Source organism: Pontibacter diazotrophicus, from assembly GCF_003367245.1.
GTDB lineage: Bacteria > Bacteroidota > Bacteroidia > Cytophagales > Hymenobacteraceae > Pontibacter > Pontibacter diazotrophicus.
On the sequence record NZ_QRGR01000003.1, the window covers coordinates 1 to 115,343 of the forward strand.

The 115,343-nt window shown below is 45.4% G+C and carries 103 protein-coding genes (1 of these 103 running past the window's edge); 66 read left to right on the forward strand and 37 right to left on the reverse strand.

Going from position 1 to position 115,343, the window contains the following annotated elements:
• Positions 1-80: 80 nt before the first annotated feature.
• Positions 81-707: a cytochrome c oxidase subunit 3 gene (locus DXT99_RS02150; protein WP_115563884.1), complete on the reverse strand. Its 627-nt coding sequence runs from the start codon at positions 705-707 to the stop codon at positions 81-83.
• Between the two features lie 298 nt (positions 708-1,005).
• On the opposite strand from DXT99_RS02150, the gene DXT99_RS02155 reads away from it, so the two are divergent.
• From DXT99_RS02155 to DXT99_RS02205, 11 genes are all read left to right on the forward strand, one after another.
• Positions 1,006-1,584 (forward strand): hypothetical protein, encoded by a 579-nt coding sequence (locus DXT99_RS02155; protein ID WP_115563885.1) that lies wholly within the window; start codon positions 1,006-1,008, stop codon positions 1,582-1,584.
• A 253-nt stretch (positions 1,585-1,837) separates the two neighbouring features.
• Positions 1,838-2,341, forward strand: a complete 504-nt coding sequence (locus DXT99_RS02160) for a DUF4920 domain-containing protein (protein WP_115563886.1) — start codon at positions 1,838-1,840, stop codon at positions 2,339-2,341.
• 197 nt (positions 2,342-2,538) lie between these two features.
• On the forward strand, positions 2,539-4,551 hold the full coding sequence (gene ligA, locus DXT99_RS02165; RefSeq protein WP_115563887.1) for an NAD-dependent DNA ligase LigA: 2,013 nt from the start codon (positions 2,539-2,541) through the stop codon (positions 4,549-4,551).
• Between the two features lie 670 nt (positions 4,552-5,221).
• Entirely contained in the window at positions 5,222-6,268 is a 1,047-nt protein-coding gene (locus tag DXT99_RS02170) for a sensor histidine kinase (protein WP_115563888.1), read from the forward strand.
• 4 nt (positions 6,269-6,272) lie between these two features.
• On the forward strand, positions 6,273-7,010 hold the full coding sequence (locus tag DXT99_RS02175) for a LytR/AlgR family response regulator transcription factor (RefSeq protein ID WP_115563889.1): 738 nt from the start codon (positions 6,273-6,275) through the stop codon (positions 7,008-7,010).
• 183 nt (positions 7,011-7,193) lie between these two features.
• Positions 7,194-8,069: a 4-hydroxy-tetrahydrodipicolinate synthase gene (gene dapA, locus DXT99_RS02180; RefSeq protein ID WP_317048109.1), complete on the forward strand. Its 876-nt coding sequence runs from the start codon at positions 7,194-7,196 to the stop codon at positions 8,067-8,069.
• A gap of 257 nt (positions 8,070-8,326) precedes the next feature.
• Complete coding sequence (locus tag DXT99_RS02185; RefSeq protein ID WP_115563890.1) at positions 8,327-8,710, forward strand: hypothetical protein; 384 nt, start codon at positions 8,327-8,329, stop codon at positions 8,708-8,710.
• Positions 8,711-8,836: 126 nt separating this feature from the next.
• Positions 8,837-9,508, forward strand: a complete 672-nt coding sequence (locus tag DXT99_RS02190; protein ID WP_115563891.1) for a DedA family protein — start codon at positions 8,837-8,839, stop codon at positions 9,506-9,508.
• A 49-nt stretch (positions 9,509-9,557) separates the two neighbouring features.
• Positions 9,558-11,495: a KUP/HAK/KT family potassium transporter gene (locus DXT99_RS02195; RefSeq protein ID WP_115563892.1), complete on the forward strand. Its 1,938-nt coding sequence runs from the start codon at positions 9,558-9,560 to the stop codon at positions 11,493-11,495.
• Positions 11,496-11,514: 19 nt separating this feature from the next.
• Positions 11,515-12,627, forward strand: coding sequence for a lysylphosphatidylglycerol synthase transmembrane domain-containing protein (locus tag DXT99_RS02200; protein ID WP_115563893.1), 1,113 nt, complete (start codon positions 11,515-11,517; stop codon positions 12,625-12,627).
• A 10-nt stretch (positions 12,628-12,637) separates the two neighbouring features.
• Complete coding sequence (locus DXT99_RS02205) at positions 12,638-14,383, forward strand: amino acid permease (RefSeq protein WP_115563894.1); 1,746 nt, start codon at positions 12,638-12,640, stop codon at positions 14,381-14,383.
• 487 nt (positions 14,384-14,870) lie between these two features.
• On the opposite strand, the gene DXT99_RS02210 is transcribed toward DXT99_RS02205, so the two are convergent.
• Positions 14,871-15,434, reverse strand: coding sequence for a hypothetical protein (locus DXT99_RS02210; protein ID WP_115563895.1), 564 nt, complete (start codon positions 15,432-15,434; stop codon positions 14,871-14,873).
• 98 nt (positions 15,435-15,532) lie between these two features.
• The gene (locus DXT99_RS02215; RefSeq protein WP_246000411.1) at positions 15,533-16,282 is read right to left on the reverse strand and encodes a hypothetical protein; all 750 of its coding nucleotides are present in this window, start codon (positions 16,280-16,282) and stop codon (positions 15,533-15,535) included.
• 145 nt (positions 16,283-16,427) lie between these two features.
• Between DXT99_RS02215 and DXT99_RS02220 the strand changes: the two genes are divergently transcribed.
• Both DXT99_RS02220 and DXT99_RS02225 read left to right on the forward strand, forming a co-directional pair.
• Positions 16,428-17,195, forward strand: coding sequence for a hypothetical protein (locus tag DXT99_RS02220; protein ID WP_115563896.1), 768 nt, complete (start codon positions 16,428-16,430; stop codon positions 17,193-17,195).
• 80 nt (positions 17,196-17,275) lie between these two features.
• Entirely contained in the window at positions 17,276-17,545 is a 270-nt protein-coding gene (locus DXT99_RS02225) for a hypothetical protein (RefSeq protein ID WP_115563897.1), read from the forward strand.
• Positions 17,546-17,665: 120 nt separating this feature from the next.
• On the opposite strand, the gene DXT99_RS02230 is transcribed toward DXT99_RS02225, so the two are convergent.
• The 3 genes from DXT99_RS02230 to DXT99_RS02240 all read right to left on the reverse strand — a co-directional run bounded on the left by DXT99_RS02230 (position 17,666) and on the right by DXT99_RS02240 (position 20,796).
• Complete coding sequence (locus DXT99_RS02230) at positions 17,666-17,911, reverse strand: hypothetical protein (protein WP_115563898.1); 246 nt, start codon at positions 17,909-17,911, stop codon at positions 17,666-17,668.
• Between the two features lie 607 nt (positions 17,912-18,518).
• Positions 18,519-19,676, reverse strand: a complete 1,158-nt coding sequence (locus tag DXT99_RS02235; RefSeq protein WP_115563899.1) for an iron-containing alcohol dehydrogenase — start codon at positions 19,674-19,676, stop codon at positions 18,519-18,521.
• Between the two features lie 106 nt (positions 19,677-19,782).
• Positions 19,783-20,796 (reverse strand): NADP-dependent oxidoreductase, encoded by a 1,014-nt coding sequence (locus tag DXT99_RS02240; protein WP_115563900.1) that lies wholly within the window; start codon positions 20,794-20,796, stop codon positions 19,783-19,785.
• 462 nt (positions 20,797-21,258) lie between these two features.
• Here DXT99_RS02240 and efp point away from each other — a divergent pair, with 462 nt between their 5' ends.
• The 5 genes from efp (at position 21,259) to DXT99_RS02265 (ending at position 26,460) form a co-directional block, all read left to right on the forward strand.
• Positions 21,259-21,822, forward strand: a complete 564-nt coding sequence (gene efp, locus DXT99_RS02245) for an elongation factor P (RefSeq protein WP_115563901.1) — start codon at positions 21,259-21,261, stop codon at positions 21,820-21,822.
• 3 nt (positions 21,823-21,825) lie between these two features.
• A complete protein-coding gene (gene accB, locus DXT99_RS02250) occupies positions 21,826-22,320 on the forward strand; it encodes an acetyl-CoA carboxylase biotin carboxyl carrier protein (RefSeq protein WP_115563902.1) in 495 nt (164 codons plus the stop codon).
• Between the two features lie 144 nt (positions 22,321-22,464).
• Positions 22,465-23,811, forward strand: a complete 1,347-nt coding sequence (gene accC, locus DXT99_RS02255; protein ID WP_115563903.1) for an acetyl-CoA carboxylase biotin carboxylase subunit — start codon at positions 22,465-22,467, stop codon at positions 23,809-23,811.
• Between the two features lie 96 nt (positions 23,812-23,907).
• A complete protein-coding gene (locus DXT99_RS02260) occupies positions 23,908-24,855 on the forward strand; it encodes a DUF6340 family protein (RefSeq protein ID WP_115563904.1) in 948 nt (315 codons plus the stop codon).
• Between the two features lie 474 nt (positions 24,856-25,329).
• Positions 25,330-26,460 carry an alpha/beta hydrolase gene (locus tag DXT99_RS02265; RefSeq protein ID WP_115563905.1) on the forward strand — a complete coding sequence of 377 codons (1,131 nt, stop codon included), beginning with the start codon at positions 25,330-25,332 and terminating at the stop codon, positions 26,458-26,460.
• Between the two features lie 120 nt (positions 26,461-26,580).
• Here the strand turns inward: DXT99_RS02265 and DXT99_RS02270 are convergent, their stop codons facing one another.
• Together DXT99_RS02270 and DXT99_RS02275 are read right to left on the reverse strand one after the other, a co-directional pair.
• Positions 26,581-27,162, reverse strand: a complete 582-nt coding sequence (locus DXT99_RS02270; RefSeq protein WP_115563906.1) for a DUF3109 family protein — start codon at positions 27,160-27,162, stop codon at positions 26,581-26,583.
• A 116-nt stretch (positions 27,163-27,278) separates the two neighbouring features.
• Positions 27,279-28,835 carry an ankyrin repeat domain-containing protein gene (locus DXT99_RS02275; RefSeq protein ID WP_246000412.1) on the reverse strand — a complete coding sequence of 519 codons (1,557 nt, stop codon included), beginning with the start codon at positions 28,833-28,835 and terminating at the stop codon, positions 27,279-27,281.
• A gap of 382 nt (positions 28,836-29,217) precedes the next feature.
• On the opposite strand from DXT99_RS02275, the gene DXT99_RS02280 reads away from it, so the two are divergent.
• On the forward strand, positions 29,218-31,458 hold the full coding sequence (locus tag DXT99_RS02280) for an ATP-dependent helicase (RefSeq protein ID WP_115563908.1): 2,241 nt from the start codon (positions 29,218-29,220) through the stop codon (positions 31,456-31,458).
• Between the two features lie 30 nt (positions 31,459-31,488).
• Here the strand turns inward: DXT99_RS02280 and DXT99_RS02285 are convergent, their stop codons facing one another.
• Positions 31,489-31,818, reverse strand: a complete 330-nt coding sequence (locus DXT99_RS02285; RefSeq protein WP_115563909.1) for a DUF4296 domain-containing protein — start codon at positions 31,816-31,818, stop codon at positions 31,489-31,491.
• A 136-nt stretch (positions 31,819-31,954) separates the two neighbouring features.
• Here DXT99_RS02285 and DXT99_RS02290 point away from each other — a divergent pair, with 136 nt between their 5' ends.
• The 7 genes from DXT99_RS02290 to DXT99_RS02320 all read left to right on the forward strand — a co-directional run bounded on the left by DXT99_RS02290 (position 31,955) and on the right by DXT99_RS02320 (position 37,724).
• Positions 31,955-32,836 carry a DUF58 domain-containing protein gene (locus DXT99_RS02290; RefSeq protein WP_115563910.1) on the forward strand — a complete coding sequence of 294 codons (882 nt, stop codon included), beginning with the start codon at positions 31,955-31,957 and terminating at the stop codon, positions 32,834-32,836.
• Position 32,837: 1 nt separating this feature from the next.
• Positions 32,838-33,743, forward strand: a complete 906-nt coding sequence (locus DXT99_RS02295; RefSeq protein WP_115563911.1) for a hypothetical protein — start codon at positions 32,838-32,840, stop codon at positions 33,741-33,743.
• Positions 33,724-34,776 carry a VWA domain-containing protein gene (locus tag DXT99_RS02300; RefSeq protein WP_115563912.1) on the forward strand — a complete coding sequence of 351 codons (1,053 nt, stop codon included), beginning with the start codon at positions 33,724-33,726 and terminating at the stop codon, positions 34,774-34,776. The genes DXT99_RS02295 and DXT99_RS02300 overlap by 20 nt, the downstream gene beginning before the upstream one ends.
• Positions 34,777-35,008: 232 nt before the next feature.
• Positions 35,009-35,713, forward strand: coding sequence for a YggS family pyridoxal phosphate-dependent enzyme (locus DXT99_RS02305; protein ID WP_317048110.1), 705 nt, complete (start codon positions 35,009-35,011; stop codon positions 35,711-35,713).
• 46 nt (positions 35,714-35,759) lie between these two features.
• A complete protein-coding gene (locus DXT99_RS02310; protein ID WP_115563914.1) occupies positions 35,760-36,605 on the forward strand; it encodes a glycerophosphodiester phosphodiesterase family protein in 846 nt (281 codons plus the stop codon).
• Positions 36,606-36,780: 175 nt separating this feature from the next.
• Positions 36,781-37,230 (forward strand): DUF2750 domain-containing protein, encoded by a 450-nt coding sequence (locus tag DXT99_RS02315; RefSeq protein WP_115563915.1) that lies wholly within the window; start codon positions 36,781-36,783, stop codon positions 37,228-37,230.
• A 116-nt stretch (positions 37,231-37,346) separates the two neighbouring features.
• A complete protein-coding gene (locus DXT99_RS02320) occupies positions 37,347-37,724 on the forward strand; it encodes a DUF423 domain-containing protein (RefSeq protein ID WP_115563916.1) in 378 nt (125 codons plus the stop codon).
• Between the two features lie 38 nt (positions 37,725-37,762).
• Here the strand turns inward: DXT99_RS02320 and DXT99_RS02325 are convergent, their stop codons facing one another.
• The 5 genes from DXT99_RS02325 to DXT99_RS02345 form a co-directional block, all read right to left on the reverse strand.
• Positions 37,763-38,341: a hypothetical protein gene (locus tag DXT99_RS02325; RefSeq protein ID WP_115563917.1), complete on the reverse strand. Its 579-nt coding sequence runs from the start codon at positions 38,339-38,341 to the stop codon at positions 37,763-37,765.
• A 168-nt stretch (positions 38,342-38,509) separates the two neighbouring features.
• On the reverse strand, positions 38,510-38,959 hold the full coding sequence (locus DXT99_RS02330) for a DUF1573 domain-containing protein (protein WP_115563918.1): 450 nt from the start codon (positions 38,957-38,959) through the stop codon (positions 38,510-38,512).
• A gap of 80 nt (positions 38,960-39,039) precedes the next feature.
• A complete protein-coding gene (locus DXT99_RS02335) occupies positions 39,040-40,446 on the reverse strand; it encodes an ATP-dependent DNA helicase (RefSeq protein ID WP_115563919.1) in 1,407 nt (468 codons plus the stop codon).
• A gap of 223 nt (positions 40,447-40,669) precedes the next feature.
• Positions 40,670-40,861, reverse strand: a complete 192-nt coding sequence (locus DXT99_RS02340; RefSeq protein ID WP_115564124.1) for a cold-shock protein — start codon at positions 40,859-40,861, stop codon at positions 40,670-40,672.
• 150 nt (positions 40,862-41,011) lie between these two features.
• Positions 41,012-41,467 carry a PaaI family thioesterase gene (locus tag DXT99_RS02345; protein WP_115564125.1) on the reverse strand — a complete coding sequence of 152 codons (456 nt, stop codon included), beginning with the start codon at positions 41,465-41,467 and terminating at the stop codon, positions 41,012-41,014.
• A gap of 39 nt (positions 41,468-41,506) precedes the next feature.
• On the opposite strand from DXT99_RS02345, the gene DXT99_RS02350 reads away from it, so the two are divergent.
• The 3 genes from DXT99_RS02350 (at position 41,507) to coaD (ending at position 43,573) form a co-directional block, all read left to right on the forward strand.
• Positions 41,507-41,992 (forward strand): NUDIX domain-containing protein, encoded by a 486-nt coding sequence (locus tag DXT99_RS02350; RefSeq protein ID WP_115563920.1) that lies wholly within the window; start codon positions 41,507-41,509, stop codon positions 41,990-41,992.
• Between the two features lie 89 nt (positions 41,993-42,081).
• Positions 42,082-42,969 (forward strand): DUF3822 family protein, encoded by an 888-nt coding sequence (locus DXT99_RS02355; RefSeq protein WP_115563921.1) that lies wholly within the window; start codon positions 42,082-42,084, stop codon positions 42,967-42,969.
• 124 nt (positions 42,970-43,093) lie between these two features.
• Complete coding sequence (gene coaD, locus DXT99_RS02360) at positions 43,094-43,573, forward strand: pantetheine-phosphate adenylyltransferase (RefSeq protein WP_115563922.1); 480 nt, start codon at positions 43,094-43,096, stop codon at positions 43,571-43,573.
• On the opposite strand, the gene DXT99_RS02365 is transcribed toward coaD, so the two are convergent.
• Positions 43,527-44,207 carry an NUDIX hydrolase gene (locus tag DXT99_RS02365; RefSeq protein ID WP_115563923.1) on the reverse strand — a complete coding sequence of 227 codons (681 nt, stop codon included), beginning with the start codon at positions 44,205-44,207 and terminating at the stop codon, positions 43,527-43,529. The two genes, coaD and DXT99_RS02365, sit on opposite strands and share 47 nt — an antisense overlap.
• 111 nt (positions 44,208-44,318) lie before the next feature.
• Here DXT99_RS02365 and pyrE point away from each other — a divergent pair, with 111 nt between their 5' ends.
• Complete coding sequence (pyrE, locus tag DXT99_RS02370; RefSeq protein ID WP_115563924.1) at positions 44,319-44,957, forward strand: orotate phosphoribosyltransferase; 639 nt, start codon at positions 44,319-44,321, stop codon at positions 44,955-44,957.
• Between the two features lie 263 nt (positions 44,958-45,220).
• The gene (locus DXT99_RS02375; RefSeq protein WP_181885001.1) at positions 45,221-45,718 is read left to right on the forward strand and encodes a metallophosphoesterase family protein; all 498 of its coding nucleotides are present in this window, start codon (positions 45,221-45,223) and stop codon (positions 45,716-45,718) included.
• 111 nt (positions 45,719-45,829) lie between these two features.
• On the opposite strand, the gene DXT99_RS02380 is transcribed toward DXT99_RS02375, so the two are convergent.
• Positions 45,830-46,057 carry a hypothetical protein gene (locus DXT99_RS02380; protein ID WP_115563926.1) on the reverse strand — a complete coding sequence of 76 codons (228 nt, stop codon included), beginning with the start codon at positions 46,055-46,057 and terminating at the stop codon, positions 45,830-45,832.
• A gap of 78 nt (positions 46,058-46,135) precedes the next feature.
• Here DXT99_RS02380 and DXT99_RS02385 point away from each other — a divergent pair, with 78 nt between their 5' ends.
• From DXT99_RS02385 to DXT99_RS02410, 6 genes are all read left to right on the forward strand, one after another.
• Positions 46,136-47,182 carry a threonine aldolase family protein gene (locus DXT99_RS02385; RefSeq protein ID WP_115563927.1) on the forward strand — a complete coding sequence of 349 codons (1,047 nt, stop codon included), beginning with the start codon at positions 46,136-46,138 and terminating at the stop codon, positions 47,180-47,182.
• Positions 47,183-47,575: 393 nt separating this feature from the next.
• Positions 47,576-47,914, forward strand: coding sequence for a P-II family nitrogen regulator (locus DXT99_RS02390; RefSeq protein ID WP_115563928.1), 339 nt, complete (start codon positions 47,576-47,578; stop codon positions 47,912-47,914).
• Between the two features lie 60 nt (positions 47,915-47,974).
• On the forward strand, positions 47,975-49,294 hold the full coding sequence (locus DXT99_RS02395; protein ID WP_115563929.1) for an ammonium transporter: 1,320 nt from the start codon (positions 47,975-47,977) through the stop codon (positions 49,292-49,294).
• Positions 49,295-49,546: 252 nt separating this feature from the next.
• Positions 49,547-50,668, forward strand: coding sequence for a porin (locus DXT99_RS02400; RefSeq protein WP_115563930.1), 1,122 nt, complete (start codon positions 49,547-49,549; stop codon positions 50,666-50,668).
• 220 nt (positions 50,669-50,888) lie between these two features.
• Positions 50,889-51,512, forward strand: a complete 624-nt coding sequence (locus tag DXT99_RS02405; RefSeq protein ID WP_220273343.1) for a DNA-3-methyladenine glycosylase family protein — start codon at positions 50,889-50,891, stop codon at positions 51,510-51,512.
• A 163-nt stretch (positions 51,513-51,675) separates the two neighbouring features.
• Positions 51,676-52,287, forward strand: coding sequence for a hypothetical protein (locus DXT99_RS02410; RefSeq protein ID WP_147294156.1), 612 nt, complete (start codon positions 51,676-51,678; stop codon positions 52,285-52,287).
• A gap of 44 nt (positions 52,288-52,331) precedes the next feature.
• On the opposite strand, the gene DXT99_RS02415 is transcribed toward DXT99_RS02410, so the two are convergent.
• On the reverse strand, positions 52,332-53,243 hold the full coding sequence (locus DXT99_RS02415; RefSeq protein WP_115563932.1) for a DUF58 domain-containing protein: 912 nt from the start codon (positions 53,241-53,243) through the stop codon (positions 52,332-52,334).
• 6 nt (positions 53,244-53,249) lie between these two features.
• Positions 53,250-53,666, reverse strand: coding sequence for a septal ring lytic transglycosylase RlpA family protein (locus DXT99_RS02420; protein ID WP_115563933.1), 417 nt, complete (start codon positions 53,664-53,666; stop codon positions 53,250-53,252).
• Between the two features lie 131 nt (positions 53,667-53,797).
• Between DXT99_RS02420 and DXT99_RS02425 the strand changes: the two genes are divergently transcribed.
• The 3 genes from DXT99_RS02425 to DXT99_RS02435 all read left to right on the forward strand — a co-directional run bounded on the left by DXT99_RS02425 (position 53,798) and on the right by DXT99_RS02435 (position 58,127).
• The gene (locus DXT99_RS02425; RefSeq protein WP_115563934.1) at positions 53,798-54,148 is read left to right on the forward strand and encodes a DUF3276 family protein; all 351 of its coding nucleotides are present in this window, start codon (positions 53,798-53,800) and stop codon (positions 54,146-54,148) included.
• Positions 54,149-54,290: 142 nt separating this feature from the next.
• Positions 54,291-55,388 (forward strand): redox-regulated ATPase YchF, encoded by a 1,098-nt coding sequence (gene ychF, locus DXT99_RS02430; protein WP_115563935.1) that lies wholly within the window; start codon positions 54,291-54,293, stop codon positions 55,386-55,388.
• Positions 55,389-55,487: 99 nt separating this feature from the next.
• A complete protein-coding gene (locus DXT99_RS02435; protein WP_115563936.1) occupies positions 55,488-58,127 on the forward strand; it encodes a DUF7619 domain-containing protein in 2,640 nt (879 codons plus the stop codon).
• A gap of 133 nt (positions 58,128-58,260) precedes the next feature.
• Here DXT99_RS02435 and DXT99_RS02440 read toward each other — a convergent pair whose 3' ends face one another.
• From DXT99_RS02440 to DXT99_RS02460, 5 genes are all read right to left on the reverse strand, one after another.
• Positions 58,261-59,226 carry a glycoside hydrolase family 5 protein gene (locus DXT99_RS02440; protein ID WP_115563937.1) on the reverse strand — a complete coding sequence of 322 codons (966 nt, stop codon included), beginning with the start codon at positions 59,224-59,226 and terminating at the stop codon, positions 58,261-58,263.
• Between the two features lie 78 nt (positions 59,227-59,304).
• A complete protein-coding gene (locus tag DXT99_RS02445; RefSeq protein WP_115563938.1) occupies positions 59,305-60,501 on the reverse strand; it encodes a thioredoxin family protein in 1,197 nt (398 codons plus the stop codon).
• A gap of 83 nt (positions 60,502-60,584) precedes the next feature.
• Positions 60,585-61,058: an HIT family protein gene (locus DXT99_RS02450; protein ID WP_115563939.1), complete on the reverse strand. Its 474-nt coding sequence runs from the start codon at positions 61,056-61,058 to the stop codon at positions 60,585-60,587.
• Positions 61,059-61,144: 86 nt separating this feature from the next.
• Entirely contained in the window at positions 61,145-61,807 is a 663-nt protein-coding gene (locus DXT99_RS02455) for a DMP19 family protein (RefSeq protein WP_115563940.1), read from the reverse strand.
• A gap of 79 nt (positions 61,808-61,886) precedes the next feature.
• On the reverse strand, positions 61,887-63,209 hold the full coding sequence (locus DXT99_RS02460; protein WP_115563941.1) for a type IX secretion system plug protein: 1,323 nt from the start codon (positions 63,207-63,209) through the stop codon (positions 61,887-61,889).
• A gap of 162 nt (positions 63,210-63,371) precedes the next feature.
• Between DXT99_RS02460 and DXT99_RS02465 the strand changes: the two genes are divergently transcribed.
• A complete protein-coding gene (locus DXT99_RS02465) occupies positions 63,372-64,235 on the forward strand; it encodes an SDR family oxidoreductase (protein WP_115563942.1) in 864 nt (287 codons plus the stop codon).
• Between the two features lie 6 nt (positions 64,236-64,241).
• On the opposite strand, the gene DXT99_RS02470 is transcribed toward DXT99_RS02465, so the two are convergent.
• The 3 genes from DXT99_RS02470 to DXT99_RS02480 all read right to left on the reverse strand — a co-directional run bounded on the left by DXT99_RS02470 (position 64,242) and on the right by DXT99_RS02480 (position 67,539).
• Positions 64,242-64,691, reverse strand: coding sequence for an OsmC family protein (locus DXT99_RS02470; RefSeq protein ID WP_115563943.1), 450 nt, complete (start codon positions 64,689-64,691; stop codon positions 64,242-64,244).
• Between the two features lie 114 nt (positions 64,692-64,805).
• On the reverse strand, positions 64,806-66,161 hold the full coding sequence (locus tag DXT99_RS02475; RefSeq protein ID WP_115563944.1) for a sensor histidine kinase: 1,356 nt from the start codon (positions 66,159-66,161) through the stop codon (positions 64,806-64,808).
• A complete protein-coding gene (locus tag DXT99_RS02480; RefSeq protein WP_115563945.1) occupies positions 66,151-67,539 on the reverse strand; it encodes a sigma-54-dependent transcriptional regulator in 1,389 nt (462 codons plus the stop codon). The genes DXT99_RS02475 and DXT99_RS02480 overlap by 11 nt, the downstream gene beginning before the upstream one ends.
• A gap of 260 nt (positions 67,540-67,799) precedes the next feature.
• Here DXT99_RS02480 and DXT99_RS02485 point away from each other — a divergent pair, with 260 nt between their 5' ends.
• The 5 genes from DXT99_RS02485 to DXT99_RS02505 all read left to right on the forward strand — a co-directional run bounded on the left by DXT99_RS02485 (position 67,800) and on the right by DXT99_RS02505 (position 73,512).
• Positions 67,800-70,205 carry an ABC transporter permease gene (locus tag DXT99_RS02485; protein WP_115563946.1) on the forward strand — a complete coding sequence of 802 codons (2,406 nt, stop codon included), beginning with the start codon at positions 67,800-67,802 and terminating at the stop codon, positions 70,203-70,205.
• A gap of 163 nt (positions 70,206-70,368) precedes the next feature.
• On the forward strand, positions 70,369-70,725 hold the full coding sequence (locus DXT99_RS02490) for a tRNA-binding protein (protein WP_115564127.1): 357 nt from the start codon (positions 70,369-70,371) through the stop codon (positions 70,723-70,725).
• Between the two features lie 151 nt (positions 70,726-70,876).
• Positions 70,877-71,542: a DUF4290 domain-containing protein gene (locus DXT99_RS02495; RefSeq protein ID WP_115563947.1), complete on the forward strand. Its 666-nt coding sequence runs from the start codon at positions 70,877-70,879 to the stop codon at positions 71,540-71,542.
• Between the two features lie 9 nt (positions 71,543-71,551).
• Positions 71,552-72,856 (forward strand): UDP-N-acetylglucosamine 1-carboxyvinyltransferase, encoded by a 1,305-nt coding sequence (murA, locus tag DXT99_RS02500; protein ID WP_115563948.1) that lies wholly within the window; start codon positions 71,552-71,554, stop codon positions 72,854-72,856.
• Positions 72,857-72,951: 95 nt separating this feature from the next.
• Positions 72,952-73,512: a sugar O-acetyltransferase gene (locus DXT99_RS02505; RefSeq protein WP_181885002.1), complete on the forward strand. Its 561-nt coding sequence runs from the start codon at positions 72,952-72,954 to the stop codon at positions 73,510-73,512.
• A gap of 52 nt (positions 73,513-73,564) precedes the next feature.
• Here the strand turns inward: DXT99_RS02505 and DXT99_RS02510 are convergent, their stop codons facing one another.
• The 3 genes from DXT99_RS02510 to DXT99_RS02520 all read right to left on the reverse strand — a co-directional run bounded on the left by DXT99_RS02510 (position 73,565) and on the right by DXT99_RS02520 (position 76,760).
• Positions 73,565-74,749: a THUMP domain-containing class I SAM-dependent RNA methyltransferase gene (locus DXT99_RS02510; protein WP_115563949.1), complete on the reverse strand. Its 1,185-nt coding sequence runs from the start codon at positions 74,747-74,749 to the stop codon at positions 73,565-73,567.
• A gap of 309 nt (positions 74,750-75,058) precedes the next feature.
• Positions 75,059-75,820, reverse strand: a complete 762-nt coding sequence (locus DXT99_RS02515; protein WP_147294157.1) for an HTTM domain-containing protein — start codon at positions 75,818-75,820, stop codon at positions 75,059-75,061.
• 394 nt (positions 75,821-76,214) lie between these two features.
• Positions 76,215-76,760 (reverse strand): hypothetical protein, encoded by a 546-nt coding sequence (locus DXT99_RS02520; protein WP_115563951.1) that lies wholly within the window; start codon positions 76,758-76,760, stop codon positions 76,215-76,217.
• Between the two features lie 289 nt (positions 76,761-77,049).
• On the opposite strand from DXT99_RS02520, the gene DXT99_RS02525 reads away from it, so the two are divergent.
• The 15 genes from DXT99_RS02525 (at position 77,050) to DXT99_RS02595 (ending at position 98,606) form a co-directional block, all read left to right on the forward strand.
• Positions 77,050-79,092, forward strand: a complete 2,043-nt coding sequence (locus DXT99_RS02525) for an ATP-binding protein (protein WP_115563952.1) — start codon at positions 77,050-77,052, stop codon at positions 79,090-79,092.
• 202 nt (positions 79,093-79,294) lie between these two features.
• A complete protein-coding gene (locus tag DXT99_RS02530; protein ID WP_246000413.1) occupies positions 79,295-80,647 on the forward strand; it encodes a sigma-54-dependent transcriptional regulator in 1,353 nt (450 codons plus the stop codon).
• A gap of 564 nt (positions 80,648-81,211) precedes the next feature.
• The gene (locus DXT99_RS02535; RefSeq protein ID WP_181885003.1) at positions 81,212-83,074 is read left to right on the forward strand and encodes a response regulator; all 1,863 of its coding nucleotides are present in this window, start codon (positions 81,212-81,214) and stop codon (positions 83,072-83,074) included.
• Between the two features lie 453 nt (positions 83,075-83,527).
• Complete coding sequence (locus DXT99_RS02540) at positions 83,528-83,905, forward strand: response regulator transcription factor (RefSeq protein ID WP_115563955.1); 378 nt, start codon at positions 83,528-83,530, stop codon at positions 83,903-83,905.
• Positions 83,906-83,916: 11 nt separating this feature from the next.
• A complete protein-coding gene (locus DXT99_RS02545) occupies positions 83,917-85,086 on the forward strand; it encodes a sugar transferase (protein ID WP_246000414.1) in 1,170 nt (389 codons plus the stop codon).
• On the forward strand, positions 85,014-85,844 hold the full coding sequence (locus DXT99_RS02550; protein ID WP_147294158.1) for a TolC family protein: 831 nt from the start codon (positions 85,014-85,016) through the stop codon (positions 85,842-85,844). Before DXT99_RS02545 ends, DXT99_RS02550 begins: the two co-directional genes overlap by 73 nt.
• A complete protein-coding gene (locus DXT99_RS02555) occupies positions 85,841-88,030 on the forward strand; it encodes an exopolysaccharide transport family protein (RefSeq protein WP_115563957.1) in 2,190 nt (729 codons plus the stop codon). The genes DXT99_RS02550 and DXT99_RS02555 overlap by 4 nt, the downstream gene beginning before the upstream one ends.
• Before the next feature lie 191 nt (positions 88,031-88,221).
• On the forward strand, positions 88,222-89,694 hold the full coding sequence (locus DXT99_RS02560) for an O-antigen ligase family protein (RefSeq protein WP_115563958.1): 1,473 nt from the start codon (positions 88,222-88,224) through the stop codon (positions 89,692-89,694).
• Entirely contained in the window at positions 89,687-90,586 is a 900-nt protein-coding gene (locus DXT99_RS02565; protein WP_115563959.1) for a glycosyltransferase family 2 protein, read from the forward strand. Before DXT99_RS02560 ends, DXT99_RS02565 begins: the two co-directional genes overlap by 8 nt.
• Positions 90,587-90,645: 59 nt before the next feature.
• Positions 90,646-91,854: a glycosyltransferase family 2 protein gene (locus DXT99_RS02570; protein ID WP_115563960.1), complete on the forward strand. Its 1,209-nt coding sequence runs from the start codon at positions 90,646-90,648 to the stop codon at positions 91,852-91,854.
• A 180-nt stretch (positions 91,855-92,034) separates the two neighbouring features.
• On the forward strand, positions 92,035-93,216 hold the full coding sequence (locus DXT99_RS02575) for a glycosyltransferase family 2 protein (RefSeq protein ID WP_115563961.1): 1,182 nt from the start codon (positions 92,035-92,037) through the stop codon (positions 93,214-93,216).
• Between the two features lie 104 nt (positions 93,217-93,320).
• Positions 93,321-94,181, forward strand: a complete 861-nt coding sequence (locus tag DXT99_RS02580; protein WP_115563962.1) for a glycosyltransferase family 2 protein — start codon at positions 93,321-93,323, stop codon at positions 94,179-94,181.
• 148 nt (positions 94,182-94,329) lie between these two features.
• Positions 94,330-95,556 (forward strand): glycosyltransferase, encoded by a 1,227-nt coding sequence (locus tag DXT99_RS02585; protein WP_115563963.1) that lies wholly within the window; start codon positions 94,330-94,332, stop codon positions 95,554-95,556.
• A 479-nt stretch (positions 95,557-96,035) separates the two neighbouring features.
• Entirely contained in the window at positions 96,036-97,565 is a 1,530-nt protein-coding gene (locus tag DXT99_RS02590; RefSeq protein WP_115563964.1) for a lipopolysaccharide biosynthesis protein, read from the forward strand.
• Positions 97,566-97,766: 201 nt separating this feature from the next.
• A complete protein-coding gene (locus tag DXT99_RS02595; RefSeq protein WP_317048111.1) occupies positions 97,767-98,606 on the forward strand; it encodes a hypothetical protein in 840 nt (279 codons plus the stop codon).
• Between the two features lie 102 nt (positions 98,607-98,708).
• On the opposite strand, the gene DXT99_RS02600 is transcribed toward DXT99_RS02595, so the two are convergent.
• The 8 genes from DXT99_RS02600 to DXT99_RS02635 all read right to left on the reverse strand — a co-directional run bounded on the left by DXT99_RS02600 (position 98,709) and on the right by DXT99_RS02635 (position 108,910).
• Positions 98,709-100,154 (reverse strand): phytoene desaturase family protein, encoded by a 1,446-nt coding sequence (locus DXT99_RS02600; RefSeq protein ID WP_115563966.1) that lies wholly within the window; start codon positions 100,152-100,154, stop codon positions 98,709-98,711.
• Positions 100,155-100,239: 85 nt separating this feature from the next.
• Positions 100,240-101,703 carry an HTTM domain-containing protein gene (locus DXT99_RS02605; protein ID WP_115563967.1) on the reverse strand — a complete coding sequence of 488 codons (1,464 nt, stop codon included), beginning with the start codon at positions 101,701-101,703 and terminating at the stop codon, positions 100,240-100,242.
• Positions 101,704-101,794: 91 nt separating this feature from the next.
• A complete protein-coding gene (locus DXT99_RS02610; protein ID WP_115563968.1) occupies positions 101,795-102,208 on the reverse strand; it encodes a twin-arginine translocation signal domain-containing protein in 414 nt (137 codons plus the stop codon).
• Between the two features lie 9 nt (positions 102,209-102,217).
• On the reverse strand, positions 102,218-103,663 hold the full coding sequence (locus DXT99_RS02615; RefSeq protein ID WP_115563969.1) for a GMC oxidoreductase: 1,446 nt from the start codon (positions 103,661-103,663) through the stop codon (positions 102,218-102,220).
• Between the two features lie 737 nt (positions 103,664-104,400).
• A complete protein-coding gene (locus DXT99_RS02620; RefSeq protein ID WP_115563970.1) occupies positions 104,401-105,351 on the reverse strand; it encodes a hypothetical protein in 951 nt (316 codons plus the stop codon).
• Between the two features lie 539 nt (positions 105,352-105,890).
• The gene (locus DXT99_RS02625; protein ID WP_115563971.1) at positions 105,891-106,811 is read right to left on the reverse strand and encodes a glycosyltransferase family A protein; all 921 of its coding nucleotides are present in this window, start codon (positions 106,809-106,811) and stop codon (positions 105,891-105,893) included.
• Positions 106,812-107,160: 349 nt separating this feature from the next.
• Complete coding sequence (locus tag DXT99_RS02630; RefSeq protein ID WP_115563972.1) at positions 107,161-108,210, reverse strand: UbiA prenyltransferase family protein; 1,050 nt, start codon at positions 108,208-108,210, stop codon at positions 107,161-107,163.
• A complete protein-coding gene (locus DXT99_RS02635; protein WP_115563973.1) occupies positions 108,185-108,910 on the reverse strand; it encodes an HAD family hydrolase in 726 nt (241 codons plus the stop codon). Before DXT99_RS02635 ends, DXT99_RS02630 begins: the two co-directional genes overlap by 26 nt.
• Before the next feature lie 332 nt (positions 108,911-109,242).
• On the opposite strand from DXT99_RS02635, the gene DXT99_RS02640 reads away from it, so the two are divergent.
• From DXT99_RS02640 to DXT99_RS02660, 5 genes are all read left to right on the forward strand, one after another.
• Entirely contained in the window at positions 109,243-109,638 is a 396-nt protein-coding gene (locus DXT99_RS02640) for a GtrA family protein (RefSeq protein WP_115563974.1), read from the forward strand.
• 14 nt (positions 109,639-109,652) lie between these two features.
• Positions 109,653-111,338: a glycosyltransferase family 39 protein gene (locus DXT99_RS02645; protein ID WP_115563975.1), complete on the forward strand. Its 1,686-nt coding sequence runs from the start codon at positions 109,653-109,655 to the stop codon at positions 111,336-111,338.
• A gap of 365 nt (positions 111,339-111,703) precedes the next feature.
• On the forward strand, positions 111,704-112,648 hold the full coding sequence (locus tag DXT99_RS02650) for a phosphoribosyltransferase family protein (RefSeq protein ID WP_115563976.1): 945 nt from the start codon (positions 111,704-111,706) through the stop codon (positions 112,646-112,648).
• A gap of 575 nt (positions 112,649-113,223) precedes the next feature.
• Positions 113,224-114,387 (forward strand): glycosyltransferase family 4 protein, encoded by a 1,164-nt coding sequence (locus tag DXT99_RS02655; RefSeq protein ID WP_115563977.1) that lies wholly within the window; start codon positions 113,224-113,226, stop codon positions 114,385-114,387.
• Between the two features lie 259 nt (positions 114,388-114,646).
• Positions 114,647-115,343 carry the 5' portion of a glycosyltransferase family 4 protein gene (locus DXT99_RS02660; RefSeq protein WP_147294159.1) on the forward strand. Its footprint extends 557 nt past the window's final position, so 697 of the gene's 1,254 nt are visible here — the first part of the coding sequence; its start codon is at positions 114,647-114,649; its stop codon lies off the right edge, out of view.

A 115,343-nucleotide genomic window follows, 5' to 3' on the forward strand; every position in this document is an offset into this window, starting at 1 on the left:
GGCCCCTCCCGGAATCTACTATTCCGGGAGGGGCCGCCTCTTTATGGTTCTGTATGAACTTTGATGGAGATCTTACGTCATCAGGCTAAGAAAAGGAAAACAAAATAAAGTCCGAGCCACAGGAAATCCATAAAGTGCCAGTAACTGTTTAACATGGATAGTTGCAGGTGCCGGAAGGGGTCACGAATAAAAATCAGGCTTCTAACGCCGTCTGAGGATACATAGATTGTTTTAAACAGCATAAATGAAAGGAAGATAATGCCTCCGAGCAGGTGCAGAATATGCAACGCCGATATCAGGTACAGGTAGGTACCGGAAGCCTTACCCGAAAAGTACACACCTGTTTTAGACATTTCATTCCAGCCAATGAGTTGTGCCCCGATAAACAAGATTCCCAGAATAAGCGTGAGCGCAAGATACCGGGACATCTTCTTCAGCTTCTCCTTTTTATACAAGCCCGGAACCTTCGACATCGTGTAACTACTGAAGAGTAGCAAAATAGCACTTACACTAAAAAATTTAGGCAAAGCAAACTGGTCGCCGTTAAATCCTCCGGTCCGGGCAAAAGCCACTGTGAGAATAAAAAACAATACCCCAATACCAATCATGCTCAGGTAGAGCAACATCCGGATAGGGTGCATCTTCTCAATTCTCCGGAAGGCAAAGCTTTGCGTTGCGTTTATTTGTTTTTTCTTATCTGAATCCATCCTCAGCCTCTTTTTCAGCAATGTGTTAATATGCGGAACATCTGCGGAAAAGCAAAGTCCACAGTCAGTTATACATTTGTGTTTATCTTTTATATTTATACCGCTGAAGCCATATTTAGTTTAGCATATTCCTAATTAATTTAACTGCTAATGTAACTCTCCTCAGCACATTAAAAAGTGTATTATATAGTAATTCCCTATCCAATACTCCCCTTCCACCACATTTGATGCCATTACCATAACATCCTAAATCAGGAATTTGCGTTTAAAAGGTAATTGCTATACTAAATGGGCTTATATGAAGAAATACCTTTTACCCCTCTTTCTCACACTGCTACTATTGCCCTTGATCAACCTGGAGGCCCTGGCGCAGGAAAACCGCACCCCCTACACAGGTAACAATACCATCATTGTTTCGCTGGAGGGCATAGGCCAACGCTATGAGTTTATATCAGATCAACTGCTGGTGCGCCACAACGAAACAACACACAGGCTAGAGTGTGTCCTGCCTATCGCCAGTCTGATTCCACTGAATGACACCATTCCGCCAGCCATGGCCTATGAAGTACTCTTCGGTGCCAAATACCCTGAGCTTCACATAATGATTGAAGCACCGGAACAACAAGCCGGCACAGGCAGGTTTACGCCCGCCAACAGAGGGCGCACCACTTCCATTAGCCTACAAGGTGTAAACAACGAAACAATCATTCCTGTTGCATTTCAGCCTGAGAAAAACACCTTCTACTTTTCAACGAACTTTGATCTGATGCTGGATAATTTTCAGGCATCGATGCCGGTAAAGTATCTTCCCATCCTTACAGGCAGAGTCCTCTTCAGCATTGAGCGGGCCCAATGGTATAACCTGAGGCAGCAATAGCTTAAAGAAAAACTATATTAAATAAAATCTTTAACAAAACTATGCTATCGACTGGTTTTCAAGTGTATACTATACACGTTTACACATATTGTACACACTGAAAAAGTCTTACACCAGCTCTCCCAAACCTGTAGTACTTTAAGTAAGTTTGCGTTACTGCTCTTTATGTTACTGCTCTTTATATAGAAATGAGCCTATAGTGAAACTCTGTTGTAATAACTATATTTGAGCAGGCTAACATAATATTTGAGTCATGAAAAAAGCTTTTCCTTTACTGTTCATAGCAGCTGTATCTTTTAGCTGTAACCAAACGAAACCTGCCACTGAGGCTCCCGGCACCAGAACTACTACCACAGAGGCCACAACCGGGACCACATATGGCGCAGCGGTTTCAGAAGCAGAGGCTATACCCGCCGCTCAATTGTCTGAAGCAGTCGCCGGCAACGACTCTGTACAGACTACTGTTGCCGCTGAGGTAGTAGAAAGCTGCCAGGCAAAAGGCTGCTGGATGGATGTGAAGCTGGCCGACAACAGTACTATGAAAGTAACTTTCAGCGACTATGGTTTCTTTGTGCCGGTCGAAGACCTGAAAGGCAGGCAGGTCATCTTCACGGGTACAGCGAAGCGCGAAGTGATATCCGTAGAAGACCAGCGCCACTACGCCACAGATGCAGGCAAACCGGAAACGGAGATAGCAGCCATCACAGCGCCTAAAGAAGAATTCCGCTTTGTTGCAGATGGCGTGATACTCAAATAAGCTTTAACCTGCTAAAAAAGAACTAAATAAGCCGACACAATTAATTTACTCCTTTAGCCTGGTACGATTGTGCCAGGCTATTTTTGTCACAGGCAAAGTCTGCAGCCATCCGTTGCAGGCGTTTAATTTCCCCTTCATTGCGTCTCTTAATCTGACTTCTCTTTCCTATTTTTACGGACAGAACAAAAGCCCCCGGCATGACACCAGAGACAGATACAGCGCAGCAGATGCAGCAGCTGACAGAACGCATTAACTACCTCAACTACCAATATTACCAGAACAGCATTTCAGAAGTACCGGACGTTGAGTTCGACAGGATGCTGAAGCAACTGCAGGAGCTGGAGGAAAAACACCCGGACCTGCGCCAGCCAAACTCCCCTACCCTGCGCGTAGGCGGCACCATCACCAAGAACTTTAAAACCGTTTACCACAAATGGCCGATGCTCTCGCTCAGCAACACCTACTCCGAAGAGGACCTGCGCGAGTTCGACAAGAGGGTGCGTAAAGCAATAGGCGAAGAAATAGAGTACGTCTGCGAGCAGAAGTTTGACGGCGTAGCCATCAGCCTGACCTATGAGAACGGTCAGTTTGTGCAGGGTGCCACCCGGGGCGATGGCACACGGGGCGACGACATTACAGCCAATGTACGCACCATACATGACGTACCCCTACAGGTGCATGGCCAGGGCTTTCCGGATTTGTTTGAAGTGCGGGGAGAGGTATTTTTGCCGCTGCAGGTATTTGAGCAACTAAACACCGAGCGTGAGGAAGCTGGCGAACAATTGCTGGCAAACCCACGGAACGCTGCCTCCGGCACGCTGAAACAACAGGATTCCGCTATCGTAGCCAGCCGTAAACTCGGGTGCTTCTCCTACTCCTTCCATTCCGCCACAAACTCGTTCGATACGCACTCTGAGAGCCTGCAGGCTATACAAAAATGGGGTTTTAAGGTATCGGACACCTGGCGGAAGTGCAGCGGCATCGAGGCTGTGCTGGCTTACATCAACGAATGGGAGACAAAGCGCTTCGATTTACCGATTGCTACTGATGGCGTGGTGGTGAAAGTGAACAGCTATGCCCTGCAGGAGGAGCTTGGTTACACTGCCAAAAGCCCCCGCTGGGCCATCGCGTATAAGTACGCCGCCATGAGCGCGGCCACACGGTTGCAGGGTATCCAGTACCAAGTGGGTCGTACGGGCGCTGTAACACCCGTAGCCCTCTTAGAACCAGTACTACTGGCCGGTACTGTTGTGAAGCGCGCCTCGGTGCACAACGCCAACGAAATCCAGCGGCTGGACCTGCGCCTGGGCGACACGGTATTTGTAGAAAAAGGAGGCGAAATTATTCCAAAGATAACCGGTGTGGACTTTGAGAAACGTCCGGCCGATAGTCAGCCAATCCTATACCCGACAGAATGCCCTGCCTGCGGCACGCCTCTGGTGCGCACAGAAGGAGAAGCACATTTTTATTGCCCGAACGATGAAGGTTGCCCGCCGCAGATAAAAGCGAAACTGGAGCACTTTATCTCACGCAAAGCCATGAACATTGATGGCCTGGGGCCTGAAACCATTGAGCAGCTATACAAAACAGAACTGGTACGCAACGCCGCAGACCTCTACGACCTGACCTTCGAGCAACTGGTGGGCCTGGAGCGAATGGGAGAGAAATCCGCGAATAACATCCTGGCTAGTCTCGAAAAATCGAAAGAGACGCCTTATGCCCGGGTACTGTTCGCGCTGGGCATCCGGTTTGTGGGAAGCACAGTGGCCAAAAAGTTAGCAGAACAGTTACCGGATTTAGAGGCCTTGCGCGGAGCAACCTACGAAGAGCTGCTCGCCATCAACGAAATCGGTGACAGGATTGCCAACTCCATTATTCAGTACTTCCAAAACCCTGCCCATGTGCAGCTGGTGGAGCGCCTGAAGGCATCAGGATTGAATTTCAAAGCAGAGAACACTGCTCCTGAAATGGAAAGCGAGAAGCTTGCAGGCAGCACCTTTGTAATTTCAGGCGTTTTCCAGAGCGTGAGCCGGGAAGAGTTGCAACAGCTTATACAAAGCCACGGCGGCAAAGTTGTTTCCTCCATATCGGCCAAGCTCTCTTACCTGGTGGCTGGAGATAAAATGGGACCCGCCAAACTAGAGAAAGCAGGTAAGCTAGGCATCAAAATCCTGACAGAGGATGAGTTTCTGGCTCTTATCCAGGAGTAGCCACTGCTAAAGCAACTAAAGACAAAAAGGCGCCGACTGCAAAACAGCGGCGCCTTTTCTACAAACACTCAAACAAACAACAAACGTATCTTTAACAGGAAATTCTTTGTTTAGAGATAGCAATTCCCCCGGCACTATTATCCAAACCCCTCTATCGCTGCTTTCACTATCTATGTCAGCAGATAATGGAAAGAAAGAGTTTCCCACGGGTCGCTATCGCAAGTAACAGTCGGCTCACAGCCAACACATAATATACTTTATATCAGGTAATAAATTTGTTAACTTAAAACAATCAGTTAAAGCTGACATCATTCCACAATCAGACTCCCTGCCTCCCAAAACTCTAGCTCAGCCCGTGTGACCCGATGCTGACTACTTGCATAGACTGTGCCTCTTGATATCCTTGTTCTAAAGCTGCACTTAATATTTGCCATCTAAAAGTAAACTAGACTAACCGCGGTATAAAATAGACGAATCCCAATACACGCATCATCAGGGGTTTATCATTTAAAATGAGCGCTTCATAGGCATAAAATAGTCCTTTGTATATACTTATGATGTTCAGCAGGATAAAATGCCACAAATTCCTTAACTTTATAGGTAAGGGACTTTAAACATGCTGCCGTAACTATCTCTTTACACCCGACACCTTAGCTGCACCCCGTACATCATGAATCTAACGCTACCAGAGGTGACTATGAAAAAGCGCTATCAGATAGCGCTGCATATTGCCGGTTGGTTGATATTTATCGCCTGGATTTTTTATTTTGTATATGCCAACCGCACGCTTACGTTTGGCAAAGGGCTGGACATAACATTCGGGCTGTTATTCCATCTGCTGATCTTTTACTTTAACTGGTATGTGCTCATACCAAAGTACCTGGCACGCAACCGCATTCTGCTGTACGTGACCGCTGTACTGACCATGCTGATAGCAGTAGCTGTTTTACAGGCCCCTTTTGATTACTATTTGTTCAGGCAGTATAACCCGGGCATGACAACGCTTTTCAGCTATGAACGCCTGCTGCAGTACGTGCTGGGAGGTTTGGTGACCACCTTTATCAGCTCGGCACTGAAGGTAACCGGCAACTACATCCGCAACGAAAGGCGCAACAAGGAACTGGAAACGCAGAAGCTGATGGCTGAGCTGGCTTACCTGAAATCACAGGTAAACCCTCACTTTCTGTTTAACACCCTAAACAACATATACTCATTAGCTTATAAACAACATCCTGAGACGCCAGATGCCATTATGAAGCTCTCGCTGCTGATGCGCTACATGCTGTATGAGAGCAATGATACGCTGGTGAGCCTGGAGAAAGAAGTGGAGCACATCAGGAACTTTATAGACCTTCAGAAGCTGCGCCTGCGGGAGCAGACAGGTATAAAGTTTAACATCGAGGGCGATTTAAAGGGCAAGCAGATTGCTCCCATGCTGTTGATGACGCTAGTGGAGAATGCCTTCAAACATGGCCTGGTGAGCAAGAATGAAATCGGTATCATCATGAACTTGGGCGTAAAAAATAATTCACTGCTTTTTAGTACCATCAACAATACCAGTACACATAAAAAGCGGGAGTTTGGCGGCATCGGCCTCGAAAACCTGAAACGCCGCCTGAACCTGCTGTATCATAACCAGCACAAGCTTACCTTCGAGGAAAAGGAAGGGACATTTTACGCTACTTTAAAAATTTACTTCAGTTCTAACCCTAAATAAAACTATGAATTTACGCTGCATCGCCGTCGACGACGAGCCATTGGCCCTGGATATAATAGAGAGCTACATCAGTAAACTGCCCTTTCTGCAACTCGTCAGAACCTGCTCCAGCGCCACGGAGGCCATGCAGGTGCTGCAGGAGGAAAAGGTAGACCTGATGTTCCTGGATATTGAAATGCCGGAACTGACAGGTATTCAGTTTCTGAATATCCTGAAGAACCAGCCGCTCATCATTTTCACCACTGCCTATCCGGACTATGCCCTGGAAGGCTTCAATCAGGACGCTGTAGACTACCTGCTCAAGCCCATCCCCTTCGACCGCTTTCTGAAGGCCGTGACCAAAGCACAGGAACGGCTGCAGCGCAATGGCAAGGCCGCGGAAGCGGCGCCTGCTGCCCCTGCCGCCCACGCAGCACAGGAGCATGATTTTATGTTCGTGAAGGCCGATTACAAAACCATCCGGGTAGATTTTAAAGACATTCTCTGGATTGAGGGGCTCAAAGACTACATCATCATACAGACTAAAGACCAGAAAATCATAACACTGCTCTCCATGAACAAGATGATGGAGAAACTGTCAGATGCTAAATTCCTGCGCGTGCACCGGTCTTTCATTGTGTCGCTCCAGAAGATCGACAGCATTGAGAAAAGCCGCATCCGCATCGGTAACAAGGAAGTTCCAATTGGGGAAGTATACAAGGAGCAGTTCCTGAAATGGGTGGAGGAAAACAACATCCAGTAAAAGATAAGAGAACAGCGTAGCAAAACGATGTATTTGCTACAGTTGCTTCTCTTCTTCCGCTGTTTATGAAATAACTTTGTTATAAGCTATTTCTTTTGTCCTTCTTCTTTTCTCGATTGTCCTTTTTCAATCAATGCATTTGCAGAAAAGGATTCTTAATTCGAACTTCGTGCGTTGTAAAGAATGAACATGGTAAGAGAGAAATTAAGAGGAACAGGGGTGGCCCTGGTGACGCCTTTTACAAAAGAACTGGCTATAGATTACGACGGACTTCAAAAGCTGTTGGATTTTGTGCTGGAGGGTAAAGTAAATTATATTGTGATAAACGGCACTACTGCCGAATCTGCAACAACTACAACTGCTGAGAAAGCAGAAATACTCAAATTTGTTAAGCAACATGTAAAAGACCAGGTGCCCTTGGTCTATGGCTTAGGCGGCAACAACACGCAACAGGTTATTGAGAATTTTGCTGCAACGGATCTGGAGGGCATCACGGCCATACTTTCGGTGAGCCCGGCGTATAACAAACCTTCACAGCAAGGCATCTACCAGCACTTTCTGCAGATTGCAGATGCTTCGCCGGTGCCGGTGGTACTATACAATGTGCCCGGCCGGACAGGTAGTAACATGACAGCCGAAACCACCCTGAACCTGGCGCTACATGCGAACATCATTGGAATAAAAGAAGCCTCCGGAAGCATGGAGCAATGCATGGCGATTGCCAAACATAAACCAGAAGATTTCATGCTGATAAGCGGCGATGATATGCTGACGGTGCCGATGATATCTTTTGGGGCAGAGGGCGCAATTTCTGTTCTTGCTAATGCCTTCCCTGATAAGTTCAGCACAATGGTGCAACAGGCACTGGATGGAAACTTCAAAAAAGCCACCGAACTGCTGTTTAGCTTCGTGGATATCAACCCGCTCATGTATGAAGAGGGCAACCCTGTAGGAGTTAAAGTACTGCTGGAGCGTTTTAGTGTATGCACTGCCAGTGTACGACTTCCGCTTGTGGAAGCATCGGCTGGCTTACGGGATAAGCTTTTCAAGCTGTTATAGATATTGGACATTATAGCTGAAAAGGCTGGCATGATGCCGGCCCTTTTCTACATTCAGGGATACACATACAAGGGTATGTATCATCTGCTACTCAACTAATCAAACCAATATTAATTAGCCGGCTACACCCTCTCCTTAACTTCTAAGGCAGAACGTGAAAGCTATACCGGAAAGTAGCTGTGTTTGAGGTAATAGGCTATTAGAATCACCCTTGCGAAGCCTTCAAAAAATATTATTGCCCTCTCCTATTGTTTTGGATGCTACAACTGCATTCCTTTGCTGCTGTGAAAGCGACACTGGTACCGATTTTTGAGAAGCTAAGCCTTCTGCTGGCAATGCTGCTATGCAGTGCTTTCGCCTTTGCTGTGCCTGCTACGGCTGCCCCTGCTTTAGCCACAGAAAATAACCAAAGTGCTTATTCTTCTGATGAAGCGACCTTTTCAATTGTAGCTGGTGAGGTTAGCGCCGGTGATGCTGAAGGCATACTTCAGAAGGCAGAAAAAACGCTGTGGTCTCCAATTACAAGAGTATTTTTACAACTCCTATACCCGCAGCCTCTAATTACAGAAGCTGTTCCTTCGCACCGTTCCTTCCATTCGGGGGCTAACATTCTCCACTCCATCCTCTCCAAAGGACCTTAGTACTCCCTACTTTCCCTGAACCTCTTCTTTATTATAAGAAGATAAGCGCTGTATTCCCTATTCAGGAAGTATAAAGAAGCTTTCCACTCATTCCTGCCTTTTTTACTTTTCTTATCAATTACGATTATGGAGCTACTACAGCACCTGATTGACTTTATACTGCATATAGACCTGCACCTTGTCAGTTTGCTACAGCAGTATGAAAGTTGGATTTATCTTATCCTTTTCCTTATCATTTTCTGCGAAACAGGCCTGGTGGTGACACCTTTCCTGCCGGGAGACTCACTTTTGTTTGCCCTGGGAGCACTGGCGGCTATACCGGCTTCAGGCCTTAACCTCTTGCTGCTGTTAGCACTATTATGCACCGCTGCCATTTTGGGAGATTCTTTTAATTACCTGACAGGTTTGAAGCTTGGAAGCAGGGTGTACAGAAAGAACTATTGGTTTCTGAAGCAGGAGCACCTGCAGCAAGCGGAGCGCTTTTATGCCCGCTATGGTGGCCGCACCATCATTTATGCCCGCTTTATACCTATCGTGCGCACTTTTGCTCCTTTTGTGGCAGGTATGAGCAAGATGAACTACAGCAGGTTCCTGTATTATAACATAGCGGGTGCCCTTGTCTGGGTGCTGTTCTTCGTGCTGATTGGTTATATGTTCGGTAACATGCCAGCGGTAAAGGAAAACTTCTCTATGCTGGTGCTGGGCATTATCGGGGTGTCTATGCTCCCGCCAGTCATCACGGTGGCGAAGCAACGCATCGCGACAAGAAAGCAGGCAAAAGTACAAAGCCTGAAATAGCATGCATCAGCCGCTTTTCCAATTAAGAGTGTCTTCTCGCTTACATTAAATGAAACAACACACAAAAGCCGGTGCCGTCTCAACGGCGGGCTTGCTTATCTCGCTAGGCATCATTTACGGCGACATCGGAACTTCACCGCTGTACGTGATGAAAGCCATTATCGGGGATGCTCCTATCTCGCAAACGCTGGTATATGGGGGAATTTCCTGCGTGTTCTGGACGCTTACACTGCAAACAACCATTAAGTATGTGCTGCTAACGCTGCAAGCCGATAACAACGGCGAAGGAGGCATCTTCTCCCTTTATACCCTCATACGCCGAAGGGCACCGTGGCTCATTGTGCCGGCCATGATTGGAGGGGCCGCTCTTTTGGCTGACGGCATCATTACACCGCCTATTTCGGTGTCTTCCGCCATCGAGGGCCTACGCATACTGAAGCCTGATATACCGACAGTACCCATTGTAATGGCTATTCTAACGCTGCTGTTTGTGATGCAGCGCTTTGGCACCGAGATAGTAGGTAAGGCGTTTGGTCCGGTTATGCTGGTTTGGTTCACGATGCTGGCTTCATTAGGCGCTGTTGCAGTAGTGGATCACCCGGAGATACTGGAGGCACTGAACCCCCGCTTTGCCTATGAACTGCTGGTCCACTACCCGAACGGGTTCTGGCTGTTAGGTGCCGTGTTTCTCTGTACAACCGGAGCGGAAGCCCTTTACTCAGACTTAGGCCACTGCGGCCGCCATAACATACAGTTCAGCTGGGCTTTTGTGAAAACCTGCCTGCTGCTGAATTACCTGGGCCAGGGCGCCTGGCTGATGACACAGCAGGGGCAGCAACTGCAGGGTAACCCTTTTTATGGCATCATGCCCGGTTGGTTCCTGCTCATCGGTATCTCCATTGCGACCATTGCCGCTGTTATCGCCAGTCAGGCCCTTATCAGTGGATCCTTCACCCTTATCAGCGAAGCCATCCGACTAAATCTGTGGCCAAGGGTAAGGCTGATTTACCCGACTAACCTGAAGGGGCAGCTGTATGTACCCAGCATTAATTGGCTGATGTGGCTCGGGTGCCTGGGGGTGGTTTTATATTTCAGGGAGTCTGAACGCATGGAGGCGGCGTATGGTTTAGCCATTACCATGGCAATGCTTTCTACTACTATCCTGATGAGCTATTACCTGTACACAAAATTTCATTCACGCATGCTGGTGATGCTATTCCTGCTGGTGTACAGCACAATAGAAGGTGCTTTTTTAGTTGCTAACCTGAGCAAGTTCTCACACGGAGGTTGGGTTTCGCTCCTGATTGGAGGCATGCTGCTCACGGTTATGTACATCTGGATAAAAGCTTTCCAGATTAAGCGCAGCCTGGCAGAATATGTGCGCCTGAAAGAGTATCTGCCGGCGCTGAAAGAACTCAGTGCAGACGAAACCATTCCGAAGTATTCTACCCACCTTGTGTTCATGACGAGTGCCCCGCATCCGAAGGAAATAGAGTCAAAGGTAATCTACTCCATCTTTCAGAAACGACCGAAGCGGGCAGACATTTACTGGTTCATACATGTGGAAACAACGGATGAGCCTTATACCTCAGAATACAAGGTAAGAAAGCTAGCGGAGGGAGATGTTATTAGAATTGACTTCAAGCTGGGCTTTAGGGTAGAGCAGCGTATTAACCTGTTTTTCAGGACAGTAGTAGAGGAACTGGTGCAGAATGGCGAAGTAGATATTACGAGCCGCTACCACTCTCTGAACAAGCAGCAGCTTATCGGCGACTTCCGGTTTGTGGTGCTGGAAAAGTTCTTGTCGTACGAGAACGATCTTCCGCTCGCAAAGCGCATTATCATGGAGTGGTACTTTAGCATAAAGGAGTTTACCAGTTCCGAAAGCAAGTGGTTTGGCCTCGACACAAGCTCTGTAAAAGTAGAAAAAGTGCCTCTTGTTATCATGCCTGCACAATTGCCGCAGATGAAAAGAGTGATGGTATGACAGTAGACTCACAGCAACTATGGCCTTAACGAAACAGAAACTACAGGAAAAGTTCTCCACGCGCAGGCTCGTACTGCCGATGCTGCTGGGCTTTGGTGTGATAGGCTATATGCTGTACACCAGCTATGAGCCGGGGCAAGTGAATACGCTGCTGCAGGCAAGCCCATTTTGGGTGGGGATGGCTCTGTTGGTGCTTCTTGTACGGGATTTCGGGTACATCTACCGTATCCGCTATATCACGGATAAAGTACTGAGCTGGAAACAGAGCTTCAACATTATCATGCTGTGGGAGTTTGCTTCCTGTGCCCTGCCTTCTGTGATGGGTGGTACTACGGTGGTCGCTTATATCCTGTTCAAGGAAAAGATTCCGCTCGGCAAAGCCATTGCACAGGTGATGGTGACTTCGCTGCTGGACAACCTTTACTTTGTGCTGGCTGTACCCCTTGTGCTTTACTTTACAAAAGGAAACGTGCTGCCTGGGATGGTTGGCCTGAGCGAGACATTACGAGAAAGCCTCGCCATCGCTTTTATAATGAGTTACCTGCTGATTTCCCTATATGCTTTTACTATGTTTTATGCGCTTTTCATTAACCCGAAGGTCGTAAAGCGCCTGTTTATCCGGCTGGGGCAGCTAAGACCATTCAGAAAATGGCGGGAGCAGATGTTCCGCCATGCCAACGAGCTCCTGATCGCGTCGCAGCACCTGCGCAACAAAAATTACGATTACTGGCTGCATGCCGGTATTTCAACCGCTTTTGTCTGGACTGCCCGCTACATCATCATCGGCTGCCTGATTGCGGCTTTCACACAGCTTAACCTGCACGACCACCTGCTTATCTTCTCGCGCAACCTTATTTATAAGATTGTCCTGTTTATGTCGATAACACCAGGGGCAGCAGGTATAGCCGAAATCGCTTTCCCGGCCTTCTTCGGAGCCTATCTGGGAAGCTTTACTACCATTGTCGTGCTACTGTACCGTTTACTGACGCATTACCTGTACCTCGTGTTGGGAGCCATCATTTTCCCACGCTGGGCAGCACGCACTTTCAGTGGCAATGAGCTGACAGATAAGACAAAACCTGTGACACCAGAACAACCTGAAACTTTTAACACCCAACCTATGGCTGTGTAACAGCCGCTTTATGAGCAATTTGCTGAACAACCTTACCCGCCGCAAGAGTGCTACGGCACTACTGGCTGATTATGAAAAGGATGGAAACATCCATGGCACCAACCTGGTGCGGACCCTTCGGCTGAAGGATTTAATATCATTTGGGATTGCCGCCATCATAGGGGCAGGCATCTTTAGTACCATCGGGAATGCCAGCGCTGCTGGTGGGCCGGGTGTATCGCTGCTTTTCATTTTTACAGCGGTAGCATGCGGCTTCTCGGCCCTTTGTTATGCCCAGTTTGCCTCTACTATACCTGTTTCAGGAAGCGCCTACACCTATGCCTATGCTTCTTTCGGGGAATTGGTTGCCTGGATCATTGGATGGGATTTGCTCATGGAGTATGCTATCGGAAATATTGCCGTGGCTATCTCCTGGTCCGACTATTTCACGGCTGTGATGCATGGCGTAGGACTTGGCCTGCCGGAGTACCTGACAATGGACTACCTGAGCGCCTCCCGCGGCTTTGAAACAGCCTCTGCCCTACTGGCACAGGGCAACCTGTTGGCTACGCTGCCGGCGAACATGCAGGAAGCATACCTGGCCTGGCAGCAGGCTCCTTCTATAGCGGGAATCCGATTAGTTGCAGATGTCCCGGCTTTAGGCATTACGGTGCTGATTACGTACCTCGTTTACATTGGCATAAAAGAGTCGAAGCGCACGGCAAACCTGCTGGTGTTGCTTAAGCTGCTGGTTATCCTGCTGGTGATAACGGTGGGAGCCTTTTATGTAAACACTGACAACTGGACTCCCTTCGCTCCAAATGGCATATCCGGCATCATGAAAGGTGTGTCGGCTGTGTTCTTTGCTTACATCGGTTTTGATGCCATTTCCACTACCGCCGAAGAATGCGAAAACCCACAACGCGATTTACCAAAAGCCATGATTTTCGCGCTCATCATCTGCACGGTGCTGTATGTAATTCTGGCGCTGATTTTAACAGGTATGGTGCCTTACCAGGAGCTCGCTGTGGGCGACCCGCTGGCGTTTGTGTTCTCCAGGGTTAACCTGGATGCCATTGCGGGTATAGTGGCCGTTAGTGCAATTGTAGCCATGGCCAGTGTATTGCTCGTGTTTCAGTATGGGCAGCCCCGCATCTGGATGAGTATGAGCCGCGATGGCCTGCTACCGCAGATATTTTCCCGCATCCATCCAAAGCATAGAACTCCTTCCTTCGCTACCATTGTGACAGGCTTTGTAGTGGCGGTTCCTGCACTGTTTATGAACCTGACAGAGGTAACGGACCTGACAAGCATCGGTACTTTATTCGCTTTTGTGCTCGTGTGCGGCGGTATACTGCTCATGGAGCAGCAGCAAGGCATACCGGCCACAAACAAAGGATTCCGGGTGCCCTATATCAATGGAAAATTTGTTCTGCCCATGCTTCTGATGGCTGGGCTTGTGTTGCTGTATGTTTACAACCAGGAGGGCCTGACGCAGTTTTTCCGGATGGATGGTGGCTGGGAAACTTTCCAGCACAAACTGCCCCTGATAGGCTTTATACTGGTAGTTATTGTACTTACCCTGCTCACCTTTACCCGCAACCTTTCGCTGATACCGGTGTTAGGCCTGCTGACAAACCTGTACCTGATGACAGAGCTGGGTATTACCAACTGGAGCCGCTTTATGGCGTGGCTGGCACTGGGCCTGCTCATCTACTTCTTCTACGGCTACCGCAACAGCAAACTACATAAGCCAGCCGCCAAAGTAGCAGCATAGGTGAGTGAATGAGAAACAGAAATACATATCAAGTTTGCTCCTACTCCTTTGGATACGATTGCTATGTTTATCTTTCCCTTCAGCTCATCTCAGGAAACTGTAGTAGCACAAGTACCTGGTTGATAAATTATGTTAAATTGAAATTAGTGTAACAATATGGGAAGCCTGTGGGGATGCTTGATACCGCTTTCTCCCATTTCACACACTAGAGGCTGCAATGCCTCCATATTTTAAAGAAATAGTTAGTTGAATTATATATAGTAAAAGCCACAGCTTCTAGCGGTGACCTTTCTTATTCAGTAAAAACAGCCCCTGCTTCATTGGTTGCAGGGGCTGTTTGCTTTTCATCTATCAGGTGATCAATTCTCAGGTAACCAACTCTTATCAATAGAAAGGCCGCGGCTAATTGCCGCGGCCTTTCTATTGATGGAAAAATGAATACTAATGTACCTCCGGTTATACTTCTTTATTATACAAGAAGTATTTCTTAGCGATTGTATCCCCCGAAGTGACCATAGTAATGATTATCATCTCTGTTTCTGTCACCAAACCTGTCATTGCCAAACTCACGGAAGGAGTCTGAGTTGCCGTAGCCTATGTCGTGGCGGAAACCATGGTTCCCACGGCTGTCGAAATCGCGGTAACGGTCCCCCTCCTCTGGGTTGTCATAGTTCGGGTTGTATCCCTGGTTATAGCTGTAGTGTCTCGGCCGGCCCGCATAGGGTCCTTCTCCATAAGGGAAACGCTCTACCCTATCCAGATCATTTTCTGCGCCATACGGTAGCCCGTAATCCATCTGCCTGGACTGGCCGCTATAATTTGAAATGCCATACATTTCCTGGTACTTGTCATCTCGTGTACCTTCCCGGCCTCCCTCGCGGCCATATTCACGGCTTTGCTGCAGTCTATAGTTCTGTCCTTCTTCATTCCGGGTGTCGCCCAGGTGCGCATTCTCGCGCCCGTGGAAACGCCAGTGGCGGTGGTTGCCATGGCCTTCCTGTCTATAATCACGGCTAAAGTTGCCGTAGTTTCTTTCTCTGTCGTCTCTCATAGCTTTAAAATATTAAGTTTTAAGCAGCACCGGTTTTACAACCGGTGCTGCTTTGGTTTCTTTTATCTGTGTGTTTTCTCAGGGGTGCTTCCCGAGGACTAGCGTCTGTCTCTGTCACGCATGTAGTCATCGTAACGGTCGCGGCGCTGGTCGCTTTCACCTCGCCAGCGCTCCAGGTTGCTGTATCGGGTATCTTCGCCGTAGTGATCTTCGCCACGGGCATAGTTGCGGCCGGCAAAACCAGTACTATAGTCATTGTCATACATTCTGTTGCCATGCTCATAGCGGCGATAAGACTCATAGTCTCCACGTGAACCGCGATCCCAATTACCATCGTCATTGCCACGGCGCACATCATGACCAAATTTCTCATCCGCCATGCCATAACGGTAATCAGAATGATCATTGTTACCTAAGGTCCTGTCGCTATAATCCTGGTTGCTATAGTCGCCACGGGCATCATACTGGCGGTGCGTATTGCGGTCCTCGTCTTCGATAAACGTCATACCATAGGGGTTGTCCTGGCTGAAGTTACCGCTATTGGTGTGGTCCTCTCCACTATATTGGGCTCCTCCAGACTGGAAGCGCCCCTGCGGATACATTTGGCTGTGGTCCGCATTGCTGTTAAAGCTGGTATCGTCGCCGTACTGGCTAAAGGAATTGTCGCCGTAGCCACGGTTAAAATGGCTGTCTCTGGTGTAGTTGCCGCGGTCCGAATTCTGACCATGGTGGTGGCCATGCAGCGGGCGTGGACCTCTACCCCTATCGTCTCTGTATGTATCCCTGATATTACCGCTTTCTCTGTTGTTATCTCTTCCTCTGTTATTGTCACTTCTATCGTCTCTCATAGCTTTTCTAGGTTTGATTTGATTATCTATTATACCTCTTATTACGGGTGCAGGGGGCCTATAGGTTAACCACAGGGCAGACTATAAGTAAACCTCAGCCCTTTTCATGCGTTAAAAAAGGTATCACACTAAATATAAACTGACTATGGAAAGAGACAATTGGAATAATAGAAACCGATACAGCAACGACAGAAATCAGAACCGCGGCAACGAGCATCGTGCAGATGAGGACAGCTACCGTGGTGCGTATCGCCTGGATACCTCCAGCGACCATCGAAATGTAAGCACCTGGAATGGATTTGACAGAGGCGAAGAGAACCGCAATCAGGATTCCGACTACAACCGCAACTATAACAACGACTACAATCGAAATTATAATAACGACTACAACCGCAACTACAACAGTGGCCAGCAAGGAAACCGTGGCGGCAGCACTGCAGGAAACTTCGATTACGACCGCGACAACCGTTACCAGTACCAGGACCGCGGAGACAATACCCGCAACTGGGACGAGCAGTACCAGTCTACCAGTGGTGGCTACAACTCCCGCTTCGGTGGTAACCAAGGCGGCAACAGCGGTGGGTACGACAGAGAAAACAGACACGACAGTGTCCGCAGCCGTATAGATAAAAGAGACAATTCCGGTTGGGGAAACTTTAACTCCGATTACAGCCCCGACAATTACGCAGGCAGAAGAAGTGGTGCTAACGAAGGTAACATGGCGGGTTCTTTAAGCTTTGGATACGACGGCGACAGAAACTCTGACCCTGACTGGAACAGACATTATGACCCGCTCAGCGGAGAGCGCCGCAGCTATCATGGCGACTATCAGAGCAGGCAACAGGACCGCAGCCAGTACAGAGGCAGCACAAGCCGTAACAGAAATGCCGAAAATGATAGTGGTTGGTATTAGCAACCGGTAAATTAAATTTAAATTTTATGGTAGAAGGGCTCTGCCCTCTCTATCCTTTTCTAAACCTAAAAACGAAAACAATGAGCACGAACGATAAAAATAAAGAGGAAAAGAATAATAACTACAGCAATAAAGATCAACTGAAGAATGAAAACCTCAACAACACTGTGAACGAAGGTAACAGCGTACCTAACATCCACCCAACTGGTAAGGACCGCGAAATAGTTGACAACGAAGAAGTTCTGAAAGGTAACGTTGGTGGAGCTCCATCGCAGAAAAGCGGTAGCCGGGGCAGCGCTGATGTACAGGACGGTGGCGAAGATGTTGGAAGCAGCGCCGGAAGTCACTAAAAATAAATAAGAGAGTCTTTTGGCTCTCTTCCTGACTTAGACTAGTCTCACAGTTCTTTGCAACTGAAACAGGAAAGCCACCTTATATAAGGTGGCTTTCCTGTTTCAGTTGCAAATGGCCTACTGAAGCTCTTCCTGCTCCATGTACTCCCACATGGCATCTTCGCTTGCGCCTGTTTTTGCTGCGTAAATCAACATCGTAGTGTACACTCCAATCAGAAGGAAGCTCAGCGGGACAGAAAAAATGAAAGAAATTACAAGTGTCTTCACCGGATCAGGCTTAGAACTCATTTTAGTGGAAGCATACCAGAAAAACAATACATTGAATATTCCGGAAAGCGCTATGAAGTTGATAATATCTAACATTGGCTAAAAGGTATCGTCAGGTTGTTTAGTGTTTATAAGCTTTCAAAGGCTTTGATGTTAAGCGCCAACCCCACGATGAACTCCATTGTTCTTATTTAAATCTCTCTTTTAACAAAACAGCTTAGTGCAATTTAAGAGGCCGACACATAAATCACAAGCTTTGTTAAGAAAATATTATTATATCATTAGCCTGCAAAAATGAATCATAAAATAGGAATAATTTTTAATTTTTTCATCTCATTTCTTCTCATAGCTACAAAAAGTTTATTTATCCGCTCTCGTCTTGAATTCTAAGAGAGACATGCACTAGCATATATCAAAGTCAAAAAACAAAAAACAATGAAAAGAACAGTGCAATTTTCATCAACTCATTCCACTCCAGATTTTAGAAAGAAGTGTCAGTAGCACGTCGAAAGCTGCTTTTTTCTGGCCATCAGAAACGTTAACCCGGCAGGTGCAGCATCTATTCTCTCTTATTTTGCTGATGGACCAAACGTGTATAGTGCACTGCCATGGTGAAGCGCATAGCGTAAACATTTAAAAAATCAAAAAGCCCGCTATACTGTAAAGTATAGCGGGCTTTTTGATTTTAGTCTAAAGATGACACCTAGAGGCTCATCATCAGAATTTCTTTTACGTCATCCACCTGTATATCGGCACGCTCACCCAGGTTTTTCACGCCACGTTCCTGAAAACGCTGCACAATGGTTTTAATAGTGTCTTCCCCTACTTCATAATCTGACAGGCTGGTACTAATTTCCATAGATTCAAAGAAAGAGATGGTAGCCTGTAACGTGGCTTCTAAGCACTCATCTTCTGTTCCGGCATCTACACCCCATACTCGCTTTCCGTATTGGAGCAGCTTTTCTTTTTTGGATTCGCTCTTGTAACGGAGCAAAGATGGCAACACAATCGCCAGGGTTCGGGCATGGTCAATGCCATGCAGTGCGGTCAGTTCATGCCCTATCATATGCGTAGCCCAGTCAGTTGGCACTCCCACCCGAATCACTCCGTTCAGCGCCATTGTGGCACTCCACATAATATTGCCCATCGTATCGTAGTCCTGCGGGTTTAGCAACGCTTTCGGTCCTTCTTCTTTCAGCGTCAGTAGGATAGCTTCTGCCATACGGTCCTGCAGCGGCGCATTTACCGGGTAGGTGAGATATTGTTCCAGCACATGTGTGAAGGCATCCACAACACCGTTGCTTATCTGCCGTATCGGCAGGGTAAAGGTTGTTTCCGGGTCCAGTATCGAAAACTTTGGAAAGGTGTAAGGGCTGCCGAAGGAGAGCTTCTCTTTTGTTGATACTCTTGTGATCACAGCACCGGAGTTCATCTCTGAGCCTGTACCAGGCAATGTCAGCACCGTTCCGAAAGGAACTGCTCCTTTCACCTGTTCACGCTTTGCCAGTATATCCCAGGGGTCTTCTCCCTCATATGCCATCGCGGCTACAATAAATTTTGTTCCGTCGATAACTGAACCACCGCCTACGGCCAAGATAAAGTCTATTTCCTGGCGCCTTCCAATTTCTACAGCCTGCATCAGCGTTTCGTAGTGTGGGTTAGGCTCAATGTTACTGAATTCGATGACAGTGCGGCCTTCCAGGGCTTTCATTACCTGTTCGTATACACCATTTTTCCTGATACTGCCCCCGCCGTACGTCACCATTACGCGTGCGTCGGCAGGTATTTCTTTGGCTATCGAACTGATCTGTCCTTTGCCGAAAATTATTTTAACAGGATTATAGAAATTGAAGTTATTCATTTTAATGCTAAGTGATTCTCTTTATAAGATTGCTGAATGGAACAGCACGTTGCTTCGGCCGATGTGCAGATAGTATAAAGGAGACGATGCTGTAATTCAACAAAATTCAGACCTCCCGCTCCGCTACTTTTACCAATTGTTTGCCTGTATTTTCACCTGAAAAGAGCCCTAAGAATGCTTCCGGTATCTGTTCGAAGCCTTCTTTTACGGATTCCTGGTATTGCAGTTTACCTTCCTGCAGCCAGGTAGTCAGCTCTTTTGCAGCATGTCCGAACTCGCTGGTATAATCATTTACAATAAAGCCTTTCATCAGGACACTCTTCTTGAGCAGGATAGGTTCTACCCGCAGCCCTGTAGCCGGACTGGTATTGTTGTAAAAAGCAATCTGCCCACAAATAGCAATGCGGCTAAACTTATTCAGTGCGTGATATACAGCATCGGATATCTCACCGCCCACATTATCAAAATATACGTCTACGCCATCCGGACAAGCCTTTGCTACCGCTTCGTTTATGTTAACAGTGGTTTTATAGTTGATGCCTTCATCGAAACCCAGCTCATTTACAAGGTATTCAATCTTATCATCTGAACCTGCAATGCCCACCACACGGCAGCCTTTCAACTTGGCTATCTGCCCCACGACAGTTCCCACCGCTCCTGCTGCACCAGATACTACCACTGTTTCGCCTTCTTTTGGCTGCCCGATATGCAGAAGCCCGAAATATGCCGTCAGGCCGGGCATACCCAAGATGCCTAAGTGGTAACTCAGGGGCGCCATATCCGGGTCTATTGGATTCAGGCCTTTGCCATTGTGCACCACATACTGCTGCCATGGCAGGTTGCCCACAACCACTGCCCCCTTCTGCAGCTTCTCGTTTTTACTTTCCAATACTTCAGCCACAACACCACCCATGATGGGTTTGCCTACCTCGTACGGCGCCACATACGACTTAACATCGCTCATACGGCCACGCATGTAAGGGTCAACGGAGATATATAGGGCTTTTAGCAGCACTTCCCCCTCTTCTATAGTGGCCACATCAGTTTGGGTAAATTCGAAATTGTCCTGTGTAGGCGTTCCTTTCGGGCGACTACTTAATATTATTGTTTTGTTCTTCATGTTTTAATTTCACTCATTTTAATTCAAAGGCATGTTATCTTTAGAAAAAAGTGCGCTTTCATAAATTCACGGCAGCTGTTTTCTCTTCTGAAGATACTTTCAACATGCTCTCCATACACGCACAACCAGGTTTAGGAGCAATTGTTTGATGTTTTAACAGCAAGTGTATTTCGGTTTCATCTTTCTTAACGCTACACCTCTGAAGGATAAAAGTTTAGCTTTTAAAAGATGAAGGCAGCTGACAGCTGGTACTAGAAAATCAGGCTTTGTATTTGATTTTAAAATTACGCGGGCATAAAGCGGAGCAGCAGGATGTGCTCAAGTGAAAAGAGCTGTTCTATCATATGAATGCTATATTCTTTCGCTACATTTCCATCATAATCACTAACTTTGCTTTGCAAGACAGCAAAAACAAAATTACTTTTACCCCATAAACACGACACGTTAAAGAGCTTAATCTGTATGGCAACCACAGCGGATATTAGAAACGGAGTTTGCATGGAGTATAACAACGACCTTTACGTTGTTATAGACTTCCAGCACGTAAAGCCTGGCAAAGGCCCTGCCTTTGTTAGAACAAAGCTGAAGAACATCAAAACCGGCAAAGTGCTGGACAACACTTTTTCTGCCGGTCATAAAATTGTGACAGCACGTGTGGAGCAACGCCCGCACCAGTTTATATACAAGGATGACCTTGGCTATCACTTTATGGACATGAACACCTTTGAGCAGGTTTCACTGGAAGAGCACATGGTGCCTTTCGCTGACCTGATGAAGGAAGGCCAGGAAGTAACCATCCTTTTCCATGCAGAAACAGAAACACCGCTGACCTGCGAGATTCCTCCTTTTGTTGAGTTGACGATTACCTACACTGAGCCGGGCATTAAAGGGGATACAGCAACTAATGCTTCCAAGCCAGCCATTGTAGAGACAGGCGCTACCATTCAGGTGCCCCTATTCATTGGCCAGGATGAAAAAATCAAAGTAGACACTCGTACTTATTCATACGCAGAGAGAGTTAAATAACACATGAAAGCTAAAGAAATCCAGGAACTGATCGACTTCATCGCCAAATCCGGCCTGAACAAAGTAAACATTGAAACAGAAGAGTTTAAGATCTCGGTAAAACGTGATCCGGACCAGAAGATTAAGTATGTGAAAGACTCAGGTGCATCGCACGCCGCTGCTCCTGCCGCTCCACTACCTTCTCCTCAAGCCGCTGCCCCGGCAGCAGTTGCAGCTCCGGCACCTGCCGCCGCCGCTCCAGCCAACGAAGAGAGCAAGTATGTGTCCATTAAGGCGCCTATGATTGGCACGTTCTACCGTGCCTCCAGCCCGGAGTCTCCGATTTTTGTTAACGTAGGCGACGAAGTGAAAAAAGGCCAGGTAATCTGCATCATCGAAGCCATGAAGCTGTTCAATGAAATTGAGTCTGAAGTGTCAGGTAAAATCGTGAAAGTGTTGGTAGACAATGCCTCCCCGGTAGAGTATGATCAGCCATTGTTCCTGGTGGACCCTAGCTAATGTGCTAATTATTTTATGTGCTAATGTTCTAATTATTTGTAGCTGCCTTATCAAAACTGCTTAAATAATTAAAATATTAGCACTTTGTTTTAGTGACTTTTGAATCAGCACATTAACACATTTACTAATTAGCACATTAACACAATGTTTAAGAAGATACTAATCGCCAACCGTGGCGAGATTGCATTACGCATTATTCGTACCTGCAAAGAGATGGGTATTAAAACGGTGGCCGTTTATTCTACCGCCGACAAAGAAAGCCTGCATGTGCGCTTTGCTGACGAGGCTGTTTGTATAGGCCCGCCTGCCAGTGCGCAATCTTACCTGAACATCCCGAATATTATTGCTGCTGCAGAAATTACCAATGCGGATGCCATTCACCCTGGCTATGGCTTCTTGTCTGAGAACGCAGAATTCTCCCGTATCTGCGCTGAAAACCATATTAAGTTCATTGGTGCCTCCCCTGAGATGATTAACTCCATGGGTGATAAAGCTTCGGCGAAGGCAACCATGAAAAAAGCAGGTGTACCTACTATACCAGGCTCAGAAGGATTGCTGAAGTCGATGGAGGAAGGTATAAAGCTGGCAAACAAGATCAAGTACCCGGTTATACTGAAGGCAACTGCCGGTGGTGGTGGCAAGGGTATGCGCATTGCTAAGAACGATGCCGAATTCGAGAAAGGCTGGAATGACGCCCGCGCCGAAGCGAAGGCTGCTTTCGGTAACGACGGCATTTACCTGGAAAAATTTGTGGTAGAGCCGCGCCATATTGAGATTCAGCTGATCGGTGACCAGTACGGAAACGCAGCGCACCTTTCAGAGCGTGACTGCTCTATTCAGCGCCGCCACCAGAAACTGGTGGAAGAAACTCCTTCTCCTTTCATTACCGACGATCTACGGGAAAGAATGGGTGCGGCAGCCATTGCAGGCGCCAAAGCCATTAGCTACGAAGGTGTGGGTACCATTGAGTTCCTGGTAGACAAAGACCGTGAGTTCTACTTTATGGAGATGAACACACGTATCCAGGTAGAGCACCCGATTACAGAAGAAGTGATTGACTACGACCTGATAAAGGAGCAGATAAAAGTGGCTGCCGGTGAGAGAATCTCAGGTAAAAACTATTTCCCTAAGAAGCATGCCATTGAGTGCCGCATAAACGCTGAAGATCCGAAGAATGGATTCCGTCCTTCTCCTGGTAAGATCGTTAACCTGCACATGCCAGGAGGACACGGCGTACGTGTAGATTCTCATGTTTACTCTGGCTATACCATTCCGCCAAACTACGACTCTATGATTGCAAAGCTGATTGTGAGCGCGCAGACACGTGAGGAAGCCTTGGTAAAAATGAAGCGGGCGTTGAGTGAGTTTGTGATTGAAGGCATCAAAACGACTGTGCCTTTCCACCTGAAGTTAATGGATGACAAGGGTTTCAAAGAAGGAAACTTCACAACCGCTTACCTCGATAATTTTGATTTCAAGTCTCTGGACTAAATGCCCCTTTAAAAAATAGAAAGCCCCAGCGTGAAAGCTGGGGCTTTTTCGTTTACCTGTGCAACTGTTAAATTTTAGTTTGCATCTTACAGCTGTATGAAAACAATAAACGCGATATGGTGGTGCCTGTGCATTTTCATGGCTCTCACACAGATAAGCTGTACCTCTGAGTTATTAATAGAGCGCACTTTGCCAGCAGAGGTTCCGGTCAATAATAATCAGTGGAAGGTAGTGGTTATGAACCGCTATAACCCGGAGCTGCTTCCGTACAAGCGGGAGAAAAAGATAGCAGTAGTATACGCAGATGGTGCGATGTATGCCCTCACCGGCGTTTTAGATGCCATAGATGAAGATGAAACTTATGTTCTTGTCGCCACGGACACAGCCGGGTATACTTCTGTAGGCAATGGCTCTGACCTGAAGCCGGCACAAGTCCAGGAGATTTACCACAGGCACCCGCACCACCTCCTCCTCACTCTCGACAACTTCGACGCTTATTTGGAGCAGGAGGTGGTGCGGGAAACAGACGAGGAAGGAGGCGTCATGAAAACAGCCTATTACACCATGTTTGTCAAATCTAACTGGACGCTTTATGACAGTACTGGTACCGTGCTGGATAGCGTAACGCTATCGCGGGACGAGCTGTATGATACCAGAGCCGTCATAAGTGGCTTGCTAGCTCTGGGGCCGGCTACCGACTATACAGGTCCTGTCGTAAATGACCTTGCCTACCAAACCGGCTTAGATTACTGGCAGCGCCTGGCACCACAGCCTGTTTCTATTATTCGCCCTTACTACTCCAACAATGCGTTTGCGCCAGCAGCTTATCAGATGGCAGCAGGCAACTGGGCAGAAGCAATAGCATTGCTGAAGCCGATAACTGAAATACAAAAAAAGAAAGAAGCCGCCAGAGCTGCTTATAACCTGGCAGTAGTGTATGAAGCCATGGGCCGGATAGAAGAAGCAAAATACTGGGCAAACATCGCCTCAGACAAAAACAACAAGCTCGCCCTGATGCTGCTTCCTGATTTAGATCGCTATTGAGCGACCGATCCAAAACAAGTTAAAACAAGGGCGCACTGTACAAGCGCAGCAAAAGCAGAGGCTTAAAAGAGAAACAGGCACCTCTCTTCTAAGCCTGCTTTTGCTATAGCCCATTGGAACAAGTACAATTTTCTACAACACATACCATATCCTGCTAACACATAAACTTGAACTATATTAATATATCTATATTAACACATCAGTTCTAACACTTTAAAAAAGTATTTGTTCCCGCTGCTCATTAAAACCATATAGCCTGTTAATACCCTTGATTATATCGCTATATAGGCCCTATCAGCTGTTTTTGCTATCCATTTATTTCATATTTACTGTCTCATCTCAGGAATCTGCCAAAGCAAAGCCACCTAGTACAAGAAGAAATTTTTGTACTTTTTACCAAGTAATCTAGCCTTAACTTGGTTTATAACCGTACACAGGTCAAGATTTAAATACCATATAAACCAACCTTTTACTATGAAAACAAATTCTAAAGACGAATCAGGAATAACTACCTTCCGCCGAACAAGTTGGCTGCGTTATGTGCGCTTGTTTACTTTGGTCGGACTAATTTCATTTGTATCTGCCTGTGACGATGATGACGCTCCGGATATTGACCCGGACGGCCCGAGGCCGGAATGGGGCCCCACCATCAGTGATGAGATGCTAGCCGTGATTGAAGCACTAGACAGCTTACAAACAGGACCTCCATTAACCGAGCGTACCGCGGAGGAAGCCCGCATGGCCCCTACTGCAACAGATGCCGTGATGGCTGTTATTGAAAACAATAACATTCAAGTGCCACCTTCGCAGGTAGACACAACCGGGATGGAAATTGCGGTGGAAGGCGGCACTATACACCTTACTGTTTACACACCACAAAATGCAACTGCTCCATATCCGGGCATTGTGTACTATCATGGCGGAGGCTGGGTGATTGCAGGTATAGAGACTTATGACCCATCTGCCCGTGCATTGGCCGAAAAAACAGGTGCTGTAGTAGTGTCTGTAGGTTATCGCCAGGCTCCGGAATATAAATTCCCCACTGCCCATGAAGACTCCTTTACTGCTTATGAATGGGTAGTAAATAATGCAGCCTCTATTAATGTAGACCCGGACCGTATTGCGGTGGCTGGCGAAAGTGCCGGCGGTAACCTCGCTGCTGCCGTGAGCATGATGGCCCGCGACAGAAACGTTCAAATGCCTGTGCACCAATTGCTGGTTTACCCGATTGCCAACTATGGTTTTGATACGCCATCATATATTGAGTATGCAGATGCCAAGCCTTTGAGCAGGCCACTGATGATGTGGTTCTTTGACAAGTATCTTGAAGATGAGGCTGATGGTAACAGCCCATGGATATCTCTGATTGACGCACCGAATTTACAAAACCTACCTCCTGCGACAATCATTAATGCACAAATTGACCCGCTGCAGAGCGAGGGACAAATTTATGCTGAGCGGCTTGAAGCCGCAGGAGTTCCTGTTACGGCTGTTGTATATGAAGGCGTGACACATGAGTTCTTTGGGATGGCTGCCGTAGTACCTGCCGCAGAGGAAGCGCAGAACCTGGCTGCCGAAGAGCTGAATGAGGCGTTTGACCAATAAAAGCACTAATACAATACTAAAATTAATATCGCCTCTGAACGAGGAACACAATAAGCATAAACAAGAAAGCCCAACCGGTATACGGTTGGGCTTTCTTGTTTATGAAATAAAACTTAAACGCTACGCATTCGCAGGCTTCTCCTCTTCTGCTATGACCTGCTCCAATTCATTATACCAGCTTTCGCCATACTTCCGAATGAGCGGCTCTTTCAGGAACTGATATACACGCACGCCTAAATCCACACCGAAGCTACACGCCTGAGCACAGATGCTCCACCTGTCATAATTCAACGCTTCAAAATCGTCGTATTTCGTCACGCGGATAGGGTATAGATGACAAGAGATCGGTTTCTTCCAATCGATTTTACCATCGTTGTAAGCCTGCTCAATAGCGCACTTCAGCGTTTTGTCTTCGTCGTAAATGGCATAGGCACACTCCCGGTTGTTGATGGTTGGGGTAGAGTAATCACCTTCCCAGTCTTTAATATATAAGCCCTGCTCCTCTACAGCGTGCTTTCCGGCACCCGTCATATAAGGTTTAATCTGCTCATAGCTTTCCTGCAGAATCGCAAGTTCCTCTTCTTCTAAAGGAGCTCCCAGGTCGCCTTCTACGCAGCAGGCTCCTTTGCATTTCTCAAGGTTACAAACAAAGAATTGATCACGCACGTCATCACTGATGACTGTATTCTGTAGGACTATCATTTCTAAAAGGACTTAAAAACAGGAGGTAAAGATGAAGCATCTTACCCATTGTCGATTTCAATGGAAGACAAAGGTAGCCATAAAATAGTTTAAACCGGCTGCACTAAGCACCCGCTCTATTCCTGTCGTTTTGGAGAGCCGGAAGCCATCAGGATGTTCTTCACGTTGTGTTGCTTTGTATAATCAATGGCTGCTTTGCCTTTGTTATCTACTAATTTAGCATCAGCCCCCGCCTGCAGCAGCGCGAGGATGATCTCGAAATTAGCGTTTATTTCACAGGCTAGCATCAGTGGAGTTTTACCATCGTTGTTCCTGATATTCGGATTGGCTCCTGCCTGCAATAATTTCTCCAGCTCCATAATTCCGATGTGCTGGCCAATGGTAGCCTGCAGTGCCTGCGTCAGCACGGTGTTTCCTTCCTTATCCTGTATATTCGGGTCTGCACCATTGTTGAGGAGGGTATCCAGCAACATTACCTGCTCCAGCTCATAATACTCTGATCTGATTCTGGAACTGCTAACCACGTAATGCAGGGCTGTTTTGCCATTATCGTCCTGCGCATTTACCTCGGCGCCATTCCTCAACAGCTGCGCTACTGTTTTAAAGCGCACCTCCGGTTCATATGACACGCCGTAGTCTTCGAGCAGCATAGGCACATAGACTGTATGCATCAATGGTGTACGGCCATGTAAATCTGCACTATATTCTTCAGGAGCTACCAGCGTATTCACGTCACCTCCCGCGGCAATAGCACGCTGCAGCATCTCCGGGTCACGTGTGATGGCTGCAATCACTACTTTCTGATCCGGGGTCTGGTTAATGTACAGCAACTGCTCATAGGCACTGATGCTGCCTTTTTCTACTGCCTTGCGATACAACTGGCGTGCCTTGTCTAGTTTCACTTCACCCAACGTGCCTTCTTCGTAAAGCAACGCCAGGGTATAAGACGCCTGCCTGTCCCCTGCTTCCACTCCTTTGTTTAGCCAGTACAGCGCTTTTTCCTTGTCTTTGGCTACGCCTTCACCGTTCAGGTAAAGGTTGGCCAGAGGCGCATAGGACGCCACATCGTTCGCCTCTGCAGCACGGCTAAGATAGTTGAAGGCTAAGCCTTTATCTATCATCTCACCAAACCCCCTATAATACATACTTCCCAGGATCCGGTTACAGAAAGCATCCCCCTCCACAGCCTTCTCCCTGATTTCTATACCTGCGGTACGCATGTGCTGCATGAACCGGCGCTCATCGTCTTTGTTACGCAGCACCATCGTTTCCGCCTTACCCAAATGCCCGAACAGGCTGCCCCCATCCAGCGCCTGCTTGTAATAATACTGAGCGGAGTCATTATTTGCAGCAAAGTACTTTTCCGCATTTATTATCTGCTGAATAGTATCAATCTGCACCGAATCATACTTCAGCTCCCGGAACTGGTGCATACGACCGATAAAGTAATAGGCATCGTTGTCGCCCTCTGCAATGGCTTCCTTAAATTTATTATAAGCCTCCTCATAACGCAACAACTTGTAATAAGCCATCGCCTCGTCCATTGCCGGTGTACGCCATATCTTCTTGGTTACGACAATGGGCACAGGGGCAGCTGAAGCTTTAGCAGATGCAGTAACGGTTACTTTTGGTGCATCTGTCGAATCGGCTTTGTTTATAGGTTTCTGAGGCACATTTTGTGCAAATCCAACTTGGCTTGCGCCGCCTAATAACAAGATCAGTAGCAAATGCTTCATAATAGGTATGTGAGGTAGTATAGGTGCGATGTTATTATTCTTCACTAGCAAACTTCATGCAAATAAACCAACTCTGCGGCTGTAAATCAAAAACACGCCAGCCCTGAAGTTAATGAATTTCAAATTTACATTACAAAAGCTTACATGTAACGCTTTGAAGTTTGTTCCTGTTCATCTAATGGCATTTATCTTCTATTATTAATGGCATTTATCTTCTATTATAGAGCACGTGCCATGCCAAAAAAGCAAAGCCAGTTCAGAAAACGGATTTGAATTCGTAAATTGCGGTAGATTTTAAGACGCACGCGGAAGAGAAGAAATGGATCATTTAAGCTTATTAAACGAGTCGCAACGCGCGGCAGTGCTTCATACAGAAGGACCTGCCATGATTATTGCGGGTGCCGGCTCCGGCAAAACAAGAGTACTAACCTATAGGATTGCCCATCTGATCAGCCAGGGGGTGGATCCGTTCAACATACTGGCCCTGACCTTTACTAACAAGGCGGCCAAAGAGATGCGCCATCGTATTGAGAAGGTGATTGGCAACGAAGCCAAAAACATCTGGATGGGTACCTTCCACTCGGTGTTTTCCCGCATCCTGCGCTCAGAGGCAGAGAAAATCGGCTACCCAAAAAGCTTTACCATTTATGATACCGACGACTCCAAGACACTTATTCGCAACATTGTGAAGGAGATGAACCTGGATGATAAGCTCTACAAACCAAACGTGGTGCTAGGCAGGATCTCTTCCGCTAAAAACAAACTTATTTCTGTAAAGCAGTACCTGAACGATGCTGTGATACAGGCCGATGATGATGCCGCCATGCGTCCGAAGATCGGTAAAATCTATGAGACCTATCAGAACCGCTGCTTCAGGGCCGGTGCCATGGACTTTGATGATTTGCTGTTCAACACGAACGTGCTCTTCAAAGACCACCCGGATGCGCTGAACAAGTACCAGAACATTTTCAAGTTCGTAATGGTGGACGAGTACCAGGACACAAACTATTCCCAGTACCTCATCACCCGCAAACTAGCCGCCCAGAACCGCAACATTGTGGTGGTAGGTGACGATGCGCAGTCCATCTACGCCTTCCGTGGGGCTGATATCCAAAACATCCTCAACTTTGAGCGCGATTACCCGGAACTGCAGGTCTTTAAACTGGAGCAGAACTACCGCTCCACCAAAAACATTGTGCACGCGGCAAACTCTGTTATCAAGAACAACCAGGCACAGCTGCGGAAAGATGTTTTCACAGATAACGAGCAGGGCCCGCTGATTGAGGTTATTAAAGCCAATTCCGACAACGAGGAAGGTAAACTGGTGGCCACCACCATTTTTGAGGAGAAGATGGGAAACCACTTTTCCTACGACGACTTTGCCATTCTGTACCGCACCAATGCCCAGTCGCGGGCTATGGAAGAGGCCTTGCGCCGCATGAACATCAAGTACAAGATCATCGGCGGTCTGTCTTTCTACCAGCGCAAAGAAATCAAGGACCTGATTGCATACCTGCGCCTGACAGTGAACCCGAACGATGAGCAGGCACTCCGCCGTATTATCAACTACCCAAAGCGCGGTATAGGCGAAACAACCGAGCAGAAGATCTTCGTGATCGCCAATGATACTAACCATGCCGTTTGGGAAGTAGTGATGAACGCAGGAGAGTTTCTGGGCAACCGCGTGGGCACGGCTATAGAGAAGTTCTCTATTATGATCCGGGACTTCGCCAGAATTGCTGAAAACAGCGACGCCTTTGAGGTCGCCAAACATGTGGCCAAACACTCCGGCCTTGTGGATGACCTGTACCAGGATAAAACCGTGGAAGGCCTGGCACGCTACGAGAACATCCAGGAGTTGCTCAATGGTATAAAAGAGTATGTAGACGACCCGGAGAAAGAAGACAAAAGCCTCTCTGCTTTTCTGCAGGATATTGCCCTTATTACTGACGCGGATACCAAGGCAGACGACGACGGGGAATTTGTGACGCTAATGACCATCCACTCAGCCAAGGGCTTGGAGTTCAAAAATGTGTTTATTGTAGGCATGGAAGAAAACCTGTTCCCGAGCCAGATGATGCTGAACTCCCGCGCCGACTTGGAGGAAGAACGCCGACTGTTTTACGTGGCGATTACACGCGCTGAGAAGCGACTGTACCTCACCTACGCAACCAGCCGCTACCAGTGGGGAAACCTGCGGGCCTGCGAAAAGAGCCGCTTCTTAGATGAGATTGACCCGAAATACATCAACTTTAAGTATGGAGATGGAGGGGCGAGCGGCGGCAATGTGTTAGACCGCGTGTTGCAGCGAAAAAGCAACCTGGTGGCGCCAGCGCCACGCATGCAGGTAGCCAGCAACTACACGCCCCCAGCCGACTTTAAAGCAAGCGATACCTCCAGCCTGGCAGCGGGTATGAAGGTGGAGCACCCGAAGTTCGGCTTTGGAACCGTAACGAAGATGGACACGCAGGGCAACAGCACCAAGGCTATCATCAATTTTGAGGAGGTGGGAGAAAAAACGTTGTTGCTGAGTTTCGCGAAGCTGAAAATCCACGCTTAGCTCAAAAGGTTAAGATTATAAATTAAACTATCAGTTAACAGTAGGAGGAACAGGTCCAGCAGGTGCCGGATCCTGTTCCTGCGGCTGTATACCCTGCGCTGCCTGCTCCTTGGATTCTCTGACACTGAGGGTGTCCACTACAATTTCATACAGCTTATCCATCTCGGCGATATGGTTGAGGTAGTAATCGTAAGTCGCCTTGAATTCCTCCTGCTTCACCCCGTGCTTTTCCAGGATATCAGCCTGCTCCTTGTTGAATACCATTAAAGCCGTGTCGGGGTAGGAAACATGTTGCTCAATCAGCGCCTCTACTGTATGAATGTCCGCCAGGATGCGCACCATCTTAGGCTGTGGTATCATATTCTCAGGCTTATCCCCGTTATCTTGCTGGCACCCCAGTAGAAAGAGGCAAAAAAGTATATAGAAAAGTCTTTTCACGGGTGTAAATTACGAGAATATGTGATAATTTTAAAATTACGCAAGAAGGCAGCAGCCTATGAAAGAGCTTGTAAAGAAGCTACGCAAATACGAAATACGGATACGCAAAGCCATCACCACCCAGATGCAGGGCGACTTCCACTCTGTGTTCAAAGGAACAGGGCTGGAGTTTGACGATGTGCGCGCATACCAGTATGGCGACGACGTGCGTTCTATAGATTGGAACGTTTCTGCCAAGGGCCATGGTACTTTTGTAAAAACTTATCGGGAAGAAAAAGAGCAGTCGGTTTTTTTGATGCTGGATGTAAGCGCCTCCCAAACCATCGGTACAGGTGCCCAGCAGAAGATAGATGTGGGCAAAGAGATTTGCGGGGTGCTGGCATTATCAGCAGCAAGGCAGCAAAGCCAGATTGGAATGATATGCTTCTCTGATCAGAAGGAAAAGTACATTAAACCAGCCAAAGGTATACAGCAGGCTTACAGCATCATCAAAGCCCTGAGTGAGCTGCAGCCCAAATCGGCCAGAACAAACCTGCCGGCAGGCATCAAACTTACGTTGGACATTATCAAGCGGCGCAGCATTATCCTGCTCCTTTCTGATTTTATAGATAACAATTATGAGAAGGAGCTCTCTATGCTGGCCAGGCGCCACGACCTGATTGTGCTGCACCTGCTGGATGTCCGGGAACATGAGCTGCCGCCCATGGGCATTGTGCCAGTGCTGGACAAGGAGACCGGCCGTACCATCTGGCTCAACACTTCCGGTGATGAGTTCCAGAAGCGCTACCTGGCGCAGTACAAGGAAAACCAAGAAAACCTGGTGCGGCTCTGCCAGAAGTACCAGGCAAATTACCTGACCATCCAGACAAACGAAGATTACGTGCCGCAACTGATTAACCTGTTTAGGCTAAGAAATAAGTCGACAAAGAAAAGTGCTTAGATTGTTCATCATACTGCTGTGTTTCCTGCAGGCGGTGGCGGCGTGGGGGCAGCAAACACCGAGGCCGGAAGGGTCCTTCAGCCGTGACACCGCCAGGCTGGGTGAGTTGCTGCAATATACTCTGGTGCATCATCACCCGGCCACGCAGGAGGTTGTGCTACCGCCAGAGAACTACAGCTTCGCTCCTTTCGAACTGGTGCGCAAAGACTTTTTCCCTACCACCACTAAAGCAGGCATCAGTACGGACAGTGCTGTGTATACCTTGCGCAGCTTCGAGATTGAACCTGTGCAGCAGCTGGCACTTCCGGTATACGTGCTGGGAGAGCAGGATACCACTGTAGTGTTCGCAGCGGCCGACGCTATTGTGCTGCAACAGTTGGTAAAAACAGTACAGGAACCGCTGCAGGTACAGGCAGACACCAATCTTGCCACAGTAGAAGAGCGCTTTAATTGGCCTGAACTCGTTTTATGGATAGCAGCGGTCGCTACTTTTCTGAGCCTGATAGGGCTTATTTTCGGGCAGGCCATCCGGCGCAAGTATAAGCTGTACCGCCTGCGGAAAGACCACCTGTACTTTGCTTCCCGCTACAACTCCCATGAAGACCGCTTTAAGAAAACAGGCGCTATGCAGAGCCTCGAAAAGGCTGTTTCGCTTTGGAAAAACTACCTGACAAAACTGGAGCGAAGCGCCATTAACTCCTTCACTACGAAAGAGATTGTGGAGTATTATGAGAACGACGAGGAAGTAAACACAGCGCTCCGCATCTGCGATAAAGCCATTTACGGCAACGTGCAAACCGAAACAGAAGGCGAAACCAACCTGGCCCTGGGCATGCTCCGCCGCTTTGCCAAAAGCCGCCATAAAACCCAACGAGAACTTATAAAGAATGCTAAGAACAAGCGATAACCTTTGGGATTGGCTAAGCCTGGAGTGGTTCAGCTACAGCACCCTGCGCTCTTTCGATTGGGTGTACCCGCTGGTGCTTTACGCTTTGCCTGTGGTGCCTCTGCTATTCCTGTTAAAGTGGCTGTTTACCCTTAATACCCGCAACAAGCTGGATTTGGCAATGTTTGAAGGCAAAGTGCGCTGGCAGTGGAGTAGTTTACTGCGCCATATCCCGAACCTGCTCTTTATGCTCTTCATGATGCTGGTGCTGGTGGCCTTAGCAAGGCCACAGCGAGCAAATGAGCAGGTAGAGCAAACAGCAGAAGGCATCGATATTGTACTGGTGCTGGATGTATCAGGCTCCATGGAACTGCAGGACATTAAGCCGAACCGTTTGGCGGCAGCCAGGGAAGTAGCGCTGAATTTTATTGGTGGGCGTGTGCAAGATCGTATTGGTCTGGTAGTTTTTGCCGGAGATGCCTATTCCCTCTCCCCCCTCACCACTGACTACCAGCTACTGCGGGAGCACATCAACTCCATCGACTTTAAAATGATACCGAACGATGGCACCGCCATTGGCAGTGCGCTGGCAGTGGCTATTAATCGCATGCGTGATTCTGATGCTAAAAGTAAGGTGATTATTCTCATCAGCGATGGGGAAAACACTGCCGGCAGCCTGGATCCTGAACTGGCTGCCCAACTGGCATACGCCTACGACATAAAACTTTATACCATCGGCATAGGTAAAGATGGGCAGGTGCCTTATGAGGAGGAAGAAACCGGCAAGACGCTTTTTGTGGAGACGCAGATGGATGAGACAAGCCTGCGCCGGATAGCCCAGATAGGAGAAGGCAACTTTTATAGGGCTGGCAGTAAAGATGCCTTACAGGAGATTTTCAGGAACATTAACAGGCTGGAACGTACGGAGGTAACAGAAAAACGCTTCCGCGATACCCAGGATCACTACCAGGTATACCTGAAATGGGCACTCCTGATCCTACTGCTCTGGATGCTGCTGAAAAACACGTTTATCACTAATGTGCTGGAGGATTAATTTTTCACGTAGCACGATATATGTAGCACGATACACGTATCACGTTTATCGATAAAAAGTTGGATAGGAAGCTATTTTGAAGATGACACCCTAATGTACTGAGCATTTGGGTAAATATTGCAACTCCAGATATTCACCTTAAATTTGTCAGCCTGCTTCATTTTCGACAGCAGACAAAACATCTAAAACATTTTGTCTTGATACGTGTGTCGTAATACGTAAAACAAGTATCGTGACACGTAAAAAAACAGCCATGTCTATAGCCGATAACATCCTTTACTTTGATGAGCAACTGAGAAACACGCCCTGCCGCCTGGTGGCTGTCTCTAAGACACACTCTCCTGAAAAAATTATGGAAGCTTATAACGCGGGTCACCGGCTTTTTGGGGAAAATAAAGTACAGGAGCTGGTAGATAAAAGGGACCTGCTGCCACACGACATCGCCTGGCACCTGATTGGCCACCTGCAACGAAATAAAGTAAAGTACATCGCCCAGTATATTGATACCATTCAATCCGTAGATAGCCTGAAATTGCTGCAGGAAATAAATAAGCGTGCTGAGCAGTTTGCCCGCACCCTACCCATTAATTGTATGCTTCAGATTTCCATTGCCGATGAGGAAACGAAATACGGAATGACTTACGACGAAGCAGTGGCGCTGCTGCAGTCTGAGGAGTACCGGAAGATGAACTACGTCAGTATCACAGGCGTAATGGGAATAGCCACGAACACAGAAGACGAGCAGAAGCTGCGCCAGGAGTTCAGATACCTGCGCGAATGCTTTCAGAACCTGAAGGACACCTTCTTCTTTGCCAGCGACTATTTCAATGAAATATCGATGGGAATGACTTCTGACTGGCAATTAGCCGTAGCAGAAGGGAGCACCATAATTCGTGTAGGCAGCGGCATATTCGGTACTCGTAATTATAGCAAGTAGTAAGAAGCAGCCTCCGAATTTCTACACCTGCACCCCAGCTTCAACTATGGCAAATTCAGCGGTTTCAAACAATTTACCTGCCTTCGATAAGCAAGGACATCGCGGGGGGCGTGGACTGATGCCGGAAAATACAGTACCCGCTATGTTAAAGGCCCTGTCGGAGGGTGTTACTACCCTGGAGATGGACGCACATGTCAGCAGAGATAACCAGGTGCTGCTCTCCCATGACCCGCACATTAACCCGGAACACGAACTGCTGCCCGATGGTAGTGAAACACCTGCAGCAGACGCTGAAAAGCATGTTTGGTACAACATGAACTACAGTGATATCCGCAGGTATGACGCAGGTTCAAAATTTTATAGCCGTTTCCCGGAGCAGCAGCGTATGAAAGCATACAAGCCGCTGCTTTCTGAGGTTATTGATGCAGTGCAGGCTTACCTCATCAATCATCGTTTGCCGCAGGTCTTTTATAACATCGAAACCAAGTCTAAGCCTGAAACAGATGGCATACATCATCCGGTCCCGGAAGAGTTTGTGCAGCTTTTAATGAAGTTAGTAGAAGAGAAGGAAATGAAGGAGTGGGTGATTATACAGTCTTTTGATGTGCGGACGCTACAGGTGCTGCATGAAAAGCACCCAGAGGTTAGCATATCCCTGCTCGTGGAGAATGAGAAAAGCCTGGAACAAAATCTATCTAAACTCGGCTTTACCCCTACTATCTACAGCCCCGACTATGATTTAGTAACAAAAGATTTAGTAGAAGAAACCCACCGCCGTGGCATCAAACTCATCCCCTGGACGGTGAACGAACTTGACAAAATGCGGCAACTGAAGCAATTGGGAGTAGATGGACTTATTTCTGACTATCCGAATCTGTTCAATAAATTATGAATTAAAATTCTTAATCCTGATATTCATAGCTTATTCTCTGCCTGAAAGCGATTCCCGGCCTGTTCCACCCGATATAGTTCAGCACTATCCGCTCTACTTAGAAACAGCGATGTCTAATCAGCCTTCGTGAAAATTATTCATCAATCATCAATCTAACAAAAAAGCCACAGATAAAATGACACAACATGCAGCTACCGTTGAACAGAAGTACAAAGAATTTGTAGAACGCATTGTTGCTACAGATGCTGTATGGGGGTTGACTAAAGACGAAACGTGGGCAACGTCAAGCTCCCAGGAATTTGAAGACACTGAGGTTATCCTGTTCTGGTCCGGAAAAGAAGGTGCAGCAGCCTGTGCCGAAGATGAATGGGCCACCTATACGCCAGAGAGTATAACGTTAGTTGAGTTTCTGGAGAACTGGTGCGTGGGCATGTACGGTGATGAATTACTGGTAGGTGCCGACTGGGACACAGACCTCAGCGGTAAAGAAGCTGAACCGCTTGTGGTTGCCTTAGATGTTGTTAACAAACTAAAAGCAAAGGGCAAAACACTGGAGTTTACCCAATACGACAGCCAGGATGAATTTGAAGAGCAGGTGATTGAAGCCCTGGATGGCGACAAATAAAGCAGCTGGAATGGTGAATTAAGAATTTTAAATTCTGAATCGGTTCAGACTTCAAGGCGCGTGCCTTACCTTTGCCCTGATAAAAAGAAATTCATAATTCCTAACATACCTATCAAGTGACTCAAAAAACAATACTACTTATAGCCACTGCTTTCGGAGCCCTGACTGTGGCTATCGGCGCCTTCGGAGCGCATGCCTTGGGGCCCATGCTGCGTGAGACAAACCGTGTAGATACGTTTGAAACTGCTGTAAAGTACCAGATGTACCACACGCTGGCCCTGCTGGCGGTAGGGCTGCTGTTGTTCAGAGTAGAGCAGCCGGCACTACAGGTAGCGGCCTGGTGCTTTTTCCTGGGCATCCTTATTTTCTCAGGATCCCTTTACACACTCTGTATAACCGGCATCACCTGGCTGGGAGCCATTACACCGATTGGAGGCACAGCCCTTATAGTAGGTTGGGGTGCTTTGTTTTACGCTGTCTTGAAAGCACTATAAATAGAAGTACAGGAGGAACAGTAGAGGCGCTTCATCCATCAAAAACGTGCGCTCACTCCAGTGTTTATTAAACCGTTGAAACCAAATCCAAAATCCGCAAAGAAAGCAAGCTCTTTCCCTACCCTCAAACCCATCACATTTAAATGCCCGACAGCATAGATGCCTTTACTTTTCTCATCTAATTCACCGTCATACCCTCTGAATATCATGGCGCCTACAGCAACACCGGAATAAAGAAGTAGCTTCTCCTCCCTGACCCAGTAACCATCAATACGGGGCATGACGCAGTAGTAGTGGTTGCGGTAAATCAGTTGTCCGGAACTGGTATACCTTGATGTGTAAGAGGTATAAGAGTTTAGCACCCCAACGCTCCACTTCTCATTCAACAAGTAATTATACCCTACCTGTACCGGGCCAACACCACGATTCGTTTCTCCTCCAGTCCCAAATAAGTTCACTATTCCCTCTAATAGAAGCGGAAAAGATAAAACACCATACCCTGCATAAACTTCATGCTTCAGGCGTGGAGTTGTGGTTATGGTTGTATCTACCTGAGCCATTACCTGGCTGCAGCTTAGAAGCGACACTGTAAACGTCAGGAACAGAAGTTTGCGCATAGGACATACAGCTGAAGTGGGTGTCAATAAATATCAATTATCCGACAATATAGAACAATATAATTTACCTGCTTTGTAGGTGCAAATAAATAAAAGGAGGAATAGCTGCATATAAAAAAAGCCCTCTGGGAGAGGGCTTTTTTAAATCTATAATATATTCAGCTACACCTACTGCTTCGCAGCGCTGGCAGTTGATTTATCTTTGATGTTCGTCACGATGTACACATACTTCGCACCTTCAGCTGCGTTAGAGTGTACCGTGATAGCTTTTTTCTGCTGCCCCATTTTACCGGCGCTGTTGAATTTAGCTGTTACAAAACCTGTCTTACCTGGCATTACAGGCTCTTTCGTCCAGTTTGGAGTAGTACACCCGCAGGTAACGTCTACGCGCTCAATAACAAGCGGCTGCGTGCCTGTGTTCGTAAACTTGAATGTGTGCTCCACTACATCACCTTGCGTAATGTCGCCAAAGTTATGCTCTGTTTCCTCAAAAGTTAGCGCCGGGCCATTCTTTGCCTGCTCTTGCGGAGCTGTTGCCTTGGCTTTTGGTTGTTCCTGCGCCATAGTGCTACCAGCTACTAAAGCTGCAAAAGCAAAAGAAAGAAGTACTTTTTTCATCTGAATATAGGGTTAAGGTTAAAGCAATAGCTATGATACTGTTTTTTTTGAAAAACGTTACAATATAGTTTTTTCTTACATCAATCAACTAATAAATGCTGATTAAAGTTCAGCAGGTAAAGTTCCTCTGACGAGCGTGTAAGTGCTGTGTAAAGCCAGCGGGCGAACTCCTCATTCACCATATCATCTTTCAGAAACCCCTGATCAACAAACACCGCCTTCCACTGGCCACCCTGTGCTTTATGGCAGGTCAGGGCATAAGCAAATTTTACCTGCAGCGCATTCAGGTAGGGGTTCTTTTTCAGCTCCTTGCTACGCTCTTTCTTTGTTTTGATGTCCGCGTAATCCTGCAACACGGCTTCATACAGCTTCTTGTTCTGGTCGGTCGGCAGTGCGGGTGTATCCGTGTACAGGGTATCCAGCATAATTTTCACCTCCTCCTCCTGCGCTTCCGGGTAATCGATGAACCGTACGCGGACATCGGCAAAGCGGAAACCATACATATCATCGTAACGGATGATTTTCGTTACCTCTACAAAGTCGCCGTTTGCCATAAAGCCGATGTCAGAATCTTTCTCAAGCCAGAAATAGTTGTTGCGCACAATCATCAGGTAATCTCCCACGTTCAACTCATCTTCAGAAAAAAAGATGCGGCGGCGCACGTGCTGGTTATAAAGGTTGGCAGATTTGTTTGAGCGGCAGATAATAATAGTATTCTCGATGCCGAACTTATCGTAGGCGTAGCGCAAGCCATCCTCCAGTTTCTCGCCTGTCATCCTGAAAATATCGCGCCAGCCTTTGGTAAACAACTTAATCTCAAGCGGCTCCTGCTTCATCTGGTCGCGTAGCTTTGTCGCATTCATCAGGATGCCGGAGGCCTCTGCCTGTCGCATGACATTACGAAGCTCTACCTGCTGCACATTGCACCAGAAATTCTGCTTCAGGTATTCTGCATCCAGTGAGGGGCTCAGCGCCTGCCCTACCGGTGGCAGCTGGGCTGTATCGCCGATCAGCAAAAGTTTGTTATTCTTTTTATCGAATACATAGTTCAGCAGGTCCTCCAAAAGGCCGTTGTCACCGAACCCGCTCTCATCTGAGATCATCGACGACTCATCCACAATGTAAATGGTATTGTCTGATTTGTTAGGCTGGCGCGTGAACGAAAGTCCTTCAGAGAAAGGATTTGCTGTCTGGCGGTATATCTTCTTATGTATGGTATGCGCCGGTTTACCGCTATAGCTGGCCATTACTTTGGCCGCTCGGCCTGTTGGTGCTAATAGCACATATTTATAGCCAAAGGTATTCAGTATTTTCACCAATGAGCTCACCACCGTTGTTTTACCTGTACCGGCATAGCCCTTCAGCAAAAAGACCTGCCGCTCCTCCTGCTTTGACAGGATGAATTCATCCAGCCTGGTAAAGAGCTTAGCCTGGTCTTCGGTGGGTTCAAACGGGAAATTATTTTTTAAGGCTTCTAAAGGGCGCATGCTTAATCTTTAAATATGAGGCTGGCAGAACGGTAGATGCAATCATGCACTATAGTAGGGAAGGGAATTTTCTTGTTCTGTCACCACTTCCATCTCAACAGCCCGTGCTGCTTCTTCACTTCTGGCTACTGGTAAAGGTACGGAAGCAGAAAATTTTGCACAAAAAAAAGCCTTACGCTTTGGTAAGGCTTTTTCGGTTTTGAAATGATGTATAGTCTAAGAACTAAGCTCTTTTAACATTAACAGCATTTAGTCCTTTTCTTCCTTCCTGAAGTTCATACGTTACTTCGTCATTTTCTCTGATCTCGTCAACAAGACCGCTAACATGTACGAAATACTCTTGTCCTGTGCTTTCATCCTTAATGAAACCAAATCCTTTTGTCTCATTAAAGAACTTTACTACTCCTTTGTTCATGATAATTTTTTTATTTTCCTCAAAAGTACATAATAATGTAATGCCAAGCACTACAATTTTCTTTAAACTTTACTTTGTTGTCTTTTTAAATGATAAACATTGCTCTAAACTATGAATTTCAGGTAAAGGAAACAACACAAATAATGAATTTTAATCTCTACGCTGTATATCGCCTGGGGTTATGGTAGCCATTGTAGCAGTGGCCTTTGCGATAAGCAAAGGGTCATTATTTTCTTTCTCTACATAAATTTCAGCCTCACAGAAGTGCAGCCTGCGCCCGGGCTTGATGACATATCCCTTTGCTAAAAGCTTCTCTCCCACCCCCGGATGAAAGTAGGAAACCTTCAGCTCTGCCGTTACGACACTAGCGCCTTTGGGCACGAGGCTAGCAGCGGCAAAGCCCGCCACAATGTCCGATAATGTGGCGATTACGCCGCCGTGGGTAAAGCCTTTATGCTGCTGGTGCTTTTCTTCAAGGGCTAATTCGCCTTCTATCCTGCCAACTTCTATCTTTGTTATATCAAAGCCCAGGAGCTTCATAAAGCCCTGCTGCTCTAATTTTTCACGTATGTCCTGCTCAAAGTCAGGATTGAATGTCTTGATCATGCAGTAAATGTACTGCCTAATACCTATAGCAAGCAAAATATGCCTGAACTGAACCCCAAAGCCGCAGCCTACGCTGGCAAGCTTCGCGTGCGCGTATGTGGCATCTGTATACACAACGACAAACTGCTGCTGGTGCGCCATGGCAGCACTGTAGATAACAACGCCTTCTGGGCCCCGCCGGGAGGCGGGCTGCAATACGCTGAAACAATGCAGGCTTGCCTGAAGCGTGAAATACAGGAAGAAACCGGGCTGGAAGTGCAGGTGGAGCGCTTCCTGTTTGTGAATGAATTTCTGCAGCCGCCCCTGCACGCGATCGAGTTTTTCTTTAAATTAGAAGTGACAGGAGGTACTTTAGGCACAGGCACAGATCCGGAGGCAGCTGCCGGTGAGCAGCTGATTGAGCATGTGCAATGGCTGACAATAAAAGAGTTGCAGGCCATTCCTTACAGCGACAAGCACAGGGTACTGCAGCTTCTGCTCTCTCTTGACGATCTGCTGGGTCTGGACCATTATTTTATCCCGTAGCGACTGCTTTGCTGCCTTCTGCCATATTTTTTTTATACTTGCAGAAGTGCACCAATGCGCAAAGCAGCTAATTCCTACAGCTATATATTTTGAACACCATCAACACACATTACCGGCTCTCCCATAAAATAGAAGATGAGGCTTTCAGCCTCTCGCAAGCCCCTTACTGTAATTTATACTTGTCGCTTAGCCAGAAGGCAATCAGACTGGCTGTGGTCGATACCGTACGGAATAAATTTGTGGTGCTGGAGGATTATGAGCTGATCACGATTTTCACACCGCTGCAGGTAGCCGAACAGCTCCGCCTGATTGCTGCTGAAAACCTACTTTTCCAGGAACAGCACTGGAATACGGTCCGCGTTTCTTTTAGTAACCTGCACTTCACGCTTGTTCCGGAAACACTTTACGACCCTACCCATAAAGAGGACTACCTGCGCCTGCACAGTGAGTTGAATCCGCTGCAGGATGTGGTGCTATCGTACCGCCACGGTGGCCTGGAGGCCCTGAATATTTTCTCAGTGGATGTAGCATCTTATGAAGCACTTCAGGAGCTTTTCCCCCGGCAGCCTGTTCAGATCGTGCACCAGACCAGCTCCCTGATCCGAAGCGTGCTGCACCACACTGATCGCACTGCTGTCCGTAACATGAATATTTTTGTGGAGCGCAACTATGTTACAATCCTCGTAGTAAGCCAAAACGGACTGGAATTTTGCAATGTGTTCCAGTACCAAAGCCCGGAAGACTTCATCTATTATATCATTTTTGTGATGCAGGAACAGAAGCTGAACCCGGAGCAGGAAACACTTACTGCATGGGGCGATATCACGCATGACTCCTCCCTGTTTAACATACTGCAGAAATACGTGCGCCATATTAAACTAGGCAAGAAACCGGCGGATGTAGAATACAGCTATAAATTCCATGACATGTTTGAGCACCGGTATTTCGAGCTCTATAGCCTGCACCTGTGTGAGTAAATCAATTTTAAATTTTGAATGATTGAATAAACATGCAGACTTTACTTTAGTCCATTCCTCAAGTTCATTCTATATCAATTTGCTACATTCAGTTATTTAAAATTCAGTTATTCAAAATTAGACCATGAAAAGAATTGCCCTGTTCCCCGGTTCCTTCGACCCCTTTACCAATGGCCATTACGATGTGGTGATGCGAGGTGCTAAACTTTTTGACGAGGTGATTGTGGCCATCGGGAACAATAGCAGCAAGCAGCGCTATATACCCATCGAGAAAATGTTCGAGGTCATGACACGGCTGTTTGAGGATCAACCCAACATTAAGGTGCAGACGTTTAAAGGACTGACAGCAGAGTTTGCCCGCGAGGTAGGGGCACAGTTTCTGCTTCGTGGCTTGCGCAACACCACCGACTTTGAGTATGAAAATACCATTGCGCAGGCAAACCGCCAGGTAAATAACGACCTGGAAAGTGTGTTTCTAATTACCTCACCGCTGCTTGCCGCTATCAGCTCCTCTATTATCCGGGAGATTCACCGCTTCGGAGGCAATGTGGATCAGTTTATACCTTTCCAGTTTTCAGAGATTGCAGATAGTGCCGGACAATAAAAGCAATGGATGTATAAGCTTTAGGTAGTACTTCCACCACTTCTTCCGGTGTCATCCAGCGTACTTCTTCAATAAATTCTTCTGCTTGCGGTTTCATCAGGCTATCGTCGGAACAGCTCATCACGTACCAGTTGGTCTTCTTGAGGATTTTTTTCCCTTTGAAGGCGTAAGAGTGCCAGGTTTTCGGCAGCTTGTCCACCACTTCTACCTGAATATTACACTCCTCCTCTACTTCACGGAGTGCCCCGTCCTGTACTTTTTCTTTTTTATTCAGCTTCCCCTTCGGAAGGTCCCATACCCCTAAGCGGTAAATCATCAGAATCTTGCCGTCCTTCAGCACCAGGCCTCCTGCAGCCTTCACTATTTTAAATTGATCTTTGAGATGCGCGATCAGCTTTTTCTTTTTATCCGTTACCAGGGTCAGCGAGCGCAGCTTTTTCAGCTTCTTTACCTCCATTAACCGCACAATACGGTCAATCAGCAGCGCATCGGCATCTTTTACCAGCACATCCCCGACCAAATCTTTGGAAGTGAAGTGATCAGAAGCTTTCAGTATCAGGTCGTACTCATGCTTGTACACCTTCTCATTTGCCTTTTTAAGAATCAGGGGAATATCGTTGATGAAAACATTCATGCGCTTAGGTGCTTCTGATGAAGAATTCTAAATTTACACAAATCAATAAATATTTCGCTTGAAACAAAATTTGCAGGCTTAAAAAGGAAGAATATTTATGTAATTTCGGCCATGGATTCTACGAACACAGCACATCAGGTAGCCTCTTTCCTGCTGGAAACCGAGGCAGTAAAACTTAGACCAGCCCAACCTTTTAAGTGGAGCAGCGGCTGGAACTCCCCTATTTACTGCGATAACCGCGTGACCCTCTCCTTCCCGTACATCCGCAGCTATATTAAGCAGCAACTGGCTGAGCTCATTAAGCAGCACTACCCCGAGGCAGAGGCCATTGCCGGAGTAGCCACAGCTGGCATAGCTCAAGGCGCACTGGTAGCCGACCTGCTGGAAATGCCTTTTCTGTACGTGCGCCCGGAGCCCAAGAAGCATGGTATGGGCAACCAGATTGAAGGACGACTGTTGGAAGGCCAGAAAGTAGTGCTGGTAGAAGACCTTATCTCAACAGGTGGCAGCTCTCTGAAAGCCGCTGAAGCAATAAAGGCCGCCGGTGCCGAGGTAATCGGGATGGCTGCCATTTTCACTTACGGCTTTTCTGTGGCCGATGACAACTTCCGGCAGGCAGGCATCTCACTCTATTGCCTCAGCAACTACAATGCGCTTATAGAGGCCGCAGTATCCAATGGCTATATCCAGGCTTCTGCCATGGATGCGTTGGCGCAGTGGCGGGAGTCTCCGGAGACCTGGGGGAATTAGCCTGAATTTGGATTTGCAGGATGTTAAGATGAGCGGGATCTATCTGCCATATTAAGTTATTATCACGTGGACTTTACCTTAGGTGGATACCTGCAATTCCGGGTCAAACCACCCCTGCCCCTCCTTGTCCAAGGAGGGGAACTTGTTCTTGCAACTGTTATTTACTATGTTTTAGCTGCTGTTTCTTTTGCTGTAATGCAATCATGACATAACCACTCCAGCTTATCTGCAGTAAACCTGAACCTACTGCAAAACAACTGATCATGAAAATAGGCCTCCTCTCCGATACCCACTCCTACCTCGACGACCAGATACTGCGCCTGCTCACTGGCTGTGATGAGGTATGGCATGCCGGTGACTTTGGAACGGCAGAGGTATCAGAGCGCCTGCGTGAGATAGCGCCGCTGCGGGGAGTATATGGCAACATTGATGGACAGGACGTACGGAAACGGCACCCCAAGGTAGAGCGCTTTGAGGTGAATGGCCTGGATGTGCTGATGACGCACATTGGCGGGTACCCGGGCAAGTACCACCCAGATGTTCGGGGCATGATCAAAGAAAGCCCGCCGCAGCTATTCATCACAGGTCACTCACACATCCTGAAGGTGATGACAGATAAGAAACTGAACAACCTGCTCCACATTAACCCCGGGGCAGCAGGCAGGCATGGCTTTCATAAAATAAGGACCATGGTGCGCTTCGCCATTGAGGCTGGCCAGGTGCGGGACCTGCAGGTAATTGAGCTTGGCAAAAGGGCATAAAAAAAAGTGTGTCTGCCGTGGCAAACACACTCTGAAATCTTTTTAGTAAGCCGCCGCCATTTGCTGGAATAGCAGCGGCAGGCAGATGGGCTTACGTACCCCTAAAAAGAACTACTCAGCAGAAGTTTCTTCTGTAGATTTTTCTTCTGTCTGTGCAGCAGGCGCCTCAGTGTTCTCCTCTTTCTTGTTTTTCGGAGCCTCACCGAACTGAGCTCTCAATTCGTCCATGTCAACGTTCTTGATAACTGGCGTCGCCAACAGTTGCTTAATCCTTGCTACTCTGTTGTTTGCTCTTGCCTTATTCTTACGGTCTTTTCTTTTTAATCTAGTAACTCCCATCGTTGCAATAATTTAATTTGAACGGCAAAAGTAAGTTATTAATTTTACAAAGTAAAGTATTTCCAGAACCAAATTGACATGCAAATAACAGATTTACGCTCTGACACCGTTACCAGACCCACTCCGGCCATGCTTCAGGCCATGTTTAGCGCAGAAGTGGGCGACGATGTGTACGGCGAAGACGCTACTATTAATACCCTGGAGGCTAAAACAGCCGCCATGTTCGGCATGGAAGCCGGCCTCTTCTGCCCTTCCGGCACTATGACCAACCAGATTGCCATCAAAGTGCATACACAGCCGCTTACAGAGGTGATTTGCGATGTTACAGCGCATATTTACCAGTATGAGGGCGGCGGCATCTCTTTCAACTCCAGTGCCTCTGTGGCCCTGGTACAAGGCACCCGCGGCAAGATGACGCCACAACAGGTAGAGGCGCATATACGGCCGCTTGACAACGTGCACTTCCCGGAGACGAAGCTGGTAGCCCTGGAGAATACCTGCAACAAAGGCGGCGGCACATTTTATACCCTGGAGGAGATTGCAGCCATCTCAGAAGTTTGTAAGCGCCACAACCTGGCCCTGCACCTCGATGGTGCCCGTGTTTTCAACGCACTGGCTGCTTCCGGGGATAAGGCGCAGGACTATGGCAAGTATTTCGACAGCATATCGATATGTCTGTCCAAGGGCTTGGGTGCACCTGTTGGCTCTGTTCTTTTGGGCAGCAAAGACTTCATCAAAAGGTCACGCAGAGTTCGTAAGGTACTGGGTGGCGGCATGCGCCAGGCAGGCTATCTGGCTGCTGCCTGCATCTATGCGCTTGACAACCATGTTGAGCGTTTGCAGGAAGATCATCGTAAAGCGAAGGCCATGGAAGAAACCTTACTTCAAACGGATTATGTGGAGAGTGTACTGCCGGTAGAAACGAACATTGTTATCTTTAAATTGAACAACAAATACAGCGACAAGGCGTTTGTGGATTCTTTGGCTAAAGAAGGTATCCGTGCCTCCAGCTTTGGTCCGCAGATGATACGCTTTGTAACCCACCTCGATGTAACGGAAGAAATGTTGCAGCATACGCTGCAGGTACTCAACGCCATGAGCCAGGCAGCAGTTGCCACTTCATAATTTCCTGGATGTCACTCACTTCTTAATTGAATAGCGCGGGAAGCTTCCCGCGCTATTTTTTTGCCTTCCTTTTCCCAGTACACCACCTTCCATAGCCTTGAAGCATTACCAAATTCCCCAGCCTTGATAAGACAGCTTTCAAAGCTTCTGTTTACTCTTCTGCAAAAATATTCTAAACATCGCTCTGGTATACAGTGCACCCATTCTAAAAATACAATATTTTAAAAAAATTACACTTTCACTATCACCCTAATATCAATCACCCTTATTTTTTGAATATTTATCAAATAATCAAAGCACCCCCTATTGGCATATGGGGGTAATTACATAATTTAGACAAAAATCACAAACACCCCTATATAAAATACACACCTAAACCTAAAATTCCACTTTATGAAAAAGATTGAAGCCATCATCAGAACATCCAAGTTTGAGGATGTCTATGAAGCCCTCACCGAAATCGGTATTGCCTTTATGACGACATATGATGTAAAGGGATTCGGTTTAGAACACAGTTCGTCGCAGGTATACCGTGGCGCGACCTACAATGTTGGGTTCATACCCAGAACGAAGATTGAGATGACCGTGACCGAAGACCATGTGGACGAAGTGGTGGAAACAATTCTGAAGGTTGCTAACACTGGCAAAGTAGGAGACGGCAAAATCTTTATAATGGATGTGGAAGCAGTTATCCGCATCCGGACCGGGGATGTCGGTGAACTCGCCCTATAGTATCCACTCTACCTTTCACATAAAATAATCGAAATCAGTTTTAACCTTAACATTTAAACCATGTCACAAGAATTATTTGTCACGAACAACGTCTGGATGATGGTCTCCATTTTCCTGGTTTTCGTTATGCACCTCGGTTTTGCCACACTGGAGTCTGGCCTGGCCAGATCGAAGAACACGGTAAACGTGCTTTTTAAGAACAGCATGATTCCCGCCATCGGGCTTATTACGTACGCGCTTTGGGGCTTCTCCATGATGTACCCGGGAGAAAGTTTCGCGGGAGGCTTCTTTGGCTTCTCCAACTTTGGGATTCCACTACCGGAAGGCGGTGAGACATCCGCTTATAACGAAGGCTACACTTTCTGGACAGACTTCCTCTTCCAGGGCATGTTTGCCGCCACTGCCGCTACCATTGTTTCGGGTGCAGTGGCAGAACGCATTAAGCTTTCTGCATTTATTATCTTCTCCCTCCTGTTTGTGGGACTTTGTTACCCGATTGTGGGTATGTGGAAATGGGGTGGCGGCTTCCTGAACACGCTGTCTATTCCTTTTTATGATTTCGCTGGCTCTACCATTGTACACTCTGTAGGTGGCTGGGGAGCGCTGGCGGGCATCATGTTGCTGGGCTCCAGAATAGGAAAGTACGTGGATGGCAAAATTAAGCCTATCCCAGGGCATAGCATTCCACTGGCTACCATTGGGGTATTTATCCTGTGGTTGGGCTGGTTTGGCTTTAACGGAGGCTCGGTGCTTTCTGCAGACCCTGGTGCCGTATCGCGTGTGTTGGTTATGACGAGCCTGGCAGCTGCTGCAGGTGCTATAGGCGGTTGCTTATTCTCCCAGATAATGTTCAAAGCAAGTGACATTACCATGGTACTGAACGGTATACTCGCTGGCTTGGTAGGCATCACGGCTGGCGCCGATCAGATGGGTGTAACAGACTCCATTATCATAGGCTTTATTGCCGGTGCGCTGGTGGTATCAGCAGTGGCCTTTTTTGACCGCATTCGCATCGATGATCCGGTGGGCGCGCTTTCTGTGCACCTGGTATGTGGCATATGGGGTACGCTGGCAGTAGGCATCTTCGGGGCATTGGCAGGCATAGACCAGCTCATTAGCCAGCTTATCGGCATCGGTGCTATCGGTGTTTTCAGTTTTGTATTTGCCTTTGCGGTGTGGTACGTGCTGAAGCTAACGATGGGTATACGTGTGAGTGCAAGAGAGGAAATAGAAGGCCTCGATATCCACGAGCATAAAATGCATGCTTATCCTGACTTTAACGGAACCGGCTTCGAAATGAGCCTGGACGAAAAGGAGATGATGATAGCCTCTAACTCACGCAACCACAAAGAAAAAGAAAAACCGGTTGTAGCCGAATAAATACCCCCCTCCTCTTAGATGACATGGAATAAAACAAGTGGTAATGCGGTCAGGCATTACCACTGTTTTACCAAAGCAAGAAAAGCTGAACAAGCAAAGCTTTCACGTCTCTACTTCCAGTGGTCAGGACACCACTCTTTCCTATAAAAATTAGATACCACTTCAAAAACGGCAATTTGAGAAGTGGCGAAAATAGGTCAGAGCAGACAAATACTTCTCTTAAAAATACTCCCAAAACCAAAAAGCAAGAACATGAAAAGGTTTTTATCACTCATCGCAGCTACCTGCCTTGCAGGTACAAATTTAGCAAATGCACAGGAAATTGCAACGGAAGAGACCAAAGGCGCTCTTACCATAAGCGGCTATGTAGACGCTTATTACCAGTATAACCTGAATAAACCTGAGTCTGGCTTAAACCAGGGCAGGATATTTGACTCAAAGCATAACAATTTTGCGCTTGGCCTGGTGCAAACTATGTTTACCTACACCAAGGGGCGGGCACATGTGGTGGCAGACCTCACCTTTGGGCCTAATGCAGAGTTGGGTAACTTCGGAAACGATGGAACGGCACGTTTTATCAAGCAGGCCTATATATCTTATGACCTTACTCCTAAGCTCAACTTCACCATCGGGCAGTATGGCACACACATCGGATATGAGTTGATAGACGCACCGCTAAATTATAACTACAGCCTCTCATACCTCTTCGGAAACGGCCCCTTTTACCACACGGGTGCCAAGCTAAATTACGCATTTAACGAGAAAATTGGCCTGATGCTGGGCGTAGTGAACGGTTGGGACTGCCTGTCGGATTTCAACAACAAGAAATCAATCACAGCGCAGGCGCATATTGCACCAGTGCCCGGTTTAGACATGTACCTAAACTGGATAGGAGGTGATGAGTATAACACCTTGTCGAATTTCGGTGGCACCAGAGGCTGTTATACCAGCCTTTATGATTTCACTTCCTCTTATCAGCTTAACGATGCGCTGAAAGTGGGCATCAATGCCGCGTACGGTGCCTTTTACTCCGGAAACACGGAAGCAGACCCTACTGATCCATGGTCTGACGATGCAAGCTGGGGAGGTGGCGCATTATATCTAAATTACGCCACCAGCCCTACCTTTGGGCTAGGCCTGCGCACGGAGTATTTCTCAGATCCGGAAGGTGTCCGTTACTTCGGCCCGATGGAGGTTGCCTCCCTTACATTAACAGGTGATATAAAATTAGCCGATGGCAACTTGAACATCAAGCCGGAAATTCGCTTCGACAAGTCCAAAGATGCTTTCTTTGAAAACTCAAATGGTTTAAACACAAAGAAAAGCCAGACAACAGTCGGAGCTGCTTTCATTTACTCCTTCAGCACCCAATAAGTATAGCACTTACTTATCCCTCCCTTGCTGTTAAGCAGCATTATACTGTGAGCAGCAGGCTTGGTTTCCCAGGCACTCCGCTGCTCACTTTTCTTTTTTATACAGGGAGTAACTCTTATTAGAATCTATCCGGGAACAAATATGGATAAGCACAGGACATTTACTGCAAGTTGGCAGAGTCTGAAAAATTTAGCTATTTGTGTTAATATATTGAAAAGCTATGTTTCCTGATTCCCCTTCTTCTGAAGTAATGGCTGTGCTGGAGAAAGATCCTGTTATGGCCGCAATTATCAGCCAGGGGCAGCCACTGAAATCATCAAAGTCTGAAGATTTATACTACAAGTTACTTAGTTCTATTGTATCGCAGCAACTGAGCACAAAAGTGGCGGCCGTTATATTCAGAAGGTTTACAGCCTTGTTTCCAGACGAATACCCGCAGCCACAGCTGGTGCTGCAGGCGCCGGATGAGGCATTGCGAGGCGTTGGGTTATCTTATCAGAAGATTGGCTATGTGCGTAACGTAGCTGCTTTTGCAGCAGAAGGAAACCTGAGCCATGCTACTATTAACGCCATGGAAAGCGAAGACCTGATAAAACACCTGACGCAGATAAAGGGTGTTGGGCGATGGACAGTGGAGATGCTGCTGATGTTTGCCCTGGAGCGGCCTGATGTGTTTCCGGTGGATGACCTGGGTATACAGAACGCCATGAAGCGGCATTATGGATTAGAAGAAACGGGCAAGGCGCTGAAGCTACGGATGCAGGAAATAGCAGAAGACTGGCGCCCCTACCGCACTATTGCCAGCAAGTACCTTTGGCAGTCGCTGGACAATATGCCGAAGTAAAGCGGCCGGGCTTTGATGGTTTCAGGATCCTTCTTTCCAGCTTGCTTCCTTTTGATGGCTCAAACAGGCTGATAAAGAAAATATACTAAGAATCGATACACAGCATGCAACGCTTTGAATGCAAAACTGCTCTTCTTGTTATAGCACCTATGTAAAACAGCTTATGAACAAAGGATTCCTGTACACACTATCAATTTCAATTCTTTTTTCAATCTCTTCCTGTGAGAGAGACAGCGACATAGCCCCCATAGAAGAGGTTGTTCCGCTACAGGTAGGAAATGAATGGGTGTACGAAGTAACGGACTATGACACGAACGGAAAGCCTTTAACCAAAACCTCCTATAAAAATACTGTTCAGAAAGACACGATAATTCATAACAGTACCTGGTACATCTTAAACAACGGGCAGATTGTGCAGAATAGCCGCGACGGCTACGTTTATTTTAACAAAGCCGGCAGCGAAGCCGTCATGATTTACCAGAGCCCCGACTACGGCGGCATAGGCTACATGTATGAACATCAGGATTACGATTTGTGGGTACTGACTACACGAAGCCAGCAGCTGGATACTGTCACAACTGCTTCGGATACTTACCCCAGCTATGTTTTCAAGATAGAAAATCAATATAAGTCTCAGTTCGACGGTACTACGCACACGCTCAACCAAGAAGATTATGTTGCCCCCGGCGTTGGACTGGTTCGTACTGATAAGCATTATGCAGACTCAGATAAGGTAATGCAGCGCCATGAATTGGTGCGCTATACACTAAAGTAAAGCGGTAATGCAGTGGCTGAAAAGCCTGTAAAAGAATTGCAATGCTACCTCACCTTACCCCGCTTCACGAGGTAAGCGTAAAGCACCTTATCGAAAGGTTCGCTGATATCGACCGGCACAAAATCTATTCTATACTGCCCGCATTTCAGTTCCAGCTCGCGCTTATAGCTCTCTACGGCAATGCGGTAATGCTCCCGCACCTGTGATGGCTGCAGTTTCAGCTCCTGCCCTGTCTCCACGTCTACGAACACATAAGGGCGCTCGGCAAAGTCAAACTCCTCCTCTGTTTTCCGGTCCATTACATGGAAAATCAGGACTTCGTGGTTCTGGTGCTTCAGGTGCTGAAGGGCGGCAAAAGTAGACTCCAGGTCGTCCTGCCGGCTGAGCATATCACTGAAGATAACTACCAGTGAGCGCTTAGGTATCTGCTGTGCAATCTGGTGCACGACTTCTGCCACATTGGTGTCGTTTGCAGCGGGCTTCTGCTCCAGTTGCTTTTGAAGGAGCAGCAACAGCGTATGCAGGTGCGAACCTGTGGAGCGCACAGGAGTTTGCATCTCTATTTTATCAGAGAAAGTAACCAGGCCAACGGCATCCCGCTGCTTGCGGAGCAGCGTAGCAAGGGCAGCAGCACAAAGGGCAGAAAAAGTAAGTTTACCGTTATTTTCAGTGGGGTAATACATGGATGGCGATACATCCAACAGCATATGGCAGCGCAGATTAGTCTCTTCCTCATACCGCTTCACAAAGAGCTTATCGGTGCGGGCAAAAACTTTCCAGTCGATGTGGCGGGTGCTGTCGCCATTGTTGTAAAGCCGGTGCTCTGAGAATTCCACTGAAAAGCCATGGTATGGCGACTGATGAAGCCCTGTAATAAAACCCTCCACCAGCTGTTTAGCCAGAAATTCCATGTTCTCAAATTTCTGAATGTCGGCAAGAGTAAGTGGCTTCTTCATGATGCGTTAGTTTTTCGGGGTGGCTTCTGCTTCTGAAACGTCAGGTAACAGCTCTTGTTGCTCTGCCGCGTCCTTTTTCACTTCATCGAGCCGCACCAAAGCACTACCCTCCCGGATTAAACCAATCTGCAGGGCAGCAGCTCTGGATACATCAATGATGTTATGGCGGCTGCGGGCCATGCGGTCGTTCACCGTCACTACCACTGCTTTGCCGTTTTTAAGGTTTGTTACCCGCACCAGGGTGTTGAAGGGAAGTGTAGCATGTGCAGCAGTAAATTTCTCCTTATCGTAGCGCTCCCCACTGGCAGTGCGGTGTCCATGCAGGCGGTCGGCGTAGTAAGAGGCTTTTCCCTCTGCTGTATAACTTGCTGTGCTATTTTGCAGCGAAAGAATAAATAAGAATACTATTGAACAGAAATTCATAGTAATTCATTTTGGTCCAACTGCAAATATAACGGGAAAAAATTATCTTAAATTTTAAATTCGAAAACTTTTATATATCGTAAATAAATTTTACTTTTAGGTTCACAAAGTTGAATTTAACGTTTATAACGGTGGAAGAGAACAACGAAAAAGCAGAAATTTATTCCCAGAGGGTAAGAGCAGGGAAGAGAACGTATTTCTTTGATGTGAAATCAACTCGTTCGAATGACTACTACGTGACCATCACGGAAAGCAAGAGAAAGTTTAACGAGGAGAGTTTTTCATACGAGAAGCACAAAATTTTCCTGTACAAAGAAGACTTCGTAAAATTTATGGAGGCGCTTCAGGGAACAATCGATCACGTTAAATCTGAGCTTTTGACAGAAGAAGCCCTGGCCTCTCTCGAGGAAACTCCTGTTCCTGTTGCAGAAACAGAAGCAGCGGCAGAACCTTCTTTCGGCAATGAGTTAAAGTGGGAATAACCCTTCCCTCGTTTCATAGAAAACAAACTCAGCCCATGGTCCTGCCATGGGCTTTCTCATTTTATGCCCCTTCTGTTCTACTGCCTCTGAAATGCTGGGCAATTTTTCGTATATTTGCGGCCTGATTTAAAAGATATTTATAATGGGACTCAGATGCGGAATTGTCGGACTGCCAAATGTGGGCAAGTCTACGTTGTTCAACGCTATTTCTAATGCAAAGGCAGAATCTGCCAACTACCCTTTCTGTACAATAGAGCCAAACGTGGGCGTGATTACGGTGCCTGACGAGCGCCTGCTGATACTGGAAGAGCTGGTGCACCCGGAGCGGGTACTGCCAACCGTAATCGAGTTTGTGGACATCGCCGGCCTGGTGAAGGGAGCCAGCAAAGGGGAAGGCCTCGGTAACAAGTTCCTCGCCAACATCCGCGAGGTAGACGCCATCATTCACGTGGTGCGCTGCTTTGAGGACCCGAATATTGTGCACGTAGCCGGAAAAGTAGATCCTATCTCTGACAAGGAAATCATCGATACTGAGCTTCAGTTGAAAGACTTGGACTCGGTTGAGAAGAAACTGTTGAAAGTTGTTCGCGCTGCCAAGTCCGGTGATGCCAAGGCAAGAAAAGAGCATGCCAGCCTGGAAAAGTATAAAAACCACCTGGAGGCAGGCCTGAATGCTCGAAGCCTGGAGGTAACGGAGGAGGACCTGGAAGCAGTTGAAGACCTGAACCTGCTCACAGCAAAGCCTGTAATATATGCTGCCAACGTAGATGAAGACTCTATGAATGATGGCAATGAGTTCTCAAAGGCGCTGGAAGAGCACGTAAAAAACGAGAATGCGCAGGTAGTGTTAATTTCTGCCTCTATTGAAGCGCAGATTGCGGAGCTGACAGACCCGGAAGAGAAAGAAATGTTCCTGGCGGAGTATGGCCTGAAAGAGTCAGGCCTGAACAAGCTTATCCGCGCTTCTTACCAGTTACTGAACCTGATCACCTATTTCACAGCGGGTCCGAAAGAGGTACGCGCCTGGACGGTTGGCCGGGGCTGGAAGGCACCTGCTGCTGCCGGTGTGATTCACTCTGATTTTGAAAAAGGCTTTATCCGTGCCGAGGTAATCAAGCTAAAAGACTACCAGGAGTACAAAACAGAAGCGAAGATAAAAGAAGCCGGTAAAATGGCTGTAGAAGGAAAAGACTACGTGGTACAGGATGGTGACATTATGCACTTCCGCTTTAACGTGTAAGCCAACAGATTAAAATTGTACAAAAAGAGACCAGTTCATAGCTGGTCTCTTTTTTTTTTAGTGCTATATTTGGTTATTAATATATAACCTGTTCCTCTCATGAGACAAACCTATACCCTACTCCTTTTTCTGGCATTATTCTCTTTTGCCGCAAATGCTCAAAAGGCAGTGCTGTTGCACAGTTTTGAAGATGCCAATAGCTTTTCAGATTTTGTGCTTGCGGAGGAAAAGCTCTTCCTGAGCAAGAGCTCCAGCTTTGAGGTATACAACATGCCGGATGGCCACACCTTTCATATACCCAAAGTAAGAACCTCTGATTTGTTTGCAGACATAACAATGGGTGGTGTGGGAAATGAAATAATTTACAATACAGAGAACGGCAACATCAACATCACGGAAGGCATACAAAGCCGGGAAATTCTTCCCTTCCATCGCAGCTACTCCATTAGCACAGGTAAAAACTTTACGCTGGCCATAGTAGCGCCTATTGATACGGTACTGAAAGTAGTGGCAATAGACAGAGTAACGAAGGAGGTAACAACTTTATTTGAAAGAAACGTGTGGGTTTATGGCACAAAATTAAGCTATCTCGAATCAGGAGATCATATGTTTTTCACTATCCAAATGGAGGATAAACGTGTAGAAATTCATCAAACCGATGGTAGCAGAGAAGGTACGATATATATAGGTGATGTAAAACCAATAAATTATAGCGACAATACCTACGGCTATTTAATGAACAATGATGAAGAGGTTTATTATGTGAGTGTTGATCAGGAAACAACTGGCCATACCCCAACCGCTACACAGTTTTATAAACCTGGAGAGCCACACATCACACCGATTGACGCTGTATTAAACATAGGTCTTTACGAGGACCAGACATATGGCAGAAATAATGTTTTTTACGGATATGATAGGCGGTCTAAAACATTAGTCAAAACGCAAGATGGCAGCTACAGTAATGTATTTGAAGTAGATAATTTTATTTCTTTTCAAGATGAGTTTCTTTCTAATGTAGTCTTCTCTGCAAACAGCAGTGCCATTGCATCCGGAGATTCTTTGGTGACCTTGTTTGAGACAAACGGTACTTCAACCGGCACAAACCTGATTGCCGAAAATGTGGACGCCTTTTTTAATAAAAAGTCTGTTATAGAATATGAAGGGTATTTGTATTTCTTTAAATATGATGCCGTGAATGGGCGCGAATTGTGGCGCTACGATGGAAATAAAGCCTACCTGGTGGAGGACATTATACCTGGCACAGCAGGACTTTTTGAGCCTAAGTTCTTCGTTTATCAGGATGAACTATACTTTACGGCACGGCATACAGAAGAAACCAGCAGAATAGATCTTTACAAGCTTTCTGACACTGCATCCGAAATAAAGTTAAACAGTTTTGCTGACTACAACAGTAATGGTTTAAAAGATCCGGAAGAGCCCTTCATCCACAACATGACATACAACCTGGCAATACAAAACCAGCTCCTTTACACCAGCGACAAGATAAACAATATTAACCTGGAACACGGCACCTATACCATAGCACCGGTTGCGAAGGAAGGCTGGCTTCCTACTTCAACGGAGCAGCAGATAACTGTTAATTTGCCTGAGGACAATGGTAGTAGTTACAGCTTTGGCTTTACACCTCAGCAGCGATTAACGAAAGTAAATGCATCCCTCATGTCAGATGCAACACGTTGCGGCTTCCCAACTCCTTATACCTTGCACTACAGCAATAGCGGCTTTACCAAAGCGAGCGGTACTATCAAGGTGAAGCAAGAGGCAAAGTTCAACTATGAATCAGCTTCCCCGGCCCCAACCAGGATTAGTGGAGACACCCTCATCTGGCAAATAAATGACCTGGAAGTAGGAAAGAAAGGCACTATCACGCTGCACTTTACCATGCCGGGCGTAGAACATATGGGCGATACGTTGATTTCAAACCTGCTCACAAGCTTTAAATCTCCTGACACTGAGAGCACACACGCTGACACCACTATACTACAGCAGATACTTACCTGTTCTTATGATCCAAACGACATTCAGGCGAATCCGGCAGGCATAGGCGAAAAGCACCTGACACTGAAGAACCAGGAACTGGAGTACCTTATACGCTTTCAGAATATGGGCACTGATAAAGCGTTCAACATTGTAGTGCAGAACGAACTACAGCAGGAATTCGACTTAAGCAGCTTTAACATTATTGGTAGTAGCCATGATATGTACTCTGTTGTAAATGGAAACCAGGTAAGCTTCCACTTCAACAACATACAACTACCTGATGACAAAACAGATGAACCAGGCAGCCACGGCTATATTTTGTACAGTATAAAGCCCAAAAGTGGAATGCCCGATAGCACCATAGTGGAGAATCAAGCCTTCATTTACTTTGACTATAATCCTGCTATTGAAACCAATGTTACTTTCAATACCCTTGTAGATAAGCTGCCTCTCAAAAAAACAGTTCTCTCTGTTAGAGATGACTTACCAAAAGATGCCTTGGTTGTTTTCCCAAATCCAGCTAGTGGCTTTGTAAGAGTGGACTGGCTTGCAGGTAATACCGCCGCCCTTACCTCCTACAGCATCATGAACAACAAAGGGCAGCAGGTGCTACAGGCAGAGTTCAATATACAGGATGTACATCAAATAGATGTGACTGCCTTGCCTCCAGGTTTGTATTTACTGAAAGCAATGAAGCAGGGCCAAATCTTCACTAAGAGAGTCATCCTCCGGTAGCGAACAGATGAGAAGAAGATAAGGGCCATTATCAAACCAAAAAGCGGCACAGGACTATTCCTGTGCCGCTTTTTGGTTCTGAGCCAAATTTTAAATTTGGGTATAATTAGCATTCATGTACGTGCAGCAACGCTTACTTTTGCTTTGCATTATAGCTCCTCAAAAGCTCCCGGCTTTTCTTACCAGACTCCTTCATGTCTTTCTCTTTCCAACCACCTTCAGCATTAGCAGTGGGTAATAAAACAGAGCAGGTTTCATCTTTATCAGATACAGACCAGGTAATCCAGCTCACTTTGTTTTTCTCGGACCAGTTTATCCATTTCTGCCACTCTTCTACATTAAGAGGCCCGTCACCAGTAGCTTCCATACCTGCAGATTCCGATATAAAGATTGGCAATCCTTTACTCAAGGCATAGTCGCCACGGTCACGGAGGGATTGCTTATGGGTGGCAGCATAGTAATGTAATGTGTACATCAGGTTGTCATAGCCTGTAATAGGTGCATCGGCCGCAAGATGAATGTCCTGATCCCAATGCGGTGAGCCTACCAGAATGATGTTATCCGGATCTATGGCCCGGATGGCTGCAATCACTTCGGTGGAATAATCCTTTACCTCCTCCCACGATTCCTCATCAGGCTCATTGAAAATCTCATAGATCACGTGCGGGTGTTTGCCATAGGTCTGCGCCATCTCTGTAAAAAAGGCCTTGGCTTCCTTCAGGTTAATGTTGTGGCTATGCCAGTCGATGATGACATACATATCCTCTTTGATGGCCGCATCCACCACTGCCTTAACCTTCTCCTTCGACCATTCAGGCTTTTCGAGGTAGCCGTTTCGGGGTTCGATGCCCATCGCAGCACGTACCACTGTGCTGTTCCAATCCTCCTGCAGCCATTTAACTGAACCGGCATTGTAGAAACGGGGCCAGAAGTTGTGCCAGCCATAGCTCATGCCACGCAATACGATTGCCTCGCCATTCATGTCCTTCAACTGTGTACCGTCTACCGTTAGCTGGCCGTGTTCTTTCACTGATTGCGCATTTGTTACAAAGTTGCAGCCTGCAAGTGCTAAGGCTGCCAGGGTTAATTTTATTTTCATTATGTTTAGTTTCAACGGTGAAGTGCATGCTGAGCCAGAAACGTAGTGAGTCCTTAGCATGCTCAGGATAATATGCTTTCATTTTTTATTTGCTGTTTGTAGTTCGGCAACAAGTTTCGCAGCTTCGCTACTCTCCTCCCCAGACTTACGGGCTACTGCTATAGCTTCCCTTGCTGTTTCTAAGGCCTGTGTGTCTCTACCCAATCTATGTTGAAGTTGTGCATATAGATTAAGGTTGTCGTAACTCTTTTCTTCTATAATTACCCTCTCCATTATTAGGTTGCCTAACTCCAAAGCTTGTATGTCTTTAGCGAAATGCTTCAAATAGATGGCTGTTTCGTACATGGTACGCCAGTCATCCCCGCTATGGCTTCTTCCATATTCCAAAGTTGCCTCTGCATACTTTACCCATTCTCCCTGCCCCTGATAAAAGTAAATTCTGGCTAATGAAGAAAGCCTGCTGGTATCTACAAAATTAGCAGCTATTGCTTGGTCCACTTGTTTAAGTAACAGGGCATCATCTTCTCTTCCTGCTATATTGGCTGACCCGGTGATGATTTTCTCAGCTTTGTGTTTTACCTCATCTTCTTTAAATAAAGGGGTGAACTTGTTCTGGTTTTCGAGAAAGTACTGCGTGGCGGGAGAGTGGAAGCTGAGATATTTTGTGAAGATATACTTTAAATTCTTTTCTGACTCTAATTGTTGGGCTGACTGTGATTCTAAGTATTCTCTTACAACTTTCTCTTCTGGACTATCTTTCTGATGGTAAGAAGTCAAGGCATTGCTGTAGTTGTATAGGAACGCAGGCGACCTGTCTCCGCTTTCGTACCTCCTTTTTAGTGAAAACAGGGCCTTCTCTGGATTGAAAGCGTCTTTGCCATCAAGTATGAATTCTTCAGCAGATTTAGCCGAGCCACTCTGATGCACCTGCACACCCTCCTTGTTGAAGTACATGTATGTGGGGAACGCATTTATACCATACTTTCCAGCAAGCGCTTCTCCCTCTGCACCATCCTCAATGTCTATTTTATAGCTGACAAACCTGGAATTATAGTAGTCAGCGACTTCCTTATCAGTGAATACTTCTTTCTCCATTTGCCTGCACCAGCGACAAGAAGGGGTATAGGCATATAGAAAGATTGCTTTCTTCTCTTTCTTCGCTTTCTGAAGTATTTTAGACCAAGAAGAATTGGCAAAGTCAATGCTTTTTCTCTCTTGGGCTTCACACACCAGAATGACTGAAAAAAGAATTATGAGTATTAAGTTAATCTTCATTTAATAAGTTTGTTTTATGGCATAAAACGGTACTGGCACATGAGGTGAGCAAGGCGTAGCCGTAGCTTTACTCATATGCTTGACTATGCAATGTTATTCTTCCTTATTAGCTCAGCTACCATTGCCAGTTCCTTGTCGTTAGCTCTCTCAAAGTCGTGAGAAGATATATAACCCTCATAAGTATCAAAGTACTTCTTGTTGTTTGAATGTATAGGCTTCCAGTTTTTCAAGTCACCTGTTCCATGCATAGGGAACAGTTTAGTATGAACATGATCTACACCAAATCCTTCCATCATCATGCCTGTCCGACCAACATCTTCAAATGATTTATCTAAAAGCTTACTAACTGTTTTAGAAGCAACTGTTAAATCACATAACACCTTGTCTGGTAAGTCAAAGTTATAGCTTGGAAAATGGTCTTTAGTTATCACAACCGTGAATCCTTTGGTGTTCGGAAAGATTGAGAGAAAAGCTACATGTTTTTCGTCTTCCCATACTATGTGGGCTTTCTCCTGCCTAAGAGCTATTTTACAAAATATACAATTTTCTTCTTTCATTTATTAAATTGTCGTATATCGGTACTCGTGCATAATGTGTGCGAGGCGTAGCCGCAGACTAAATTATGTACTGTGTTGTGCGTTCGTTATTTTTCCGTTATCAGGAGTTCAGGACTATTTCGAATGAAGTCTATCTTTTTCGTCCTTAGCTCATCAACAAGGTTTGTTTCTATAGCCAAGCACTCACTATCCAGCTCTTCGAAGTTCTTACTGTTGCGGCTAATAAAGTAGGCTTTATCAATGTTCCAATTATGTACTACCCCATACATCTCTTCAATCTCCCCACTCAGTAGCATTTTCAGGTAAGTTCCTATACATTGCTCCAGAATCTCTACCATTTTCATGTTTCCCATGAGCTGATAGCCTTCAAGAGTATCTATAGCATAGGTACCGTTGTTTTGGTAGAAAAAGTCCCAGTAGCTACCATTTAGGTTTAAGTCACTTTCAAACAAATGAGTGGCGTAAACAGCCTGAACCCCTACAGGTAGACTCAGCAAAACTTCTCTTTCCCATTCTACCAAGTTCTTACCTTTGGGTGCTCTACCCGCTTTTTCTATCCTATTGTACACATAGTAGACTACCTTTTGCTCAAGCTCTTCATCACTCCACCCTTCAAGCTGTTCTTTAGTGATGTCAAAGGTCTGGCTAACCTGCTCCTTCAATTTAGACAAAAGCTGAAGACCAGGGTCAGTGGCTAACTGCTCTTCTTTATACTTCTTCTTAAGCTCCTGTCTTTTCTGTTTCTCCATTGATTCTAATGCCGCACAACTTACAATTATGCGTGAACATACGGTTATTGCCACTATGTATACGTAGGCACGCCCCTTCTTACTTCCTGTTAAAGAAAAGTTGCTCATACCCTACCAGCAGGTCAGCGCGGGTGCCGGGTGGGCGGTAGTATACCAGGATGTCGTAAATGTTATCTGTTTCGAAATGGCTGCCTTCAAAATAGCTGGCATCCGGAGGAGTAGCAGCATTTTGCTGCAGGGCATAATAGTAGTTATAATACCCCTGCTTGAGCAGCATCCGGCCGACATACACGTTACGCTCCGGGTCAAAAGCCATACGCGCCTCATCGGTCTGTTGCCAGTTCGTTAGCTCTCCCTGTATGTATACTTCACCCGGCGCCTTACCTGCCACCTGTAACTCGAAATCTACCCAGGTATAGTCTCCGTTTATGTCGCCGTAGCCATACTGCTTATTTCCGAAAATCCGCATGCCGTTGATATCCGGGTCCTGGGAATACGCCATATTTTGCCGGTTCCTGTCCGGCTCCAGGTTCACTTCAACAGGATTAGACTGCAGGTTGATGCTCTGCACACCAATGCTGCGGAAGTTCAGGCTACGGGTGTCAAACGCCCTGAACTCGCTCAGCCCCTTGAAAAGGTTTTCCGGCTCAAAAAACACATATTCCAGGCGGCGCTGCGCATCATGGATAAAGGTGGGCTTGCTGATTACTTTGGCATTATCCCAGCGGTAGTTCTGCCTCAGGACTGTCTTTACCTCCATCGCCGGATTCACCAGTTCGTAGTCCGGATACATGACGTTAAACTCCAGCGGCTGCCGTGTTTCTCTACCTCCGGGTCCTAATGGGGCACCGAGCTTTGCTGTAACAGTCAGGGCATTCTGGTACACCATCAGGCGTTGGGTCAGCAGGGGATTTCCTCCCTCCTCCTGCACCACCAGCAGGTAGTTTCCGCTAATTCTTACCTTCGGCACCACAAAGCGGTAGTGCACATACGGCACGCGCGTATTCACCGAAATCCGTGCATCGGTGATGATGAATTCATTGAAGTCGTACAGAAATTGCGTGTCGTTGAGCGTGGAAGGTGTCCAGTTAGCATCACAATGCTGCAGCTTCACCAGCAGGCGCTGTTGCCGTGCATTCAGCCTGTCGAACTCCAGCACAATGGGCTGCTGCTGTGCAAGAGGTGTTACCGCCGGGTTCAGCACCTCATCTTCCAGCCCGGTGGCCAGGTAAGCCTGCACTGAGGTGACAGTTTCATCATAAATATAATCCTCGTAGCGTAGCGCACTCTGGACAGTGCCACCGGTGGTAGTGGTACCCTGCTGTTCCAGGGGCACACAGGCCACAAGTCCGCAGGCAAGCAGGCCAGCGATAAAGTAAGTGTGGGTTATTTTTCTCAGCATATAGATTAGATGGATAAGGTGCCGTGTTATGTGGCAGACTTCTTTCTGAACGAAGATAGTAAAATATATTTTTTACTCTGCTGCATTCATTCTATTAGAAAGGGAATTGTAAAAGCAGCCTGTAGCACATATATTTATCGCCCCACCGGATAATTTTGAGCTATGAAAAAAGTATTACTGGCAGGTGCCACCGGGCACCTGGGGCAGCACCTGCTGCGGGAGCTTCAGCTGCAGGGACATACTGTAACAGTGCTGGCACGATCTGCCGCCAGGGCCGCAGCACTCTCTCCTGCCCCACATGCTGTATTGCTGGCCGATGCCACCCTGCCGGAGCAGCTAAATGGTTGCTGCAAGGGAATAGATATCGTTGTTTCAGCAATTGGGAAAAGTATAAGCTTGAAGAATAAAAGCCAGGGCAGTTTCCAGGACATTGATTTCGGCGCCAATTATAACCTGCTTCAAGAGGCAAAACAGGCGGGCGTGCAGCAGTTTGTTTACATCTCGGCGTTTAAGGCGGAGCAGTATCCGGAGCTGGCTTACTTCAAAGCCCATGCTGACTTTTCTGATGAGTTAAGGAAGTCTGGCATCAGCTACAGCATTCTTCAGCCGACAGCGCTGTTTTCTGCTTTCGATGAAGTGGTGGAAATGGCCCGAAAAGGAATGATAGGCTCTTTGGGAGACGGCCATTATAAAACGAATCCGGTATTTGAAGGAGATCTCGCAAAAGTGGCTGTGCAATGTATAGGGCAAGCAGCCGCAACAATACCAATCGGAGGCAAAAAACTCTACAGCCGCCTGGAACTGATACAACTGGCTTGTAAGGCAGCTGATTATTCAGGTGCTATACGGTCCGTACCGCTTGGCGTAGTGAACCCGATGTTACCACTGCTCAGGCCATTCAGCCGGAACTTGTATGATAAACTGGCGTTCCTGGTAGCCGTATCGTCAGAAGATTGTATAGCCCCTTTAGTTGGGGAGTATACGCTGGAGGAATATTTTGGCCTTGCTACAGAAAAGATAGCCTGACTCAGTTTATGCTTCTTCCATCTCAGTTATGATAGAAACGCCTGTCTCCAGCGTTTTTTGCACGGGGCACTTCGTTGAAATTAATTTCAGTCGCTTCCGCTGCTCCGGTGTCAGGTCTCCCACTAACCGCAGTTGCTTTGTTACCTGGGTCAGCTTGGAAACATTATCTTCGCAGTTCTCACAGTCTTTTGGATGCACGCGCCCGTGGCGCAGGAGCACCTCGGCCCGCTGCAGCGGCCACCCTTTGCGCTGGGCATACATGTGCAGCGTGATCACAGTGCAGGCACCAAGGGCACTTAAGATATAATCATAAGGGTCCGGGCCTGTTTTCATACCTGTCAGCACACTTGTTTCATCCATCACCATGTCCTGAGCACCTGCCCTGATGTTTGCTACCATCGGTGCCGTGCTGTCTGCACTCACTAATACCCCCTCTTCCAGCTCGTTGCTTGTCATACTATTTTTCAGTTGTTACTGATATACTATAAGCATTTCGCCTTGAAAGGTTGTAGCAGTTGAAGCAGGCTATACGGGGAAAAGCAGCATTTCACAGCAAACCTTCCGGAGTGGCTAAAACCGCAAAACAAAGGTGGTTCCTTTCTCCAGCTCCGACTGCACCGATATTGTTCCCTTGTGCAGGCGCATGATTTGCCGCGAAAGGCTTAGACCGATACCAGAGCCTGATTTTTTTGTAGTGAAAAAAGGAATGAATATTTTAGCCATGGCTTCAGGCGTCATACCGTGGCCGTTGTCTGTTACTTCTATGCTAATGCGGCTGCGCTCGTCGTGGTAAGCGCGTACTAGCACCTTACCTTCCGGCTGGTCCTGCACCGCCTCCATAGCATTTTTCACAAGGTTAATCAGCACCTGCTCTGTCATGGCTCTGTCAGCAGACAAAATCAGGCTATCAGGCGGCACCTCCAGCTGCAGTGCTACATGCTTTGCGGTAAGCTGCCCGCGCAGCAGCATCTTTATTTCCTGCAGCAGCTCCGTTACATTAAAATGAGTTAGCTGCGGCACGGAAATAGTTGTCAGGTTACGGAAATCATTAACAAAGTAGATAAGCCCATCAGACCGGCGGTTGATAGTGTGCAGGCACTGCCCGATATCTGCCAGCTCTTCGCGCAGCAGCGTCACCTCTTCAGCTGCTGTGTCTGTATAGCTGCTCACTTCCTCATAGGCACTTGCAGACAGTGAGGCAATCGGAGTCACTGAGTTCATAATTTCGTGGGTCAGCACCTTAATCAGGTTGTGCCATGCTTCCATCTCTTTCTCCTCCAGCTCACTCTGAATATTCTGCAGCGAAGCCAGGCGTATGCGGTCGCCCAGCACAGAGAGTTCTATCACGTGCACCGACAGGTTCGCCTGCTCTGCCCCCTGCCGCACAGGCACCAGCACTTTCTCGCCATTCTCCAGCTGCTGCAGGCCCAAAGCCAGTTGCGGACTCACGGCTTGCAGTTCCTGTACGTGTCGCAACTGGCCCACTTTCAGTAACTTTTTTGCCGCATTGTTCAGTAATAGTATAGTCCCGTCTGGTTTAAGCGTAATGATACCGATGCCGATATGCTGCACAATCACTTCAAAATACTGCATGTGCGCCTCTTTCTCTGCCCGCACTTCCCGGAACTTATCCATCACCTCATTCAGACGCAGCGACAGTTCCCGCAGTGTTTTGCCCTCTCCGCTGGTATAAAACTGCTCTGTGAAATCATCATACTTAATGGAGTTCAGAAAGCGGAGAAAGAGCTTGTTCGTGCGATCATAGAGGCGGATCAGCAACGCTATCTGCAGCAGAATAAATATGGCGAGACCAATAAAGGTGCTACGATAATCAGGGTTAAAACCGACCCAGGAGAGGGCATAAATGGAGACAGCCAGCAAAAGTATGCGCAGGACTAACTGCAGCTTATGGTTTTTAAAGCTCATACTTCTCGAGTCTTCGATACAAGGCCCCACGCGATAAGCCTAATTCTTTGGCGGCCTTCGAAATATTGCCATCGTGTTTTTGAAGGGCCCGTTGCACCGCCTCGCGCTCCAGTTCATCCAGGTCCAGGCTTGATGCCTCTAGCTGCGTTGCCGCAGGAACAGGCTCCGACTCAGCCAAAAAGAAGAAATCGTCAGCCTGCAGTTCCCGATTGTCGCTCATAATGGAGGCTCGCTCCAGGGCATGCTGCAGCTCACGCACATTACCGGGCCAGCTGTAAAGGCGCAGGCGTGCCAGTCCGGAATCAGACAGGCGCTTTACCGGCTGCCTGTACTTCTGCGCATATTCCGCCAGGAAATGCTCCGCAAACAGCGGTATATCATCCAGGCGCTCACGCAGTGGCGGCAGGTTGAGCTCTACTGTATTGATACGGTACATCAAATCCTGCCGGAACTCATTCCGCTGCACCATTTCTTTCAGCGGCATGTTGGTGGCACTAATCAGGCGCACGTTTACCGGGATGGGTTTATTTGTGCCTACACGTATTACCTCGCGGCGCTGCAGTACCGTCAGCAGCTTCGCCTGCATGGCTAGCGACAGGTTCCCGATTTCATCCAGAAAAAGTGTTCCCCCGTTAGCCGCTTCAATCCGACCTATCCTGTCTTCCTTGGCATCAGTAAAGGCGCCCTTCTTATGGCCAAACAATTCACTCTCAAAAAGCGATTCAGTTACGGCGCCCATGTCTACAGTTACAAATACTTTGTCAGCTCGGGAAGAACGCAGGTGGATGGTACGGGCAATCACTTCCTTACCGGTTCCGTTTTCGCCCAGCAGCAGAATGTCAGCATCTGTTCTGGCTACTTTATCAATAATGGAAAAGAGCTGGCGCATAGCGGCACTCTGGCCCTGGATAATGTTCTGCGGGGAGTTTAACTGCGTCGTGAGCGAGCGGTTTACTTCCTTCAGCTGGCTTAGCTCTCTATAGGAGTTGCGCAGCCTGGCCGCAGCTGACAGCGTAGCCAACAGTTTCTCGTTCTGCCAGGGCTTCAGCACAAAGTCGGTGGCACCTTCTTTCAGCGCCCTTACCGCCATCTCCACATCACCATAGGCGGTAATCATGATCACTACCGCCGAGGGGTCATACTTCAGAATCTCCTTCAGCCAATAGAAGCCCTCCTGTCCGCTTGTAATATCCTGGCTGAAGTTCATGTCCAGCAGGATCAGGTCGAAGTCTTCGTTGGAGACGAGGAACGGAATCTTTTTCGGATTTTTCTCCATCACCACCTCTTTGGCATGCTTGCGCAAAAGCATTTTGGCAGAGAACAGCACATCCTCATTGTCATCAATCACGAGTATACGACCTAAATTTTGTTCTTCCATTTTGAATCAGTGGACTTGTGTTTCAGCAAAACAGACAGCGAAATATTGTGCCAGTCTGATATTGGCTTAATTTAAAGGATTCCTGACAAATTTGGAATATCAGGTGTCCATGCATGGACGAATAATGTCCACTCGTGGACACTGCTGCATTTGGTAAGAGGCCAAATTCGGGATAAAAAGAGGTTTTGAGGCTTTGGCACAGGCTTGGCAAAAGAAAATCAATACTTCCTAATGCTGTTCTTACCACCTAACTTAAAACTATGCTAAAGCTATATTTTCTCACAGCTTTCCGATCGCTGCTGCGCAACAAGAGCTACAGCCTTCTGAACATTGCCGGCCTTACGCTCGGCATTACCTGCAGCATCCTGCTCTTCCTGGTGATAAAGTATGAGCTGAGTTACGATACCTATCACAGCAAGGCAGACCGCATTTACCGCATGAACTCACACTTTGGTCATAGAGATGGGGTGGAAAAACATACAGGTATCCGCTTCCCGATTGCCACGCTCATCCGCAGCAACGGGAAGCAGGGTCTGGAAAATCTCACACAGCTATATGGAGAGGAAACTGCTCAAATCAACATCCTCAGTGATAATGGTGAAGCTCCGAAACGCTTACTGGAAGATAACCCGCTAGCATTTGTGGAGCCGGAGTTCTTTGACTTGTTTGACTATGAATTAGGCGCCACTGATCCCCGACCCGGATTGGCAGAACCAAATAATGTGGTGCTCACGCAAAGCACCGCCAATAAATACTTTCCCGATGGAAACGCCTTGGGCAAAGTAATCAGGTTCAACAACATCCTCAATTTAAAGGTAACCTCTGTTATACCAGACCCACCTTCTAACACAGATTTTCCATTTGTGATGTTTATTTCCTATGCGTCTTACAAGAACTACAGCAAGCTGGATGTAAACAGTTTTGATATGTTGCATAGCAACCACCAGCTGTATGTGCTGCTTCCGGAAGGAGCATCGCCGGAAATTAAAGCCGCAGAATTGAGCGCATTTGTTGACAGACACAGGAAAGAGGACAGACGCGGAACAGAAACGTTTTTCCTGCAGCCGCTGAGCGACCTGCACTTTAACCCGGACTATGGCAACTTTGGCCAGCGCACCATCACAAAGGAAATTATCTGGTCTATGGCTATCATAGGGGCTTTCCTGGTGCTGGTTGCCTGCATCAACTTCGTGAACCTGGCTACGGCACAGGCCATGAAACGGGCGAAAGAAGTAGGTGTGCGGAAGGTGCTGGGCAGCAGCAAAGGACAGCTGGTGTTGCAGTTCATTGGCGAAACATTTCTAATCACACTGGTGGCAACATTCTGCTCCGTTATATTGGTTGAACTGGCCCTGCCCTACCTCAACGAACTGATGGAGTTGAAGATAAACTTCAGCATCCTGCAAGACCCGGTGCTACTGCTGTTCCTGGTAGCGGAAGTATTGCTGGTGACCTTGTTCGCCGGCTTATACCCGGCCATGATTCTGGCACGCTTCCAGCCCATTGCAGCCCTTAAGAGCAGGATTAATACGCAGCAGGTGGCTGGTCTGCCCATACGCCAGGGGCTCGTGGTACTGCAGTTCACCATTTGCCAAGTGCTCATTATCTGTACCATACTGGTAAACGAACAAATGGACTACTTCCGGAGCAAATCACTTGGTTTTGATAAGGATGCCGTCGTCACAATATTCCTTCCAAACCAGGCGGGGCAGAAACTGATACCCCTGCGGGAGGAACTCCTCAGCAATCCGGCAGTGCGCCAGGTAAGCTTTGCAGGTACGCCACCCTCCGGTAATTTCACTTTTGGCTCTAACTTCTCTTTCAACAACTCCAGCGAAGATGCTTCTTTTGGGGCCAACATGAAGTATGCGGACGCAAGCTATCTGGACCTGTATGATATAAAACTGGCTGCCGGCAGGGCCTACACTAGCAGTGACTCCGCCGTTCTGCTAATAAACGAAACCATGCGACGCAAGCTGGGTGTAGAAAGTGCGGCGGATGCCATCGGTAAAACCATATCAATAGGCGGCAGCTTTAAAGCCTCCATTGTTGGTGTAGTAGAGGATTTCCACCAAAACTCGCTGCATGCCCCCATCGACCCCAGCATCGTGGTAGCCAATCCTGAAAATTACCTGTTCCTTTCTGCTAAGATAGATATGAATCAGAAGCAGGAAGCACTCAGCCACCTGGAGAAGGTGTGGGGAATGGCTTACCCGGATGATGTGTTCAATTATGAGTTCCTGGATGAAACCATTGCTGATTTTTACCGGGATGAGGCAAGGCAGAATAAGCTGTTTAAGATTTTCTCCTTCATCGCCATTTTTATCGGCTGCCTGGGCCTGTATGGTTTGGTTGCTTTCATGGCGGCGCAGCGAACCAAAGAGGTAGGCATACGCAAAGTAATGGGAGCATCCATTTTTCATATTGCAGTACTTTTCTCGAAAGAGTTTATCAAACTGGTGCTGATTGCCTTTGTTTTGGCCGCTCCTATCGCCTACTATATCATTAGTCTGTGGCTGGAGGATTTCACCTACCGCATCAGCATTGGGTACTCGCCCTTTGTACTTGCCGGTATTGCTACACTGTTGATTGCGCTCCTGACGATGAGCACTAAAGCCATACAGGCTGCACTTGCTAACCCTGTTGTTTCTTTAAAAAGCGAATAAAATCCCGATAACTGTTTTCACCAACAGGTAAAGCCGCTTTATTATAGAGCGGCTTTAGCTGTTGGTGAAAGGCCCAGGTTCCGGCACAGTATGCAATGTTTGGAATAAAACCCTATATTGTATTTTCTTTCATAACATCATCCTTACACAGCGCTTTGTTCCAATGCACACTCAGCCTGAACAGCCTGACCTTATAACGTGGCAGCACTTTGAGCAAACAGACATACGCGTAGGCACCATTGTAGAGGCCCATGATTTCCCGGAGGCCCGCCGCCCTGCTTATCAGCTGCTTGTTGACCTGGGCCCTCTGGGATTGAAGAAATCCAGCGCTCAGGTGACGACTCTGTATACGCGGGAAGAACTGCTTGGCCGCCAGGTGCTTTGTGTCACTAACCTGGGTAAAAAACAGATTGGCAAGTTTATGTCAGAGGTGCTGGTGACAGGCTTTGAAAACGAGAACGGCGATATTGTGCTGGCGCAACCGGCAGCCACCGTACCAAACGGTGCAAAACTAAAGTAAAGCGTGCTGATAAGCGTGTAAATATAAGGAAACCCGACCTTGCTATCTTAAAATTGCGTACACCGTAACTGGGAGATATAGAAAGTTTTTTCTTAAGCTTTGAGTCATTGTACGCTCAAATTTCTAATTTTGAATCCATATAAAAGAGATAATGGAAGCTAGTACCACTTTTAAACAAGACCTGTTGCTGCGGGAATACGGCCGTAACGTGCAGGATCTGGTAAACTATATCACAAATGTAGAAGACCGTGCAGAGCGCACGCGTCTTTCACAACTGCTCATTAACCTGATGGCCAAGCTGAACCCACAGCTGCGCGAGGCACAGGATTACCAGCAAAAGCTCTGGAACCACCTGTACGTGATGTCCGGCTCTACACTGGATGTAGATGCGCCATATAAGCTCAGTGCTATGGAGTACCTGAACGATAAGCCGCAGAAAATAGAATACCCGCTCGACACGCCAAGCTACAAGCACTACGGTAAAAATGTTGAGTTACTGGTGGAGCGCGCAACCGAGCTGGAAGATGAGCAGGAACGTGAGGCAGCAATCATTTCCATCGGCAAATTAATGAAAACACTGTACAGGTCTTATAATAAAGATAGTATAACGGATGGTGTCATTTTAAGCGATATCCGTCAGCTGTCGAAAGGTAAGCTGAACATGGACCTGAGCTACATTGAAAAGAATAACCTGTTTGAGTCTAATATAAGACCACAGCAGGATAACCAGAACCAGCGCAGCCAGCAACAAAGCCGTGGCGATAATAACCGTGGCCGAAAAAATACAAGATCCTCTTCTAATCAAAGAAATAAATAAAGATACTAAATGGCTTCATTTGAAGTAATTGGCGGAAACAAACTAAAAGGCGATATCTACCCACAGGGAGCGAAAAACGAAGCACTCCAGATACTATGCGCTGTTTTGTTAACCGCAGAACCCGTCACCATTTCTAATATCCCCGATATCCGGGACGTAAATAAACTGATAGAACTGCTGCGTGACCTAGGAGTGCATGTAGAGCAATTGACTCCTGACACGTACCTCTTCAGGGCTGACGACATCAACCTCGATTACCTGGAGTCAGAGCAGTTTGTGGAGTTAGGGCGTTCTATTCGTGGCTCTGTCATGATTGTGGGACCTTTACTGGCGCGCTTTGGCCAGGCTAAAATGCCGAAGCCGGGTGGAGACAAAATCGGTCGCCGCCGCCTCGATACGCACTTCGCAGGCCTTGAGAAATTAGGCGCGCGCTTTAACTATGACACGCCCGATATTTTTTACAGCGCCACTGCCGACCGCCTAAAAGGCGCTTACATGCTGCTGGACGAAGCATCTGTAACCGGTACAGCCAATATCCTGATGGGTGCTGTTTTAGCAGAGGGCACCACCACCATTTACAATGCTGCCTGCGAGCCTTATATACAGCAGCTCTGCCGTATGCTTATTCGCATGGGAGCGAAAATAAGCGGTGTTGGTTCTAACCTGCTTGTTATTGAGGGAGTGGAGAAGCTGCAGGGCACAGAGCATGTGATGCTGCCTGACATGATTGAAATAGGCTCGTTTATGGGTCTGGCAGCCATGACAGGTTCTGAGATAACAATCAAAAACTGCAGAATTCCGGAATTAGGTCTTATACCTGAGACTTTCCAGCGCCTGGGCGTAAAAATGGAATTCCGCGGTGATGACATCTATATTCCGGAGCAGGACCATTATGAGGTAGATACCTATATAGATGGCAGTATCCTGAATATATCTGACCACACCTGGCCCGGCCTTACACCGGATTTGCTGAGTGTAGCCCTGGTTACAGCAACACAGGCCAAAGGCACTGTGCTCATTCACCAGAAGATGTTTGAGAGCCGCCTGTTCTTCGTAGACAAGTTGATAGACATGGGAGCTCAGATTATCCTCTGCGACCCGCACAGAGCTACTGTCATAGGCCAGAACAACCAGATACCGCTTCGTGGCATCCGGATGACTTCCCCTGACATTCGTGCCGGTGTAGCGCTACTTATCGCCGCCCTTTCAGCAGAAGGACGCAGCATCATCGATAACGTGGAGCAGATTGACCGTGGTTATCAGAACATTGATGGCCGCTTAAACGCGATTGGCGCTCAGATAAGAAGAATTTAGAAATTTCGGCTATAACACTTAAAACAAAAGGAGCACCCAGTTCGGTGCTCCTTTTGTTTTTTACGTATGCCTGTTCATCCAACATGCTACATGCTATGCCATCTGAACTTGAGAAAATGCTGAGCGGAGAACTCTATGTTGCCGCAGATCCACAGCTAGTGGAAATGCGTGCAAGAGCACGTACTCTCCTGTCACAGTACAATGCTGTTCCTTTTGAAGAGCCAGACAAGCGCCGGGAGTTAATCAAACAAATATTCGGAGAGGTAGGCCAGAACATAGAGATTCAAGCTCCTTTCTACTGCGACTATGGCTGCCACATCGTTGCCGGAGAAAACCTCTACATGAACTTCAACTGTGTGGTGTTGGATTGTGCCACAGTTAAACTAGGCGATAATGTACAGTTTGGTCCTAACGTACAGATTTATACTGCTACACATCCCCTGCTAGCTGCTGAGCGCATCAAGGGCCCTGAGTTGGCTTTCCCTATCACGATAGGCAATAACGTTTGGCTGGGAGGCGGCACCATTGTCTGCCCCGGTGTAACAATTGGGGACAACACTACCATCGGTGCAGGCAGCGTAGTTACGAAAGATGTGCCACTCAACGTTTTTGCCGCTGGCAATCCATGCCGTGTTATCAGAGAACTGACAACTTAGCGCTGTTTGACCTTAAGGTTGCTACAGTGGGTATATTAAGCCTTATAATGCCCTATGCATTATCCTCTGCTCCGCTCCTGCGGCTTCCTCTGTAAAGTTCATACTTTAATAAGCGGCAATCGATGGGGCCGTTATATAAAGGAGTACGGCGGGAGGCACGCAAACCTACATTCTTGGCAGCCTCTAAATTTCCAGTGAATACAAAGGCATCATAGCCCTGGTAATTGTTCTTCAGCGTGTCGCCAATGTTTTTGTAGAGCAGGTTGATGTCTTCTGAGATAATACGTTCATTATAAGGCGGGTTCATGACCACCACCCCTGGGTCAGTTGGTGCTTCTGTTTTAAAAAAATCGGCCTCCTCTACTTTAATCACATTCTCCAGACCAGCATTCTCAATGTTATTCTGAGCTGCCTGCACGTAGTCCGGATCAATATCATACCCTACAATAGCTGCTTTGGGATCAAAGCTTGCTTTCGCTTCCGCTGTTTTCCAAAGCATTTCAAAAAGGCTGGCATCATAGTCCTTCCAGCTCTCAAAGCCATAGGGGTCACGGCGGTAAAGGCCTGGCGCAATGTTCTGCGCCATCATGGCAGCTTCTATCAGGAATGTACCGGACCCGCACATAGGATCTATGAAAGAAGATTTTTTGTCCCAGCCAGTTAGCTTAATAATGCCGGCTGCCAACACCTCATTCAGGGGCGCAACATTAGTTTGCAGGCGGTACCCACGGCGGTGCAGCGAGTCACCGGAAGAATCCATAGACAAAGTGACCATGTTCTCATGCATGTGCAGGTTAAAGCGCACATCTGCATGCACCTTATCTACTGATGGGCGCTGACCAGTAGCCTTGCGGAATTGGTCTACGATAGCGTCTTTTGTTAATTGCGCTACATAAAGCGAGTGCTCAAATGTAGAGTGACTTACGGCGGCACTAATAGCAAACGTCTGGTCCAGGTCCAGGTATTGAGACCAGTCTATTTTCTGCACTTGTTCATACAGGTCCTTCTCGTCGCGGGCCTTGAAATTGCGAAATGGCTTTAGCACCCGAATGGCGGTACGGCACCACAAATTAGCCTCATACAGCTGCCGGAGATTACCAGAGCAAGTCACTGCACGTGTCCCAACTTTGATGTACTCCATGTCCAGAGCGCGGAGCTCTTCTGCCAATACTTCCTCTAAGCCTGCTAATGTAGTAACCGTTATATTAAAATTGCCGTTTGGTTTTGCTTTCGCCATGATCTATGTTTTGTATGACTACAAAGATATAGTATAGATGTACGAGTTCCGAATTAAGAGGCATAGGTGCAGCTCGAACAATCAGAAACGAAAGGCAAAAGAACACTACTTCACCCGTTGATGCAGTAACCAACTTATTGATATCTATGATTTCGGTAAACTGCCTTTTTTATAGATATACTTATTGCAGCGGCAATAGCTTCTGAGAGCGCTGTCGGATGGCATAAGGACACCTCTGGTCTTGATTATTCAATTGTATGTCTTTCGAAAGACACACTGTTAACAATAGCAAACTGTTAAGGTGCCAGCTCAATTATGCATGTATTTGGGTATGGTAGAATCAGAAAAGTCTTTCTTCTTTGAAACAAAGTGAATCAGATTTAGAACAGCAACTATCAAACCCAGGAAAATCACTATACCACTAAATATTAAACTATCTAAATTCATTAAGTCCTCCAGCACAAATCGCAGAGGAGATACATTAAAAGTTACACTCTCGGTTGCAGTAATATAGATAAGATAAAAGGAAGTATAAAGTAGGCCAACAATAAGCAAACTTCTAAAATTGATTGCCCTTTCTATTGATAGAAGCATTCTGTGTTTCCTCAGTTTGCTGATAATCATTCCCCAATCAACAAATAAGAGGTAAAGAATGATGTTAATGGAGAAAGCAATGTTGAGCATTAAGTAGTTAAAAACATGGAAGAAGATAGCACAAATCACAAAAAAGCGAAAAAGATTAGGCCTGATGATCGCAAAAATGAAGAATACTTCTAAAAACACCCCTGCGTAGTCAAAGAACTCCCATACAAGTGCTGAATTCAAATTCAAAAAGAATGGAGCCAGCAAATCCTGCCGCTCATTCACGTAGAATTCCCGCAGAAAATGCCCTCTAACAGCGTGTGTAGAAATATCAAGCCAGCCTCCGAGCAACTTAGGAAGACCGGCGCTAAACATCGCAAAGCTCAGAATAAGTGCCAGCAATACAACCGGCCAGTTTTGGACAACCCTGTCCTGGTGCTTCAGTTTCGCATCTAAAGAATAAGCAGCTCCCCAATTACTAAAGGACATAACCAAAGGTATTATCCAAATTAGAAAGTCATGGTCGATCTTTCCGAAAGAATACGCGAATGATTTACCAGTAAAAATAAACAAAGCCAGGAGGATAGATGTAAGGCGGGTTTTATATCCAAACAAAAGTAGAACAGTGGAAATACATGTTCCTAAACTTACCAGTAACAAGAACCAATAGCTCGGGAAACCGGAGAAGAAAGTATGCAGGCTTAGCAGGGGCGGGTTATAGAAAACATCAGGAAAACGACTTATCCAGGTAAAATTGGGAACACCGAAAATCAGCAGGAACAGGGCATACAGAATTCTGTATAACCCCAGCGACTCAGGCGTTAGCTGAAAGGAGTCGAAAATGATTTTATCGAATATATTTGAACGTGTAGCCATCGAGGTGTTAGTTTATGAAGCTTACAACGTATTTCTCTACTAATTCACCTTGCTCTAAGGCTTCATCCTCATTTGGACTTATATTGTAGCTGTACCATTGAACCTCCACCCTAATAATGTCGTCCCTCTTCAAAATATTTTTTAATGTATTTGCTATCCAGATCTTCCCTTCCTCTATCTGAGCCGCATTCCGGGTTTCATTAAGGTCAAAGGACATGCTTCTTGTGCCAATAGTAGCTTGCAGTTCTCTAACATCCTTCGAAGATACCTGAAATGAATTTTCTGTGTTAAAGTTCTCGAGCAGAACAACGTTATTATAAACATTAGACATGTTGTAGAAAAAATCTTCTTTATCGATCTCTATAGAATCCTGGTTGTGAAAGAAAGCAACAATCCTGGGCTTTTGAATAGGTGAATTGAAAGAAGGGATGTCTGCAAAAGAAGGATATATAATGGCGGGAAAAGGCTCTGTTAACTTTAATGCCAGTAACAGTTCTGTAAAGAGTAGTAATACCACCAACACAAACAGCCACCTTACGCTACTCTTTTTCATAAGAAGATATATTTACTAGTGCTCATTTAATGCAGCTCAATTTAGGCTTTGCTCACAAATTTCGAAAAAATTCTCTAATTAAATATTACGAAAATTATATCGAAAAAAATTTCATTAAGCTCCTTTAAGCGTAATACAGGAATAAAGGTTACAAAAACTTCCCATAAATATAATAGTATTCAAATATTGGTATATTTAAAATTCATCTGGAAATAAGTAACAAAAAAGAGTGTTCGGAAGTAGTTATGCTTGAGATTCGGCTACAGCCATCTCTGTGCAAAATCTATATATGAAACTAACAACTCTCCCTATAAAGGAATCTACACATATAAAGGAGTCTCTATCTTATAAGATAGGTGAGTCTGGTAGTGAGCGTGATTATGATAGCGCAATGGAGTTACCTTCTGAGATAGTCCCCCCTTCTGTGCGGTTTACCAGCTTTGCTGGCTACTGCAAGCAGTGGTTTAAGCTCATCCTTGGTTTTACCACAAATGACTCTGCCTCTAACCACTCCGGCAACATGAAGGCTATCAAATTACGCGACACAGAAGAGGCTGTTTTTTTTGATTCCAGTTTCAACTCAGTAGTACGTAAAAACGCGAATGTTCAGTTCAACCACATGTTTCCTTTGAAGGCGTCTGACGAAAATAGTGACGGTGCGAGTGGCCTGCTTGATACCAGAAAAAAGCATCAAAGCCTTAGAAAAGGCATCTATACACAACGTGACAAGGATAGGAAAAAAACTTTTGAGCCTCATGGACTAAAAGTAGAAGAACCGGCCAAACCTGAACACAGTGAAGCGGGAGCATTACGGGCAGAAACTGAGCAGATCGCCAGAATCTGCAGTTGGGAATATACTGTAGAAGCCCAAAAATTTTTCTGTACTGAGTTTGTGCACACGCTTTTGAGGATTCCAACTGGAGACACAGTAAGTAGTTTTCTTTCCTTACTACAGTATTTTGCTGAGGAAGACCGGTCTAAACTTTCTCATAGTTGGAGCCAGGCCTTGAGTAGCGGGAAGGCGCTAAACTACGTTACCCGTTTAGGGCATGTGCAGGAAAGCATCTGGATAAGACTTATAATGAAGCCGGTTTACAAAAATAACAGGCTGCTGAAAGTTATAGGCACCTTACAGGATGTGACGGATTGCATAAAGACTGAAATGCAACTCATAGCAGAAAAAGAAAAGGCTGAACAGACCACTAAAGCAAAATCAGAGTTCGTCTCCCTGATGAGCCACGAAATCCGTACTCCTTTAAATGCCATTATGGGGCTCACTTACCTGCTTCTGCAAGAAGAAAATATGGCCCATGAGCACAAAGAGAACCTTCAGTCTATTCACTTCTCTTCGCAAAACATGCTGACGCTGATTAACAATACCCTTGACTTTTCAAGGATTGAAGCCGGCAAAATTGAACTTGAGAAGGTTAATTTCCAGCTAACTGATTTGCTGAAAAAGATAAATCGTTCGCTTTCCATACGAGCCTCGGAAAAAAACCTGAGTCTTGTTTTGAATATTGGTGAAGACACACCATCTGAAGTTGCCGGAGACCCGGCAAGATTAACACAAGTCCTGAACAACCTGATGAGCAACGCCATAAAGTTCACTAAATCAGGCAGTGTTACGCTAACTGTAGAGGTTGTGTATCAGTCAGACGATGACTGGGTATTGGAATTCACAGTAAAAGATACTGGTGTGGGCATACCTGCAGACAGACAACAGCAAATTTTTGAAAGCTTTGTGCAAGCCAGTGCAGCGACACACCGCCAGTACGGTGGCACTGGATTGGGCCTGGCCATCACTAAAAAAATTGTAGAACTGCAAAACGGAAGCATACAACTAAAAAGCACGCCGGGAGAAGGCTCTGAGTTTACAGTGCGGTTACGTTTCCTGAAACCAGATATATCTCTTGATTCGCTCAAGGTAATAGAACAGGCAGAAAAGTCAGAATCTACCTTGAAAGACGTTAAAGTTCTGGTTATTGATGATAATATCATTAATAACCTGGTGGCCAGCAAACTTCTGATTAGTTGGCAGGCAGAAGTAGACACTGCCGCAGACGGCTTTGCCGCAATAGAAAAAATAAAGGCAACTAATTACGATCTTGTTTTAATGGACTTGCATATGCCTGTTATGAATGGGTTTGACGCTATAGCGGAAATACGTAGCCTTGGCTATACCCTGCCAATCATAGCCCTGACGGCCAATGCCAATGAAGATGAAAAGAAGAGAATAATAGCCCTTGGCGGCAATGATTACATCACAAAGCCATTTGTGCCGCAGGAACTGCATGATAAAATCCAGGAGCATCTGCAACCTGTTTGCTGTTAGCACTTCCCGGAAAAGAGCCAAGTCCTTTAAACTGCTTTTATGTAGAAAGGAGAACATTGCCAAAACTTATTTCGCTGTGTCTCATTACATTTTTTATACTGTGAAAAACAACACATTGTCACTTATTGTAATTCGGCTTTAGCAGATAGCTGATTTTAGCTGATAATGCTTTAAAATATTTATGCCTTCCCCTCTCAACACATTGAAAACAAAAATTTTCGTACTGGAAGATGATCTCTGGTACTCACAGTTTCTTTCCTACCACCTCTCCCTTGACACCACCCATGAAGTAAGAGCCTTCAGTAGCGCAAACGAGTTCCTGCATAGCCTGTCCGAAGCGCCTGATATTATTACACTTGATTATCATCTGCCGGGTTTTGACGGAGAGATGATATTAAGCAGAATTCTGGAAGCGAGTCCGAACACCTATATCATTGTTATATCGGGGCAAGAGGACATCAGCAAAGCAGTAAACACTATCAAGCAAGGGGCTTATGACTACATTGTAAAAAGTGAAGAAACAAAAGAGCGACTATGGAGCATCGTAGAGAAAATAAAACAGCATATCGCCCTTAAGAGAGAAATTGAAGCGCTACGGAAAGAGGTAAATCAAAATCTCAGCATCGGGAATGAGATTGTTGGAAGTTCAGAACCGATTCAAAAAGTTTTAAAGCTGATACAAAAAGCGGCTTCCGACGACATTAACCTGATGATTACCGGAGAAACGGGTACTGGAAAAGAATTTACCGCTAGAGCCATACACCGGCGCTCAAGCCGGGCAAAAAAACCCTTTGTTGCCGTCAATATTTCAGCTATTCCAAGTGAGTTACTTGAAAGTGAGCTTTATGGCCACGAAAAAGGCGCCTTTACCGGCGCTACAAACCTGCACATTGGTAAATTTGAGGAGGCTCACGGCGGCACCTTGTTTTTAGATGAGATAGGCGAAATGGACATCCATTTACAATGTAAGCTACTTCGGATACTTCAGGAAAGGAAAGTAACCCGTATAGGAGCAAACACTTCCTTTACCGTTGATGTGCGTGTGGTCGCCGCGACAAATCTCAACCTCTTGGATGAGGTGAGAAAGGGAAACTTCAGAGAAGATTTATATTACCGCCTACTGGGTCTGCAGATTCACCTTCCTCCCTTACGCGAACGGGGGCATGACCTGCTCCTTATTGCTCAAAAGGTGCTGCAGACCTATTGCCAACAGCGCGATATACCAGCTAAAAGCTTAACAGCCAATGCCCAGAAAAAGCTACTCAAGCATAATTTTCCTGGCAACATACGAGAACTGAAGGCTGTAGTGGAACTTGCTGCCGTATTATCAGACACTGCATACATCACACCTGAAGACATACAATTAAATGAAAGTCAACCCGCACCGTTTTCAGAAGAAAAAACATTAGATGAATATATCGCTGATACCGTACAGAAATACCTAGACAAGTATAATTATAATGTACTGTGTGTGGCAGATAAATTAAAGATAGGGAAATCTACCATCTACAGAATGATCAGGAAGAAAGAAGTCTATATGGCCAGCCGAAAATAGTACAGGCTGGCTTCAAAAGCATACCATGCAGGCAGCTATTTGTAAATTCAATATGAAGTAGCTTTGTTTAACACATAAGCAATTTATTATATTATATTTTTTAATTTTATTACTATTTATTTAAAATAAATAGTAATTTTGTATTGCCTTTCACTGTAACAAGAGGATAGAAAAGCTATCGTCTATTGCTGTAGCTGATTTGTTCAGGCACCGATTTGCAATAAGAACAGCTGCCTGTCGGAAAATTTCCTTCATACTGCTTCATAAAAATTATTACTGAAGCCCAGTCTCTTACACTAGGTGTCTGAGAGCAACTTACTCCTGCTGTGCTTACCTGGAAAACTTTGTTGAAGAGCGATACGTAGCAGCACAGATTTACCTTTTATCATTCTCTGTCATCCAAGTGGAATACCAGTGGCAGCTAATGCCTGCTTTATATTTCAGTCATCAGAGTTATTTCAGATTGATATGTTGGTAGATACACGGCCAAAGGATGAACTACATATACGCTCTGAAAATGTCAAAAGAAACTTCTACTACAAAAGATCAGCAAAAAATCAGGAAATGGAGTTCACGCGGCAGATAATACAAACCAACCCCAACCCTACCTATGTAAAAAATGAACATGGCATGTTTATACTTGCTAATGATGCCTATGCAGATTTACATGGCCTGACTGTAGACGAACTATTGACAGAAGGTACAGGTGTTTTTGACTATTCTTATGAAAGAGATCTTGAACTGCTCAGGAAAAATGAGGCATCAAGTATAGAAGAGTTTTATAAACTGAAAGACGGGGGGAAAAAATGGTTTAAAACCGTAAAGAAACCTTTCACACAGCCTGACGGCACACGCTACTTATTGTCAGTTTCATCGGATATCACCTTATTGAAAAATGCAGTGCAGACGGCGGAAGAGTCAGCCAGGGCCAAGGAGAACTTTATTGCCAATTTAAGTAATGAAATCCGAACACCAGTGAGCGCTATTTCTGGCATTGTAAGGCTCATGAAAAAGAGCTTACTAAATAAGGATCAGGAAGGATATCTGGATACTATCGCATCCATTGCAGACAATCTGTTAGTGATACCCAATGACCTGCTGGATATCGCTAAGCTGGAGTCAGGTGAAGTAAAGCTTGTAACGGTGTCTTTTGAGATGTCAACTGTTATCAGTGATACGGTGCAGGCAATGGCCTGCAAAACTCGGGAGCATGGTATTAAAATACATTATAGGGAACCACCGGAAAAGTTACCAGTGGTGGAAGGCGATCCTTTTCGCTTAAGCCAGGTCCTGATTAACCTGATAAACAATGCCATCAAATATATGAGGCAGGGCGAAATAACTGTCTCGGTAGAGCATGTTGACATTTCGGGAGACATGCTTAACATAGCCTGCTGTTTGAGGGATACGGGCGCTGGCTTTAGTGCTGACAAACTAAAAAAAGTATATGATATACTGAATAAAGAGCAAAATAGCCTAACCCGCCTTTACAGTGGTACTGGATTGGGATTAACTATCTCTAAGAAACTGCTTGAACTGCAGGGTGGGAAGTTATGGCTGGAAAACAGGCCTGAGCAAGGGAATTGCTTTTACTTTAGCATCCCTTATGTCCTTTCTACAAAAGGCAACTCTTTAAATGAAGTAGCTTCTCATACAAAACCCGACCAGCTAAAAGGCCTAAACATCTTAATAGCAGAAGACAATCAGTTGAACGAGCTACTCTTAGTATCACAACTACAGCCTCTGGATATAGACATTGATACAGCACATGATGGCGAGCAGGCCCTTTTAAAGGCAAACGAAAAGAAGTATGACCTTATTCTGATGGACATACAGATGCCAAGGCTCGACGGCATAGAAGCCACTTACAGGATACGTAATAAACAAAGCCTGAACAAACACACTCCTATCATAGCATTCACAGCAAACTTTCAGGAGATTGAGGAGGACCGCTACAAATACTATGGTTTTACAGATTGCCTGCTTAAACCCTATCATGTGTCAAAGCTGTTGCAACTTATTTCACGTTACAATGGCCGCAGCACCGCACCCCAAACTCCGGCGCCGCAGCAAACGCCAAATAAAGAACCAACCTTATATGATTTCTCTGGTCTGGGCAATCTTAAGGATGATGCCCTGTTTATCCGGAAGATGCAGCAAATGTTTGTTGAAACCGTTCCACTACAGTTGGATGAGTTAGAAGAAGCCATTAAAAGAGAGGAATTAGAAACAGCCGCCCATATTGCGCATAAGCTGAAATCTACCTTTGGCAATATCAGAATTAAGGCAGCTACAGAAGCTGTAAAAAAAATAGAAGGCCACGCTAATAGTAAGACAAAGACAGATGAAATAGTGCGCCTAATGCAGATAGTGCGTGAGGAAGTAAAAAAAGTGATTAGCGCATTCTCAGAACAGCTACACATTTAGTAGCGATTCATCTAAAATGTTCTGACACACCTTACGACAGCACTTTTACAATTTGCACAAAAATAACAATATTTTTTGGCCTTTAAATACACAGAAAGTACTTAATCACTAACATTCCTGAATCTTAGGTTTAGAAGTTGCAGAGGCTGTTTTCAGCTAAAATTACTTTACACATCCAACTACTTAATACTTGCCCAACTTATACGGATCTGCGACAGGGTACATTTTTTTAGAAACCTTTTCCAAAGTCAATAAGTACGTATAGCATCAATTAAAAAAACAATCCCAGAACCGAAAAAATATAATCCCAAAATGGGAAAAATTAATTTCATTTTGGGAAACCTTAATTATATGAAGAACGAATAAGGATTAACTAATAGTATTTACAAATTTATATATAGCCTTATTGGCACCCTTACATACATCACCCTTTTGCACCTATTCGGTTTTATTATGAAAAAAAGATTATTGATAGTTGACGATGAACCATCTATAGGTTTAATTCTGGAACACTTCTTCTCGAAAGAATATGAAGTTGTAGTAAAAGAAAATGGTCATGCGGCCATGATGTGGCTCCAGGACGGCCATTTTACGGATGGTATAGTAGCAGATTTCGATATGCCCTATATGAATGGGCTTGAGTTTATAAAGCAACTCCGTGCCAGCACCTTATATAAAGACATTCCCCTGGTTATGCTATCGGGAAAAGATGAAACCAATAATAAGATTCTTTGTCTGAAAAGTGGAGCCGACGATTATATGGTGAAGCCTTTTAACCCGGAAGAACTTGATATCAGACTAAAGAATATGCTTAAAAGAATTAAGATATAGTGATATTAACCATGACCAGAAAAATTCTATATCTGACAACTGACATTGATGAAGTTAACAGCTTTAGTAGGGAATTTGAGAACGATTTAGAAGTACTGGGCTTCGACAATCCATCTCAGTTCCTGACGTGGCTGTCGAAAGGAGAAGCCTTTGACGCTATTATCTTTAGCTTGGTCAACCCGGCTTCACAGTTGGGCCTAAACTTAATAAAAGCGGTTAAAAAGGATTTGGGTGTGCAAAGCCCGGTTTTCTGGATAACAGACGCCCCTGTGAGCCCCTCGCTGCAGACTATGTTACTAGCGGCTGGTGTTTCCGATATTTTCGAGCAAGCAACAGTTAAAGAGAAACTGCTCACCAGATTGCATTACTTCTCAATACAAGTAGAAGAACCTGGTTCGGAAATACAGAAGAATGTAGGTTCTTACAGAACCCGCACCGGCAAACGGCTCTTTGATATTGTATTTTCTTTGATAGCCCTTATCTGCCTGTCACCGCTGTTTCTGATAGTGGCGCTCCTCATCAAAATGGAGTCTAAGGGACCTGTGTTTTACTACTCATATCGGGTTGGCACAGGCTATCGCATCTTCAAGTTCTGGAAATTCCGTTCGATGCGGCAGGATGCTGACCAGTTACTGGATTCAATCAAAGAGCTTAACCAGTACCAGTCTTCTTCGGGCCAGACGTACACCCTGCAAAAAAGCATATGCGACACCTGCGCTGCCGCTGGAAAAGGATGTCAGAATGAGCTTGTTGACATGAAGGGGCAGATGATATGCGAAAAACAATTTCAGCAGGCGCGGAAATTACAGGGTGGCTCTGCCTTCATTAAAATCGCCAACGACCCTCGGGTAACGCGTATCGGTTTGTTCCTCAGAAACACAAGCATAGACGAGTTACCGCAACTCTTCAACGTTCTCCGGGGTGATATGTCCATTGTTGGTAACAGACCTCTCCCTCTCTATGAGGCTGAAAAAATAACGACAGACCGGTTTGCTGCCAGATTTATAGCACCGGCTGGTATCACGGGTCTTTGGCAGGTAAGCAAACGCGGTAAAAAAGACATGTCTGAGGATGAACGCAAAGCCCTGGACATAGAATATGCGCAAACTTGTTCGCTTTCCAAAGACTTACAAATAATCTTAAAAACAGTTCCAGCTTTATTTCAAAAAGAAAACGTTTAATGAAAAAAACAATCACCACCCTCCTGTTTACCATGCATGTGCTTATGGTAATAGCACAGGTAAAGCCGGCACAAACGGAGCAGCAGTTAACTCCGCAGGAAAAGTTTTTCTCTTCCTCCGATTATGCGCTTCCACTCTTATATGATGCGGCCATTCAACACTCGGCAGAAATTGAAAATACGGAAGCTGCAAAGCGAATTGCCAGAGAAGAAATACAGATTGGCAAAAGGCTCATCCTGAGCGGAATCAACTTAAACTCTGGCTATAGTTATGGAACCTGGTTCCAGTTTGCCGGTGCTGCAGAATCGACTCCAAATCAATGGAATGCTTTTAGCCAGCCAGTCCGTTCAAACTGGAACGTAGGCCTGGGCATGAGCTTTTCTTTGGTCAATATCCTGAACCGCCGAAATGAAATAGCTGTTCGCCAAATGGGGCTTAAACAAGCAGAATCAAACCGTAAGCTTGCTGAAACTGAAATCCGTAAGGAAGTTATCGCTCTGTACCAACAACTCACCCTTTCCAGAACGGTTCTTCAGAATTACCAGGATGCGTACCAGTCTGCAAGCATCAACAAAGAAATTTCTGATAAAAGATTCAGGGAAGGAGAGATTCAGGTAGCGGAGCAAATTGAAGCAATGGAGTATTATAACGCATCAAGCTTAGCACTACAGGAAGCAAAAAACACATACTCAACAAACTTACTTCTATTGGAAGAGAGAATAGGAATGACCATCAACACTTTAATATCTGGTAAATGACACTTAGAGAATTTAAAAAACTAATTCGCCGTAACTGGCTTTTGTTACTGGCAATCCCTTTGTTAACAGCAGTTTCTATTTTCGTCTTTAGCCTGGGGCAGGATGAGGAATATACTTCCACAACTATCATTTATACCGGCATTGCATCCGGCTATAAAGTTACAGGGGAAGAAACGAACAACAGGGGAACTGAAGGCGCATATGAAAACCTGGTCGCACTCATCAAATCAAGAGACACAAAAGAAGAGGTGATCATGCGTTTGCTGGCTTCTCATTTAACGATGAAGGAATATGACGCGGCCCTGATGAGTGAAGACACCTATGAGCGGCTGAACGAGCTGTTCTCTGATTCGCTTAAAGCAACGCTAAGAGGTGCCACAGTAGAAGAGACCACTGCAAATCTTGTGGATCTATACAGATCCGGCAATGACAACATCATCTACGAAACGCTCAACTCTGCTGACCCTGCTTACTCGTTGGAGGCTCTTTCTAATATTCAGCCTTTTCGCATTGGCACCAGCGACCTTGTTCAGGTGGATTATGCAACGAACGACCCTGGCGTTTGTTATCAAACGCTTCAGATAATGACGGAAGTCTTTACACGCAAAAACAAAGAGCTGTTCTCCGGTCAGAACGAGGATGTGATGGTGTATTTTGACGAGGCAACTCAAAGCGCTTATGACAGGCTGCAGGAAGCAGAGCAAAAGCTATATGAGTTCAACAAATCGAACAACATCATTGACTATGATCAGCAGATATCATCTACATCTACAGATAAATCTCAGGTTTTAGATAAGCTGAGCACATTGGAGATGCAGTATGCCGGCGCATTCTCCGCATTGAAGTCAGTGGAAGAATCAATGAAAAAGCGTGGAGCTGCCAACCTGAAAAGCCAGGAAATCATGACCCTTCGTGCGAGGCTGTCTAATTTAAATAATCAGGCACTGGAGCTTGAGATGGCAGACCAGAGCGGCAATGCTGAAAAAATAGCGCGTTTAAAAAGAGAGTCTGCTGAAGTGTCTGACAAAATAAAAGCGTCGGTAGATAACTACTATGCTAACACACACTCTATTCAGGGCGCACCTATTGCCTCGTTGCTGGATGATTATGTAAGAAACACTGTGCTGGTAGAAGAACTAAAAAGCCAGCTTGATTTACTGCGCCAGCAAAAAGAAAGCTTAGGTGGGGAATATGAAAAGCTGGTGCCTTTAGGTGCTGAAATCAGAAAAATACGACGAGAAGTGCAGGTGGCTGAACAAGAGTACATGGCACAACTGGATGGCTTGAAAAAAAGCAAGCTGAGCCAGCAGAATATCGAGTTATCGTCTCAGCTCAGGGTAATTGACCCGCCTTACTACCCTATCAGCTCTTCCAGCACCAGCCTTGTGCTTCTAGTGTTGTTTGGCTTCTTTGGTTCTTTACTGCTTACAGGAGCAGGCGTATTTACAGCAGATATGGTAGATGGTACCCTGAGAAAGCCTGAACAAGCAGCCAAAGAAACGAACTTCCCGGTAATGGGCGTACTTCCTAACATGGCAGCAGTAAAAGCCAAAGACAGGTATAAAGCAGACCAGGCGGAAGAACAGCTTGTAAGACAGCTACTTTTAAAGATACAACAGAAAAGAGACTCGCAGGGACCTTTCGTGGTAGGTGTGCTAAGCAGCCACAATGGCGAAGGAAAGAGCACCTTGAGTAGCTCCCTGACACACAGATTGGGCAGTATGGGTATAAAAACCCTAAGCTTGCTTCCTGACAACTCAGAGCACGTGGCAGAGTACACCGGTACTACAACCTCCTTCTACTCTCCTATGCAGGGTGTCAGCTCAAGCGTTACCGTGGCTGACCTTGCCGGCAACCGAGTGTTCAACTATGCAGTTGTCATCGTGGAGTTCCCTGCTTTACTCGAAGAGACTTACCCGGTGTCGCTGCTGCAATACCTCGATATGATACTGGTGGCTGTAAAAGCTGACAGAACGTGGGAGCATGCAGACAGGGTTATGTTCAACAACATACAGAAGGTAACCAAAGCACCGATAGAACTCGTGTTGAATGGTGTATACCCTGATTATGTAGAAGACTATGTAGGTGGGCGGGTTAAGCCTGTCAGATCAATAGATTCTAACGAGGTGGGCGCACCGAAGCAGGTGGGTAAGTGGGAAAACGAGCCGGCTGTTTTTAATACATAACAGGTTATCTTAAAGCTCATTTTAGCAGAAGCAAAGGATGTGAGTTAACACAACCCAATCTTTACTGTCTGCTTAGTGCCAGGCGCAAGAGCACTCTCTAAAGTTTACTATCCGGCCCGACTCAACCTGAAGGCCGGATAGTATTCAAATACAACTACCACCACCTGCACAAACACTCATCAACAATAATCATGAGTCAATTTATCAACCCTTCTGCAAACATACCGAAGGCTATACTTCTACCCCTTGGAATACTAATTGCTATAGGCATAGGCTGGTTAACCTCTTTGATGGGTATAGCAGCACCAGCCATTCTGGTGGTATTAGCCTTCGCTATTCCGTTTGTTGTTGCTGTTTTCTATGAACCCAAATATGGGTTGATGGCCTTTATTGTTTTCTGCTTCACAGTTCAGATTTTCTTAAGAGAGGTTGGAGGCAGCATACCATATGGCATTTTAGGTGAAGCCCTGCTACTCCTAACATGGATTGCCGTTCTGTCAAATTCATCTAATAAAAAGTTTGAATGGAGCAATCTAAGGAGCGACCTGATGTACCTTACCCTGTTCTGGTTCTTTATAAACATAGTGGAAGTTTTCAATCCCGCTGATGTTAGTGTAAGGGGATGGCTACAGGAAATTAGAGGTACCAGCTTAATCTGGTTTTTAGTGGTGCCTTTGGCCTTGCTTGTCTTTAACAAAAATAAAGACCTGAACATTTTCCTATACCTCATCATTGGCATATCGATACTTGCCGCTATCAATGGTGTAAAGCAGTTGTATATAGGGCCATGGCCTGGTGAACAAGCATTCCTGAATGGTCCTTCTCAAAAGACACACATCCTGTTTGGTAAGCTGCGTGTGTTTTCCTTCTACAGTGATGCAGGAAATTTCGGAGCCTCCCAGGCCCATATCGGCTTGATAGCTCTGATACTGGCTCTAGGTCCGTTCAAGCTTTGGAAAAGAATTCTACTATTTTTAGCTGCAGGTCTTTTGTTTTACGGCATGCTTATCTCTGGAACAAGGGGAGCCTTATATGCCCTGGTAGTAGGATTAGCTGTGGCCATCTTCCTGAGTAAGAACTTCAAGATGATGATCTTAGGTACAGCCATTGCTTTCAGTGGCTTATTCCTTCTGAAATTCACTTCCATCGGCAGCGGCTCATATCACGTTCAAAGGTTGCGCTCGGCACTTAACCCTGAAGATGCCTCTCTGGGTGTAAGGCTATATAACCAGGAAAGGCTAGCCGAATACCTTGATACACGACCTTTTGGAGGTGGCATGGGTGTAATTGGTTTTTGGGGAGTGAAATATAACTCTGACAGATACCTTGCCTCCATACCGCCAGACAGCTATTGGGTTAAAGTATGGGCCATGTATGGCATCGTAGGCTTTATCTTATGGTTTGGCATTATGATGTACATTTTGGGCAAGTGCTGTGGCATTGTATGGAATACAAGAGACAAACGCCTTAGAATAAAACTCATGGCACTCACGGCAGGCGCAGCAGGTATACTCTTCTGTAGCTATGGCAATGAAGTGATCAATGCCATGCCATCCTCTATGATCGTTTACATATCGTGGGCTTTCATTTTCCTCGGCCCAAAGTTAGATAACAAGTTAGACAGCAAAAAACGAGAAGCAGCGTTAGCAGAATCTTATGCATAGCCCTTTAGTATCTATTATATCAGTTAACTATAACCAGGCTGAAGTTACCTGTGAGATGGTGGCATCACTGCGCCAGGTAACATATCCGAACCTGGAGATCATTGTGGTGGACAATGCCTCCCCTACTGATGACCCTTCACTTATCGAAAAGACATATCCGGAGGTAAAGCTGATAAGGTCATCTTCAAACCTGGGATATGCGGGAGGTAATAACCTTGGTGTTTTACAAGCTAAAGGCAAATACTTGCTTTTCCTGAACAATGACACCGAAGTAGATCCGGGTTTTCTGGAGCCTTTGGTGCAACTGTTTGAGAGTAACCCTAAGGCTGGCATCGCATCACCCAAGATAATCTTCTATGGAACCGATAACCTTATTCAGTATGCCGGTTCTACGGGCGTGAACCCGTGGACAGGCCGCAGTAAAGGTATCGGAAGCCAGGAGCGGGACAATGGGCAATACAATGTCTCCACTACTACCGCGCTGGCCGATGGTGCTGCCATGATGGTGCCTAAGAAAGTAATTGACCAGGTAGGCATGATGCCGGAGCTGTATTTCCTGTACTACGAAGAGCTGGACTGGTGCGAGATGATAAAAAGAGCCGGCTACACGTGCCATTATGTAGCTGACGCTACTATTTATCACAAAGAGTCGGTTTCTGTGGGAAAATTCTCCGTACTAAAAACCTATTACATGAACAGGAACCGGTTACTCTTTATCAGAAGAAATGTTAACGGATGGGCATTTCTGACCAGTACAACGATTTTTCTGATGGCTGCCATTCCGAAGAAGGCCCTGAGTCACTCTTTACGCAGAGAATGGAAACACCTGCTTGCCCTGGGGCGCGGCTTGTGGTGGAATTTACAGAATCAAAATAGAACGCTACCTAATTAGCTATTCCCCGTAAAGGACATTCAACTAACGCTTATGAAAGAATTTAGCAGAATTAAACCATGCTTGCAATAGAGATATTTTTACAATCAGTTTTATATATAATTGGAGCTTTCCTGCTATTCAATTGCGCCTACCTCTTATTCTTTTCAATTGCTGGTCATAAGAATATAAAACGTTTACCCATTCCAGCTAGCAAGCAATTCTATCGCAAAATCTGTATTCTTATTCCGGCCTACAGAGAAGACAATGTGATTTTAGAAACAAGCCAGGCGGCCCTTAACCAGCCCTATAACGGCGAGTTTGATGTGGTTGTGATTGCAGACGGACTAAAATCAAGCACTATTCAGACACTAAAGCAGCAGGGGGCAAAAGTAATTGAAGTGAACTTCGAGAGAAGCACGAAAGGAAAAGCACTTGCCTGGGCATTGGACGCACTTCCCAAAGATGAATATGATATAGCCGCCGTGCTTGACGTAGACAACCTGATGGGCACAAACTTTCTGGAAGAGATAAATAAAGCCTTTGCAGCGGGTTACAAGGTGGTGCAAGCCCACAGGACAGCCAAAAACATGGACTCTGCGTTTGCCTTATTAGACACCTGCAACGAAGAGATAAACAACCACCTTTTCCGGAAGGGCCAGTTTGCCGTAGGCCTGTCCTCCTGCCTTATTGGCTCGGGTATGGCTTTTCAATTTTCCTATTTAATTAAGCTTTTAGTAGGTATAGGTGAAACGGTAGGTGAAGATAAGGAAATAGACATGCGTATCGCCAAAGATCAGGTAAAAATCTGCTACCTCGACAAAGTGTATGTGTACGACGAGAAAATTGAAAACGCAAAGGTATTTACCCAGCAAAGAACAAGGTGGATAGCTGCTCAGGTAGATTTATTAAAGGAACATGCTGGTGAAGGGGTGCTGCAGCTATTCAAGCACGGGAATATTGAGTTCTTCAATAAAATCCTTCAAACCATTATTATGCCCCGCACGCTGCTGGCAGGTGTGTTAGGAGTGTTTTTCCTGTTGTCATTTTTCATTCCTTATGCTCCTGCTCCCCATTTCTGGGGCGGGCTGCTGGTAGCATACATTGCTGCCATGTTCCTAGCCTTACCAGGCAGACTCTATAACAGAAACCTGTTCGCAGCTATGCTTAGGCTGCCTTATGCTTTATTTTGTATGTGCGCGGCTTTATTGAAGATGAATAAAACAAAATCTTCCTTTTTGCCTACACCGCATAAAGCCAAAGCCGTTTCGTCTGACGTTAATAACTAATTTTTAATCAGCTACCTATGCCTTTTGAAATAATTGCCCTACCAGCCCTGATTTGTCTGATTGCAGGCTTTATCAGTGGATTTAAAAGCGCAAAATAGACCTTCAATTTACTTTTATACGCCACAGACACACGCACTTTAGGGGTAACCAACAAGTGTCGTCTATAAACCCTTCCTAACTATGTTGATTCTTAAAGTTATATTTTGGTTTGCCCTCGCTGTTATTCTGTATACCTATGTAGGGTATGGACTGATAGTCTGGCTATGGGCAAAGGCAAAAAGCTTGTTGGGTGCCAACAAAGAGCGCTATGCCCACAACTTTGAGCCTGAAGTGACCTTAGTAGTGCCTGCCTATAACGAAGGTGATATCTTAAAAAGCAAAATAGAGGATTGTTTATCCTTAGACTACCCGGCAGAAAAATTACAGATTACCTTTATTACAGACGGGTCTACTGATAATTCAGAAGAGGTATTGTCATGTTATCCGCAGGTAATGCACCTACACTCACAGGTTAGGGGCGGCAAATCTTTGGCTGAAAACAGGGCTATGGAATTTGTGAACACACCCTACGTCATCTTTACTGACTGCAACACCTTCCTGAACAGGGAGGCAGTCCGGGAAATGGTAAAACACTACCAGAATCCAGCAGTTGGCGCTGTGTCTGGTGAAAAAAAGATACTTTCAGAGGGTTCATCATCTGGGTCTGGAGAAGGCCTGTACTGGAAATATGAATCTTTTTTAAAGCGCTGCGATTCGCAGATACACAGTTTGATGGGTGCAGCCGGCGAATTAGTCTCTTTCAGGTCAGACTTATTCCAACCACTGGAGGCAGACACTATTCTCGATGACTTTGTGCAATCCTTACGGATTGTAGACAAAGGGTATAAAGTAGTTTATGAGCCGGATGCCTATGCCATGGAAGCTCCTTCAGCGTCTCTGGCTGAGGAGATGAAAAGAAAAATTCGCATCTGTGCCGGTGGCTGGCAGTCTATGGCGCGCCTCACTTCTTTACTAAATCCTTTCCGCCAGCCAATTGTCACATTCCTTTATCTGTCGCACCGGGTGCTGCGCTGGAGCCTCACTCCTGCTCTGCTTGCTTTGTTACTGCCTCTGTCTGCAGTCTTAGCCTGGTTACAAGGCGGCATTTATACGTTTGTTTTTGCCATGCAAATCCTTTTTTACCTGATGGCATGGGCGGGCTGGAGTGCAGAGGCAAGAGGTGTCAAGATAAAGGCTCTGGTTGTTCCGCTTTATTTTACGATGATGAACCTGGCTGTTTTTGCAGGTTTCTCACGGTTCATACGTCGCGCCCAACCTGCCGCCTGGGAAAAGGCCGAGCGAGCCACAACCCTGTCTACGTAATGTGGGAATCACCCAAATAGCGGCCATGCTAAAAGAAGAGACAAGCCGCTTTTAGTAACCACACCCAAAAGCAATAGAATCTCGATTAATATATAGAAAATAACATGCATGTCTTTAAAAACCCTACCTGGTTAAACCAGTTTTCATACCCTTATAAAACCTTTGAAGAGATACCGGCTTCTGTATTTGACACTATCAACCAGGACCTGATGCGGGTTCAAAGCACTGAACCTTTAGTGAGTATAATTATTGCAGCCTGGAACGAAGAGATTAATATTTTACATTGTCTGGCAAGTTTATCTAAAACTAAAACCTCCATCCCATTCGAAATTATTGTTGTTAACAATAACTCAACAGATAACACACAGCAGGTGCTGGATAAATTAAAAGTTAAAAACTTATTTCAGAAAATACAGGGATGTGGGCCTGCAAGGCAATTAGGCAGTGAGAATGCTAAAGGCAAATATATTCTGTTGGCCGATGCTGATTGCTATTACCCTACCTGCTGGGTGGATGAGATGATGAAAGTTTTACAGCGTCCGGGAGTGGTTTGCGTATACGGAAGATATTCCTTTATTCCGGAGCCAGGTTTTCAGCGCTGGAAACTCTTTCTTATGGAAAAACTTAAAGATATCATAGCAGATATAAGGCACCTTAAAAGACCCTATTTAAATGCCTACGGCATCAGCATGGGATACGTGAAAGAGTACGGCTTAAAGGTAGGATATGTGAAGTATAATATCAGAGGAGATGATGGACGGTTATGTTTTGACCTGATGCAATTTGGCAAGGTGGTGCAAGTTAGGTCCGATCGCGCCCGGGCCTGGACAAGACCTCGTACTCTTCAGAAAGATGGTAGTTTAAGCAACGCCTTTCGTAAAAGGATTATCGTAGAGATAAAGCGTTTCAACAAGTTGCTAACACCTCTTCCACCACATGATACTAAAACTTCACTTAATGATTAAATAAAGTTTTTATCTTTGAAACCTGCTTGTTGTTAATTAGTATCCATTAACTCCAGCACAGGGTACATAAATGGATATCGCAGGTTAAAATAAATTTTTACCTGCAGTAAGCGCGCTCTTATTTAATTTTTACTCGATAACAAGCTCAATGAATTTTGTATTTGTCAGTCTGCAACGTATCAATACCGATAGGGACTCCACTTCTACCAGTTTGGCAAAGGAGCTGGCAAAGAACCATCGTGTACTTTATATAAACTCTCCTATTGATAGAAGAACCTATTATTCTAAAAACATAGACAACTTTACCAAGTCCCATATTAAATGCATTAAAACCGGAGAGGGAAAACTTAAACAACTGAATAAGAACCTATGGGTGCTTAACCCATCAAGAATGATTGAGTCCATTAATTGGATACCATCTACCTCTGTCTTCTCCTTTTTTAACCGGAAGAATAACCTTCAGTTTTCAAAGGATATAAAAGAAGCAGTAGAAGCGCTTGGTTTTGATAACTACATTCTAATAAACGACAAGGATATTTTCAGGAGCTTTTACCTTAAAGAAATACTTAAGCCAGACAAATACATTTACCTGGATAGGGATTACACCATCGGTATGGACTATTGGAAGAAGCATGGTGTAGAGCTTGAGCCCAGACTGATGCAAAAATCAGATGCCGTGGTATGTAATTCCCACGATTTTGTAAAAAGGGCCAAATTATATAATCCTAATAGCTTTTATATAGGCAACGGGTTTAATCTGGAGCAATACAACAATAAAGAAGACTTTCCTGTGCCAGATGATTTGAAAGGCATTCCCGGACCTATCGTTGGTTATGTAGGAGCACTGATTACCTTACGCTTAGATTTAGACATGATGATAGGCATGGCTGAGGCAAGGCCGGATTTAAGCTTTGTTCTGATTGGATGGGAAGATGAAGCATTCGAGAAAAGCAGCCTTCATACACTGTCTAATGTCTACTTCTTAGGAAAAAAACATACAAAAGATGTGCCTGCATATATCAAGCATTTTGATGTGTGTATCAATCCCCAGGTTTTAAATGAGATTACCAGTGGTAATTTTCCTTTAAAGATTGTGGAATACCTGGCAATGGGTAAACCTGTAGTTGCCACTACTACCCCTACCATGCAGGAAATTTTCGGCCGCCATACCTATCTTGCCGACAGCACCAATAATTTTCTAGAGCAAATAGATAGAGCCCTCCGGGAAGAGCAGCTTTCATCCGGCATACAGTACAGGAGAGACTTCGCTGCTAATTTCAGCTGGAAGAATGTGGCCTCGGCCCTTATTAAATCCATTGAGTCCATTAAATGTGCCCAGCCAACGCGCCAGGCACACATTGCGACTAAATTATGAATATTACATATAGATGCGCCTGCATTACCACAGGCAAAAGTTTCAGTACATTCCAAACCCACGCCAAAATTGAGCAGGTAGTTGTTGACTGGGTGAACAGATATATTACTTACAAAGAAAATAAGCCAGTTAATACAGGGGCAAAAGCATAACAGCTCCAGCATTAACAGGTAAAATAACATGAATTGGGGAATTAAATAACATTCAAATAATATGTTAAGAATGGCTTAAACAGTGAGTCGATTGTTAAGTCATCACAGGCACAATGTCACTTATCCGACTTGTAGACTAAATTTCCCAAACTAGAAGAATACAGCATCCCATATTTATAGCATGGGTTCTGGAAATATAAACTTCAAAGAATCAACTTTCAGGTTCACGTTAAAATATCATTACAAGCGTTAAGCCTTACCAATACGACTTTCCATTCATAATGCTTGGCAGGCTGACGCTAAGTTCTAAGTGTACTTAAAGATAACATGAGTTCTATTCCCCTTAAAGAAGAAGCTGTAGCAGGCAAAAACCAATCCCAATGGTTTGATACAAAACATCTCCGGTCCGACTTAAAGTCCCGATCTGTAAAAGGGGGATTCAGTACCATCGCGGGGCAGGTGTTTTCGTTTCTTCTGAATATTTCCTCAACTATTCTACTTGCAAGGCTGCTCACTCCGGAGGATTACGGGCTTGTGGCCATGGTTACCGCTGTTACAGGCTTTGTTACCATTTTCAAGGATCTGGGTTTGTCATCCGCTGTAATCCAGAAGGAGCACATAAACCAGCAACAGGTAAGCGCCGTGTTCTGGATAAATGTGTTTATTAGTTTAGGCATAGCGCTCATCGTGTCTTTGCTTGCCCCTGTTCTAGCTAGTTTCTACAACGAGGAAAGGCTATTTTACATCACATTGGTTTTCTCTTTGGGTATTTTTATATCAGGACTTTCCCTTCAGCACAATGCCCTTATGAAGCGGCAGATGAAGTTTCATAACCTGGCGCTTATCAATACAGCAAGTGCATTCTTAGGTATTCTTTGCGGAGTAGTGCTGGCCTGGTTTGGTTTTGGCTACTGGGCCCTTGTCGCTATCACAATTCTGTTCCCCGTGTTTAGTACAGTTGCTTTATGGTTCGTGTGTGACTGGAGACCAAACTTTACCTTGAAGGCGAATGATGTGAAATCTTTTTTAAAGTTCGGAGCGGGAATAACCGGTTTCGACCTGATCAACTACTTTTCCAGAAACATGGATAATGTGTTGATTGGTAAATTCATAGGTTCTATAGCCTTAGGTTTGTATACGAAGGCTTACCAGTTGTTATTACTTCCCATCACCCAGTTAAGGGACCCCTTGAACAGTGTTGCCCTCCCGGCGCTGAGCACGCTGCAAAATGATAGGGGAAATTATAAAAGCTATTACAGTAGGTTTCTATTTATACTCGCGTTTTTTTCTATGCCTGCGGTAGTTTTTATGGCTGTGTTCTCAGAAGAACTAATCCTGATAGTTTTAGGAGAGCAATGGATAGAAGCAAGCTCAATTTTCCGTATTTTGGCCCTTGCGGCTTTTATTCAGCCAATTCTGAGTACCGTAGGTTTAGTTATGATATCAACCGGAGACACAAAACGCTATTTTATCTGGGGCTGCATCAACGCAGTATTAGTAGTTACTGCCTTCTTTATAGGCGTACAATGGGGCGTTGATGGTGTAGCCAAGGCTTATGTAGCTGTCACCTATCTCCTATTCTTCCCGGCTTTATTTTATTCATTGCACGGCTCCCCGGTTTCAGTAACTTTATTCCTGAAGGAAATTTCTTTTCCTGCTATATTTTCTATCATCTGCGGAGTTGCTATGTACTACTACCGGGGCTACTTCGGAGATCTACACGACATTATTCTATGTATGACAGGCTTTTTAACCGGGGCCGTACTTTATCTCGCACTGTGGTTCTCTACTAAAGCAAGCAGAGAAAGAGCCAAACAGGTACTGGAAATAAGACATGTATTGACCAAGAAAATCTAACAGGCACTGTGTAAAAAAGAAAACCATTGTTAAAATCTATTAGTATCAGAATAAATAGCTTTTTAACTAAGAAGATTGCCAACTAAAATATGCATGCGAAATCTCATTTTCAGTTTTCTTTCTCTGGTTACACTCCTGAAATATCCTTCTATTAAAAAGAGCTATCGCTATTTTATTAGAGATAATTACTACAGCAGGTTATTGCAATCTAAATACCTGTTTAGAGATTATGTACTCAAAAAAAAGTATAAGGTAATAGATTACTATGGCGAGTTTCAGCAGGAATTAGCCTTTATTCTGCCTTTTGCCTACTGGCATCATCTGAATGGTACCCTGAAACAAACAATCTCCTGTAAAGATACCAGAGAACTCTACTTCTTTAGCGACAACCATGAGGAGAGGTATTCAGAAAGAGACGCAGTATCCAACTATGGCAACTTTGAAGTACCCAACATGACGCATAACATTTCTTACAGTTATGCTAAATGGACTAAAGTTCCCTTAAAGGAGCACTATCAAAATAACAGCTTCCTATATGATAAGCCCTTGTTGGTGATTGCTAATAAATACAACATTGAATGGGATGAGGCACCGGTGAACTTCTTTAGTATTCCGACACTTCATGATATTATTTCAAAGTATAAAGACAAGTATCAAATAGTTTATAACCGCCCCCTATCCAAACATATTGTTTTAGATAACAGTGAAATATTGGCCCTGAATGAGCACCAGTGGCTTCGGGAAACGCATCCGGAGGTGATTCTTATGAACGATTTATGGCAGCGTCACAGTCCTTCTATCAACAACTACAATCATCTTCAACTACTGGTATACGCCAATTGCCTCCACTTTATATCCGTGCATGGAGGAACTGCTGCACTAGCAAGTTATTTTGGAGGCACCAACATTATTCTTTCCAAAAAAGGTATAGAACAGTATTTCCATGAGTACTCCACTATCTTCCCAGCTCTTTCCGGGGCAAATATTTTACACGCCAAAACAGAAGCAGATATTTTCAGGTACCTTGGCGAACACTACTAAGTAGATTGAGCTTGTTCTGAAGCCCGGCAGCACCTGATTACATTTACTGGTGAGTACCTTCCAAACTCTTAGACAAATAGAGGCGGCTTTGACGTCTTATTCTCAAAGGCTCTTTGCGCGGAGATTGAATACGTCAGTTAAAGCGCGTCGGGCAGCATGATACCCGCACATACCATGTACGCCGCCTCCAGGGGGCGTGGAAGAGGAACAGATGTAAAGACCTTTGGCAGATGTTTTATATGGTGACAGCCGCAGCGCAGGCCTTGTAAAGAGCTGCGCCACATCTATGATTCCCCCATTGATGTCTCCACCGATATAGTTTGCATTGTAGGCTTCCATCTCCGAAGTGTTCATTACATGCCTTGCCAGAATCCGGTCGCGGAAACCGGGCGCAAACCGCTCCACCTGTTTTTCAATAGCTTCTGTCATATCCACTTCTGAACCATTCGGAACATGACAATAAGCCCAGGCAGTCTGTTTACCGGCAGGTGCCCGGGTGGGGTCAAAGAGGCTTTGCTGCGCCAGCAAAACAAAAGGCTTTTCAGGGTGGCCACCTTTTGAGGTCACATGCTCTGAAGCAGCAACCTCTTCCAGCGTATTACCTAGGTGCACAGTGCCTGCACGCATACAATCAGGTGCTGTAAAGGGTATAGGGCCATCAAGCGCCCAGTCTACCTTAAATACCCCCATACCATAGCGGTAGCGCTCCAGTTGCCACTTATAAAGGGAAGAAAACTTATGCCCTGCAATCTGCAACAGCTGTTTTGGTGTCACATCAAACAGAACGGCATGCGAGGAAGGCAGCTGCTTTAAGGAACTTACCGGAAAACCCGTTTCTATTTTCCCTCCTAACGACACAAAATAAGAAGCCAGCGCAGTGGCAATGCCCTGCGACCCGCCTTTAGGCATGGGCCACCCTTTGATGTGCCCCATGGCCATCAGCACCAGTCCAATGGCGGATGTAGCGGTATTCGTTAAAGGTTGTATAGAATGTGCCGCCATACCTGCCCATAAGCCTCGTGCTTCTTTCGTTTTAAAGCGATAATTCGCCAGGAAAACGGCTGATTGAAGTGCATTCAAGCCAAACTTGCCCATGGCCACAGGGTGGTTTGGAATACGTAGCGGGCCTAAAGCTGCCTTCGCTATATCAGGCCAGTCATTCACCAAAGGCTGAATCAGCTGCTGGTATGACTTTCCATCATCACCAAGCAACTGAGCGGTTTCTGCTATCGATTTGCTCAAGATAGCAGCTGTTCCGTTATCAAAGGGGTGAGCAGCCGACACCGCAGGATAAATATACTCCAGGCCATGCGCTGCTAAAGAAAGCGTTTTGAAATAAGGAGACTCCGCTGCCAGTGGATGGATAGCAGAGCAAATGTCGTGCAGGTAACCTGGTAAGGTAAGCTCCGCTGTTCGTAAACCTCCTCCTATAGTGTCCTTCGCTTCCAGCAGTAAAACAGACAGCCCTGCCTCCTGCATTGTTATGGCAGCTGCCAGCCCGTTTGGACCAGAACCTACTACAACAGCATCAAAATCTCGCTTATTCAATGAAAATAATTATATAGGTAAAAAGTAACTGTTCCTTTCAGAAAAAGAAACAGTACAAAGTTATGTTTTTAATTTGATAACCATTTTAATGGTAACATGGCTGCGGATCGTACTTATTTATTTCACGGAAACTGAGCAGCCTCCTGAGTAAGTATGGATTCTGGCTCATCAACTCATGCGTATGATTTGCTTCTGCAAGATTGAACGTATACTGTTTTCCTTTACGAATATACTCCACAAATTGAGGTTTATTACTGGCTACATAATCCTTAAATTCAAAGTATGCCATCAGCTTCCTGTTAGCAGCCAGTGCCTGCAACTCTTTATCAGAAGAACTTACTACTTCAACCATGTCCTTCTGAAAGTCGAAAACCTGAACGCCAGCTGGCACAATAAAATGATTTGTCACTCCGCCTTCAGTTTTAAGATTTGAAAACATGGCAAATGAACTCTCAGTTTTCAATCCTAAATAAGGGCTGCCGCCATTTATAAAAACTAGTAAGGGGATAATGAGAAAGGACCAGTGAGGAATAGATAGGGAATAACGGTTAGGCAAATGAGATCGCTCGCTTCTACCTGCCATATACCTGAAAAACAAGAGGATGTAGACAAAGCTGAAGCCAGTCCAGAAGAAAAAAAGATGAAAGTCATCCACTCGTTTCGTGAGCACGACAGAAGTCAGCACAACACCTGCAAAGCACACTGCAGCTAAAACAACCTTGCTAAAACTGTAGGTTTCTGCCCTTTCCCTGATACCTTTCAGCTGCTCTTTAACCTGAGCCCACTTCGCCGCCACGCTGTTGCCGAACTGTGGCGATGTAAAGAGAAAATAAACAGCAAAAATCATGGAGGAAAAGTCGTAGAAGCCATTCAGAGGGTTATAGGCTATGATACAGTGGAAAACCAACCCTATCAGTATACCCCAAATACGAGTCCGCCTGAAACAAAGCATGACAGGAATAAGAGATTCTACAAAGATTGTGAAGTAGGCATTCAATGCCAGAAATTCAGGCGTTAAGCTAAAAAAACCTCTCGAGTTCTGTGCCTGAAGGAAAAATGCTGCACAACTCCCGATCGGCGAAAAGAAGTCTTCATTGAGTTTATGAAAAGTAACAAAAAAGTACAGAATGATTACTTCCACACGCACAAAGGGGGCAAAGGTATTGAGGAGATCCTCTTGCCTGATCCGGAAGCTTCTATGCTTAATTATCAGGTAGAGCAAAGCATGGAGAATAGTTAAATCAACCAGTGCTGTAAAAATCCAGTGGTTACTGAGAGCCGGCATTTTATAAAACACATCGCCTAACTGCAAGGCAATCAACATGACAAACCGCGGAATGGAAGAAGGCCGGTAGAGCACACTGGCAACGGCAATGGTTAACAGCACATAGTGCAGCCTGGCATCAAAAGCACTGGATTGTGCCATATGAAAGAGAGTGGCTATGGCCCATAAGCTGCAGAATATTTGAAAGTGCAGCTTCTTTGGAGTGACCACATCAGGATCGCCTAACGAAAGGCCATCTGCTGGCAGAACTTTATTAATGATCATCGTGAACCAATAATGTTAAGGGCAAAACATTAGAATAGGTATAGGTATAGCTATGCGCTATAAAGGAGCATGAAAACAGGTAACAGGCGTGCTAAGTAGCCAAAGGAGGATAGTAAACGGATGAAAAGGGATTGGCGCAAGGTGTTTTGTAGGGGTCATAAAGGCCCAGGTACATGACGGGCTTGCTTTCATCCATTCTGTTCCTGAAGAAATCTGTTGCCAAAAGGTAATCTTTCACAAGCTCCTCCACTACCTTCGACTTGCTGGCAGAAGACCTCAGCAGGTAAAGGCCTCTTACTTTCAACAGGTAATTGTCGCTTTTACCTTTGGCATAGTCCTGCACAAACCGCTCTACCCCTTTTATATCCAAAGCCAGGTAATCCAGTTCCTGAAGAATGAGGCCTCTGGCTGCTTTGCTGTAAGAGGTATACATAAAACCCATTCCCGGCAAAGCGGCCAGTGCAGCGCCTGCACCAGTTAATTTTAAAAAGAGCCTTCTGTTCATAGTTTCAATTTAAAAGCTTTTATCAGCAGCATACAAAGACAAAGCAGATAGCGTTAAGGTTGGGTTGGCTGGTGTAAAAGTGGTGAAGGCCCCGCTTCCTAATACAAAAAGATTCCGGTACTGATGATGCAGCAGATACTTGTCCACCACCCCTTCTGCCGGGCTGGCACTCATGCGTGTAGTGCCCAGAATATGAGCTTCTGAATTATGCGGCTCATCAAATTCGATTCTCTCAACCGGCAGGCAGTCCAGAACTTTGTGCAGGTTCTGCTTCATGTTTTCTATTCCTTTCAAAGCATAGGCAGTAGGCCCTGCATAATTCACCCGTGGCTTTAAGATGTCATCAGATGGAGCCACATAGTTTTGTGGGTCAGGTAAGTCTTCAAATACCATTCGGAAGGAGGCAATATCACGCCACTTTCCTTTTTCCATCCGGATAAAAGGATGATTACTTGATTCCATCAGACAGGCGGCATAATCCCGGCGGTGGTCCCCGTCATAAAGCATGTAGCCATTTGCATTTACCCAGGTACTCCCGCCCAGGTTTTTCAAGTCTTTCAAGTAGACTCTTGCGTCAAGACCAATTTGCTCTCCAAGGCCTTTTCCTGTTGAAGGGTTTTTATCGCCTGCATTCAAGAGGATGTGTGCGTTGAAAATACTATTGGCTCCCAGGGCCACTACCTCTCCGGAGGCACTTAATTCTTTACCCTCCTGCCTGAAGAATACTTTGCGAACGATGTCCCGCTCAAGCTCCAAACTATACACCTGCGCCCCGAAAACTAGCTCCACCCTTGGGTCCTCATAAACACCCATGTTCGAATTTTCGATGGTGAATTTGGCATTCACCGGACATATACTACACACTGCACTGGCACAGCATGCGTTTCTGCCGTTTGCGGCCACTCTCGCACGGGCAGTAGGTTGGTTAATATATTGGTTTTGATATCGCTTCTGCAGCAGCCTGTCTACGTCTGTAAACAAATGCGGCGGTTGCGGGTAGGCACTGGTTTTAGGAAAAGGCGTTGTTTCCGGACCGGAAATAGACATCATTTCCTCCGTCTCTGTATAGTAAGGTTCCAGGTCCTCGTACTGCAGTGGCCAATCGTTTCCTACACCGTAGAGGGTTTTCATCCTGAAATCGTTCGGCAAAAAGCGGGGGGTACAGCCAAACCAGCAGTTAGAGCTGCCCCCAAAGCCCAACGTGTAAATCCATCTCTTTTCAGGCGTCAGATTCTCTATTGTCTCCTGCGTCTGGTGCCAATCAGGATTGAGTTTGGCATAAGGCGTTTCCTCTCCCCTCCTCTCTTTCACTCGTTCCGCGTGCGGAAAAAGAAAACCTCTTTCCAGCACTAATACTTTTGCAGTGCGTGGTGCTTTGCTCAGGTATTTTTTAAGAAAAAAGGTAGCAGCAAAGCTGGAGCCGACCATCACCAGGTCGTAGGTAGCATTTTTCAATTCGGGTGAACTTTAGGTTATAGTAAAAGCTGGTTCTTAATCAAGATTTTCAGTTTTATGCTCTATGCATAAAAGAAACAGGTAATCTTAAAGCTCCTGAGGAGCGGCTAAAAATAAAAACGCTAAGCATTGAAGCTTATTTCTACTGTATCAAATCCGTCTGGATTTTTAACAAAAAGAAAAAGCCATAAAATTATAATAATTATTATAGTTTAAGTCAATGAAGTTCAGATACGACATACCTCCAAAATAAGTTTAGACACAGAATGAATTTGCCCTTGTAGATGCTTCAGGGCTGAAAAATACTTTAAGCAAACAGAATATTAGGTCGTAAGCGCTTGTTTAACTGGTTGTATAAAAACCCATTGCCTTAGGTTGACAAAGCTTAGACTACAACAAAAACTGTTACAAAGACGGAACGGGTATCAGAAAGCACCAGTCAACAAGGCATTGCCTATTACAAAATTGCTTTAATTATGCAGGTTTGAATATACTATTGCTCACACAGCAAGACGGGCTTACTGAAGGAACGGCACTCAAAGCACTACATAAAATCGGAATGGGAAAAAATAGAAAATATTTGTTCCAGCTTTATTTGAGCCAGAACATACTATCTCTGTCACCGGACTGCAACTATCTTACAGCATGCAGCAGTTGTTTCACGCTTAAAACAGAAAAGAGGTTGCTAGCCAAATAAGGTGTAGCAGCCTCTCATATAAAATCGCTTAGAACCTCTTTTAGAGGCTCTTCTTCAGGTAGTTAAATAAAGATTCCTTGTTGTTGGCGTGAAGAATTTTGGCTCCGGACAGGGCAGGGAAAATAGTGGCAAACTCATTCAGGTGCACCTCCATTGGCTTCCCTTTGGAGAGGATAACATTGGTTCCACCAAAGCAACTTGCAAACGCAGCGGTGCCACCATGCATGGAAATAAACCGGTCGCAGTTGGCATATATCATTAACTGCAGGTGATTGAAGTTATTTACGATAGACGTGTGGGCCTCGTACAAATCATTCATCAAAAGAACTTCCGGATACTTTTCCCTCAGCCAGGAGTGCTCATTCAGATCAAGCGTCTCGCTATTGTCTGAGACGATGTGGGTAGACAGAGGCCTGTTATAGATTATCTGATATTTGTGGCCGTAGGTACTTATAATGTTATCAAGGTCATCAATACTCAGAAAGTTCAGGGGCGGCTTATCCCATTCTACATTATATTTGTTGGCAATCACAAGCAGGGGCTTGTCATAAACGAAAATATCGTTCTTGTAATGCTGTTTGTACGGGACTTTTCGCCATTTAAGAAAACTGAAAGAAGCGCTGTGTGTCATGTTTGGGAACTCGTACTGCGCATAGGAGGTTTCCCACTCCCGCTCCTGGTACCTCTCCTCATGATTCTCACTAAAAAAGTATAGTTCCTTGGTATTCTTGCAGGATATGGTCTTCTTCAGTGTACCGTTCAGGTGGTGCCAATAGGCAAACGGAATAACATACCGCAATTCCTGGTCAAACTCTCCCCTGAAATCGGTTACTTTATAATTTTCTTTCTTTACATAATCCCGAAAAAAATACTTAATCTGATTTATTCTGCAAAAGTAGTTATCGCGGATATGGTACCTGTAATTTCTTTCGATATGGGAATACTTTACTGAAGCTACCACATAAAGGAACTTCAAAAAGATACTTTTCATGCTATTGATTTTAATGTAATCCATATGTAAGTCAAGTAATAATAAGTATTCACGAGACAGGCCTTCGGTGTATAAACCACCCTCAGCAAGTATCAGATGAGGCAAAACATCCCTCTTGCACGCGCTTCTCGGCATTTCTGAATGCATTCAGTGAGGCAGCTGCTTTAAGTCTCAACATTGAGTATTCTATAATGAATATGATGTTATGAACTCAGGCAAAGCTCTTGGAAAACTGCTGTTGTTACAAAAACAGAAAATTTGTCGTCGCTCATTTTAGACAAAAAACCAAAATAATAGCGTTTTTGTAAAGATACCCTTCAAACGCAACATCATTGATTGATGTTACGCCCATTTGATAATAAACTGCCAAATATTCTTAAGTACCTATGTAGCAAAAATTTAAGATTTGAATTAAGGGGAAAAGATATTTGGGCACCCCTGTTGGCGAGATTATATATTCTCTGCAGTAAGTATCCCGGTTGGTGCAGATTAGCTGGCATCTACATTTATTACTCCTACCTCAGCACCGCGAAAGCTAATTACACAGGCATGGATTTACCGTGCTTCATGATCAAGTCTTTTGAATTAAGAGCCTCCTCACTAAAATTTTTGTAAATAATAAAGTTTTCCATACCTCCCGCATTTGCCGTTAGTATGCCGTTTTTAATATTGTTGTTAGACTGTATCCTGTTGGCCCCTTCAAGTTCATAGTAGTTTTTGGGTTCCGCTGTACAATTAATTGATTTTTCTAAAGTAGTATTACTTAAATATCGCAGGAAATTCTCCTGTTTCTCCTGTTTAAACTCAAGTCCTATTTCCCTGCCTCTGTTCACAAGGTCGAGGTCCTCGTGGCCGATAGGAAGTAAATCCTCATCATACCCCCCTAACCTCATGAACGCTTCTTTAAAGAAAGTCAACCTCCCTACTGTGCCCCAGAACGGAGGCTTATGAAACTGAAAGATGTTGTTTTCGCCGTGCTGATTATATAGATAGTTTATATAATAGGCAAGATCTTTACCCGTGAAATTATCACCATCCACATTACAGACAATGTCTCCCTTTGCCAAAGCATGTGAGAGGTTTTTTGCCTTAGAGGCATGAAAGGTCTGAGGCTGGAATGTCTTGTAATAATTTAGAACGCCCTGTTCAATATAATGAGACCAATTTTCTTTAACATAGTCTTCTAAGCCATCCTGGGAGTTATAGTCTATCAGGACAAACTCTATGTTTGGATAACTTCTATTGTTTTGAATATTTTTTTCTAATGTATGCCTCAGGTGAAAAAGCCGGTTCATACAGGTTGAACAGAACGATATGGAGTAATAATGATCCTGTTTATAAATTTCTTCGGGGAGCGCAGTATCATTGTAGTTCCTTAAGTTTATATCCCTATACGTTCGAAGTGTTCTTTCGAGCTTGTGTGGTATCAGGTGCTTCAGCAATTTTGTCAGCTTTGACATAAAAACAAGGAATAAAAAATAGATACAATAATTTAAAATCTAAGAGTGATAGCGGGTTCTGTTTATCCCCTCGTTACACTGCTCATACACGAATTGCTTAAAACTATTAACGTGTCGCTATTATCAAAGATGCCTTCTTTAAGCAACAGCAATAAAAAATATAAAATGCGACCTAAAGGCTGCTAAAGAAAAATATGCTACAACCTGGCAAGCAATAAACCAGGTAAGATTCTTTTGCGGCTATACCTTTTACATTCGATTCATTATTACCTTTTAAAGGCATGACAGCAACCATGTTCTGCCTGTGCTTACCAATCTACAGAATCAGCATACATTACCATGCAACCGATTAACTGAAGGTTGTGTGCCTTAAAAACCACTTAAGCCATTCAATGTCCACAAACATGAGCGTAACCAGTAATGCCGCAAAAAAGACGACATAGAGCATAAACCACTTTCGGGTGTAAAGTTTCTCAGATCCCTGCACCGGTGAGTCCTTCAGTAAGCCTATTCTAAGGTACCAGGCAAAAAGAAGGGCAAAAAATGGAAAACTAATGAGCAGTTCCAGCCTGTTTTTAACCAGAAAGATGCCCAGGAAGAACGCAGAAGTGAGGGCGTAAAAGAACATCGAGATCAAAAGGCTGTTCTCTGTGTAGTATTTGAATGACTTACGGTAAAGACCTGCCAGCTCAGGATTTTCTATGAGGCGGTACTCGGCAAAGCGTTTGGTAGCCATTAGGAACGCTCCCCCCATCCAGTAAGCAATGATGATGCTGGTAGGTGGTAATGTGAGCCATACGATGTCCCAGGCACTCTGTGGCAGCGCCACCACAGGCGTAAAGATGAACCAACCTAATGCGAAGCGGATAGGGTTGTTAACAGATTCTGACAGTACATCCAGGTAAACTCTGTCTTTGCTACGGAAAGGCTTTACATTATAAATGAAGCCCATTACAAGAAGAAAGGCAGAAATAATCAGAAACTGCATGGAGATAATGTAGGCCAGCGAAAGGCCGATTGCCGCCAGCGCAGCATACTCAGTATATACCAGTACAGGGTTTACGACACGCACAACAGAAGTGCGCTTTTTCTTTAACGGGTGGAACTTATCGAACTCAGCGTCCAGGTACTCATTTATTACATAGTTGGCCGAAGCAATGAGACAGGTACTCATTAAACCTATCATAATTCTGGAAAACAGTGTCAGGTCCAGGGGCGTTTGATAGACAATGTAGGCAAATAACATTCCCGGGACCATGAATACATTTTTTACCCAATTATCAGGACGGGCTATAGCGATGTAGTCTGTCAGGGAGGCAGGTATCACAGGCGGTTGCTGCGTCACATAAGGGCCCTGTGAGGCATTGACAGTATTAGTGCGTGGAATATTGGGTTCCATGTTCTAGTGAATTATAGGTTAGTGTATGTGTTAGGTTAGCGAAAAAGTCAAATTGCCTGAAAGGCTTCTTGTCGATGATCAGATATGGCATATTTGCCCGCAGTGCACATTCCCCATCCATCTCCTGCCGGTCGCCAATAAACAGGCAGTCGGCCGGGGCGAATCCTAACTGGTCTACAACATAAAGTAGCCCTTTGGGATCTGGTTTTAACTGGTTCACTTCCGGGTCAGTAGAACTAACCACCAGGTCGGCGGCAAGGCCCATTGCATTAAGCTTGTCATGCGCCTTATAATCAGAGTAAATGGCTATTTTAATGTTATGCTGCCGGAGCATGTTAAATAGCTCCTGTGTACCGGGATACATGCAGCCTGCCAGGTAGCGAATAGGATGCTGGAATATCCAGCGCTCTACCACTTCCCTGATTTCATTCACGCTGTAGCCTTTTTTTTCTGCACACCAGACATACTGCGCGTGCTCCAGATCCAGGCATCCATGCCCTGCCCTTCTCTCCCGCTCATCCCTGAAGTGCGAGAGCATCATCATCTCTTTTATTCGCCACGGCCGCCAGGTATAATAATTCAGAAGAGCGAACAGCATCTTCTTTCTCAGTTTTGACTGATCATAAAGCGTTCCGTCTACATCAAAAATAACCGCTTTCACGCCTCCCCAATCTAAACCTGAAGTTTGCTCATGCTGCATAAGGAATTATAAAATTTGTGCTTATTATTTTAACTTTTTCTGCCTCAATATGCTTAAACAACAAGAATAGAAGGATTTAGTCTTTTTTGTGTCCAAAAAAATGAGTATGGAGTTCAAGTACGGGGAGAAATCAGTTTTTGTTTGAACTTTATACAAATATTATTTAACTGATTTTTTTTACATGCAAAACCTATATATATAAATAATAAACTATTTTAGTATATATATAACCTAATAATATTAAATTAAGTATTAGTATGAATATTATTCATCTTTACACGTACCTATTAAACCAAAAATAAATATGCTTCCAAATCAAATTCACATCGAAAATGTCCTTTATAAGAAGAGCACATAAGAGCCAGGTAGTTAAGTTTCTTATTGTAGGAGGTTTATGCGCGGCTGTGGAATTCCTGCTGTTTGCCCTGCTGGTACACCGCTTGGAACTAGAGTATCTCCACGCTAACATGGCTTCGCTCATAGTAGCCGTGGTGCTCAACTATTTAATCTCCTGCAGGTTTATCTTCAAAAGAGGGAGGTATTCCGGTAAAGTGGAGTTCGCTATGTTTGTTCTTTTGTCGGCTATTGGCGTTGCCCTGAACCAGTACCTGGTCTGGAGCTTTATAGAACAGGTGGAACTGCACGTGTATGCAGGAAAGATAATGGCCATAGGCTTGGTGGCAGTATTCAACTACTTTACAAAGAAACACATTGTTTTCATGAACTAAACTCTGCACAATTCATGCTTACCCAACTAACTTCTACAAGGCAACAGCCACCTCTTTCTGAGTCAGAAAACACTACCTCCTTCTTTGTAAACCACGGCTCGATTCCCTGGGCTACCGTGACATGGATTTTTATAGCACTCGGTGTCTTTTTGAGGGTTTTCCATTTCTTTGATAACCGGTCTCTGTGGATTGATGAGATTTACCTCGCTTCCAGCCTGGTCAAAATGGACTTTATGCAACTCGCCTCTCCGCCCCTGGAGTATGAACAGAAAGCACCCATTGGTTTTCTTTGGATGGTCCGGTTGGCGGTAATGGTCTTTGGGAAAGGAGAAATGGCTCTCCGGCTGTTTCCTTTAATCTGCGGAATTGCCTCTCTCTTTGCGTTCAGGTCTGTTGCCCGCTTCTTTTTAAAACCTGTGGGAGTGGCAGTGGCGCTTGGCATGCTGGCTCTGGCACCTCCCCTTGTCTATCATGCTGTGGAGGTGAAACAGTATGGCTCTGCAGTACTGGCTACAACGCTGGCACTGCTCTTATATACACGCTATCACGGTAAGTTCACGATGCCCCATTTATTAAGCTGGGGTATCTGGGGTGCTATACTTGTGTGGTTTTCTTATGCTGTTATCTTTATACTGGCTGGTATGGCATTTGGAGTTTGCCTTACTTACCTTCTGAAGAAGAACTGGAAGGCATTATTTTATTCTGTCATACCTTTTTCTATGTGGCTTGTCAGTTTTGCAATCAACTTCTTCATGTTAACCTATAAACACGCAGAGTCGGAATGGCTCGTGCATTGGTTCAGAATACGGGAATCCTTTATGCCTTTTCCCCCTTCGTCAGCCGAAGATTTCAAATGGTTTTTCGCTCAGGTGTTTCTGATATTAGACTATCCCCTGGGCCTTCTATGGAACTTCAGCACGCTACATACAGGCAGCAAGCTTTTGGAGACACTACTTCGTGTGCCTGTTATTCCTGTTGCGTTTCTTGCTACGGGTCTGCTTGTGCTGTTCAGAAATAACAAAACAACTTTCATGGTGCTGCTTTTTCCTGTTTGCCTGGCGCTGCTGGCTTCCGGCCTTGAACTCTATCCTTTTTATGAGCGACTGGTCGTGTTCTTAGCTCCGGCATTGATTTTAATTATCGCACTTGGCACTCAAAAAATCGCTGCTTTATTTCCTGCCCATGCAGGATGGCAATACATTATTCCTTTCCTAATCCTGTTGGCTCCCTTACATGCCTCTGCCAGGCAAGTGCACAATACCGAGCTTTTCGGAGGCCGAAAGCACTGGCACCTGCGCGATGCCCTGCTCTATGTACATGAGAGGGCTAAGGAACAGGATGTAGTGTACATCAGCTGGAACGCCCTGCCAGAGTACAGGTATTATAAGGAGGTGTATGGTTTTAAATTTAAGGTGATAGAGGGAAAAGATGTAAGGCTAACATCGAAGAATGCATCGGAATATTTAAGAAACCTGGAGCCTGATTTCAAAGCTATGGCCAGCTATAACCGCGCATGGTTGGTTTTAAATAAAATAATGGGTGCCAACATAGGAGAGATAGAAGCTCCGAACGATGTATTTGGGCAGGAGATAAAGGATGGTAAGCGCATTGTAAAGAAACTTTCTACAATGGGAAAGCAAGTAGATGCCTACAAAAGTACAGACATGGATGTTTTTCTTTTTGATTTCCCTAACAACTGACAAACAGTGATTTATATCCTGTAAAAAGAGATTTTACCTTAAATATATGCATTATAATATAGAATATTTTGTTTTTAAAAGATACTGCTTCTAAAAATAACTAAACCCATTTAAAATAATTAAGTATAAGCTACGGTAACTTTAGATTATACAATCAACCAGGCTTGTTGTATAGCAGAATTTTCCCTGCATATTTTCTGTTTTAGCAAGGCTTTACAAGCCGGAGGCATATTTTGACAAGAAATGAACAATTTTATAAATACTCATTATATCTAAAATGGATACAATTTTCAAAAGCTAAGAGATTGCTTCTTCTCCATAGTATGAAGATATTGTATTGGTTTATATAGCAAATTAAAAAACAAATGAATTACAGGTCTATTGAAGATTTAAACAACTGTATAGCTACAAATATTTCCAAGGTGCCCTTAGGAACGGATCTTATTGTGGGAGTGCCCAGAAGCGGATTATTGGCTGCAAACTTACTGGCACTTCATATTAACCTGCCTTTTACCGATGTGGAAGGCTTTTCGGAGGGCCGGATACTGCAGTCGGGCAGCCGGATGAAAAGCTATGTCAAGCCTTTTGAAGCATACAAGAAAATCCTCGTTATCGAAGACAGTGTATGGTCTGGAAATTCAATAAAGGCAGTAAAGGAAAAGCTAAGCGGGCTTTATCCTGATAAAGAAATAGTATACGCAGCTATATTTGCAGCTCCCGAAACTGCCGATAAGTTAGACTTCTATTTCGATCTTTGCCCTGGCCCCCGCATTTTCGAATGGAACATGATGCACCACGACCTGCTGGAAAACTGCTGTGTTGATATTGACGGGGTGTTGTGTAAAGACCCCACCGAAGAGGAGAACGATGACGGGCCCAACTATGAGCACTTCCTTTGTAATGTAGAGCCTTACTCCCGCCCAAGCAGGAAAATTGGCGTTATTGTTACAAACCGCCTTGAACGCTATCGTGCGCTTACAGAGGCATGGTTAGCCAAAAACAACATCCAGTATGATAAACTTGTGATGTTGGACTTACCTACCAAAGAGGCCAGGCAGAAGGCCAACAACTATGGAGGATTTAAAGCATCGGTGTACCTAAAGTACGACAGCTTGCTGTTCATAGAAAGTTCTTTGTGGCAGGCGCAGCAAATTGCGGATATCTCCGGCAAGCCTGTCTACTGCGTGGATGTCCGCAGAATGATTTACCCCAATATGGTTGGCAAAACCCGCGGACTAGCAAGGCTTGTATCTAAGAAAGCCATAGAAATCACAAGAGGCATTTTCGCAAACCTACAAACAGCTACTTAAGCAGTTTAAAATGCATGAAATTAAAAAGCCGTAAGAGAACATAATATTTGAGTTTTCCTACCGCTTTTGCATGCTTTCATTCTTCTCTGTTCCTATTGTGCGATCCAGACATGATGAGTATAGAGTAAAGCTAACTTGGCTACAACTAATTTGGCTCTAGAAACGCCCATAGCAGCATCTCAGCTACGTATAATTTCTAGTTATAAACTTAAAACAAAATCTTCCGTACCGTCTGAAAGCACCTCCTTGAAAGTGGAAGTTAAACGTCAATCAGAATTATGCCAACACTATAGAATTTAGTTTAGGGAAGGCATCTACAATGCTGCTATCTTACAGTAGGCACTAAAAGGGCATGTGAAAGTTTTTTTAGAAGGTCTCCTGTTTCGATTGTACCTGAAGGTACTCTGCCAGGTATGACGAATTTCCATAAATTTTTTAGTGTTATACATACTATATCTATATATTTAAGTAATTTTATATGGAACAGGTAAAGTTTCCTGCTCTCTATTAAAACGTAATTACACAGTGGGAAATAAAATCCACTAATAAAAACATCTTCTTCTGATTAATTGACTATGTCTGTCAAAGGAAAAATAAGAGTATTAGAAACTATAAGACAGGGAAAAATAGGAGGCGGTGAAACGCATGTACTTGACCTGGTAAAGGCACTGGACAAAGAGCTGTATGAGCCTATAGTATTGTCTTTTACAGATGGCCCCATGATTAGCACACTGCAACAGATGGGGATAAAGACCTATGTAATCAAAACAGAAAGGCCTTTCGATTTTACGAAGTGGAAAGAAGTTAAAAGACTTTTAAAAGCTTGCCAGATTGACATCCTTCATGCACACGGTACTCGCGCTTTATCTAACACTTTCTGGGCTGCAAGGCGCTTAGGCTTACCAATCATCTATACCGTACACGGCTGGTCTTTTCATGCTGACCAACCATCTCTGATGAAGAGTTACAGAACCTTAGGAGAAAAGTTTTTGACAAGCAAATCAGATATCACTGTATGCGTGTCTGAAAGTAATCTGAAAGAAAGCCAGCAATTGTTTGACATGAGTCGGGCTACAATTATAAAAAATGGCATTGACCTGAACAAGTTCAACAAAGGGAACTCTTTTAGTGATATCAGGAGAGAACTTAATATAGCTAAAGAAACTATTCTGGTAGGCTACATAGCCAGAATAACTTCACAGAAAGATCCCATTACCCTGCTGAAAGCAATAGCTTTGATACCAGCAGACGTGAACATACATTTTCTTATAGTTGGGGAGGGTGACTTAAAAGAAGAAGCCCTGCAGCTTGCTGTGGAGCTGAAAATTTTAACCCGGGTTACGTTTGTTGACTTCAGGCAGGATATACCTGACATTCTGAACGCAATAGATATATACTGCCTGCCTTCTCTTTGGGAAGGTTTGTCGATTGGCCTGCTCGAAGCAATGGCCATGAGCAAAGCGATAGTCGCCACAGCCATAGACGGAACAAAAGAAGTAATAGAACATATGGTAAATGGCCTGTTGGTTCCTCCTTCTTCTCCGGCATTATTAGCTAAGTCCCTGACTTTACTGGCTACTGATGAGGCTCTGAGAAATACCCTCAGTGCCAATGCACATCTAACAATCAAGGATAATCACGACGTAAGAAAAATGACGAGGCAAATAGAAAGCCTTTATCAGAAAATGCTGCCTCAATCCAGAAATATTTCATCAGAAAAGCCACTACAACTGATCTGAAACGTCAGCATGTTCGTTCGCTTAACGGAATCTAGATTCTTTTCCTCTTTCACAGTAAACATACAGCAAAGAACCAACCATAGCTAACTCCTCATTTTCTGTTCAAAGGTATCTTAACACAAACCCTTGGCAACTTTCCAGTATAACAGAAGGTCGCTGTGCAGGAATAGCGTTTGCCTTGCCTGTTGCTGAACGTTACCCTTTTAGGGGAAGGAGCGTTTTATAAAGAGGCCCACTACCACTATGGAAAGTCTAAAAGGTGCTTATAAAACACGAACACAGGTGCTTCTCTCTTCAACTTCTAAGCTGTATAAAAATTTCTGTATTCAAACTTCATAATATATTCGTCCCTACCGGTCGAAAAATTAAATTCAAAGTAGTACCAATGAGAATAGGAATCGAAGCTCAACGAATCTTCCGCCCCAAAAAACACGGAATGGAAGTGGTAGCCCTAGAATTGATTCGCCAGTTACAGGAGTCTGATAAAAAGAATGAGTACATCATATTTGCAAAAGAAGACACTGATATAGGTTGTTTAAAAGAAACTGAAAACTTTAAGATAGAAACCATACCAGCTTATAGTTACGCAGATTGGGAGCAGATTCAGTTACCCAAAGCGGTAAAGAAAAGCAAAATCGATTTTCTGCACTCTACCTGTAACACTTCTGCTCTATGGCAATCTAATCCGCTGCTACTCACATTGCACGATATTATTTACCTGGAAAAAGTAGATTTCAAAGGAACCGCGTATCAGAATTTTGGCAACCTCTACAGAAGGTTTGTGGTGCCAAAAGTGATAAATAAAAGCACCTCTATTATCACTGTTTCTCATTTTGAAAGAAACACCATACTAGAACAATTGCGCTTGCCTGAAGAAAAGGTTCAGGTTGTCTATAACGCTGTAAGTGATATATTCCACTCCCACTATCCTGTTGAGCAAGTGGAGGATTTTAAAT

What these genes read in the sequence shown, in the direction of transcription:
- accB (WP_115563902.1), top strand. Translation starts at nt 21,826, where the DNA reads ATGAAAGCTAAAGAAATCCAGGAACTGATCGACTTCATCGCCAAATCC.
- ychF (WP_115563935.1), top strand. Translation starts at nt 54,291, where the DNA reads ATGGGACTCAGATGCGGAATTGTCGGACTGCCAAATGTGGGCAAGTCT.
- DXT99_RS02565 (WP_115563959.1), top strand. Translation starts at nt 89,687, where the DNA reads ATGCATAGCCCTTTAGTATCTATTATATCAGTTAACTATAACCAGGCT.
- DXT99_RS02575 (WP_115563961.1), top strand. Translation starts at nt 92,035, where the DNA reads ATGTTGATTCTTAAAGTTATATTTTGGTTTGCCCTCGCTGTTATTCTG.
- DXT99_RS02605 (WP_115563967.1), bottom strand. Translation starts at nt 101,703, where the DNA reads ATGATCATTAATAAAGTTCTGCCAGCAGATGGCCTTTCGTTAGGCGAT.
- DXT99_RS02475 (WP_115563944.1), bottom strand. Translation starts at nt 66,161, where the DNA reads ATGAGCTTTAAAAACCATAAGCTGCAGTTAGTCCTGCGCATACTTTTG.
- DXT99_RS02315 (WP_115563915.1), top strand. Translation starts at nt 36,781, where the DNA reads ATGACACAACATGCAGCTACCGTTGAACAGAAGTACAAAGAATTTGTA.
- DXT99_RS02300 (WP_115563912.1), top strand. Translation starts at nt 33,724, where the DNA reads ATGCTAAGAACAAGCGATAACCTTTGGGATTGGCTAAGCCTGGAGTGG.
- DXT99_RS02235 (WP_115563899.1), bottom strand. Translation starts at nt 19,676, where the DNA reads ATGAATAACTTCAATTTCTATAATCCTGTTAAAATAATTTTCGGCAAA.
- DXT99_RS02190 (WP_115563891.1), top strand. Translation starts at nt 8,837, where the DNA reads ATGGAGCTACTACAGCACCTGATTGACTTTATACTGCATATAGACCTG.
- DXT99_RS02380 (WP_115563926.1), bottom strand. Translation starts at nt 46,057, where the DNA reads ATGGGAGTTACTAGATTAAAAAGAAAAGACCGTAAGAATAAGGCAAGA.
- dapA (WP_317048109.1), top strand. Translation starts at nt 7,194, where the DNA reads ATGAACATGGTAAGAGAGAAATTAAGAGGAACAGGGGTGGCCCTGGTG.
- DXT99_RS02350 (WP_115563920.1), top strand. Translation starts at nt 41,507, where the DNA reads ATGCCTGAACTGAACCCCAAAGCCGCAGCCTACGCTGGCAAGCTTCGC.
- DXT99_RS02625 (WP_115563971.1), bottom strand. Translation starts at nt 106,811, where the DNA reads ATGTCAAAGCTGACAAAATTGCTGAAGCACCTGATACCACACAAGCTC.
- DXT99_RS02520 (WP_115563951.1), bottom strand. Translation starts at nt 76,760, where the DNA reads ATGAAAAAGAGTAGCGTAAGGTGGCTGTTTGTGTTGGTGGTATTACTA.
- DXT99_RS02310 (WP_115563914.1), top strand. Translation starts at nt 35,760, where the DNA reads ATGGCAAATTCAGCGGTTTCAAACAATTTACCTGCCTTCGATAAGCAA.
- DXT99_RS02215 (WP_246000411.1), bottom strand. Translation starts at nt 16,282, where the DNA reads ATGAGAGACGATAGAAGTGACAATAACAGAGGAAGAGATAACAACAGA.
- DXT99_RS02460 (WP_115563941.1), bottom strand. Translation starts at nt 63,209, where the DNA reads ATGCTGAGAAAAATAACCCACACTTACTTTATCGCTGGCCTGCTTGCC.
- DXT99_RS02260 (WP_115563904.1), top strand. Translation starts at nt 23,908, where the DNA reads ATGAAAACAATAAACGCGATATGGTGGTGCCTGTGCATTTTCATGGCT.
- DXT99_RS02200 (WP_115563893.1), top strand. Translation starts at nt 11,515, where the DNA reads ATGGCCTTAACGAAACAGAAACTACAGGAAAAGTTCTCCACGCGCAGG.
- DXT99_RS02290 (WP_115563910.1), top strand. Translation starts at nt 31,955, where the DNA reads ATGAAAGAGCTTGTAAAGAAGCTACGCAAATACGAAATACGGATACGC.
- DXT99_RS02185 (WP_115563890.1), top strand. Translation starts at nt 8,327, where the DNA reads ATGCTACAACTGCATTCCTTTGCTGCTGTGAAAGCGACACTGGTACCG.
- DXT99_RS02495 (WP_115563947.1), top strand. Translation starts at nt 70,877, where the DNA reads ATGGAAGCTAGTACCACTTTTAAACAAGACCTGTTGCTGCGGGAATAC.
- DXT99_RS02375 (WP_181885001.1), top strand. Translation starts at nt 45,221, where the DNA reads ATGAAAATAGGCCTCCTCTCCGATACCCACTCCTACCTCGACGACCAG.
- coaD (WP_115563922.1), top strand. Translation starts at nt 43,094, where the DNA reads ATGAAAAGAATTGCCCTGTTCCCCGGTTCCTTCGACCCCTTTACCAAT.
- DXT99_RS02195 (WP_115563892.1), top strand. Translation starts at nt 9,558, where the DNA reads ATGAAACAACACACAAAAGCCGGTGCCGTCTCAACGGCGGGCTTGCTT.
- DXT99_RS02420 (WP_115563933.1), bottom strand. Translation starts at nt 53,666, where the DNA reads ATGAATTTCTGTTCAATAGTATTCTTATTTATTCTTTCGCTGCAAAAT.
- DXT99_RS02555 (WP_115563957.1), top strand. Translation starts at nt 85,841, where the DNA reads ATGACACTTAGAGAATTTAAAAAACTAATTCGCCGTAACTGGCTTTTG.
- DXT99_RS02230 (WP_115563898.1), bottom strand. Translation starts at nt 17,911, where the DNA reads ATGTTAGATATTATCAACTTCATAGCGCTTTCCGGAATATTCAATGTA.
- DXT99_RS02325 (WP_115563917.1), bottom strand. Translation starts at nt 38,341, where the DNA reads ATGCGCAAACTTCTGTTCCTGACGTTTACAGTGTCGCTTCTAAGCTGC.
- DXT99_RS02610 (WP_115563968.1), bottom strand. Translation starts at nt 102,208, where the DNA reads ATGAACAGAAGGCTCTTTTTAAAATTAACTGGTGCAGGCGCTGCACTG.
- DXT99_RS02435 (WP_115563936.1), top strand. Translation starts at nt 55,488, where the DNA reads ATGAGACAAACCTATACCCTACTCCTTTTTCTGGCATTATTCTCTTTT.
- DXT99_RS02395 (WP_115563929.1), top strand. Translation starts at nt 47,975, where the DNA reads ATGTCACAAGAATTATTTGTCACGAACAACGTCTGGATGATGGTCTCC.
- ligA (WP_115563887.1), top strand. Translation starts at nt 2,539, where the DNA reads ATGACACCAGAGACAGATACAGCGCAGCAGATGCAGCAGCTGACAGAA.
- DXT99_RS02175 (WP_115563889.1), top strand. Translation starts at nt 6,273, where the DNA reads ATGAATTTACGCTGCATCGCCGTCGACGACGAGCCATTGGCCCTGGAT.
- DXT99_RS02340 (WP_115564124.1), bottom strand. Translation starts at nt 40,861, where the DNA reads ATGAACAAAGGAGTAGTAAAGTTCTTTAATGAGACAAAAGGATTTGGT.
- DXT99_RS02170 (WP_115563888.1), top strand. Translation starts at nt 5,222, where the DNA reads ATGAATCTAACGCTACCAGAGGTGACTATGAAAAAGCGCTATCAGATA.
- DXT99_RS02540 (WP_115563955.1), top strand. Translation starts at nt 83,528, where the DNA reads ATGAAAAAAAGATTATTGATAGTTGACGATGAACCATCTATAGGTTTA.
- DXT99_RS02365 (WP_115563923.1), bottom strand. Translation starts at nt 44,207, where the DNA reads ATGAATGTTTTCATCAACGATATTCCCCTGATTCTTAAAAAGGCAAAT.
- DXT99_RS02210 (WP_115563895.1), bottom strand. Translation starts at nt 15,434, where the DNA reads ATGAGAGACGACAGAGAAAGAAACTACGGCAACTTTAGCCGTGATTAT.
- accC (WP_115563903.1), top strand. Translation starts at nt 22,465, where the DNA reads ATGTTTAAGAAGATACTAATCGCCAACCGTGGCGAGATTGCATTACGC.
- DXT99_RS02400 (WP_115563930.1), top strand. Translation starts at nt 49,547, where the DNA reads ATGAAAAGGTTTTTATCACTCATCGCAGCTACCTGCCTTGCAGGTACA.
- DXT99_RS02270 (WP_115563906.1), bottom strand. Translation starts at nt 27,162, where the DNA reads ATGATAGTCCTACAGAATACAGTCATCAGTGATGACGTGCGTGATCAA.
- DXT99_RS02510 (WP_115563949.1), bottom strand. Translation starts at nt 74,749, where the DNA reads ATGGCGAAAGCAAAACCAAACGGCAATTTTAATATAACGGTTACTACA.
- DXT99_RS02585 (WP_115563963.1), top strand. Translation starts at nt 94,330, where the DNA reads ATGAATTTTGTATTTGTCAGTCTGCAACGTATCAATACCGATAGGGAC.
- DXT99_RS02240 (WP_115563900.1), bottom strand. Translation starts at nt 20,796, where the DNA reads ATGAAGAACAAAACAATAATATTAAGTAGTCGCCCGAAAGGAACGCCT.
- DXT99_RS02205 (WP_115563894.1), top strand. Translation starts at nt 12,638, where the DNA reads ATGAGCAATTTGCTGAACAACCTTACCCGCCGCAAGAGTGCTACGGCA.
- efp (WP_115563901.1), top strand. Translation starts at nt 21,259, where the DNA reads ATGGCAACCACAGCGGATATTAGAAACGGAGTTTGCATGGAGTATAAC.
- DXT99_RS02330 (WP_115563918.1), bottom strand. Translation starts at nt 38,959, where the DNA reads ATGAAAAAAGTACTTCTTTCTTTTGCTTTTGCAGCTTTAGTAGCTGGT.
- DXT99_RS02490 (WP_115564127.1), top strand. Translation starts at nt 70,369, where the DNA reads ATGCACACTCAGCCTGAACAGCCTGACCTTATAACGTGGCAGCACTTT.
- DXT99_RS02470 (WP_115563943.1), bottom strand. Translation starts at nt 64,691, where the DNA reads ATGACAAGCAACGAGCTGGAAGAGGGGGTATTAGTGAGTGCAGACAGC.
- DXT99_RS02535 (WP_181885003.1), top strand. Translation starts at nt 81,212, where the DNA reads ATGGAGTTCACGCGGCAGATAATACAAACCAACCCCAACCCTACCTAT.
- DXT99_RS02390 (WP_115563928.1), top strand. Translation starts at nt 47,576, where the DNA reads ATGAAAAAGATTGAAGCCATCATCAGAACATCCAAGTTTGAGGATGTC.
- DXT99_RS02280 (WP_115563908.1), top strand. Translation starts at nt 29,218, where the DNA reads ATGGATCATTTAAGCTTATTAAACGAGTCGCAACGCGCGGCAGTGCTT.
- DXT99_RS02450 (WP_115563939.1), bottom strand. Translation starts at nt 61,058, where the DNA reads ATGAAAGAAGAAAATTGTATATTTTGTAAAATAGCTCTTAGGCAGGAG.
- murA (WP_115563948.1), top strand. Translation starts at nt 71,552, where the DNA reads ATGGCTTCATTTGAAGTAATTGGCGGAAACAAACTAAAAGGCGATATC.
- DXT99_RS02485 (WP_115563946.1), top strand. Translation starts at nt 67,800, where the DNA reads ATGCTAAAGCTATATTTTCTCACAGCTTTCCGATCGCTGCTGCGCAAC.
- DXT99_RS02525 (WP_115563952.1), top strand. Translation starts at nt 77,050, where the DNA reads ATGAAACTAACAACTCTCCCTATAAAGGAATCTACACATATAAAGGAG.
- DXT99_RS02220 (WP_115563896.1), top strand. Translation starts at nt 16,428, where the DNA reads ATGGAAAGAGACAATTGGAATAATAGAAACCGATACAGCAACGACAGA.
- DXT99_RS02415 (WP_115563932.1), bottom strand. Translation starts at nt 53,243, where the DNA reads ATGAAGAAGCCACTTACTCTTGCCGACATTCAGAAATTTGAGAACATG.
- DXT99_RS02650 (WP_115563976.1), top strand. Translation starts at nt 111,704, where the DNA reads ATGAATTACAGGTCTATTGAAGATTTAAACAACTGTATAGCTACAAAT.
- DXT99_RS02285 (WP_115563909.1), bottom strand. Translation starts at nt 31,818, where the DNA reads ATGATACCACAGCCTAAGATGGTGCGCATCCTGGCGGACATTCATACA.
- DXT99_RS02225 (WP_115563897.1), top strand. Translation starts at nt 17,276, where the DNA reads ATGAGCACGAACGATAAAAATAAAGAGGAAAAGAATAATAACTACAGC.
- DXT99_RS02455 (WP_115563940.1), bottom strand. Translation starts at nt 61,807, where the DNA reads ATGGAGAAACAGAAAAGACAGGAGCTTAAGAAGAAGTATAAAGAAGAG.
- DXT99_RS02620 (WP_115563970.1), bottom strand. Translation starts at nt 105,351, where the DNA reads ATGAAAAGTATCTTTTTGAAGTTCCTTTATGTGGTAGCTTCAGTAAAG.
- DXT99_RS02655 (WP_115563977.1), top strand. Translation starts at nt 113,224, where the DNA reads ATGTCTGTCAAAGGAAAAATAAGAGTATTAGAAACTATAAGACAGGGA.
- DXT99_RS02590 (WP_115563964.1), top strand. Translation starts at nt 96,036, where the DNA reads ATGAGTTCTATTCCCCTTAAAGAAGAAGCTGTAGCAGGCAAAAACCAA.
- DXT99_RS02645 (WP_115563975.1), top strand. Translation starts at nt 109,653, where the DNA reads ATGCTTACCCAACTAACTTCTACAAGGCAACAGCCACCTCTTTCTGAG.
- DXT99_RS02505 (WP_181885002.1), top strand. Translation starts at nt 72,952, where the DNA reads ATGCCATCTGAACTTGAGAAAATGCTGAGCGGAGAACTCTATGTTGCC.
- DXT99_RS02335 (WP_115563919.1), bottom strand. Translation starts at nt 40,446, where the DNA reads ATGCGCCCTTTAGAAGCCTTAAAAAATAATTTCCCGTTTGAACCCACC.
- DXT99_RS02480 (WP_115563945.1), bottom strand. Translation starts at nt 67,539, where the DNA reads ATGGAAGAACAAAATTTAGGTCGTATACTCGTGATTGATGACAATGAG.
- DXT99_RS02635 (WP_115563973.1), bottom strand. Translation starts at nt 108,910, where the DNA reads ATGCAGCATGAGCAAACTTCAGGTTTAGATTGGGGAGGCGTGAAAGCG.
- DXT99_RS02580 (WP_115563962.1), top strand. Translation starts at nt 93,321, where the DNA reads ATGCATGTCTTTAAAAACCCTACCTGGTTAAACCAGTTTTCATACCCT.
- DXT99_RS02515 (WP_147294157.1), bottom strand. Translation starts at nt 75,820, where the DNA reads ATGTCCTTTAGTAATTGGGGAGCTGCTTATTCTTTAGATGCGAAACTG.
- DXT99_RS02560 (WP_115563958.1), top strand. Translation starts at nt 88,222, where the DNA reads ATGAGTCAATTTATCAACCCTTCTGCAAACATACCGAAGGCTATACTT.
- DXT99_RS02410 (WP_147294156.1), top strand. Translation starts at nt 51,676, where the DNA reads ATGAACAAAGGATTCCTGTACACACTATCAATTTCAATTCTTTTTTCA.
- DXT99_RS02405 (WP_220273343.1), top strand. Translation starts at nt 50,889, where the DNA reads ATGTTTCCTGATTCCCCTTCTTCTGAAGTAATGGCTGTGCTGGAGAAA.
- DXT99_RS02545 (WP_246000414.1), top strand. Translation starts at nt 83,917, where the DNA reads ATGACCAGAAAAATTCTATATCTGACAACTGACATTGATGAAGTTAAC.
- DXT99_RS02345 (WP_115564125.1), bottom strand. Translation starts at nt 41,467, where the DNA reads ATGATCAAGACATTCAATCCTGACTTTGAGCAGGACATACGTGAAAAA.
- DXT99_RS02570 (WP_115563960.1), top strand. Translation starts at nt 90,646, where the DNA reads ATGCTTGCAATAGAGATATTTTTACAATCAGTTTTATATATAATTGGA.
- DXT99_RS02160 (WP_115563886.1), top strand. Translation starts at nt 1,838, where the DNA reads ATGAAAAAAGCTTTTCCTTTACTGTTCATAGCAGCTGTATCTTTTAGC.
- DXT99_RS02445 (WP_115563938.1), bottom strand. Translation starts at nt 60,501, where the DNA reads ATGAAGATTAACTTAATACTCATAATTCTTTTTTCAGTCATTCTGGTG.
- pyrE (WP_115563924.1), top strand. Translation starts at nt 44,319, where the DNA reads ATGGATTCTACGAACACAGCACATCAGGTAGCCTCTTTCCTGCTGGAA.
- DXT99_RS02150 (WP_115563884.1), bottom strand. Translation starts at nt 707, where the DNA reads ATGGATTCAGATAAGAAAAAACAAATAAACGCAACGCAAAGCTTTGCC.
- DXT99_RS02440 (WP_115563937.1), bottom strand. Translation starts at nt 59,226, where the DNA reads ATGAAAATAAAATTAACCCTGGCAGCCTTAGCACTTGCAGGCTGCAAC.
- DXT99_RS02265 (WP_115563905.1), top strand. Translation starts at nt 25,330, where the DNA reads ATGAAAACAAATTCTAAAGACGAATCAGGAATAACTACCTTCCGCCGA.
- DXT99_RS02155 (WP_115563885.1), top strand. Translation starts at nt 1,006, where the DNA reads ATGAAGAAATACCTTTTACCCCTCTTTCTCACACTGCTACTATTGCCC.
- DXT99_RS02630 (WP_115563972.1), bottom strand. Translation starts at nt 108,210, where the DNA reads ATGGAACCCAATATTCCACGCACTAATACTGTCAATGCCTCACAGGGC.
- DXT99_RS02465 (WP_115563942.1), top strand. Translation starts at nt 63,372, where the DNA reads ATGAAAAAAGTATTACTGGCAGGTGCCACCGGGCACCTGGGGCAGCAC.
- DXT99_RS02640 (WP_115563974.1), top strand. Translation starts at nt 109,243, where the DNA reads ATGTCCTTTATAAGAAGAGCACATAAGAGCCAGGTAGTTAAGTTTCTT.
- DXT99_RS02385 (WP_115563927.1), top strand. Translation starts at nt 46,136, where the DNA reads ATGCAAATAACAGATTTACGCTCTGACACCGTTACCAGACCCACTCCG.